The sequence below is a fragment of the Achromobacter sp. GD03932 genome, assembly GCF_029839485.1.
GTDB lineage: Bacteria > Pseudomonadota > Gammaproteobacteria > Burkholderiales > Burkholderiaceae_B > Achromobacter > Achromobacter bronchisepticus_A.
On sequence record NZ_JAOCAT010000013.1, the window covers coordinates 1 to 115343 of the forward strand.

General features: G+C 67.6%; 97 protein-coding genes (1 of these 97 running past the window's edge). 47 read left to right on the top strand and 50 right to left on the bottom strand.

Features of this window, described 5'->3' with window-relative positions:
* Positions 1–196 precede the first annotated feature (196 nt).
* Entirely contained in the window at positions 197–787 is a 591-nt protein-coding gene (locus N5C88_RS13830; protein WP_280015501.1) for a hypothetical protein, read from the top strand.
* Between the two features lie 16 nt (positions 788–803).
* On the top strand, positions 804–1424 hold the full coding sequence (locus N5C88_RS13835) for a DUF4142 domain-containing protein (RefSeq protein WP_059376001.1): 621 nt from the start codon (positions 804–806) through the stop codon (positions 1422–1424).
* A 15-nt stretch (positions 1425–1439) separates the two neighbouring features.
* Here N5C88_RS13835 and N5C88_RS13840 read toward each other — a convergent pair whose 3' ends face one another.
* The 3 genes from N5C88_RS13840 to N5C88_RS13850 form a co-directional block, all read right to left on the bottom strand.
* The gene (locus N5C88_RS13840) at positions 1440–2327 is read right to left on the bottom strand and encodes an SDR family oxidoreductase (RefSeq protein ID WP_280015502.1); all 888 of its coding nucleotides are present in this window, start codon (positions 2325–2327) and stop codon (positions 1440–1442) included.
* A gap of 81 nt (positions 2328–2408) precedes the next feature.
* Entirely contained in the window at positions 2409–2750 is a 342-nt protein-coding gene (locus N5C88_RS13845) for a DUF883 family protein (RefSeq protein WP_054454257.1), read from the bottom strand.
* Between the two features lie 77 nt (positions 2751–2827).
* The gene (locus tag N5C88_RS13850) at positions 2828–3157 is read right to left on the bottom strand and encodes a four-helix bundle copper-binding protein (RefSeq protein ID WP_059376006.1); all 330 of its coding nucleotides are present in this window, start codon (positions 3155–3157) and stop codon (positions 2828–2830) included.
* A gap of 161 nt (positions 3158–3318) precedes the next feature.
* Between N5C88_RS13850 and N5C88_RS13855 the strand changes: the two genes are divergently transcribed.
* Positions 3319–3570 (top strand): hypothetical protein, encoded by a 252-nt coding sequence (locus N5C88_RS13855; RefSeq protein WP_280015503.1) that lies wholly within the window; start codon positions 3319–3321, stop codon positions 3568–3570.
* On the opposite strand, the gene N5C88_RS13860 is transcribed toward N5C88_RS13855, so the two are convergent.
* Positions 3556–4626: a DNA topoisomerase IB gene (locus N5C88_RS13860; protein ID WP_059376010.1), complete on the bottom strand. Its 1071-nt coding sequence runs from the start codon at positions 4624–4626 to the stop codon at positions 3556–3558. The genes N5C88_RS13855 and N5C88_RS13860 overlap by 15 nt on opposite strands.
* A gap of 124 nt (positions 4627–4750) precedes the next feature.
* Between N5C88_RS13860 and N5C88_RS13865 the strand changes: the two genes are divergently transcribed.
* The 3 genes from N5C88_RS13865 (at position 4751) to N5C88_RS13875 (ending at position 6225) form a co-directional block, all read left to right on the top strand.
* A complete protein-coding gene (locus tag N5C88_RS13865; RefSeq protein WP_013393888.1) occupies positions 4751–4918 on the top strand; it encodes a hypothetical protein in 168 nt (55 codons plus the stop codon).
* 48 nt (positions 4919–4966) lie between these two features.
* Positions 4967–5119 carry a DUF3309 family protein gene (locus N5C88_RS13870; RefSeq protein WP_013393887.1) on the top strand — a complete coding sequence of 51 codons (153 nt, stop codon included), beginning with the start codon at positions 4967–4969 and terminating at the stop codon, positions 5117–5119.
* A 164-nt stretch (positions 5120–5283) separates the two neighbouring features.
* Positions 5284–6225: a 2-hydroxyacid dehydrogenase gene (locus N5C88_RS13875; protein ID WP_280015504.1), complete on the top strand. Its 942-nt coding sequence runs from the start codon at positions 5284–5286 to the stop codon at positions 6223–6225.
* A gap of 10 nt (positions 6226–6235) precedes the next feature.
* Here N5C88_RS13875 and N5C88_RS13880 read toward each other — a convergent pair whose 3' ends face one another.
* Both N5C88_RS13880 and N5C88_RS13885 read right to left on the bottom strand, forming a co-directional pair.
* Positions 6236–7069: a universal stress protein gene (locus tag N5C88_RS13880; RefSeq protein ID WP_118932436.1), complete on the bottom strand. Its 834-nt coding sequence runs from the start codon at positions 7067–7069 to the stop codon at positions 6236–6238.
* 113 nt (positions 7070–7182) lie between these two features.
* Entirely contained in the window at positions 7183–9309 is a 2127-nt protein-coding gene (locus N5C88_RS13885; RefSeq protein ID WP_118932435.1) for an FUSC family protein, read from the bottom strand.
* A 310-nt stretch (positions 9310–9619) separates the two neighbouring features.
* Between N5C88_RS13885 and N5C88_RS13890 the strand changes: the two genes are divergently transcribed.
* Positions 9620–10534: an EAL domain-containing protein gene (locus N5C88_RS13890; RefSeq protein ID WP_118932434.1), complete on the top strand. Its 915-nt coding sequence runs from the start codon at positions 9620–9622 to the stop codon at positions 10532–10534.
* Positions 10535–10698: 164 nt separating this feature from the next.
* Complete coding sequence (locus N5C88_RS13895) at positions 10699–10878, top strand: hypothetical protein (RefSeq protein ID WP_059376020.1); 180 nt, start codon at positions 10699–10701, stop codon at positions 10876–10878.
* Positions 10879–10992: 114 nt separating this feature from the next.
* On the opposite strand, the gene treY is transcribed toward N5C88_RS13895, so the two are convergent.
* From treY to glgA, 8 genes are read right to left on the bottom strand one after another with little or no spacing between them, the layout of a single operon-like run.
* Positions 10993–13680: a malto-oligosyltrehalose synthase gene (treY, locus tag N5C88_RS13900; protein ID WP_280015583.1), complete on the bottom strand. Its 2688-nt coding sequence runs from the start codon at positions 13678–13680 to the stop codon at positions 10993–10995.
* A 2-nt stretch (positions 13681–13682) separates the two neighbouring features.
* Positions 13683–15767 (bottom strand): 4-alpha-glucanotransferase, encoded by a 2085-nt coding sequence (gene malQ / locus N5C88_RS13905; RefSeq protein WP_280015505.1) that lies wholly within the window; start codon positions 15765–15767, stop codon positions 13683–13685.
* Entirely contained in the window at positions 15764–17542 is a 1779-nt protein-coding gene (gene treZ, locus N5C88_RS13910) for a malto-oligosyltrehalose trehalohydrolase (RefSeq protein ID WP_280015506.1), read from the bottom strand. Before treZ ends, malQ begins: the two co-directional genes overlap by 4 nt.
* Positions 17539–19647: a glycogen debranching protein GlgX gene (glgX, locus tag N5C88_RS13915; RefSeq protein WP_280015507.1), complete on the bottom strand. Its 2109-nt coding sequence runs from the start codon at positions 19645–19647 to the stop codon at positions 17539–17541. The genes treZ and glgX overlap by 4 nt, the downstream gene beginning before the upstream one ends.
* 6 nt (positions 19648–19653) lie before the next feature.
* Positions 19654–21852, bottom strand: coding sequence for a 1,4-alpha-glucan branching protein GlgB (glgB, locus tag N5C88_RS13920; RefSeq protein ID WP_280015508.1), 2199 nt, complete (start codon positions 21850–21852; stop codon positions 19654–19656).
* Positions 21849–25202 (bottom strand): maltose alpha-D-glucosyltransferase, encoded by a 3354-nt coding sequence (gene treS / locus N5C88_RS13925; protein WP_280015509.1) that lies wholly within the window; start codon positions 25200–25202, stop codon positions 21849–21851. The genes glgB and treS overlap by 4 nt, the downstream gene beginning before the upstream one ends.
* An 18-nt stretch (positions 25203–25220) precedes the next feature.
* Positions 25221–28403 (bottom strand): alpha-1,4-glucan--maltose-1-phosphate maltosyltransferase, encoded by a 3183-nt coding sequence (locus N5C88_RS13930; RefSeq protein WP_280015510.1) that lies wholly within the window; start codon positions 28401–28403, stop codon positions 25221–25223.
* Between the two features lie 24 nt (positions 28404–28427).
* Positions 28428–29984: a glycogen synthase GlgA gene (gene glgA, locus N5C88_RS13935; RefSeq protein WP_280015511.1), complete on the bottom strand. Its 1557-nt coding sequence runs from the start codon at positions 29982–29984 to the stop codon at positions 28428–28430.
* 160 nt (positions 29985–30144) lie between these two features.
* On the opposite strand from glgA, the gene N5C88_RS13940 reads away from it, so the two are divergent.
* The 4 genes from N5C88_RS13940 to N5C88_RS13955 all read left to right on the top strand — a co-directional run bounded on the left by N5C88_RS13940 (position 30145) and on the right by N5C88_RS13955 (position 33745).
* On the top strand, positions 30145–31917 hold the full coding sequence (locus tag N5C88_RS13940) for a thiamine pyrophosphate-requiring protein (protein ID WP_280015512.1): 1773 nt from the start codon (positions 30145–30147) through the stop codon (positions 31915–31917).
* 44 nt (positions 31918–31961) lie between these two features.
* Complete coding sequence (locus N5C88_RS13945; RefSeq protein ID WP_118932424.1) at positions 31962–32168, top strand: hypothetical protein; 207 nt, start codon at positions 31962–31964, stop codon at positions 32166–32168.
* Positions 32169–32214: 46 nt separating this feature from the next.
* A complete protein-coding gene (locus N5C88_RS13950) occupies positions 32215–32553 on the top strand; it encodes a DUF883 domain-containing protein (protein ID WP_280015513.1) in 339 nt (112 codons plus the stop codon).
* Between the two features lie 82 nt (positions 32554–32635).
* Positions 32636–33745, top strand: a complete 1110-nt coding sequence (locus tag N5C88_RS13955; RefSeq protein ID WP_280015514.1) for a DUF748 domain-containing protein — start codon at positions 32636–32638, stop codon at positions 33743–33745.
* Here the strand turns inward: N5C88_RS13955 and N5C88_RS13960 are convergent.
* From N5C88_RS13960 to N5C88_RS13980, 5 genes are all read right to left on the bottom strand, one after another.
* Positions 33735–34766: a lysylphosphatidylglycerol synthase domain-containing protein gene (locus N5C88_RS13960; RefSeq protein WP_280015515.1), complete on the bottom strand. Its 1032-nt coding sequence runs from the start codon at positions 34764–34766 to the stop codon at positions 33735–33737. The two genes, N5C88_RS13955 and N5C88_RS13960, sit on opposite strands and share 11 nt — an antisense overlap.
* On the bottom strand, positions 34763–35956 hold the full coding sequence (clsB, locus tag N5C88_RS13965) for a cardiolipin synthase ClsB (protein ID WP_118932421.1): 1194 nt from the start codon (positions 35954–35956) through the stop codon (positions 34763–34765). The genes N5C88_RS13960 and clsB overlap by 4 nt, the downstream gene beginning before the upstream one ends.
* Positions 35953–36720 (bottom strand): endonuclease/exonuclease/phosphatase family protein, encoded by a 768-nt coding sequence (locus tag N5C88_RS13970; protein ID WP_059376059.1) that lies wholly within the window; start codon positions 36718–36720, stop codon positions 35953–35955. The genes clsB and N5C88_RS13970 overlap by 4 nt, the downstream gene beginning before the upstream one ends.
* A 122-nt stretch (positions 36721–36842) precedes the next feature.
* Positions 36843–37556: an MgtC/SapB family protein gene (locus N5C88_RS13975; RefSeq protein WP_119449206.1), complete on the bottom strand. Its 714-nt coding sequence runs from the start codon at positions 37554–37556 to the stop codon at positions 36843–36845.
* 177 nt (positions 37557–37733) lie between these two features.
* The gene (locus tag N5C88_RS13980; RefSeq protein ID WP_118932419.1) at positions 37734–38096 is read right to left on the bottom strand and encodes a hypothetical protein; all 363 of its coding nucleotides are present in this window, start codon (positions 38094–38096) and stop codon (positions 37734–37736) included.
* 737 nt (positions 38097–38833) lie between these two features.
* Here N5C88_RS13980 and N5C88_RS13985 point away from each other — a divergent pair.
* The 13 genes from N5C88_RS13985 to N5C88_RS14045 all read left to right on the top strand — a co-directional run bounded on the left by N5C88_RS13985 (position 38834) and on the right by N5C88_RS14045 (position 55535).
* A complete protein-coding gene (locus tag N5C88_RS13985; RefSeq protein WP_059376066.1) occupies positions 38834–40411 on the top strand; it encodes a TerC family protein in 1578 nt (525 codons plus the stop codon).
* 309 nt (positions 40412–40720) lie between these two features.
* Positions 40721–41488, top strand: a complete 768-nt coding sequence (locus N5C88_RS13990) for a hypothetical protein (protein WP_223283310.1) — start codon at positions 40721–40723, stop codon at positions 41486–41488.
* A gap of 36 nt (positions 41489–41524) precedes the next feature.
* Positions 41525–42490, top strand: a complete 966-nt coding sequence (locus N5C88_RS13995; protein ID WP_280015516.1) for a transporter — start codon at positions 41525–41527, stop codon at positions 42488–42490.
* A gap of 80 nt (positions 42491–42570) precedes the next feature.
* Entirely contained in the window at positions 42571–43734 is a 1164-nt protein-coding gene (locus N5C88_RS14000; RefSeq protein ID WP_118933045.1) for a formylglycine-generating enzyme family protein, read from the top strand.
* A gap of 37 nt (positions 43735–43771) precedes the next feature.
* Positions 43772–44743: a MoxR family ATPase gene (locus N5C88_RS14005; protein ID WP_280015584.1), complete on the top strand. Its 972-nt coding sequence runs from the start codon at positions 43772–43774 to the stop codon at positions 44741–44743.
* A gap of 7 nt (positions 44744–44750) precedes the next feature.
* Positions 44751–45710 (top strand): DUF58 domain-containing protein, encoded by a 960-nt coding sequence (locus tag N5C88_RS14010; RefSeq protein ID WP_280015517.1) that lies wholly within the window; start codon positions 44751–44753, stop codon positions 45708–45710.
* Positions 45707–46207: a DUF4381 domain-containing protein gene (locus N5C88_RS14015; protein WP_280015518.1), complete on the top strand. Its 501-nt coding sequence runs from the start codon at positions 45707–45709 to the stop codon at positions 46205–46207. The genes N5C88_RS14010 and N5C88_RS14015 overlap by 4 nt, the downstream gene beginning before the upstream one ends.
* On the top strand, positions 46194–47216 hold the full coding sequence (locus tag N5C88_RS14020) for a VWA domain-containing protein (RefSeq protein WP_280015519.1): 1023 nt from the start codon (positions 46194–46196) through the stop codon (positions 47214–47216). The genes N5C88_RS14015 and N5C88_RS14020 overlap by 14 nt, the downstream gene beginning before the upstream one ends.
* Positions 47201–48796, top strand: coding sequence for a VWA domain-containing protein (locus N5C88_RS14025; protein WP_280015520.1), 1596 nt, complete (start codon positions 47201–47203; stop codon positions 48794–48796). The genes N5C88_RS14020 and N5C88_RS14025 overlap by 16 nt, the downstream gene beginning before the upstream one ends.
* Positions 48793–50226: a hypothetical protein gene (locus N5C88_RS14030; RefSeq protein WP_280015521.1), complete on the top strand. Its 1434-nt coding sequence runs from the start codon at positions 48793–48795 to the stop codon at positions 50224–50226. Before N5C88_RS14025 ends, N5C88_RS14030 begins: the two co-directional genes overlap by 4 nt.
* The gene (locus tag N5C88_RS14035) at positions 50223–51221 is read left to right on the top strand and encodes an HAD family hydrolase (protein WP_280015522.1); all 999 of its coding nucleotides are present in this window, start codon (positions 50223–50225) and stop codon (positions 51219–51221) included. Before N5C88_RS14030 ends, N5C88_RS14035 begins: the two co-directional genes overlap by 4 nt.
* A gap of 46 nt (positions 51222–51267) precedes the next feature.
* Positions 51268–52905 (top strand): arylsulfatase, encoded by a 1638-nt coding sequence (locus N5C88_RS14040; protein ID WP_280015523.1) that lies wholly within the window; start codon positions 51268–51270, stop codon positions 52903–52905.
* A 74-nt stretch (positions 52906–52979) separates the two neighbouring features.
* Positions 52980–55535, top strand: coding sequence for a fused MFS/spermidine synthase (locus N5C88_RS14045; RefSeq protein ID WP_280015585.1), 2556 nt, complete (start codon positions 52980–52982; stop codon positions 55533–55535).
* 44 nt (positions 55536–55579) lie between these two features.
* Here N5C88_RS14045 and N5C88_RS14050 read toward each other — a convergent pair whose 3' ends face one another.
* From N5C88_RS14050 to N5C88_RS14060, 3 genes are all read right to left on the bottom strand, one after another.
* A complete protein-coding gene (locus tag N5C88_RS14050; RefSeq protein ID WP_059376072.1) occupies positions 55580–56020 on the bottom strand; it encodes a hypothetical protein in 441 nt (146 codons plus the stop codon).
* A 218-nt stretch (positions 56021–56238) separates the two neighbouring features.
* On the bottom strand, positions 56239–56880 hold the full coding sequence (locus tag N5C88_RS14055; protein WP_280015524.1) for an NAD(P)H-dependent oxidoreductase: 642 nt from the start codon (positions 56878–56880) through the stop codon (positions 56239–56241).
* Positions 56877–57323, bottom strand: a complete 447-nt coding sequence (locus N5C88_RS14060) for a GNAT family N-acetyltransferase (RefSeq protein ID WP_280015586.1) — start codon at positions 57321–57323, stop codon at positions 56877–56879. The genes N5C88_RS14055 and N5C88_RS14060 overlap by 4 nt, the downstream gene beginning before the upstream one ends.
* 93 nt (positions 57324–57416) lie before the next feature.
* Here N5C88_RS14060 and N5C88_RS14065 point away from each other — a divergent pair, with 93 nt between their 5' ends.
* Complete coding sequence (locus N5C88_RS14065) at positions 57417–58847, top strand: PLP-dependent aminotransferase family protein (protein WP_280015525.1); 1431 nt, start codon at positions 57417–57419, stop codon at positions 58845–58847.
* Here N5C88_RS14065 and N5C88_RS14070 read toward each other — a convergent pair.
* Both N5C88_RS14070 and N5C88_RS14075 read right to left on the bottom strand, forming a co-directional pair.
* Positions 58844–59323 (bottom strand): carboxymuconolactone decarboxylase family protein, encoded by a 480-nt coding sequence (locus N5C88_RS14070; RefSeq protein ID WP_118933056.1) that lies wholly within the window; start codon positions 59321–59323, stop codon positions 58844–58846. The genes N5C88_RS14065 and N5C88_RS14070 overlap by 4 nt on opposite strands.
* Before the next feature lie 109 nt (positions 59324–59432).
* Positions 59433–60728, bottom strand: coding sequence for an ATP-binding protein (locus N5C88_RS14075; RefSeq protein ID WP_059376084.1), 1296 nt, complete (start codon positions 60726–60728; stop codon positions 59433–59435).
* Positions 60729–60954: 226 nt separating this feature from the next.
* On the opposite strand from N5C88_RS14075, the gene chrA reads away from it, so the two are divergent.
* Positions 60955–62205, top strand: a complete 1251-nt coding sequence (gene chrA, locus N5C88_RS14080; protein WP_280015587.1) for a chromate efflux transporter — start codon at positions 60955–60957, stop codon at positions 62203–62205.
* A gap of 39 nt (positions 62206–62244) precedes the next feature.
* Here chrA and N5C88_RS14085 read toward each other — a convergent pair whose 3' ends face one another.
* Positions 62245–63039, bottom strand: coding sequence for an enoyl-CoA hydratase (locus N5C88_RS14085; protein WP_280015526.1), 795 nt, complete (start codon positions 63037–63039; stop codon positions 62245–62247).
* Between the two features lie 53 nt (positions 63040–63092).
* Entirely contained in the window at positions 63093–64292 is a 1200-nt protein-coding gene (locus N5C88_RS14090) for a multidrug effflux MFS transporter (protein WP_280015527.1), read from the bottom strand.
* A gap of 73 nt (positions 64293–64365) precedes the next feature.
* On the opposite strand from N5C88_RS14090, the gene N5C88_RS14095 reads away from it, so the two are divergent.
* Positions 64366–64686, top strand: a complete 321-nt coding sequence (locus tag N5C88_RS14095) for a SelT/SelW/SelH family protein (RefSeq protein WP_280015528.1) — start codon at positions 64366–64368, stop codon at positions 64684–64686.
* Between the two features lie 55 nt (positions 64687–64741).
* Here N5C88_RS14095 and N5C88_RS14100 read toward each other — a convergent pair whose 3' ends face one another.
* The 3 genes from N5C88_RS14100 to N5C88_RS14110 form a co-directional block, all read right to left on the bottom strand.
* Positions 64742–66268 (bottom strand): tripartite tricarboxylate transporter permease, encoded by a 1527-nt coding sequence (locus N5C88_RS14100; protein ID WP_118933058.1) that lies wholly within the window; start codon positions 66266–66268, stop codon positions 64742–64744.
* 3 nt (positions 66269–66271) lie between these two features.
* Positions 66272–66742, bottom strand: a complete 471-nt coding sequence (locus tag N5C88_RS14105) for a tripartite tricarboxylate transporter TctB family protein (RefSeq protein WP_059376093.1) — start codon at positions 66740–66742, stop codon at positions 66272–66274.
* Between the two features lie 249 nt (positions 66743–66991).
* Positions 66992–67504 carry a GFA family protein gene (locus tag N5C88_RS14110; protein WP_059376095.1) on the bottom strand — a complete coding sequence of 171 codons (513 nt, stop codon included), beginning with the start codon at positions 67502–67504 and terminating at the stop codon, positions 66992–66994.
* Positions 67505–67885: 381 nt separating this feature from the next.
* Here N5C88_RS14110 and N5C88_RS14115 point away from each other — a divergent pair, with 381 nt between their 5' ends.
* Positions 67886–68023 (top strand): hypothetical protein, encoded by a 138-nt coding sequence (locus tag N5C88_RS14115; RefSeq protein WP_165867865.1) that lies wholly within the window; start codon positions 67886–67888, stop codon positions 68021–68023.
* A 47-nt stretch (positions 68024–68070) separates the two neighbouring features.
* Here N5C88_RS14115 and N5C88_RS14120 read toward each other — a convergent pair whose 3' ends face one another.
* Genes N5C88_RS14120 through N5C88_RS14130 form a run of 3 tightly spaced genes read right to left on the bottom strand, consistent with a single transcriptional unit; the run spans position 68071 to position 71646 of the window.
* Positions 68071–69621: a sensor domain-containing diguanylate cyclase gene (locus tag N5C88_RS14120; RefSeq protein ID WP_280015529.1), complete on the bottom strand. Its 1551-nt coding sequence runs from the start codon at positions 69619–69621 to the stop codon at positions 68071–68073.
* A 47-nt stretch (positions 69622–69668) separates the two neighbouring features.
* Positions 69669–70751, bottom strand: coding sequence for a site-specific integrase (locus N5C88_RS14125; RefSeq protein WP_280015530.1), 1083 nt, complete (start codon positions 70749–70751; stop codon positions 69669–69671).
* Positions 70696–71646: a LysR family transcriptional regulator gene (locus N5C88_RS14130; RefSeq protein WP_280015531.1), complete on the bottom strand. Its 951-nt coding sequence runs from the start codon at positions 71644–71646 to the stop codon at positions 70696–70698. The genes N5C88_RS14125 and N5C88_RS14130 overlap by 56 nt, the downstream gene beginning before the upstream one ends.
* A 376-nt stretch (positions 71647–72022) precedes the next feature.
* On the opposite strand from N5C88_RS14130, the gene N5C88_RS14135 reads away from it, so the two are divergent.
* The 9 genes from N5C88_RS14135 (at position 72023) to N5C88_RS14175 (ending at position 83003) form a co-directional block, all read left to right on the top strand.
* Positions 72023–73201: a M20 family metallopeptidase gene (locus N5C88_RS14135; RefSeq protein WP_280015532.1), complete on the top strand. Its 1179-nt coding sequence runs from the start codon at positions 72023–72025 to the stop codon at positions 73199–73201.
* Between the two features lie 7 nt (positions 73202–73208).
* Positions 73209–74492 carry an MFS transporter gene (locus tag N5C88_RS14140; protein WP_280015533.1) on the top strand — a complete coding sequence of 428 codons (1284 nt, stop codon included), beginning with the start codon at positions 73209–73211 and terminating at the stop codon, positions 74490–74492.
* A gap of 614 nt (positions 74493–75106) precedes the next feature.
* The gene (locus tag N5C88_RS14145) at positions 75107–76141 is read left to right on the top strand and encodes a DNA-binding protein (protein ID WP_280015534.1); all 1035 of its coding nucleotides are present in this window, start codon (positions 75107–75109) and stop codon (positions 76139–76141) included.
* Positions 76142–76313: 172 nt separating this feature from the next.
* Positions 76314–77762 carry a transporter substrate-binding domain-containing protein gene (locus N5C88_RS14150; protein ID WP_280015535.1) on the top strand — a complete coding sequence of 483 codons (1449 nt, stop codon included), beginning with the start codon at positions 76314–76316 and terminating at the stop codon, positions 77760–77762.
* 156 nt (positions 77763–77918) lie between these two features.
* A complete protein-coding gene (gene ydiK / locus N5C88_RS14155) occupies positions 77919–79049 on the top strand; it encodes an AI-2E family transporter YdiK (protein WP_280015536.1) in 1131 nt (376 codons plus the stop codon).
* A gap of 291 nt (positions 79050–79340) precedes the next feature.
* Positions 79341–80066, top strand: a complete 726-nt coding sequence (locus N5C88_RS14160; protein ID WP_280015537.1) for an RNA pseudouridine synthase — start codon at positions 79341–79343, stop codon at positions 80064–80066.
* A 212-nt stretch (positions 80067–80278) separates the two neighbouring features.
* Entirely contained in the window at positions 80279–81220 is a 942-nt protein-coding gene (locus N5C88_RS14165; RefSeq protein WP_280015588.1) for an LD-carboxypeptidase, read from the top strand.
* A 120-nt stretch (positions 81221–81340) separates the two neighbouring features.
* Positions 81341–81685 carry a helix-turn-helix transcriptional regulator gene (locus N5C88_RS14170; RefSeq protein ID WP_059376116.1) on the top strand — a complete coding sequence of 115 codons (345 nt, stop codon included), beginning with the start codon at positions 81341–81343 and terminating at the stop codon, positions 81683–81685.
* A gap of 13 nt (positions 81686–81698) precedes the next feature.
* Positions 81699–83003, top strand: coding sequence for a HipA domain-containing protein (locus tag N5C88_RS14175; protein WP_280015538.1), 1305 nt, complete (start codon positions 81699–81701; stop codon positions 83001–83003).
* 16 nt (positions 83004–83019) lie between these two features.
* Here the strand turns inward: N5C88_RS14175 and N5C88_RS14180 are convergent, their stop codons facing one another.
* Both N5C88_RS14180 and N5C88_RS14185 read right to left on the bottom strand, forming a co-directional pair.
* Positions 83020–83883: a class I SAM-dependent methyltransferase gene (locus N5C88_RS14180; RefSeq protein WP_280015539.1), complete on the bottom strand. Its 864-nt coding sequence runs from the start codon at positions 83881–83883 to the stop codon at positions 83020–83022.
* A gap of 59 nt (positions 83884–83942) precedes the next feature.
* The gene (locus N5C88_RS14185) at positions 83943–85241 is read right to left on the bottom strand and encodes an amino acid permease (protein WP_280015589.1); all 1299 of its coding nucleotides are present in this window, start codon (positions 85239–85241) and stop codon (positions 83943–83945) included.
* Between the two features lie 450 nt (positions 85242–85691).
* On the opposite strand from N5C88_RS14185, the gene N5C88_RS14190 reads away from it, so the two are divergent.
* Both N5C88_RS14190 and N5C88_RS14195 read left to right on the top strand, forming a co-directional pair.
* On the top strand, positions 85692–86078 hold the full coding sequence (locus tag N5C88_RS14190; RefSeq protein ID WP_059376121.1) for a DUF6152 family protein: 387 nt from the start codon (positions 85692–85694) through the stop codon (positions 86076–86078).
* 11 nt (positions 86079–86089) lie between these two features.
* Positions 86090–86578, top strand: a complete 489-nt coding sequence (locus N5C88_RS14195; protein WP_280015540.1) for a DUF6644 family protein — start codon at positions 86090–86092, stop codon at positions 86576–86578.
* Positions 86579–86621: 43 nt separating this feature from the next.
* Here N5C88_RS14195 and N5C88_RS14200 read toward each other — a convergent pair whose 3' ends face one another.
* Both N5C88_RS14200 and N5C88_RS14205 read right to left on the bottom strand, forming a co-directional pair.
* Positions 86622–87212 carry a YceI family protein gene (locus N5C88_RS14200; protein ID WP_118933066.1) on the bottom strand — a complete coding sequence of 197 codons (591 nt, stop codon included), beginning with the start codon at positions 87210–87212 and terminating at the stop codon, positions 86622–86624.
* A 226-nt stretch (positions 87213–87438) separates the two neighbouring features.
* A complete protein-coding gene (locus N5C88_RS14205; protein ID WP_059376222.1) occupies positions 87439–88065 on the bottom strand; it encodes a glutathione S-transferase N-terminal domain-containing protein in 627 nt (208 codons plus the stop codon).
* 228 nt (positions 88066–88293) lie between these two features.
* On the opposite strand from N5C88_RS14205, the gene N5C88_RS14210 reads away from it, so the two are divergent.
* Both N5C88_RS14210 and N5C88_RS14215 read left to right on the top strand, forming a co-directional pair.
* Positions 88294–88701, top strand: coding sequence for a DUF2946 family protein (locus N5C88_RS14210; protein ID WP_059376135.1), 408 nt, complete (start codon positions 88294–88296; stop codon positions 88699–88701).
* 243 nt (positions 88702–88944) lie between these two features.
* Positions 88945–91008: a TonB-dependent copper receptor gene (locus N5C88_RS14215; RefSeq protein WP_280015541.1), complete on the top strand. Its 2064-nt coding sequence runs from the start codon at positions 88945–88947 to the stop codon at positions 91006–91008.
* A gap of 23 nt (positions 91009–91031) precedes the next feature.
* On the opposite strand, the gene N5C88_RS14220 is transcribed toward N5C88_RS14215, so the two are convergent.
* From N5C88_RS14220 to N5C88_RS14245, 6 genes are read right to left on the bottom strand one after another with little or no spacing between them, the layout of a single operon-like run.
* Entirely contained in the window at positions 91032–92405 is a 1374-nt protein-coding gene (locus tag N5C88_RS14220) for an MmgE/PrpD family protein (RefSeq protein WP_280015543.1), read from the bottom strand.
* Positions 92402–93280 carry a polysaccharide deacetylase family protein gene (locus N5C88_RS14225; RefSeq protein ID WP_347881396.1) on the bottom strand — a complete coding sequence of 293 codons (879 nt, stop codon included), beginning with the start codon at positions 93278–93280 and terminating at the stop codon, positions 92402–92404. Before N5C88_RS14225 ends, N5C88_RS14220 begins: the two co-directional genes overlap by 4 nt.
* Before the next feature lie 52 nt (positions 93281–93332).
* Positions 93333–94118: an enoyl-CoA hydratase gene (locus N5C88_RS14230; protein WP_280015545.1), complete on the bottom strand. Its 786-nt coding sequence runs from the start codon at positions 94116–94118 to the stop codon at positions 93333–93335.
* Positions 94115–95311: a CoA transferase gene (locus N5C88_RS14235; protein ID WP_280015546.1), complete on the bottom strand. Its 1197-nt coding sequence runs from the start codon at positions 95309–95311 to the stop codon at positions 94115–94117. Before N5C88_RS14235 ends, N5C88_RS14230 begins: the two co-directional genes overlap by 4 nt.
* Positions 95312–95325: 14 nt before the next feature.
* On the bottom strand, positions 95326–96681 hold the full coding sequence (locus N5C88_RS14240; protein WP_280015547.1) for an amidase: 1356 nt from the start codon (positions 96679–96681) through the stop codon (positions 95326–95328).
* Complete coding sequence (locus N5C88_RS14245; RefSeq protein ID WP_280015548.1) at positions 96674–96844, bottom strand: hypothetical protein; 171 nt, start codon at positions 96842–96844, stop codon at positions 96674–96676. The genes N5C88_RS14240 and N5C88_RS14245 overlap by 8 nt, the downstream gene beginning before the upstream one ends.
* 119 nt (positions 96845–96963) lie before the next feature.
* Between N5C88_RS14245 and N5C88_RS14250 the strand changes: the two genes are divergently transcribed.
* The 4 genes from N5C88_RS14250 (at position 96964) to N5C88_RS14265 (ending at position 106531) form a co-directional block, all read left to right on the top strand.
* Positions 96964–97623, top strand: a complete 660-nt coding sequence (locus tag N5C88_RS14250) for a GntR family transcriptional regulator (RefSeq protein ID WP_059376151.1) — start codon at positions 96964–96966, stop codon at positions 97621–97623.
* A 247-nt stretch (positions 97624–97870) separates the two neighbouring features.
* Positions 97871–99121, top strand: coding sequence for an MFS transporter (locus tag N5C88_RS14255; protein ID WP_280015590.1), 1251 nt, complete (start codon positions 97871–97873; stop codon positions 99119–99121).
* A 161-nt stretch (positions 99122–99282) separates the two neighbouring features.
* The gene (locus N5C88_RS14260; protein ID WP_059376157.1) at positions 99283–99567 is read left to right on the top strand and encodes a hypothetical protein; all 285 of its coding nucleotides are present in this window, start codon (positions 99283–99285) and stop codon (positions 99565–99567) included.
* Between the two features lie 235 nt (positions 99568–99802).
* Positions 99803–106531 (top strand): autotransporter outer membrane beta-barrel domain-containing protein, encoded by a 6729-nt coding sequence (locus N5C88_RS14265; protein ID WP_280015549.1) that lies wholly within the window; start codon positions 99803–99805, stop codon positions 106529–106531.
* 78 nt (positions 106532–106609) lie between these two features.
* Here the strand turns inward: N5C88_RS14265 and arsH are convergent, their stop codons facing one another.
* The 6 genes from arsH to N5C88_RS14295 form a co-directional block, all read right to left on the bottom strand.
* On the bottom strand, positions 106610–107332 hold the full coding sequence (gene arsH, locus N5C88_RS14270; protein WP_251880160.1) for an arsenical resistance protein ArsH: 723 nt from the start codon (positions 107330–107332) through the stop codon (positions 106610–106612).
* 95 nt (positions 107333–107427) lie between these two features.
* Positions 107428–108615 carry an MFS transporter gene (locus N5C88_RS14275; RefSeq protein ID WP_251880162.1) on the bottom strand — a complete coding sequence of 396 codons (1188 nt, stop codon included), beginning with the start codon at positions 108613–108615 and terminating at the stop codon, positions 107428–107430.
* Between the two features lie 3 nt (positions 108616–108618).
* Positions 108619–109698: an ACR3 family arsenite efflux transporter gene (gene arsB, locus N5C88_RS14280; RefSeq protein WP_280015550.1), complete on the bottom strand. Its 1080-nt coding sequence runs from the start codon at positions 109696–109698 to the stop codon at positions 108619–108621.
* A 4-nt stretch (positions 109699–109702) separates the two neighbouring features.
* The gene (locus N5C88_RS14285; protein WP_280015551.1) at positions 109703–110203 is read right to left on the bottom strand and encodes an arsenate reductase ArsC; all 501 of its coding nucleotides are present in this window, start codon (positions 110201–110203) and stop codon (positions 109703–109705) included.
* Positions 110204–110211: 8 nt separating this feature from the next.
* Positions 110212–110706 (bottom strand): ArsI/CadI family heavy metal resistance metalloenzyme, encoded by a 495-nt coding sequence (locus N5C88_RS14290; RefSeq protein ID WP_059379780.1) that lies wholly within the window; start codon positions 110704–110706, stop codon positions 110212–110214.
* Between the two features lie 25 nt (positions 110707–110731).
* On the bottom strand, positions 110732–111046 hold the full coding sequence (locus tag N5C88_RS14295; RefSeq protein WP_280015552.1) for a helix-turn-helix transcriptional regulator: 315 nt from the start codon (positions 111044–111046) through the stop codon (positions 110732–110734).
* 280 nt (positions 111047–111326) lie between these two features.
* Between N5C88_RS14295 and N5C88_RS14300 the strand changes: the two genes are divergently transcribed.
* Positions 111327–113507 (top strand): mechanosensitive ion channel family protein, encoded by a 2181-nt coding sequence (locus N5C88_RS14300; protein ID WP_280015553.1) that lies wholly within the window; start codon positions 111327–111329, stop codon positions 113505–113507.
* Positions 113508–113517: 10 nt separating this feature from the next.
* On the opposite strand, the gene N5C88_RS14305 is transcribed toward N5C88_RS14300, so the two are convergent.
* Entirely contained in the window at positions 113518–114135 is a 618-nt protein-coding gene (locus tag N5C88_RS14305) for a hypothetical protein (protein ID WP_280015554.1), read from the bottom strand.
* 78 nt (positions 114136–114213) lie between these two features.
* A protein-coding gene (locus N5C88_RS14310) for an efflux transporter outer membrane subunit (protein ID WP_280015555.1) crosses the window boundary here: on the bottom strand, positions 114214–115343 show its 3' portion. Its footprint extends 316 nt past the window's final position; 1130 of the gene's 1446 nt are visible here — the last part of the coding sequence; its start codon lies beyond the right edge, outside the window; the stop codon is at positions 114214–114216.

The following is a 115343-nucleotide window of genomic DNA, read 5'->3' on the forward strand; positions in this document are numbered from 1 at the left end:
TTCGGAAAAATCTTCTTGGTCGCCGGGCATGTCCATGTGGAAGTCCTTACGCAGAATGCGGGTAGGCGGGACTGCGGGCGGACGGCCTCTGAACCCGCCGGACCAGGCCGCTCGCCAGCGCCACAGCAACTGCCATGCCTGAGGGCGGGCACGGCGGTTGCTGGCAACGAGGGAATGATTCCCGATGGAGAGCACAATGTCCCTGATCGTTGCCGCCCGTTTCGACACTTTCGACCACGCCGCCGAGGCGGCGCGCAAGCTGTGCGCCGAAGGATTCACCGAAGAAGACATCCATACCTTCTACATCAACACGGCGGGTGAACACGCGCGCTTTCCGATAGGCGGCGACCGCGTGGCCGACCCCGACGCCCGGGGCGGCCATTTCGGCGCGGTGGCGGGCGCTTCCGCGCTGGGTCTGGTGTTTGCGCTGCTGGGCGGCTTGATCGCCGCCCGGGTCGGGGCTTCGGTCTTGATCGTCATTGCCGCTGCGGGGGTAGGCGCTTATCTCGGCGCGCTGGCCGGCGCGCTATGGGTGATCGGGCGCGGACGGCGCAGGCATCCGGCGGCGTCCGTCGCCCGTGACGCGCATCCCGCCGTACGCCAGGCGGGCGTGATGCTGGCGCTGCACATATCGCCGGACCGCGATGCGTTGGCAAGAACCGTGCTGACGCAGGCTGGCGGCACGGACATCGAGCGCGCACAGGGCCGCTGGTTGAATGGCAAATGGGAAGACTTCGACCCCTTGACGCCGCCGCGGCATGTGGAAGCGTCGACGATGGCGAACTAGGCCGAGGGAGACGGAGATGAAAAAAACCTTATGGCTCTGCGGCGTCGTCGCGCTATGCCTGCTGGCCGCGCCCGGCGTGCTGGGCGGGGTGCAGGCGCAGGAGCTGGCGGAGCCGGAAGCGCGCTTCCTGCAGGCGGCGGCGGGCTCAGGCATGTTCGAGGTGGAAGCGGCGGAGCTGGCGAAGAAGCTTGCGGGGGACCGCGACGTGAAAGCATACGCCGCGCGGATGCTGGAGCAGCATGGCGCCATGAACGCCCAGCTGAAGACCCTGGCCGGACGCAAGCAGGTGAAGCTGCCAGCGGAACCGTCCGAACCCGACCGCGACACCCTGCAACAGCTGGGCAACAGGACCGGCCCCGACTTCGACGCGCTTTATATCGAAAAGGCGGCAGTGGACGCGCATACTACCGCCAACCGCCTGTTCGAGACGGCGGCGCGCGAGTCCAAGGATCCGCAGGTGCGCGATTTCGCCGTGCGCGCGCTGCCCATGCTGGCCGAACATCTGGCAATGGGCCGCAAGCTGCAACGCACGCCGCCCGCCGATGCGGACAAGATCCAGCCGGCAACAAAGGGCGAAGCGCCGGCGGTTTCACCCGCGTCGCGCGAAGCGCCCGCATCGATCGCGCCGGCAAAGTAACGGGCAGCGCAGGCCTCAATCGCCCGCGCTGCCGGTAATGGGCAGGACGATGCCGGTGATGTAGCTGGCGCACACGGGCGAGGCCAGGAAGACATAGGCCGGAGAGATTTCCTCGGGCTGCGCCGGCCGCCCCAAGTCCGCGTGCTTGCCGAATTCCGTGATTTTCTCCGGACTTTGATCCGCAGGATTCAGCGGCGTCCATACGGGTCCCGGCGCCACTGCGTTCACACGAACACCCTTGGCGGCGAGGTTGGCGGCCAGCGATCGCGTAAAGGCATGGATCGCGCCCTTGGTGGTGGAGTAGTCCAACAGCCTGGCGCTGCCGCGCAGGCCCGTGACCGATCCGGTATTGATGATGGAGGCGCCCGCGCGCAGATGCGGCAGCGCCGCGCGCGCCATCTGGAAGTAGGCGGTGATATTGGTGCGCAGCGTCTTGTCCCACTTTTCGTCGCTGATCTCGGGCAGCGTGTCCGTGTGCTGCTGATAGGCGGCGTTGTTCACCAGGACGTCGAGCTTGCCGTACGCCCCGATCGTCTGTGCCACCGCCTGTTCGCAAAACGCGGGTTCCTGTACGTCGCCTGCGATCAGCAGGCAATGGCGGCCTTCGCTTTCCACGGCGCGCTGGGTGTCTTCAGCGTCCTCTTGCTCGTTGAGATAGACGACCGCTACGTCGGCGCCTTCGCGCGCATACAGCAGGCAGACCGCGCGCCCTATGCCGGAATCGCCGCCTGTCACCAGCGCAACCATGCCCTCGAGCTTGCCGCTGCCCTTGTACTGCGGCGCCTGGTACTGTGGCTTGAGAACCATGTCGGCTTCCTGCCCCGGCTTTTCCAGGTGCTGGGCCGGCATGGGCGGTGTGGGATGCGGGCGGGCGCCGGTGTCGGCTTGATCGGGCTTGCTCATGTGGGCCTCCTGGTGGGCAGGCGCGACAGGCGCCTCCCCATTGCCGAGCAAATGCCATGCCTGGCCCGCCGCGCGCCGGGGCTACTGCCGTCCCACCACCACGCCAAAAAGGAAAGCTGCGCCGGCCACCAGGCCGATGGCCTGCCAGGGCCGGGCGTGGATGTACTCCTCGGTGCAGTCTATGGTCTCGCGCATCAGGTCGCCGGCGTGGTCGGAAGCGTCTCGCAAGCTGCGCCGCGTGGCGTGCAGCTGTTCGGACAGGCGCGCCTTGAGCGCCTCAAGATCGGTCGCCGAGGCATCGCTGAGCGTGGCTTCCAGATCGTCGATCCAGGCCTCGGGATGCCGTGCTCGCCTGTGCGCGCCGCGGTTGTCCGGGCCGTTTTCCGGAAAGTCTGAGGGCAGGGGGGTGTTGGTAGAGGCCATCGGTAGCTCCTGGCTGTCGGGCGGGAAATGCGCCTGCGCGGACCGGCCCGGGCGGCCGCGCAGCGGATCGGAAGGTTTCAGGCCTCCAGCATGTCGCGGCAGGCCAGGGTGCAGCTCAGGCACGCGCCTGCGCACACCTGGCAATGCTCTGCCTCGTGCGATGAGCATTCGCGCGCGCACGCATCGCATATCAACGCGCACAAGGTGCAAAGCGCATTGGCGAACTCGCCGTCGCGTGCCAGCATGGCCGCGCAAAGCCGGCAAACCGCGCCGCAATCGGTGCACAGCGCAATGCATCGCCGCATGTGCGCCGGGTTCTCGCGCAGGCAGGCGGACGCGCAAACATCGCAGGCGACGGCGCATTCATAGCAGGCTTGCACACATTGCTCGAAATTTTGGTCTCGCATTGCATCTCCTTGTGTGCGCCCGGTACGCGCAGCAACGGGCAAGCCTGGGGGGGGGGGCACATCCGCTTGCAATTTGATGCCGCGTTGCGATGACCGCAGCGGCCTGGAGCCCTAGCATGGGAACCGTATTCCCTACGGGGGAGCCACTGCAGGAGCCACGCATGAAGCCAGCATCCATACCCGGATCCGCGAAGCCGGCGCAAGCCGGCAAGCGGGCGGAAGACAACGCTAAGATACTGCCGCCGCGCGCTCTCGTCGATGTGCCGCGCAGACCGGATAAACCAGACGCCTCGACCCCGGACGAGGCCGCGCGCGACAAGCGCGTCGTGGCCGACACGCGCACCGAGTCGAACTGGACGGACGGTTCCGCGCCGCAACCGCGGGCCAAGAACGCGCGCTCATCGATCCTTTGATGCTTGCTTGGCGTTCGCCGCCGCAGCGGCCTCTCCGCCCAGGAAGGCAAGCAGGCGGCGTTCGTCCGCACTCAGTCCACGGGGACCCCGCGGCGCCGCTGAGCGCGCGGGTAGCGTGCCGTCCAGGTAGGCGGCCAGAATGGCCGGATGCACATAGCAGGCGCGGCATACGGCTGGCGTATTGGCCAGGCGCCGCGCGACCTGCTTGACCACGTCCACCACCGTCTTCTGCGCCTGGGCGGCGCTCTCGTGCGGGTTCGCCTGAAGGGCGGCATAGGCCATGACGGAGCCTGCCCAGGTACGGTAGTGTTTCGCCGTGAAGTCGCCCGCGCCGGCAGCGCGCAGATAGGCGTTGACCGCGCCCGAATCGACGGGATGGCTGCCGCCGTCCGCGTCCAGATACTGGAACAGTTGCTGGCCGGGTATGTCCAGGCAGCGCTTGATGATGCGCGCCACGCGCCGGTCCGCGGCGCTGACGTCGTGGGTCACGCCGCTCTTGCCCTGGAAGCGGAAGCGGAACTTGTCGCCCGTCACGCTGGCGTGCCGCCGCTTGAGCGTGGTCAGGCCATAGGACTTGTTGGTTCGGGCGTACTCGCGCGCGCCGATGCGCACCAGCGTCGTCTCTAGCAAACGTACCAGTACGGCTATCACCTTGTTCTGGGACAACCCGGCGGTACGGAGATCGCGCTCGACCTGCCGCCGTATGCGCGGGAGCGTCTGGCCGAAGGCTGCAAGGCTCTGGTACTTGCTCGCATCGCGCACTGCGGTCCAATCGGAGTGGTAGCGGTACTGCTTGCGTCCTCGGGCATCGCGCCCGGTGGCCTGCAGATGCCCGAGCGGGGTAGGGCAGATCCACACCTCTTCATATGCCGGCGGTATTGCCAGGGCGTCGATGCGCTTGATTTCCCGCGCGCTGCGTATGCGTCTGCCTTGGGCGTCCAGGTAGTGGAAGGCGCTGCCGTTGACACGGACCCGGGCATAGCCTGCCTGGCTGTCGTCGTAGTAGACCAGCGCTGCGCCGCCGCGGGCGGGCGCCGTTCGGGAACTTGGGTTCATGTCGTCTGCGGCAAACAGGGGGACAGGGACGCTGCCATCAGCATGCGGCGTGCCCGCGATCCTCGACGAAGGGGCTGGGCACGCGGCTTGCTGACGGAGGAGTGGATTTTCCCCGGAGACAGCCATGCACATCGCGTACTCGTACTACCTGCACGTTCCGCCCAAGCCAGATCCGATCCCGCCAGGTTCGCCGCCCGGCGACCTGCCTGTTGATCCGGATACCGACGAGCCGGACGTGGACCTGCCGCCCTTGTCGCCGCCCGGCAAGGAGATCACGCCGCCCAGCCCCTGACGCGGGCTGTGGCTTTTCCCTGATCCCAACAAGAACCGAGGAGTCGCCATGTCGACCATCCTGCTGATTATTCTTATCCTGCTCCTGGTCGGCGCCGTGCCGGCCTGGCCCCATAGCCGCGGTTGGGGCTATTACCCCAGCGGCATACTGGGCATATTGCTGATCGTCCTGATTGTGATGCTGTTGACCGGCCGGCTCTAGCAGGTCCAATGCGGTCATGAAGGCGCGAGCCGTGTCGGACGGCTCGCGCATCGGTCCGAGCGCCGGGCGGCCGTCTGGCGGACCGGCGGGTGGCGCGGGCTTGCGCCCAGGCGTAAGATCGCCGGGTTTTTGTGCAGCCCTCCGCCATCCGCGGCATTCCCGACATGACCATCCCCTTGCTTGTCTTGATAGAAAGCGTGCAGGATTACCTGCCCGAAATCGAAGCGCGCGGCTTTCGCGCGATTTTTGCGCCTACCGCCGATTCACGCGCGCAGGCGATCCGTGATCACGGCTCGGAGATCCGCATCGTGCTCACGCGCGGAGCTACCGGCTTGTACGCGCAGGAAATGGCGGCGATGCCCAAGCTGGAAATCGCCTGCTCGCTGGGCGTGGGCTACGAAAACATCGATCTGGCCGCTGCGGCCGAGCGCGGGATCGTCGTGACCCATGGTCCGGGCGCGAATGCGGTATCGGTGGCGGACCATGCCATGGCCCTGATGCTGGGCGCGGCGCGACGCCTGCCGCAAGCGGATGCGTCGGTGCGCCAGGGCCATTGGAGCGGCTTCATGGGACCGCAGGTCACCGGCAAGCGGCTGGGGATCCTGGGCCTGGGCACCATCGGATTGGAAATCGCGCGGCGCGGCGCCAACGGCTTCGGCATGAGCGTGGGCTATTACAGCCGCAGCGTTCGCCCGGAATCGGGCTATGCCTACTTCGACAGCCCGCGCGCGCTGGCCGCGGCATCGGATTTCCTGGTGGTGGCGACGCCGGGCGGAACGGACACGCGCCACCTGGTGGACGCGCAGGTATTGGAAGCGCTGGGGCCGGAAGGCTATCTGGTGAACATCGCGCGCGGCAGCGTGGTGGACACGCAGGCGCTGATCGCGGCCTTGGCCGAGCGCCGCATTGCGGGCGCGGGCCTGGACGTGGTGGACGGCGAGCCCGACGTACCCAAGGCACTGATCGAGCTCGACAATGTGGTGTTGACCCCGCACAGCGCGGGGCGCTCGCCGGAAGCGGTGCATGCCACCGTGGCGCTGTTCCTGGACAACGCCACGGCGCACTTCGGCGGCAGGCCGGTGCTGACCCCGGTGCGCCGGGGCTAGCAGGCCAAGGCTAGTGCGAGAACATGACCGGCACGGTCATGCTCTTCAGGATGGACGCCGTCGCCCCGCCCAGCGCCCACTGGCGCAGCTTGCTGTGGCCATAGGCGCCCATGACGATCAGGTCCGCGCTATGGTCGGCGGCGGCGTTCAGGATGGTGCTGCCCACGCCTACGCCCTTGATGTCGCGGCGCACATGCTCGGGCGCCGGCATGCCCTGCGCCACGCAATAGGTGGCCAGGTCCTCGAACGGCGCTTCATGCTTGGGGCTGGCGGCGCCTTCGTCCATGGTCAGCACGACCATGTGCGAGGCCAGGCGCAATATCGGCGCCGCATCGGCCAGCGCGCGGGCGGCTTCGCGGCTGCCGTCCCAGCAGCACAGCACGCGGTCGCCGATGACCGGGAATTCGCCGCTGGACGGAATCGCCAGCACCGGCCGGCCCGCCGTCAGCAGGGTCTGTTCGACGAACTCGATCTCGTGCGCGGCCTCGACGTCCTCGCGGTTTTCCTGGCTGACCACGATCAGGTCGGTGGTGCGGCCCAGCAGCGCCACGGTCTCGCTGGGCGAGGAGGTACCCGCGCGCATGAATGCGGGCACGTCCGCTTCGGCCGCGGCCTCCAGAAAGGCGGTTTCCACCGCGTCGCGGCTTTGCGCCTGCAACTCCTTGATGATGCCCAGCGAACGCGACATGAGCACGGACTCGCCGTAGTAATACTGCGGCGGCGCGGCGTTGGCGTAGATGCCGACCAGCTCGGCCTTGTGCCGCTTGGCCAGGGCCAGGGCAGCTTCAATGCGGCGTTTGCAGTCGAATCCGTGGTCCAGGTGGACGGAAATGCGGCGGTACATGAAGGCCTCCTTGTTTAAGCGTGCCATGTGCATATGGTTACGCTTTCCGGCCTTCTCGCCCTTGATGCGCGTCAAGCCCGCGGCAGTTCGCCGGGGCGAGCGCAAACGGCAGGCTATGGCGCGGGGGGAGTCCGTTCCACGCGTTCGCGCAATTGGCGCAATTGGCGCGCCTGTTGCGCGATGCGGTCCAGCGGGGCTGCCAGTTCCGGATAGCCCGCGGCCACCGCAGGCGGCACGGCCAGTTGGCGGTCGCTTGCGCGGGGTGCGGGCTGCTGCGGATGCAGCGCATGCGCCAGGGCCGGACCGTACTCGGAGAGCGCTTGGGCGGCGGGCGATCCGGCGGGCGGGGCCGGCTGCAGCTCCAGCACCGTACCCGCCGCCGTGACGCGGCGCATGGCGTTGAGCAGGTTTTCCGCCGTACCGACATTGCGGTCGCGATGCACCGGATTCTGCTGCAGCCGCTGCAAGGACGCCTGCGCATTGTCGGCGGAAAGGCAGGCCATGCGGCGCAGCGCCACCAGGTCCTGCCCATCGCCGGCATCGCCGCTCTTGGCCCGCAACAGGGCGCGCGCATAGGCGGCGTGACGCTCCAGCGCCAGGCTGAGGGCGCCGGCCAGTTGCCGCGGCTCCTTTTCGGGCCAGACCAGAAAGCCCACCAGCAGGGCCAGGACGCCGCCCAGCACGCTGTTGAACGCGCGCAGGGCCGCGAGCATCGGCTCCTGGATCTCGGGCTGCTGGATGTGGGTGACCAGCACGAACTGCGAAGTCAGGAAGAACGTGAACAGCGCGTAATGAATCGTGCGCGCGGCGAAGGTGCCCAGCGCGATTGGCAGGACCGCCAGGGCCACGGACAAGGGCGTGCTCAGGAACAGGCCCAGCAACGAAGCGCCGATGGCGCCGGCCACGCTGCCGGCCACGCGTTCCAGCGTGCGCTGCCAGGTGGTCGCGAAGTAAGGCTGCAGGATGAAGACCAGCGTCAGCGACATCCAGTAGCCATGGTTGACGGCGAAGGTCTTGGACAGCGCCACGGCGATGGTGGCGCCCACGCCTACCCGCAGCGCATGGCGGAAGGCGTCGGATTCGAAGCTCAGGTTCTGGCGCAGTGCGCGCCAGGCGTCTTGCGCAGGGTTGGCTGCGCGGCGGTCGCGCGTGGGCGCCGCCGGGGCTTGCCCCTGGTCGAACAGGGACTGCGTGACGGCCTGCGCCGTGTGCAACAACCGGTCCAGCACCGGCGCCATGGTGGCGAGTTCGGGTGCGTGGGCCAGGGCGCTGCCGCGCAGTTCATGCAGGCCGGCGCTGTAATGGGCCAGGCGTTCGCGCAGGCACTGCGTTTGCTTGGCGTCGTTGACGTCCGAAGTGCTGGCGATGGCATTGCACAGGCTGGCGTAGCGGTGCAGCGCATGCGACAGATGGGCGCCGGCGCCGCGCCCGAGCCAGCGCGGCGCGTTCGATTCCAGCAGATCGGCCGCGGCCACCAGCGCGATGAAGCTGTCCTCCGCATTGTCCAGCAGGTACAGCAGCTGGTGCGCGCGGGCGCGGCGCGAGGGTCGCGCGTCCTGCACTTCGCGGATGCGGGTGCGGGCGGCTTCGAGCGCCGCACGCTGGGCGCTGCGCTGCGGCCGCGTGACCGCGCTCCAGGCCTGGGGGCTGGCGGCGGGCGTCAAGCCCGAGTACATGCGGGCCAGCGCGTCGGCAAAGTCCGCCAGGCCGCGGTAGCAGTGCGCGACCGCATGGGTGGCGTCCTTCCAGGGACGCCGGCGCCATACCAGCGCCGTCATCAGGATGGCCCAGGCCGCCCCGGCCAGGAAAAACAGCGTGTATGAGAGGCTTTCCGCCCAGGTCGGGGCGGGCAGTTCGGCCGCCACCACGAAGCCCGCGGACAGCAAGGTGCCGACGATGGCCGCGGCCGGCCCCAGCACGCGCAACAGGCCGCCGAATGTGCAGCACACGAAGGTCAGGGGCAGCAGCAGCCATAGATGGGCCGCGCTGACGCTGGCCAGAAAGCAGAACAGCGCGCCTATCAGCCCCAGCGCGAGCATTGCGCCAGCGCGCTGGCGCAGGGGACCGCCCGGATCCCCGAAGCAGGCCCAGAACGCCGCGATGGCGCTCCAGCCCAGGCGCGGCTCGTGCGCCAGCACGGCCAGGATGACGGGCGCGGCGCTGATGGCCGCGGCTTGGAGGGCGTCCAGCCAGAGGACGTTGCGCAAGGAGGCGCGCCAACGGAAATACAGGTTCTTCACGCTAGGAATACAGCAGCAGCGGCGGTGGGCCCGGCAGGGCGGTAGTCGCAAACCCTACCATGTCGACAAGGCTTTCCGACGAGGGCGGCGGCCGGGGCCGGAAAGGCCGTTTCATTCATGAATCCGAGCAGCTTAATACGTATGGATACATATATGTGACTTTGCCGCCGCAGCGGCGCAGAATTGCCTGGAAGAAAGTCTGGAAATGGCATACAAAAAGCGCTGTAGCTGGGAATACTCAGTCCAATGTGCCTCTTTCTGCGCCCGGACAGCGCAGGTTTTCGCCCAGGGGCGCGCAAGGAGTATCGACATGATGTCGAATCAAGAGGCTTCCACAGACTCGGTGGCGAGCGACGACGAGATCGCCGCCATGATCACCGGCAAGGATGGCCTGCGCATGCTGTTGCAACCGCAGGTGGACCTGCTGACAGGCCGGATCGTGTCGGCCGAAGCGCTGGCTCGCTGGCGGCATCGCCGCCTGGGCATCATCATGCCTTCCGACTTCATTCCCGCCGTCAACCGCCTGGGCCTGGACAAGGTGCTTTTCGAGCGCGTCTGCCTGCGTGTCATAGACATGCTGCTGACGATGCGGCGCGCCGGCATCGCCATTCCCGTGGCCATCAATGCGCCTGCCTCCACCTTGTCGGACGAGGCCGCGGTGGATTTCCTGCTGGACCGCATCTATGCGGCTGAGCTGCCCGCGTCGCTGGTGCGCGTGGAACTGACGGAAGACCAGCCCATCCGCGAACTCGATGTGCTGCGCGCCACGCTGCTCAAGCTCGAGAATGCCGGCTGCGAGGTCAGCCTGGACGATTTCGGCACCGGCCACGCTTCGCTGAAGCTGCTGTCGGCGCTGCCGCTGTCCGAGGTCAAGATCGACCAGTATTTCGTCACGCGCATGCGCCGCAGCGCCGTCGCCTTCGAAGTGTTGCGCACCGCCGCGGAACTGGCGAACCGGCTCGGCCGCCGGGTGGTGGCCGAAGGCGTCGAAAACGTGGCGGACATTCCCGCCTTGCGCGCGGCCGGCTGCCGCTACGGCCAGGGCTTTGCGCTGGGCCGCCCCATGCCGCTGGACGAATTGACGGTGCGGCTGCGCACGCAACGCGACCAGGGCGAACCGCTGGCCGCGCCCGCCGCCTATGCGTCATCCTGGCTCGACGCCTACGACGCTTCCGCCCAGGAACCGCAGTCAGCGCGCGGCAAACGCCACGCGGCCACGCAATAGAACTGGGCGCGCAGCGTATTTTTTACCAACCTGGCCGGACTTTACCGGCGGTCCTTGCGTCCCCCTCGTACGCGGGGCTGCGGACTGACCGCCGCGCGGGTTTGGGCACGCGGGTTGCTGTATGGAATGCGGCGGAGCTTTTTCCGTCTTCCAGGAGACTTGCAATGCCCAATCAGAACCAGCCCGACCAGCAAAAGCAGCAACAGAAGCAACAGGCCCAGGAAAACCCCAGGGACCGCAATCAGCCCGGGCAGCAGCAGCCCGGCCAATCCGGCCAGCATGCCGACAAGGATCGGCAGCAACCTGGCCAGAACCCGGGCCAGCAAAGCAAGATGCCGCGCTGACTCATAGACCGCGTGTTCCGGGCCCTGTAGTCGGGCGGGTATCGCGGTAAGGACGGCCTTGTCCCGCTGTGGGCGGACAAGGCCGTTTGTGCTTCATGCATCGTCATTGAAGCGTCAAGCCGCCGGTGACAGCCACAGTGCTACCGGCAGTTCGCACAGCAGATCGGACAAGGGCAGCGCACCGTCGGCGCCGCGCCGCGCCTTTTCGTCGCCCATTGCATCGCGCCACGCCAAGTCCCTGACCGCATCGGGCAGGCACAGCGCGGTATCGGCCCAGAATTCCCGCGCCGCCCGCGGCTCGCCGCGAGCGTAGCCGGACAGGCGCAGGGCGCACAGCCGCGGCGCGGCGATCACGGCACACTCGTCTTCATGACACCGCAGCCAGGCGACGACGTGCCGTGCATGCGTCCCGGTTGCAGCCAGGGGGATGCACTCGCCCTGGCCGAACAATGCCGAGTGGCGCAGCCGCGCCGACAGCAGGCGCTGGATCAGGGCCTGCTTCACCGCGCCGCTGCGCCAGTCCGCTGCGCTGGGTCGGACGGCGGCGCTGGCGCGAGCGCGGGCCAGCATGGCTATCCGCGGCGGATAGTCGACCGCGCGCCGGTTATCAGGGTCGACCAGGCTTACGTCCCAGAACTCCGTACCCTGGTACAGATCCGGCACGCCCGGCAACGTGTTGCGCAACAGCGTCTGCGCCATGCTGTTGATCATGCCGGCGGGGGCCAGCTCCAGGGCGTATGCGGCGATTTCGGCCAGCAGGCGCCGGCCGGGGGCCGCGTCCCGCAGAAACTCCAGTGCGCCAAGCCCGGCGGCTTCATAAGCGGAGTCAGGATCCGTCCAACTGGTATGGAGCTTGGCTTCGCGCAGCGCCTTGAGCTGCCACTGCGCCACGCGCTCGATCCATGCGGCCACGCTTGCCGGCCGCTGTTCGATGATGTCGGCATCCCAGCCGGCGGGCCAAGCCCCGATCAGCGTCTGCACCAGCAGGTAGCGGTCTGCCAAGGTGAGTTGCCCGGCGTCGGGCAGGGCATGGATCCAGCGATACGCGGTCTTGCGCCAGGCTTGCGGCATTTCCGATAGCACCGCCAGCCGCGCGCGTGCGTCCTCCCCGCGTTTGTGGTCATGCGTGGCCGTGGCCAGCATGGCGTGGGGGAATTCGCGCGCCCGCGCTTCGACCAGAGCATGGAAAGCCTCGGGCGCCAGCGCGAACCGCTGCGGCGATGCGCCGACTTCATTGCGCGACAGCAGCGGGCCGTAGCGATAGAACAGCGTGTCTTCCAGCGCTTTGGCGGCCAGCGGCGGCGTCAGTTGCTGGAACCGGCGCAGGGATTGCGCAGCTTCCGTTTCACCTTGCGCGAGCGGCGCGGCGGCATGATCCGCCGTTGCGGGGTCGGCGGGTCGTCCGCTCAGCCAACGGTCCAATTGCGCCAGCAAGGCGGCGTCAGCCGAGCCGGGAAGGGCGCACAGGAGGGTTGCGGCGCGTTGCGCGGCTGCATCGCAGTGGTCGCGGTCCGCGTCGCTGCGCCCGCCGTCCTCTGCATAGGTCCGGTACACCGGAAAGGCCGCCAGCCACGCGGACAGCACGCGGTCCATGGCCGGCGCGGACCAGTCGCGGGTGCGGCGGTCGTGCCGCGCCAAACGTTCCAGACAGCGGACCAGCGCCAGGCGTTCCGCGGAAAAGTGCCGCTGCAGCATGCGCGTGCGCGCCGCTTCCAGCTGGCGCTGCGGCGTGCGCAGATCGCCCGTGAGCATCTGCCAGAACGCCCGCAGCGGCGCTTCGGCCTGCGGGTCGTGCAGCAAGGCGCCGACCTGATCCATGAAGTCGTAGCCGGTGGTGCCATGCAGCTGCCAGCGCCCATCGGGCGCTTCGTCCGACGCCAGGATCTTCTCCGCCACCAGATAGGCTTGCGATTGGGCGCAAGCCGGCGGACGGCTGGCTCCGGCTTCGGCCAGGCATCGATTCAGCCTGCGCAGATAGGCGCCCGGCGCGGCCAGTCCGTCGATGTGGTCGATGCGCAGTCCGTCGAGCAGGCCTTGCGCGTACAGGCGCAGCGGCAGCGCATGCACGGCATCGAAGACGGCTTCGTCCTCGACTCGTACGCCCACGAGCTCGCTGATCTCGAAGAAGCGCCGCCAGTTGATCTGATCGGCAGCGCAGCGCCACCAGGCCAGCCGGTAATGCTGGCTCTGCAGCAGCCGGTGCAGGCGCTCGCGGCCGGATGCGCGCGCCGGGTCGCAGCGGCGCAGCAGGGTTTGCGGATCGAGCCCGCGCGCAAGCGATTCCGGCGCCACGGGATAACGCTGGCCCGAGACCTCCAATTCGACGCGCCCGGTAGTGGCGTCGTGGCGCAGCGCCATTACGCCTTGATTCAGCGACTCGCCGTAGGAGTCGGGCAGGATGGGCAGCAGGACTTTGCCGCGCAGCGCGGGATCCGGCGCGTTCCAGTCGATGTCGAAGCAGCGCGCATGCGCGCTTGCGGCGCCGTGTTCGAGCACATCGCGCCACCAGGCATTGGCGGGGTGTGCCGCCATGTGGTTGGGCACGATGTCCGCGATGAGGCCCAGCCCGCGCCGGCGGGCCGCCCGGGCCAGGTCCCTCAGCGCCGACTCTCCGCCCAGCTCCGGATTGACCGCGCCATGGTCGATGACGTCATAGCCATGCGTCGAGCCGGGGCGGGCGCAGGTGATGGGCGACAGGTAGAGGTGGCTGACCCCGAGGTCCGCGTAGTAGTCCACGCAAGCGTGGGCGTCGTGCAGCGTGTAGCCGGCATGCAGTTGCAGGCGGACCGTGGCGCGCGGCATGGTCATGGCCGACTCCGACCCGTGCGCAGGGCTTGCAGCCGGCCTTGCACGGCTGGGTCGGCGAAGCACGCCGCGCTGCTTGCGGCCAGGCGTCGACGCCAGTTGGGATGCTGATCCACGGTGCCGGGCAGGTTGGGCTGTTCCAGTTCGCCCGCCAGGTCTTCCATGGGCACCAGCAGCAGGGGACAAGGGCTGGAAGACACGAAGCGCAGCATGTCCTCCAGCGGCGGCCGCGCGGGTTCGACGGCGCAGCCCAGGGCTTGCGCAAGCAAGCTGCGGTCCATGCGCCGGTTGTGCCGCAGCGTGGCCTCGTCATCGCCGCCGCCCAGCAGGTTCAGTTCGGCGCGCACGTCGATGTCGCGCTCGGCCCACCAGCCGCGCAAGGTCGGCAGGTCGTGGGTCGAGGTCATGGCCACGGCCTGGACGGGCCAGTCTTCGGCGGCAAGAAAAGGCGCCGGCTTGGGCGGCTCGGACGGCGGCGCGGTCATGTCAGGCTCCTGCCGCATGAACCACAGCACATTCATGCCCAGGATGCCGTGATCCGCCAGTTCGCGGTTGAAGCCTTCAGGCACCGTGCCCAGGTTTTCGCCGATGGCAAGCGCGCGGTGGCGCCAGGCTTCCAGCGCCGTCAGCGCCAGCAGTTCGCGCAACGGATAACGCAGATAGGCGCCCGCATCGGCGGCCAGTCCATCGGGTACCAGCCACAGCCGCGCCATGCCCAGGATGTGATCGATGCGCAGGCCGCCAGCGTGAGCCAGCGCGGCGCGCAACATGTCGATGTAGGCCGCGTAGCCTTGGGCATGCATCGCGCGCGGCGAGAACGCGGCCAGATTCCAGTTCTGTCCTTGCGGATTGTGGATGTCGGGCGGCGCGCCTATGGACAGTCCTGGCATCAGGTCGGTCTGGCGGCTCCAGGCGTGGCTGCCGTCCGGACTGTCGCCCACGGCCAGGTCGGCGATCAGCCCCACGCGCATGCCGGCGCGGCGCGCCGCCTTCTGCGCGTGGCCCAGGCTTTCGGCGGCCAGCCATTGGGCGTAGCGATGGAAGTCGACCTCGACCGGATGCTGCCGCGCATATCGCTCGACTTCCGGCGAGTCCGGATCGCGCAGGCCGGCGGCCCATTGCGTCCAGGGCAGGTGGTGTGCGCCATGCGCTGCCTGGGCGGCATGCAAGGCTTCGAATACGGCGTGGTCGCGCAGCGCCTTGCCGCGGCGGACGCAGAACGCCTCGTAGCGCTGGCGGGCATCCTCTGGTCCGATTGCGCGGAACTGGCGGTGCAGCGCGCGCAGCAGGCGCTGCCGCCATATCCCGGCCGATGGCCAATCTATCAAGTCGGTTACGGGCGGCTGGGCGGCCAACTCGGCCAGCGCCCGGCGCAAGGCATCGTCACCAAGGATGGAGGCGGGATCCGCGTACAGGGTGTTCAGGAACAAGCGGCTGGATGGCGCGTAGGGGCTGCAGCGCTGCGGTTGCGCGGCAAACATGGCGTGCACCGGGCTGATGGCGAGCGCGTCGGCGCCCTCGGCCGCGGCAGCGGCGGCCAGCTCGCGCACCGCGCCGAAGCCGCCGAAGCCAGCTTGGCCGGCATCGCGCCTGAGACTGTAGACCTGCGCGCATAGTCCCCAGGCGCGCGGCCGCATGCCATCGGTCAGATCGTCCAGGCTGGGCGCTTGCCGGGGAGCCACCGCGAGCACGGTCTGGCCGCATGCCAGATGCAGCGAGTGATATCCCGGCTCCTGCGGCGCGATCAGGCTGCCGTCGGCTGCGACCTCGCCGTCGCAGGTCAGCCCGGACTCGCACACGATGCGGTAGCGGCCGCGCGCGCAAGCGGGCAGGGAGGCAGGCATGCCGCTGCGCGCGACCAGCAGGGGCGGCAGCCGGGCCCCGAGCTCCACGCCCAGGCGATGGTCGCTATCGCGGATGTCATCGGTGTTGCCCGCCGGCAGGCCCATGCCCTCCAGCAGCAGCCGTAAAGTATCCGGCGACACCTGCCGCGGACGCTGGCGCGCGTCGGTCCAGTGTTCGGCGATGCCGGCTTTGGCGGCCAGCGCGGACAAGGCCGGATCGCCGGCGGGCGTGGTGGTCATGCCGGCTCCTCCAGCAGCCACACGGTGCTGTCGCCGCACACCTCGCCCTGGACCAGCGCGTCGCGCGCGCCGGCCACGGATTCGAAGAGCAGCGTGGCATAGGCCTCGACGCCCGCCTGCAAGGCCTCGGGCAGCGCCAGGCGATCGGAGCCGAAGTTCGCATAGACCGTCAGGCGCGCGCCGCCCGCCAGTTGCCAGCGCGCGTACACGCCGCGTTCGCCGATGGCGGCCGCGCCCAGGCTGACCGCGCCAGCCAGCCGCGGCGCGATCAGGCGGGCGCGCAGATGCAGCAGGACCGCGTAGTCCCGCATCCAGGCATGCGCGTCCGCGGCGCTGGCGCGCGGTTTGCTGGCCAGGTAGGCCGCGGGATCGTTCGGGTCGGACAGCGCGCCCGCGCCCTGGAATTCGGGAAAGCGCGAGAACTCGCGCCGCCGGCCGTCGCGCACCGCTTGCGCCAGGGCCGGGTCGGCATGGCTGGTGAAGTAGTGGAACGGCGTGCGCGCGCCGCGTTCCTCGCCCATGAAGATCAGCGGGATCTGCGGCGACAGCAACTGCAACGCGACCGCGGCGCGCAGCCGGGCGGGACTGTCCACCAGGCTGGCCAGGCGTTCGCCGCCCGCACGGTTGCCGGTCTGGTCATGGTTCTGCAGGAACAGCACGAAGGCGGTCGGCGGCAGTTCCGCGCTGGGTTCGCCCCGCGGCTGTCCGCCGCGGTAGGGTGAACGCTGCCCCTGGTACAGCCAGCCTTCGGCCAGGCAGCGCGCCAGCGCCTGGGCCGGCAGGGCGCTGTAGTCGGCGTAATAGCCGTGGCTTTCGCCGGTCAGGAGGCAATGCAGGGCATGATGCGCGTCGTCATTCCATTGCGCATCGAAATCGCCTTGCAGCAGGCTGGCGCGGTTGTCGTCGTTCTCCAGCACCAGATGCACGTAGCGTTCGGGCGGAATATGCTGTCGCAGGTGCTGGGCCAGCTCATGCAGCCATTCTTGGCCCGCGATCGCATGCACGGCGTCCAGGCGCAGCCCGTCGAAGCGGTACTCGGTCAGCCAGTACAGCGCGTTGTCCTTGAAGAACTGGCTGACCGCCGGCTGACGGAAGTCGATGGCGTCGCCCCAGGGCGTGGCGACGTCTTGCCTGAAGAACGGCGCGGCATAGCGCGGCAGGTAATTGCCGTCGGGTCCGAAATGGTTGTAGACCACGTCCAGCATCACGCCCATTTCCAGCCCATGGGCCTCGTCGATCAGGCGCTTGAGCTCGTCGGGCGTGCCGTAGGCCGCGTCGGGCGCATAGGGCAGCACGCCGTCATAGCCCCAGTTGCGCGGCCCGGGGAAGTCGGCAATGGGCATCAACTCCAGCAAGGTCACGCCCAGCGCCGCCAGCTCCGGCAGCCGCGCCAGCAGGCCCGCATAGCCTCCCTCCAGGCCGGCATGGGTTTCGTACAGCACGGCATCCTCCCAGGGCCGTCCGCGCCAGCTGCCGTAGCGCCAGGGGTAGGCATCCGGCGCGACCACGATGCTGTCGCCATGCACGTCGCCGTACTGCAGGCGCGAGGCCGGATCGGGCGCGACCGTGTCCGCGTCGAGGCGGTAGCGATAGCGGGCGCCGACGGGGCAGTCCACGTCGGCCTGCACGTAGCCGTCCGGGCCGGGACGCAGGGCGATTGCAGGATGCCCTTCGACCTCGAGCGCGAAGCCGGCGGGCGCGGTCGGCGCCCACAGCCGAAAGCGCGTGACGCCGCTCTCCAGCGGGATTGCGCCGGATGCATAGTCGTATGTCATGGCGGATCTCCCGGCACGTAGGTCGCCGCCAGCAACACCACGCTGCGCGCGGCCACCGTGACGGCGGGCTCCGACAAGGGCGCGGCAGGCGCCTGCGTGGCGGAATCCAGCTCGCGGATCCAGGCCAGCTCGGGCGGCGGCATCTGGAAAACCGCGTCCTCCGCGCCTGGATTCAGCAACAGCAACGTTACGTCGACGCTGCCGTCTTCGCGGCAGGCGGCGCGGCGCAGGACCAGGGCATTGGCCTCCGACTCCCAGGCGGCGGCGTCCAGTTCGGCGCCTGCTGGATCGAACCAGGAGATGGCTTTCACGCCAGGCGCGAGCTGCTGGCCCGCGTCGCCGTAGCGCGCGGCGCGCGTGCTGGGGTGGGCGCGGCGCAATGCGATCAGGCGCGCCGCGTAGCGGGATAGCTCACGACCGTCGTCAGCCTGCGCTTGCGTCCAGTCCAGCCACGACAGGGCGTTGTCCTGGCAATAGGCATTGTTATTGCCTTCCTGGCTGTTGCCGAATTCGTCGCCCGCCAGCAGCATCGGCGTGCCATCGGCCAGGAACACGCAGGCCAGCTGAGCCCGCTGCACCCGTTTCCGGGTGTCCAGGATGGCGGCGTCCCCGGTCGGGCCTTCGGCGCCCCAGTTATGGCTGTAGTTCTCGCCGTGGCCGTCGTTGCCGCCTTCTCCGTTGGCCTGGTTGTGGCTGCCGTCGTAGCTGACGATGTCGGCCAGCGTGAAGCCGTCGTGCGAGGCCACGTAGTTGACGCTGCTCCAGGGGCGCCGGTGGCGGCGGTCGAACAGGTCGCGCGATCCGCACAAGCGCGCCGCGATCTCGCCGCGCATGGCGGGATCCCCGCGCCAATAGCGGCGGGTGGCGTCGCGGAACTTGTCGTTCCACTCGGCGAATCCGGGCGGATGGTTACCCAGTTGGTAGCCATCCGGGCCCACGTCCCAGGGTTCGGAAATCAGTTTCAGGCGGGCAAGGGCAGGGTCCTGCAGCACGGCGTCGAAGAAGCCCGAACCCGGGTCATAGCCGGTGCCTTCGCGGCCCAGGGTGACGCCCAGGTCGAAGCGGAAGCCGTCAACGCCATAGGATTGCGCCCAATAGCGCAGCGAATCCGTGACCATTTGCAGGACGCGCGGATGCGACAGGTTGACGGTGTTGCCGCAGCCGGTGTCGTTGATGTAGTAGCGTTCATCGCCCGGCACCAGGCGGTAGTAGCTGGCGTTATCCAGTCCGCGCCAGGACAGCGTGGGCCCCAGCTCGCTGCCCTCGCACGTATGGTTGTAGACCACGTCCAGGATCACTTCGATGCCGGCGGCATGCAGCCGGCGGATGGCCTGGCGCAGTTCGTTCGGGTTGTGCTGCAGGTAGGCGGGCTCCGGCGCAAAATACGATAGCGTGCTGTAGCCCCAGTAGTTGCGCAGGCCGCGTTCGGTCAGGAAGCGGTCCTGCAGGAACGCATGGACGGGCAGCAGCTCCACGGCCGTCACGCCCAGCCGTTGCAGGTGTTCGATGAAGCGCGGGTCGGCCAGCGCGGAGCAGCTGCCGCGCAAGGGCTGGCGCAGGTCTTCGCGCAGCATGGAGGCGCCGCGCACGTGCACCTCGTAGATCACGGTATCGTTCCAGGCCGTGGCCGGCGGCCGGCTGTTGCCCCAGGTGAAGGGCGTTTCCTCGGCCACGATGGCCTTGGGCATGGCGGGCGCGCTATCGCGCCGGTCGATGCTGAGGTCGGCGCGCGCATGCTTCATGCGATAGCCGAACAGCGCATCGCTCCAATGCAGCGGCCCGGTCAACTGGCGCGCGTAGGGATCGAGCAGCAGCTTGTGGGGATTGAAACGGTGCCCGTTGCGCGGATCGTGAGGGCCGTGGGCGCGATAGCCGTACACCAGGCCGGGATGCGCGTCGGGCAGGTAGCCGTGCCAGATCTCGTCGGTGCATTCCGGCAGGTCGAAGCGGCGCAGTTCCTTGCGGCCCTTGGGATCGAACAGGCACAGCTCGATACGCGTGGCGTTGGCCGAGAACACCGCGAAGTTCACGCCCAGGCCGTCGCTGACCGCGCCCAGCGGATGGGGCTGGCCGCCGGCGATGCGCGTGAATTGGGAGGGATCCATATGCGTTCAACCTTCGTAGAGCAGAAACAGGGTGGACAGCGGCGGCAGGGTCAAGGACAAGGCCTGGGGCTGCCCATGGGACGCGCTGAGGCCGGTGCTGGCGCCGCCCTGGTTGCCCTGGCCGGATCCGCCGTAGTGCGTGGCGTCGGTATTCAGTCTTTCCGTCCAGCGGCCGGCCCGAGGCACGCCGATGCGGTAGTCATGCCGCGCCACCGGCGTGAAATTGGCGACCGCGAGCACATGATGGACGCCGTCGCTGCGGATGAATGCGACCACGCTGTTGTCCCGGTCGTCCAGGATCGTCCAGGCGAAGCCCGCCGGATCGGCATCCAGCGCATGCAGCGCCGGCACTCCGCGGTACAGGCCATTCAGGTCGGCAACCAGCCGCTGTATGCCCAGGTGGCCGGGGCGGTCCAGCAGGTCCCAATCCAGCGGGACGTCATGGTTCCATTCCCTGGGCTGTGCCATTTCGCCGCCCATGAAGAGCAGCTTCTTGCCCGGATGGGCCCACATGAAGCCGAGGTAGGCGCGCAGGTTGGCGAGCCTGGCGGCCGCGTCGCCCGGCATCTTGGCCAGCAGCGAGCCCTTGCCGTGCACCACCTCGTCGTGCGATAGAGGCAGGATGAAGCGCTCGCTGTACGCATACACCATGCTGAAGGTGATGTCATGGTGGTGATGCTTGCGGTGCACGGGGTCCTCGGACAGGTAGCGCAAGGTGTCGTGCATCCAGCCCATGTTCCATTTGTAGTGAAAGCCCAACCCGCCGTCGCTGACCGGCGCGGTGACGCCGGGCCAGGCCGTCGATTCCTCGGCGATCATGATGGCGTCCGGCACTTCATGTCGCACGATGCCGTTGAGCGCCTGCAGGAACTGCACCGCCTCCAGGTTTTCGCGGCCGCCGTAGCGGTTGGGGATCCATTGGCCGGGCTGGCGGCTGTAGTCGCGGTAGAGCATGGATGCGACCGCGTCCACCCTCAGGCCGTCGACATGGAAGCGCTGCAACCAATGCAGCGCGCTGGCTATCATGAAAGCCTGCACCTCCGTGCGGCCCAGGTTGTAGACCATGGTGTGCCAGTCCGGGTGATAGCCTTCGCGCGGATCCTCGTACTCGTACAGCGCGGTGCCGTCAAAGCGGGCCAGGCCGTGCGCGTCGTCCGGGAAGTGCGCCGGCACCCAGTCCAGGATCACGCCGATGCCCGCGTGGTGGCAGCGGTCGACGAAACGGGCGAAGGCGGCGGGCGGACCATAGCGCGCCGCGGGCGCGAACATGCCCAGCGGCTGGTAACCCCAGGACCCGCCGAAGGGATGCTCCATGACGGGCAGCAGCTCCACATGGCTGAAGCCCATGGCGCGGGCGTAGGCCGGCAGCTTGTCGGCCAGCCGGTCCCAGATGCAGGCGCGCGAGTCCGGGTCGTCTGGCAGCCAGGAGCCCGCATGCACTTCGTAGATGGACAGCGGCGCGTCCGAGGATTGGCGCGAGCGCCGTTGCGCCATCCAGGCCTGGTCTTCCCACGGATAGCCGGCGCCGTCCTCCACCACCGAGGCCGTGGCCGGCGGCGCTTCGCTGCGCCGCGCCAGCGGATCGGCCTTGAGGCGCTGATTGCCGGCGCGGTCGGTGATGGCGAACTTGTAGCGTTCGCCGGCCTGCACGCCCGGGATGAAGATCTCCCAAACGCCGGCGCGGTGCCGCAGCCGCATGCCGTGCCGGCGGCTGTCCCAGGCGTTGAAATCGCCCACCACCGCCACGCGTTGGGCGTTCGGCGCCCATACCGCGCAGCGCAGTCCTGCCACGCCGTCGATTTCCATCAGCCGCGCGCCCAGGGCTGTGCCGACGCTGCGCCATGCGCCTTGCGCCAGCTCCTCCAGCGTGCCGTCTTCCAGCAGGGTGCCGAAGGCATAGGGGTCGGCGGTGATCTGTTCGGCATCGGGCCACTGGATCGCCAGACGGTACGAGCCGCCGTCGCCGGAGCGGGCTTGAGGAACGCGTCCAAGAAACAGTCCCTGGCCCTGTTCGCGCAAGGGGATGCGCGCACCGGCGCCGTCCAGCGCAGCGACAGCCCGCGCGCCGGGGACATACACGCGCACTTCTCCCTCGTGTGGCCCCAGGAAGGCATACGGATCGCTGTGCAGGCCGCAGGCCAGCGCAGCCAGTTCGACGGGTGAGGTGGCGCTGAGGCTGCCGCCTGCGGGCATGTCCTGGCTCATGATGACGCGTCCTCCTCATCCACCGCGGCCGACAGCAGCAGGCTGCGCGCCAGCTCCACCAGGGCGCACAGCGGTATCGAAATCCAGTCGGGGCGATGCGCGGCCTCGTAGCTCACTTCATAGGCGGCCTTCTCCAGTTGCGCCAGGGCCAGCAGCGCGTCGTCGGCCGCAGGCGGGACAAGCGCCGAGGTGCGCGCATCGCGGTAGCCTTGCAGGAAGGCCTGGCTGGCGGTCTGGCGAAAGCGCGCCAACAGCAGGTCGCGCAGTTCCGCTGGCGCGACAGGCGCGCCCGGCGTTTCGCCCGCGCCGGCATTGGCGTCGGTCGGCGCGCCGCCGATGATGTCGCTGCGGGCGATCGAGGCGGCGGCATAGTCGAACGAACGCAGCATGCCCGCCACATCCTTGCAGGGCGAGGCGAGGGCGCGGCGCGCCTGCACGCTGCTGACGGGTTCGCCCTCGAAGTCGATCAGATAGGCGTCCGCCTGCGCCACCAGCACCTGCCCAAGATGGAAGTCGCCGTGCACGCGCAAGCGCAAGGCGCCGGTCTCGGCCTGCGCCATCGCCGCCACGCGCGCCGCCAGCCGGGAGCGGTGCTCAAAGTACCATTCGGCGCAGGCGCGCGAAGGGGCCTCCAGTTCGCCGAGTAGCGCGCGCAAGTTCTTTTCCGCGCGTTCCAGCAGGCCCTGGACGTGCCGCGCGTGCGCATCGGCATCCGCCTGGCGGGCAGCGCTCGGCTGGAACGCGGGGTCGTCGGTGGCCTGCGACAACAGGTTGTGCATCTGCGCCAGGCGCTCGCCCATGGTGGCGGCCATTGCGGCGTAGCCTTGCAGGTCCTGGGCGAACTCGTCAGGGCTCTGGTTCACCAGCAGCGCATTGTCCAGCGTGCGCTTGAGCAGATCCAGCGTCCAGTTCCAGGCGTCGCCCTCGTTGGCGACATAGCGGTGCGCCACCGCCAGCGTATGGACCACGCCGTCGGCGTCCTCCCGTTGCACCTCGCCCAGCAGCGCCGGCATGTTGGCGTAGCCGGCGCGCGTCAGGTAGCGGGTCATCTCCAACTCGGGCGATCCGCCGGGCTGGACGGCGCGGATCAGCTTCAGTATCAGCTTGCCATCGACAACGACCGAGCTGTTGGACTGTTCTCCTGTCAGCCATTGCAGTTCGCCGTCCCCGGCGACGTCCAGGTCGGCCAGGCCTGCTTCGGGCAGGAAGCGGATGACCCCCGGCTTGTCGCCGGGCTTGCCGCCGCTGCGGCCGTCGAGCTCGCGGCCCTGCTGCATGGCCTGAACGACCGTGCGCACGAAACCGGGCTGCAGGAAGGCGTCCGCCAGCACGCCGACTTCCGCGCCGCGCCGTACCCGGGCGATCGCATACTGCACGGCGGCGGCCTCGTCCCAGACCAGCACGAAAGGCGCCTGCGCGCGCAGGCCGTCGACCCCGTCTTCGGGCTCGACCTCGGCCCAGTAGTACTCGCCATCCGCGCCGGTGAATGGCGTGGCGTAGGCAAGACGTGCGCGCGCCGGCGGCTGCTTGCCCGGATACCAGCGCTGGCGCGCCAGGTACTGGGGCAGCACTTCTCGCTCCAGCGTGGCGCGCGACGCGTCCGTCAAGGCCGCGCCGCCATGCGCGCGCAGCACCAGGGTGGTCAGCTCCGGCATCTGTTCGGGCGTGCTGGCATGCCAGTCGGGCGGGGCAGCCTGGTTGCTCAGGTCCAGCCAATAAAAGGCGTAAGGCGGCAGGGTCAGGAGGTAGGGCAGCTCGCCTACCGCGGGGAACGGCGTGCCGCCCAGCATTTCCACCGGCACGCGGCCGTTGAACTCCTGCAGTTGCAGTTCCACCGGCTGTGCGGCGTTGGACAGGTTGGCCACGCACAGGATGGTGGTGTCCTGCCATTGGCGCAGATAGGCCAGAATCTTCCGGTTGCCCGCGAAGATGAAGCGCAAGGCGCCGCGTCCGAATGCATGGCTTTGTCGGCGCTGCGCCAGCAGGCGCCGGGTCCAGTTCAACAGGGAATGCGGATCGCGCTGTTGCGCCTCCACGTTCACCGCTTCATAGCCGTACAGCGGGCCCATGAGCACCGGCAGCGGCAGCTGTTCGGGGTCGGCGCGCGAGAAGCCGCCGTTGCGGTCGGGCGACCATTGCATCGGCGTGCGCACGCCGTCGCGGTCGCCCAGGTGCACGTTGTCGCCCATGCCCAGCTCGTCGCCGTAATACAGCACGGGCGTGCCCGGCATGGACAGCAGCAGGCTGTTCATCAGCTCGACCCTGCGCCGGTCGCGTTCCAGCAGCGGCGCCAGCCGGCGCCGGATGCCCAGGTTGATGCGGGCGCGCGGGTCCGCCGCGTACACGTTCCACAGATAGTCGCGTTCGCGGCTGGTGACCATTTCCAGCGTCAGCTCATCATGGTTGCGCAGGAAGATCGCCCATTGGCAGGACGCGGGAATGTCCGGCGTCTGGCGCATGATGTCGATGATGGGGAAGCGGTCCTCCTGCGCGATCGCCATGTACATGCGCGGCATCAGCGGGAAATGGAAGGACATATGGCATTCGTCGCCGGCGCCGAAGTATTCCTGCGCGTCCTCCGGCCACTGGTTGGCCTCGGCCAGCAGCAGCCGGTTGGGATACTCGGCGTCGATCACGGCCCGGATGCGCTTGAGCACCTCGTGCGTTTCGGGCAGGTTTTCGTTGTTGGTGCCTTCACGTTCGACCAGGTACGGCACCGCGTCCAGGCGCAAGCCGTCCACGCCCATGTCCAGCCAATAGCGCATCACGGCCAGCACTTCCTTGAGCACCTGCGGATTGTCGTAGTTCAGGTCGGGCTGGTGCGAGTAGAAGCGGTGCCAGAAATAGGCGCCGGCCTCGGGGTCCCAGGTCCAGTTGGATTTCTCGGTGTCGCAGAAGATGACGCGCGTACCCGCATAGGCCTTGTCGTTGTCCGACCAGACGTAGAAGTTGCGCGCGGCCGATCCGGGTTTGGCCGCCCGCGCGCGGCGGAACCAGGGATGCTGATCGGAAGTATGGTTGACCACCAGTTCGGTGATGACGCGCAGGCCACGGGCGTGGGCCGCGCGGATCAGCTTCCTCACGTCGGCCACGGTGCCGTAATCCGCATGCACCCCACGGTAGTCGGCGATGTCGTAGCCGTCGTCGCGGCGCGGCGACGGATAGAAGGGCAGCAGCCAGATCGTGTTGACCCCCAGGCTGGAGATGTAGTCCAGCTTGGAGATCAGGCCGGGCAGATCGCCCACGCCGTCGCCGTTCGAGTCGAAGAATGACTTGACGTGCAGCTGATAGATGACCGCATCCTTGTACCAAAGGCCGTCGTCCTGGAGAGGTTGGGTTTCACTGATCATGGCAATGGGCGCGCGGCGTCATCCATGCAGCGACAAGCGCCACACGCGATAGGGTTGATCGGGATGCAGCGTCAGTTCGCGGATCTGCCCCTGCCATGGCTCGCTGCGTTCAGCCAGCAGGTCTTCTGCGATCAGCCGGCCCGTGTCGGCCTCGCCGAACAGCCAGAATGGCGCCTCGATGCGCGCCGCCTGCGGCTGGAAGGGATCCAGGCTGATGACCGCGAGGATGAAATTGCCGCGGCCTGGCGTGGACTTGCAGAACGCCAGCACGCGGTCGTTGCCGCTATTCGCCAGGGTCAGGCCCCGATGGCTCTGCAGGGCCGGGTTGGCGCGCCGGATCTGGTTCAGGCGGGTGATCTCCGCGCGGATGTTGCCCGGCGCAAACCAGTCGCGCTGGCGCAACTCGTACTTCTCGGAGTCCAGGTACTCCTCCTTGCCCGGCAAGGCGGCCGACTCGCACAGTTCGAAGCCGCTGTACATGCCCCACAGGCCGGACCCCAGCGCCGCCAGCGCAGCGCGTATCAGAAAGCCCGGGCGGCCCGAGGACTGCAGGAAGTAGGGGTTGATGTCCGGCGTGTTGACGAAGAAGTGCGGCCGGAAGAAATCGGCGGCGGGCGGCGTGGAGACTTCCTCCAGATAGGCCTCCAATTCCGCCTTGTCATTGCGCCAGGTGAAGTAGGTGTAGGACTGGGTGAAGCCGATCTTCGCCAGCCGGTACATCATCTTGGGCCGGGTAAAGGCTTCCGACAGGAAGATCACGTCGGGATGCTGCGCGTGGACCTCCGCGATCAGCCACTGCCAGAACGGCAGCGGCTTGGTATGCGGGTTGTCGACCCGGAAGGTGCGCACGCCATGCTGCACCCAGAACAGCACCACGTCGCGCAGGCCGCGCCACAGGGTCAGCTTGCGCGCGCGGCGGGCGACGGCGCCATAGAAGGCGACATTGACAATGTCCTGGTACTTCTTCGGCGGATTCTCGGCATAGCGCAGCGAACCGTCCGGACGCCAGGAGAACCAGTCCGCGTGCCGCGCCAGCCAGGGATGGTCTGGGGAGCACTGGATCGCGAAGTCCAGCGCCACTTCCATGCCGTGGGCGCGGGCCGCGTCCACCAGCCGCAGGAAGCCGTCCAGCCCGCCCAGCAGCGGTTCAACCGCATCGTGCCCGCCGTCGGCAGAACCGATGGCATAGGGACTGCCCACGTCGCCGGGCTCGGCGCGCAGGCTGTTGTTGCGTCCCTTGCGGTTGCGTTGCCCGATGGGATGGATGGGCGGGAGATAGAGCACGTCGAATCCCATCTCGCGCACGTCCGGCAGCCGCGCAATGACGTCGTCGAAGGTGCCATGCTGACCGGGCAGCGCGGATTGCGAACGCGGAAACAGCTCATACCAGCTGGCGTGGCAGGCCTGGCCGCGATCCACCCAGACCGGATAGGGCGCGGGGCTGACGTATTCGAAAGGGCGGTCGTCCAGTTCGCGCATGGTGCCGGCCAGATCCTCATCCAGCAGCGCATCGATCTGTTGCGGTGTGGGCGGAGCCGGTTCGTCTTCGGCGGCCTTGGCGAATCTCTGCAACGTGTTGCGCAACGTCATGGCGCCGGGGTGCGAGGCGTTGCGGGCGCGCGCCAGCGCCGCGCGCAGCATCAGCAGGCCTTCCTCCACTTCCAGGCGCAGGTCCACGCCGGCCTGGTGTTTCACCTCGAAGTCATGGCGGAAGGTCTGCCAGGCGTCCAGCCAGGCATGCACCACGAACTCGTGCGGCCCGATGCGGCGCGGACGGAACGAGGCTTCCCAGCGGTCGTTCAAGCCGCGCGTGAAGGGCGCTGCGCGCCACGAACTTTCGTCGGCCGCGCGCCAGCGCAGTTCGGCGGCCAGCAGTTCATGGCCGTCCATGTAGATGTCGGCGCGCACCGGAATCCGCTCATGCGGGATGCTCTTGATGGGGAAGGCGCCGCCATCCACGGTGGGGCTGACCTGCTCGACCACGATGCGCTGGCTGGCGGCGCCGTCCTGGCGGCGCGCCACATGCCGCGAAGCTTCGCGCACGGGATGCGTGGGTTCGAGCAGATACATGGCGCAGCCCGCGGGCGCAATGGCATTGCCTTGCGGCGCCAGGCCGCCCGGCACGCCTTCGGACAGGAAATCGGCCGGCGGCAGAAGCGGCGCCAGCGCGTCCCAATCCACGCTTGCCTCCTCCGTATCCGACGGATTGAGCGCCAGCACGGCGGTGCCGGCCGCGCATTCGCGCAGCAGCAGGGTGCAGTGGCCGTCGCGCCCGCCGGCCAGACGCAGCGGGCCGCGCAATCCGGCTTGCGCAAACCAGCGATTGGCCGCGGCTACGTCGGGCAGCCGGGCATCGTCCTCGCCATCGAACATCAGGACATCCGCGCATAGCGCCGCGGCCCAGGCGCCGCGCTTGTCCGGGACGTCGCGCGGCGGCGCGGCAATGACGGGTGCAATGGCGCGCAGCCTGCGGTCTTCCTCCGCCAGCCAGCCGGATTTGCAGTCCCACCAGGGCAAGGACGAGCACAGGCCGTCCAGGCCCGCGCCGCGCAAGGCCGCCAGCGACTCGGGCGTCAGTCCCTGCGCCCAGGCAAACAGTTGCGCGACGCGATCCGGACCGCGCAACGCCGCCGCCAATGCCGCCCAGTCCTGGGCCGGCAGGCATTGCGGCGCATGGAAGACATAGCCTGCGGCGCCGCGCTCGATCCAGCGCCGCAGCCGTTTGCTCCAGGTCTCCACAAAGCCGGGCGGCGGCGGCCCCGGACGCAAGTGCAGCGCCTCGCGCACGTCGGCGCTCATGCGCGGATCGCGCGCGGGGTTTTCGGCAGGCGGTTGATACCAGCCGGGGCCAGCCGTGTCGGCTACGGCGCCGACGGCGCAGCGGTCCATGACGATGTCGAGGTACAGGGCCAGGCCGTGTTCGGCGAGCTGCCCTGCGGCCTGCTCGATCCAGTCGGCCATGGGCACGCGCCCGCCTGCCAGCTGCGCGCTGTCGGCATCCAGCGGGGCGGGCGAGGCGCTTTCCGGCCCCTGCAGCCAGGGCGCCGGCAGCAGCAGGGCATTGAATCCGCGTTGCCGCAAGTGTGAATAAAGGCGCGGCCCGATTTCACCGCCACGGGCGCAGGCGTCCCCGCTTGCGCCGCCACGGGCGTGGTAGAGGCGCAAGGGAGCGTGCGGATGGGCTGGCGGGGATGTGGGCACCTGCGGTTCCTCCTGTCGGGGCGCCTAGACGGCGGGCGCGGGAAACGGCCCGCCAGAACGCTGTCCGGCGCGTAGGGCAGCCACCTCGGCCACGGCCGGCACGCGGGGCCTTCTGCCGGTATCGGCCAGCGCGCGATAGAGCTCGGCGTAGGGCGCCGCGGCGGCGCGCCAGCTGAAATCCGCGTTCATGGCATTGCGCTGCATGGTGCGCCAGAGCATGGCGTCCTCGCGCAGGCGCAGGGCGCGGGCGATGGCCGCATTCATGGCCGCGGGGTCGTCGCCGTCGAACAGCAAGCCATTGGCGCCGGCCATTGCCGAGAGCGGCGCGCGCGGCCCGGGATCGTCGATCGTATCGGCCATGCCGCCCACCCGCGAACCTATCGGGATGGATCCGTAGCGCATTGCATACAGCGGCGTCAGGCCGAAGGGCTCGAAGCGGCTGCCGTGCAGCAGCATGTCGGAGCCCGCGTGCAGCCGGTGGGCCACCGCCTCGTCATAGCCGATGCGGGTGGAGCAACGCCCGGGAAAGCGCGCGCACAGTCGTTTGAGAGCTTCTTCCAGGCGGCGGTCGCCCTGGCCGAGGATCGCGACCTGCAGGCGCGGGTGGCGATCCAGCGCCTCGGGCAAGGCCTGCGCGGCGACGTCCGCCATCTTCTGTTCCGTCAGGCGGCTGCCCATCGCCAGGAGCACGGCTTCGGCATCCTCATGCAAGCCGAACTCCCGCTGCAGGGCCGCCTTGCTGCGCGCCTTGCGGCCCAGGTCGCGCGCCGAAAACCGCAAGGAGCCCAGATGCGGATCGCGCACCGGATTCCACACCATGTTGTCGATGCCGTTGGGGATGGCCACCAGATCCGCGGCGCGCCGTCGCAGCAGCCCCTCCAGTCCGCAGCCAAAGGCGGGCGTCAGGATTTCCCGGGCATAGGTATGGCTGACGGTGGTGACGCGGTCGGCGTAGCGGATACCGGCCTTGAGGAAATTCAAGCGGCCCCAGGCGCCGGCGGCTTCGTCGTTGCGGTAGCGTTCAGGTATGCCCAGGGAGGCGGCGCATTCCATCGGGAACTGTCCCTGGAACGCCAGGTTGTGGATGGTCATGATGCTTTTGACGTCGCCCGGGCCGTATTCCCGCAGCAGCAGCGGCACGAGTCCGGCGTGCCAGTCGTGCGCATGCAGCAATTGCGGCCGCGCGATGCCGGGCAAGCCGCCCGCCACGCGCACCGCCGCATGGGCCAGCGCCGCGTAGCGCAGCGCATTGTCGGCGTGCTCGCAACTGTTTTCGTCCAGGTAGATGCCAGGCCGGTCATAAAGCGCGTCGTTCTCGAGCAGCAGGAAGTCCAGCCCCGACTGGGCGCAATGCCCGGCGAAGAGCCGGGCTTCCCCTCCCGGCAGATTGTGCAGTGGCGCCACCACCCGCAAGCGCTCCAGCCGCTGGCGCACGCCGCGGTAGGCCGGAAGCAGCACCGCCACGGACACGCCGGCTTCGCACAGCCCGCGCGCCATGCCCGTGATGGCGTCCCCCAGGCCGCCCGTCTTGGCCAGGGGAAACGCTTCACCCGCCACTACCAGGGTTCGAATCTTTGTCATGCCAACTCCCGTTCAGGCGGATCGTCGAGCGCGTCCGCCGCTGGGGCTTTCATCCGCAAGCGCCGTGCCTGCGCCGGCACCGGCGCAGGCACACACGGCCGGGAACGGTAATTGCTGGTCTGGGCGTTCTGTCGAATTGCGGGAAAACGCGGAGCATCGAATGAAGACTGTGGCGGACTTTGTGCTGGAACGGCTGTCGCAATGGGGGGTCAGAAGGATCTACGGCTATCCCGGAGACGGTATCAACGGCCTGATCGGCGCCTTCGGCCGCACCCGTGAGCCGTTGGAGTTCGTCCAGGCCCGCCACGAAGAAGCCGCGGCGTTCATGGCCTGCGCCCACGCCAAGTTCACCGGGCAGGCCGGGGTCTGCCTGGCGACCTCCGGTCCCGGCGCCATCCATCTGCTGAATGGCCTGTACGACGCCAAGCTGGACCATCAGCCCGTCGTGGCCTTGGTCGGCCAGCAGGCCCGCAGCGCCCTGGGCGGCGACTACCAGCAGGAAGTCGACCTGATCAGCCTGTTCAAGGACGTGGCGCACGATTACGTGCAGATGGCCGCGACCGCCGAACAGGCGCGCCACATGATCGACCGCGCCATGCGCATCGCCCTGGAGCGGCGCAGCGTGACCTGCGTCATTTTTCCAAACGATGTGCAGGATTTGCCGGCGGTGGAGACGCCCGCCCGCGAACATGGGACCGTGCCGACGGGCATAGGCTTGACCTCGCATGCCGGCGTGCCGGGCGAGGCCGCCTTGCGCAATGCCGCAGACATCCTCAATCGCGGCGAACGGGTCGCCATGCTGGTCGGGGCGGGCGCGTTGCAGGCTGGCGCGGAAGTGCGCCAGACCGCTGAACTGCTGGGCGCCGGCGTGGCCAAGGCGCTGCTGGGCAAGGCGGCGGTACCCGACAGCCTGCCGTACGTCACGGGCTGCATCGGCTTGTTGGGCACGCAGCCCAGCTGGGACATGATGAACGAGTGCGACACCCTGCTGATGGTGGGCACGTCGTTTCCGTATTCGGAGTTCCTGCCGCCGCCAGGACAGGCGAGGGCCGTGCAGATCGATCTGGACGGCCGCAAGCTCAGCCTGCGCTATCCCGTGGAACTTGGCTTGGTCGGCGACAGCCGGTTGACCCTGCAGGCCCTGATTCCCTTGTTGCAGCCCAAGACCGCGCGCCGCTGGCGCGAACGCATCGAGGGCAAGGTCGCGCGCTGGCACGAAACCGTGGAGGCGCGCGCAATGGTGCAGGCCCAGCCGCTGAATCCGCAACGTCCCTTCCTGGAACTGTCCAAACGGCTGCCGCCACGCAGCATCCTGACCTGCGACTCGGGCTCGGCGGCGAACTGGTATGCGCGCGACATCGCCATGCGCGAGGGAATGATGGGCTCGGTATCGGGTGGCCTGGCCACCATGGGCTGCGGCGTGCCTTATGCGCTTGCCGCCAAGCTGGCGCATCCGCAGCGGCCCGTCATTGCGCTGGTCGGAGACGGCGCCATGCAGATGCTGGGCATGAACGAGCTGATCACCATCGCCCACCGCTGGAAGGACTGGGCCAACCCGACCTTGATCGTCATGGTCCTGAACAACGGCGACCTCAATCTGGTCACCTGGGAGCAGCGCGTCATGGGAGGCGACCCCAGGTTCGCGGATTCGCAATGGCTGCCCCGGTTTTCGTACGCGGAGTATGGCCGCCTGCTAGGCCTGGAAGGCATACGGGTGGACAGCCCGGACGCCGTGGGAGACGCCTGGGATCAAGCCCTGGCGGCGACCCGTCCGGTCGTGCTGGAAATGGTGACCGACCCCGAGGTGCCACCCTTGCCGCCGCACATTCCGGCCAAGCAGGTGGCCGCGTACTTCCAGGCGCTGCGCAAGGAAGAGGGCGGCGCGGCAGGCGCGGCCTTGCGCGCGACCATCAAGCAATGGTGGGCGGGATGAGGCCGCGGCCGCATCGATCGCATTCTGTCGTTCAGGAGCATGCCATGACCAAGACCAAGACCAGACCTTCCGGACCCTCCCGGCCCGCAGACCCCAAACCGCCGGGTCCGCAGCAGCATCCCGCCGAACAGCCCACCCCCGACCCAGGCCGGCACGAGACCGACCGGCACGGCCGTTGGCCGCCCGACAGCCTGCCCAACCCCATGCCCGGACTGGATCCCCAGCAGACGCCGGGGATCGACAGGCTTTGAGGAACCGCGGCCTTCCGCCGCACACGTTTTTTCACAAGGAGCACGTATGAACAAGCACCACGGATTGCGGGACATGTTTCAACCCGCCGACAACAACACGCGCACGGTGCGCGAACTGATCGCTGGCACCGAGGCGCTCTTGCGCAGCACGGCGAGCTATAGCGGTTCCGAGATCGAAGCTGCGCGCGACAGCCTCAAGCAGCAGCTCGAAGCCGCGCGCGAGCACGCCAAGGGCTGGGAGCGTGCAGCCTGGGAGCGCGCCCGGCATGCTTCCCATGCCGCCGACGAGTACGTCCATGAAAACGCCTGGAAGAGCCTGGCGGGCGCGGCGCTGATCGGCATGCTGGCGGGCGTGTGCCTCATGGCCGACCATAAACGCCGCTGAGCGCCTAATCCTTTTTGCCCATTGATAGGGCGGGGCGTTTCCAGGACCATGCTCGGATTGCGCCGCAACACCGGAATCCACGATGAACATCGACCCAACCGCGCCACGCCGCAAATCGCCATGGGGGAAAGCCTTGGCGGTCGTGACCCTGGTTGCGGCGGTGGGTGTCGTGCTGGCGTTCGCCGCCTTGCGCATCGCCGAGCAGCGCATCGCCAACATGCTGGGTCCGCGCGGCGAGGTGGGGCAGGTCGACATCGGCTATCGGCAGGTGATCCTCAAGGACGTGACGATATCCGGCGGCACGGGCCAGGCAGGAGCCCGCGCGCGGCACGTGATCCTGGAGCCGGACTGGTCTGCCTTCCTGCGCCATGAGACGGTCTTCAAGACCGTCATCATCGAAGGCTTCGACTTCACCGTGGTGCGCCGGGCCAATGGCGATATGGACATTGCGCCCGCGTTGCAGGCCTCGATGCGGGCGGGCGAAGGCGGCGACGGCCAGCCGCGCCGCAACACGCCTATCCGCATCGCGGAATTGATACTGCGCGACGGCCGGCTGGATTTCGAGGACGCCGCAGTCTCTCGGCCCGCGCATAGGATCCCGTTTTCGGGCGTCGAGGCGAGTCTGCGTCCGCTGACCATCCCCGGCGACGGCTCGCGCAGCGAGATGGAATTCTCCGGCAATGTCGAAGGCAACCGCAACGGGGCCGCCACGGTGCGCGCGCAGGGTTGGCTTGTGCTGGGCGGCACGGATGCCGACATCAAGGTGGCGGTGCGCAACATGGACATCCAGCATGCCGCGCCGTACCTGGCCGACAACGGCGCCACGTCCTTGGCCGCGGGCGCCATGGACCTGGACATGCGCACCGCCATCACCAAGCGACGGCTGCAGGCCACGGGCACCGTGGCCCTGCGAGGCTTGCGCTTCGGCGGCAACGGCGACCTGTTTTCACTGCCGCGCAAGGCGGTGCTGGCGGCGCTGAAGGACCAGAGCGGCACGCTGCGTTTCGATTTTTCCCTGGCAGGCGACCTCGACAATCCCAAGTTCTCCGTCGCGCGCGGCTTTACCGCCCAGGTGGCCCAGGGCTTCAGCCATGCGATCGGCGTGGGCGCCGAAGGTGCGGCCGAAGGCGTTACCGGCGCCGTGAAGGAACTGGGCAACGCCTTGTCGGACCTGCTCACGCCTAAGCCTTGAACGAGTGGCCGGCGTCGTTGCGGCGCCTGTCAGCCGCAGCCGGCCTGGGCTCAACTTCCGGTTGCGCGCGCCTGTGCCTCAGTTTCACCTCCAACGCGGCAAAGGCCGCCAGGGCCAGGAACAAGGGCGCGAACGCATAGAGCGCCCGGTAGGCCAGCGCCGCGCCCAGCACCTCGGCAGCAGGGATCCCGGGCGCGAGCGTGGCCACGAAGATGGCTTCCGTGGTGCCCAGTCCGCCCGGCACGCGGATGACCAGGGCCGCGAAGCTGGCGCAAAGCAGGATGCCAAGCACCGCAAAATAGCTGGCCTTGCCTTGCAGCAGCAGATAGATGATGGCCCCCATGATGGCCCACGACAGGGCCGCGACCACGCTTTGCGCCACCGCCATGCCGGCGCCGGGCAGCACCGCATGCTGTCCCATCCAGGTCCAGGTGCGCCGCTTCGCCCGTGCGCACACAGCCACGTAGCCTGCCGCCAGCAACAGCAGCGCGACGCCGAGTGCACGCAGCAGGTGTGACCCGATGGCCCAACCCTGCGGCACGGACACCGCGCCCGCCGCGAACAGCGCGCCCGCGATCCACGCGTAGCCTATCCAGTTCGACACTGCCGAAAACAGCGTGACGCGCGTCGCCACCGACTTGCGGCAGCCCAGCCGCGCGTACAGCCTGAGGCGCGCGCCCAGGCCGCCGAGCAGCACGCCCAGGTTCAGATTCAGGGCATAGCTCATCATGGCCACGCCCAACACCTTGGGCCAGGGCAGGGTATGCCGGGTGTAGCGCTTGCTCAGGAGATCCATGCCGCCGTAGGTCAGGTAGCCCGCCACGACCAGTGCGGCGGCAGCGGCTATGGTCTCCGGCGGTATCCTGCGCATGGCGATCCAGACCTGCGCCCAGTCTACCGAGCGGCCGAAGTAGTACAGCAGCGCCGCCACCAACGCCAACACGATCACCGGCAAGGCACGCTTGACCCGCGGCCAGCGGTGCCTCCACGCGCGCGTCAACGTGGAGCGGAACACTCTCATGCCGACTCCTGTTGCGCCTGGATAGGCAGCGACTTCAGGCGGGGCTTGTGCGCGGGCAGGCTGCCGGCCCAGGCGGGAAAGCGCCGCAGGAAATGGAATACCACCACGCCGATCCACAGCCGCCGCAAGCGCCGCCTGGACCCCTCGGGCAGCTCGATGCGCCGGCAATCCTGTTCGATGAGCCGGTCAAGGCTGCGGCGCAGCGCGGCGTTCAAACCGGCGTCGCGCGCCACCACGTTGGCTTCCAGATTGAGCGCCAGGCTGAGCGGGTCCAGATTGCTGGATCCGATGGTGCTCCAGTCTCGGTCCACGCAGGCAACCTTGCCGTGCAGCGGGCGCTTGCAGTACTCGTAGATCTCCACGCCCGCATCGATCAGGTAGTCATACAGCATGGACGCCGCCAGGCGGGCGACCAGCACATCGGGTTCGCCTTGCAGCAGCAGCCGCACGCGCACGCCGCGACGGGCGGCGTTGGCCAGGTCGTGCAGCAACTGATATCCGGGGAAGAAATAGGCGTTGGCGATCAGCACGTCCTCGCGCGCGGCGCGCACGCCGGCCCGGTAGTAGCGTTCGATGTCCGTCTGATGCTCGATGTTGTCGCGCACCACCAGGCGGCCGCCGCCGTCGCCTTCCGGCATGGGATCCATGCGCGCCGGCCGCCGCCGCTTGCGGGTCCACGCGTCCACCGCTAGCGCCTCGCGCGCGAAGTCCGCGACGTCCGCGGCCAGCGGGCCTTCCAGCCGCACCGCATAGTCCTGCTTGGCTTGCGGCCCGTAGTCGGGCAGATGGTCGGCGGAAAGATTGATACCCCCGACAAAGGCGACCCGGCGGTCGACCGCCACGATCTTGCGGTGCATGCGCCTGAACACATTGGTGCGCACGCCGAGCAAGCGCGGACGCGGATCGAATACATGCACACGGATGCCGCTTTCGGTCATGGCGCCGACGAAGGCGCCGTCCAGCTCGTCCGAGCCATAGCCGTCCACCGTCAGGTCCACGCTGACGCCGCGATGGGCGGCGGCGATCAGGGCGCGCTGGAACTCCTGCCCCACGGCGTCGTCGAACAGGATGAAGGTTTCCACCAGCACTTCGCCGCGCGCCGCGGCAATCGCATCGAGCACGGCCGGAAAATACCCGGTGCCATTCTCCAGCAGCGTGTAGCGGTTGTTCTCGCGCCAGCGCAGGTTCATAGCGCGATCTCCGCGCAGATCGGCACATGGTCGGACAGGCGCGACCAGATCCGCGAGGCCAGCGGCACCGGCTGCCAGTCCCGGACGTTGCGCACGTAGATGCGGTCCAGCCGCAACAAGGGCCAGCGCGCGGGAAACGTGCGGGCGGGGCGGCCCAGGCGCGACGTGTAGACCTCGCGCGTGCCGCAATCCCGCATCAGCGAGTCGGCGCGCAGGCGCCAGTCGTTGAAGTCGCCTGCGATCAGCAGCGGTTCGCTGGCGGGCACGCCTTGCGCCACCAGTTCGCACAGGCGGCGCAACTGCTTGCCCCGGTGGCCTTCCAGCAGGCCCAGGTGCACGCATATCGCATGCACCGGCGTATCCAGCGAGGGCACCCGCAGCACGCAGTGCAGGAGTCCGCGGCCCTCATGCCCATGCACGGTGACGTCATGGTTTTCGTGGCGTTCGATGGGATATCTCGACAGGAGCGCATTGCCATGGTGTCCCGCCGGGTAGACCGCGTTGCGGCCGTAGGCGAAATCGGTCCACAGCGAGTCCGCCAGGAATTCGTACTGGGACAGGGCAGGCCAGGCCTGATGCCGTTCGGCGTGCCCCTGGTGTTCTCCCAGCACTTCCTGCAGGAACACGATGTCGGGACTCGCCATCCGCAAGGCTTCGCGCAGTTCGTGCAGCATGAAGCGGCGGTTGAAGCTGGTGAAACCCTTGTGCGTGTTCACGGTCAGCACGGTCAGCGTGGTGGCATCGATGTAGCGGGAGGAGGGCATGGACGCTCCGGATGGGTCGATCCGGACAGCGGAGCAATCCGCGTTCCCAAAACGTAAAGAGGCGTAACTGCCGGGGCGGCGCTGGGATCCGGCCTCGGCGGCGTTGCGCCAGGCGGGCGGCGCTACACGGTGCGGGCGGCCCAGAAGGCAGTGCGCACGGCGGGCGAGGCCGCGATGCTGGCGGTCACGCGGTCCAGGTCCAGCTCGTCGACCGAGGCCTCGCTCAACGCCGCCTCGATTTCGACTTCGTTCTCGCCGAACTGGTCGATCTTCAGTTCGGACAGGGGCAGCTGTTCGGTTTCGAGCACGTCTTCCAGCACCGTCATGGCCGCCTGCCGCTGCTCCACGTTCGCGATTACATGTATCACGGTCGTGACTTCGGTGGTCTGCGAGTCGACCGGCTGGCGGTTGACGTAGCTGACCACCGGACGCAGCAAGGTGTTCGCCGCCAGCACGAAGGCGGTGGCGGCAACCGCTTCCAGGATCAACGATGCGCCCGCGCAGGCGCCGATGGCGGCGGAGCCCCACAACGTGGCGGCGGTGTTCAGGCCGCGGATGCTGCCGCCTTCGCGCATGATGGCGCCGGCGCCCAGGAAGCCCACGCCCGAGACCACGTAGGAAATGACGCGCGAGCCGCCATCGGCGCCGCCCACGCGGAACGCCAGGTCCACGAAGATGGCGGCGCCCACCGCCACCAGCACATTGGTGCGCAGGCCGGCCGTGCGTTGGCGGAACTGGCGCTCAAAGCCGACCACCGAGCCCAGCACGAACGCGGTCAGCAGGCTGACCAGGGTATTGGCCAGCGTGATGAATTGGATGTTTTCGAAGTTCTTCATCTTCTTCTCTCTTCTTCAGCATGTTATGGATGGGCGCGGGCGGACTCAGGGCAGGCGCCAGACCGACGCCAGGACCAGCAGCAGTCCGGCCAGCCAGATCAGCGCCAGCAGGACGACGCGCGCAATCATCAGGGTTTTGTACGGATCTTTCATGACAGCCTCCTGGCCGCGTTGGCGTCAGGCGGGCAGCACGGCAATGGCCGCGCCGGACTCGCATTCCCAGTGCACCCGGCGCACGTCCGGGCTCTGGCCCAGCCGCAAGGCCACCGCGCCCAACAGATTGCGCAGATGCGGCGGGCAATGCAGCGTGACGACGGTGGATGCGAGCTGGTCCGATTCGGCGCGCGAAATCCGCACCGCCAGCACGCGCAAGTCCAGGTCGCGCAGTTCGTAGTAGAGCTGCTTGCGCAGCGCGTTGAGCGTGTCGCCCAGGCTCACGATGGTGAATTGGTAGGTGGTAGGGGCCGTCTTGGACGCGGCCGCCATGGGCGCGGCCGCGCCGCTCCGGTCCAGGAAGGGCAGGAATTGCTTGATACGCATGATCGTCTCCTTAGCGGGGAGTACGGTGGCAGGTCCACATGCATGCGCCGCCAGGCCGGTGCGCAGGCGCGCGCAACAAGGCGCAACGCATCGCGTCGGCAAGCAGTAGGGGAGAGGGCTGGCGGTCCCGTGTCGGGTACCGAAGAGCCGGGTCCTGGCTGTCAGACAGGACCGGCGCGGACTATTTCCGCGGATCCTGCGTCAAGCGGCGCTTGCAGTCGTGTTCCGACTACATCCGTCGTTGTCCACATTGATCTCTGGTGAGTTGAAGGTGCCCGCAGTATATCGCCGACCTAGGGTAAACACCAGTAAAAATGCCGCGAAAGAAGGGCGTCCGCGGCATGGCCTGCCTGGGCTTCGTCGGATGCGGGAGAGACCGGATTCATGTAGTATTCAGTTTCCCGTAAGAAAGAGAGCAAGGCGGGCGCTCTATCCGTTTGCTGCCCCGGCAGCCTGAGCCGTCCGCCATCTATGACTGAAGACCCACCCCCTAGCAGGGCGCCGCAAGCAAGCCGGCGCCCGATGCCCCATCTTCCCGCCACGGCCCGGGCGCGCAGCCCGCAAGCCGACTCCATGTTCGCCGCCGCGGCCACGCCGCGCCTGGGCGGTCGCGCTCCGCCGGCCGTCCTTGGGGCCGTTCGCGCCCGCACTGAGCCTCATGCCCGCATCCGCGGCGCATTCCCCTTGATCCTGGCCGGCGCCGCATGGCGCCCGGTCCCGATTTGCATGGAACCTCGATGATTTTCGATTGGATGTCCGACCCCACCGCCTGGCTGGGCCTGGCGACCCTGGTCGTGCTTGAAATTGTGCTGGGTATCGACAACCTGGTGTTCATCGCCATCCTGGCCGACAAGCTGCCGCCCGAGCAGCGCAACCGCGCGCGCCTGATCGGCCTGACGCTGGCGATGGTGATGCGCCTGGGCCTGTTGGCGAGCATCGCGTGGGTGGTCACGCTGACCGAACCCATGTTCACGCTGCTGGGAGCGGAGATCTCCGGACGCGACCTGATCCTGATCCTGGGCGGCCTGTTCCTGCTCTTCAAGGGCACCATGGAGCTGCATGAGCGCGTGGAAGGCAGCGCCGGCCACGAGCAGGGCCAGAAGCCGCAGCATGCCGTGTTCTGGCAGGTGATCCTGCAGATCGTGGTGCTGGATGCGGTGTTCTCGCTGGACTCGGTGATTACCGCCGTGGGCATGGTGCAGGACCTCAGCATCATGATGATCGCGGTGATCGTGGCCATGGCCGTGATGATGCTGGCCAGCCGCCCGCTGATGGCTTTCGTGGGCCGCCACCCGACGGTGGTGATCCTGTGCCTGGGCCTGCTGCTGATGATCGGCTTCAGCCTGGTGGCGGAAGGCCTGGGCTTCCACGTGCCCAAGGGTTATCTGTACGCCGCGATCGGCTTCTCGATCCTGATCGAGCTGTTCAATCAGCTGGCGCGCCGCAACCGCGTCAAAGGCACGCACGCCCTGGGCCGCCGCCAGCGCACCGCGCAGGCCGTGCTGCGCCTGCTGCGCGCCGGCCGTGCGGGACAGGCCGCCGGCCAGGCCGACGAGGTGGCCGCGCTGGTCGACGGCGCGGACGGCGAACCGGCCTTTGCGCCCGAGGAAAGCACCATGATCGAACGCGTGCTGTCGATCGGCGGGCGGGACGTGCGTTCCATCATGGTGGCGCGCGGCGACATGGTCTGGCTGGACGTGGCCGATACGCCGGAGATCATCGTGCGCAAGTTCGGCAGCGGCCACTCGCGCCTGCCGCTTTGCGCGGGCGATCCGTCCAATGTGTTGGGCGTGCTGCACTTCAAGGACGTATTGCCGCTGTTGCAGAACCCTGGCCCGATCGATCTGGTGGAGCTGGCGCGCGAACCGCGCTATGTGATGGAAACCATGCCGGTGCTCAAGGTGCTGGATGAGCTGCGCGGTTCGCGCGAGCACATGCTGATCGTGGTCGACGAGCACGGCGTGTGCGAAGGCCTGATCACGCCCATGGACGTGCTGACCGCCGTCGCGGGCGACCTGCCCGAGCATCAGGAAGACCAGCCCGAAGCCTTGCAGCTGGCGGACGGAACCTGGCTGCTGGAAGGCCGCCTGGCAGTTGCGGAAGCCGCGCGCCTGCTGGACGCGCCGGACCTGGCCGAGGAGTACCCGGATGCCACGCTGGCGGGCTGCCTGCTGCGCGCCGGCGGCCGGATCCCCGAAGCCGGGGACGCGATCGAGTGGCGCGATTGGCGCTTCGAGGTCACCCGCCGCGACGGCCTGCGCATCGATCAGGTGCGCGCCAGCCTGATGCGGCAGGAGGCGCCGCAGGCCGGCTGATGTTGCAAGGCCGGCGCCAGCGCCACGACGGGGATGCCTGAGGGCATCCCCGTTTTTTTGTCTGCGCAATAACCTTTCTTCATCCTGAACGCAATGGGTTACGGCCTATGGCGAGTATTGGTGAAAGTAAAACTCTGTGCGAAGATTGCGACAGATTTCACGACTTTGGATCTCGGCACGGCTTGCCGAGATCAGCATTTCCGCACGGCGCGTCTTTGCATTTTGTTATCTCTCTCCGGGGTACATCGCATGGGCAGTACGCAGTCTGCATTCAAGGAAATAGGTGGAAGAGGAATCGCGGCGTGGCTGATGATGGCTGCGCCGCTGTGCTTTGCGCAGCTTGCGCACGCCCAGTCCCAGTCGGCGGATGACGCCAACAAAAGCAACAACCCGCTGAACCTGGCGGCGTCGTTGAATTTCCAGAATTACTACACGCCGAAGTTGTTCGGCAGCAACGCTCACACCAACGACTTCCTGATCAGGCCGACCATTCCTGTCGCGCCCGGCGAGTTGGTCGGCGTGCCGCAGATATTCCGCATCACGGCCCCCGTCAGTACGCGCCCGCAGGCCGACGGCAGCTACAAGACTGGCCTGGGCGACATCAATGTGTTCGACATTTTCCTGTTGCAGCAGGGCGCGGTGGATCTGGGCGTGGGACCGATGCTGACCATGCCCAGCGCGACCGGCAGCGAGCTGGGCGCGGGCAAATGGTCCGCCGGACTGGCCGGCGTGGCGGTGCACTCCAGCAAGGAAGGGCTGCTGGGCGCGCTGGTGCAATGGCAGCATTCATTCGCCGGCCAGGCCGCGCGCGACACCGTGCATACCGCCACCTTCCAGCCGTTCTTGATACGCAACCTGCCGCAAGGCTGGTACCTGAGGTCCACCGCAACCTGGACCTTCGATCTGCAGAAGAACGACTACTACATTCCCTTGGGGCTGGGCGCGGGCAAGGCCTGGCGTGTCGGGAAGAACATCTTCAACGCGTTCGCGGAGCCGCAATGGACGGTTGCGCACAAGGGAGAGGGCCTGCCCCAGTTCACGTTGTTCGCCGGTTTGAACATCACCTTCGGGAATTGATCCCGTCAGCGTTTTCCGATCTTGCGGAGTGTAGGCATGCAGAGCGCGATTGCGGCAGTTGCTGGGTGCTTGGCGGTGCTGGCCGGACTGGTCCTGCCGTCGTCCGCCTGGGCCACCGAAGGGGCGCTGGGACGCCAGATCACCGGCACCAACGTGCAGCCCAATGCCGGCATCGTTTCTCCCGAGCCCATCTGGGCCGTCAACCTGTCGCAGATCTACCTGGACGGCAGCGTGGGCGGCAGCCGCGAAGTGCCGGTAGGGGGCCGCACTTCGCTGGGCCTGGACGCGAAAGTCGCGTTCACCCTGGCCACCGTGCTCAAGACCTGGGACACCGGCCCCGGCCGCTGGAACTTCGCTTCCAGCTTCACCTTGCCCTATGTCTGGAACAAGGTGAATTCCACGGTCACGGGGCCGGGCGGGCGCAACGTGGAGCAGAGCGACACTGCCTCGAACCTGTTCGACCTGTATTTCTCGCCCATCATCGCGGGCTATCACTTTTCCGAAACCTCCCATATGGCGCTCAGCCTGAACATCTGGGCGCCCACCGGCAAGTACAACGCCAACGACATGGCCAACCCCAGCCTGAACAACTGGACCTTCATTCCCCAGGTGGCCTACACCAAGATATTTCCGGAATCCGGCTTTCAACTGGACACCGTGGCCGGCGTCCAGTTCTACACCCGCAACAACGCCACGGACTATCGCAACGCGCCGCTGTTCAGCATGGACGTGATGGGCCGCAAGATCTTCAGCAACGGGGTGAGCGCGGGCCTGATCCTGGGCACCATCCAGCAACTGGGCAGCGATTCGGGGCCGACCGCCGACCGACTCAACGGCTTCAAGGGGCGCGACTGGGCGCTGGGCCCGATCGTGACCTATGACACGAAGCTGGCGGACAAACGCTCCCTGTCCCTGAGCCTGCGCTGGGTACCCACGATCAGCAGCACGAAGCGTCTGGACAGCAACGACACGGTCATGGCGACCGCGACGCTGGTGTTCTGAACGTCAGCACGATTTCAAGGGGCTGCCAGCCCCGGGCGCGGCACGGCCGCACCTGAACCATCAGCTTTCGGGTGATAGCAATGGCAAACCAGACAAAGGGAAAGACACGCTACGCCAGCGCATTGCTGCTGGCCGGCGTGGTGCTGGGCGCGGGCGCCAGCACGGCCTACGTGGTCATGGGCAAGAACGGGCCGCCCGAAGCGGTGAAGGTGGTGCTGGGCGACGGCAAGAGCGGCCCGGCGGGCATGGCCTGGGTGCCGGGACGCGAGTTCCTGATGGGCAGCAGCCACAAACTGGCCCAGCCCAATGAAATGCCGGCGCACAAGGTATCCGTCAGCGGCTTCTGGATGGACGTGAACGACGTGACCAACGCGCAGTTCCGCCGTTTCGTCGAGGCCACCGGCTACGTCACGACGGCCGAGCAAAAGCCTCGATGGGACGACTTGAAGGTGCAGCTGCCGCCCGGCACGCCGCGTCCGGACGACAGCCTGCTGGTGCCCGGCGCCATGGTGTTCGTCGGCACCGAGAGCGAGGTGTCCCTGCGCGACTATTCGCGCTGGTGGCGCTATGTGCCCGGCGCGAACTGGCGTCATCCGCAAGGCCCGGGCAGTTCCATCGCCGGCAAGGACGACCACCCCGTGGTGCAGGTGTCGTACCAGGACGCCACGGCCTATGCCAAATGGGCAGGCAAGCGCCTGCCGACGGAATCCGAATGGGAAATGGCCGCGCGCGGCGGGCTGGAACAGGCGACCTATGCCTGGGGCGAGGAGTTGCTGCCTCAGGGTAAGCCCATGGCCAATATCTGGGACACGCAGCAACAGCAGCCGTTTCCTGTGGTGAAGGACGAAAAGGTGCAGGTCGGCACCATGCCGGTGGGCAGCTTCTCGCCCAATGGCTATGGGCTGTACGACATGGCCGGCAACGTCTGGCAATGGACCGCCGACTGGTACCGCGCCGACGCCTTCAAGATCCAGGCGCAGTACCGCCAGCCGCCCGCGGATCCCGCGGGGCCGGCCGACAGCTACGACCCCGACGACGGCATCGTTCCGCCCGCCGCGCCCAAACGCGTGACGCGAGGCGGCTCGTTCCTGTGCAGCGACACCTATTGCATCAGCTACCGCACCAGCGCCCGGCGCGGCACGGACCCCATGAACGGCATGTCGCACCTGGGTTTCCGCACCGTCATGACGCCCGAACAATGGAAACTGGCCCAGACCGCCAGGAACGGCGTCGCCAGCCGCTAGCCGGCAAACCATCGATCACGCAGGAGAGGGTATGCCGATGAGTAACCGCGACAGCATTCTGGAACTGGAACGCGCCATCGCGCGCGCCGTGCTGGGGCAGGGCGCCGTCATCCGCGAAGTGCTGCTGGGCCTGCTGGCCGATGGCCACCTGCTGCTGGAAAGTCTGCCGGGGCTGGCCAAGACCCGCACCGTCAAGACGCTGGCCCAGCATCTGGCCGCGGCCATGAGCCGCATCCAGTTCACGCCCGACCTGCTGCCTTCGGACATCACCGGCGCAGAGGTGCTGCAACAGGACGCGCAGGGCGCCAGCCGCATCCAGTTCCAGCAGGGGCCGCTGTTCGGCAACCTGATCCTGGCAGACGAGATCAACCGCGCGCCCGCCAAGGTCCAGGCCGCGCTGCTGGAAGCCATGGAGGAACGCCAGATCACCGTGGCCGGCACGACCCACCGCATGCCGCAGCTGTTCATGGTGCTGGCGACCCAGAACCCGATCGAGCAGGAGGGCACCTATCCCTTGCCCGAAGCGCAGATGGACCGCTTCATCATGAAGATCGTGCTGGACTATCCCGACCCCGCCAGCGAAAGGCAGATGCTGGCCATGCTGCGCGGCGAATCGCGCCAGGACGCGGAACCCGCCGCCGCGCCGCTCAGCCAGGAAGACCTGTTCGCGTGCCGCGCCGAGGTCGACCGGGTGCACGTGTCCGAGGCGCTGGACCAGTACCTGGTGGACCTGGTCAACGCCACCCGCAGCCCGGCCGGGCATGACGCCGACCTGGCGCGCTGGATCCAGGTCGGCGCCAGCCCGCGCGGCGCGATCGCGCTGGACAAGGTGGCGCGCGCCCACGCCTGGCTGGCGGGGCAGGACTATGCCTCGCCCGATGATGTGCGCAGCGTGGCCCGACCGGTGCTGCGGCATCGCCTGCACCTGTCCTATGACGCGGTCGCCGACGGCGTGTCGGCGGACCAGGTGATAGGCAGGCTGCTCGACACGGTCGCCGTGCCGGTCTGAGTGCGCCATGCCGTCCGCCGCTCCTTCCCCGGAAGTCCAGGTCCGCATCACGGACCTGATGGCGCTGCAACCCGCCGCGCGCGGCCTGGGGTTCTTCAGCCGCCAGCCGGTGCGCAGCATCCTGGCCGGCCAGCATGGCTCGCGCCTGCGCGGGCGCGGCCTGGACTTCGAGGAGTTGCGCCGTTACCTGCCCGGCGACGATCTGCGCCAGCTGGACTGGCGCGCCTCGCAGCGGCTGGGCAAGCCCTATGTGCGCACCTACAGCGAGGAACGCGACCGGCCGGCGCTGGTGGTGGTGGACCAGCGCATGGGCATGTATTTCGGCTCGGTGCGCAGCTTCAAGTCGGTGGTGGCCGCGCGCGTCGCGGCGCTGTCCGCCTGGATGGCCTATCTGGCGGGAGACCGCGTGGGCGGCTTGGTGTTCAGCGATGCGGGCATCGACAGCGTGCGCCCGCTGCGCAGCCGCGAACGCATCCAGGCGCTGTTCGCGGCCATTGCGCGGCGCAGCCAGTCCATGGGCGCGGACCAGCCCGACGTGGACGCATCCGGACGGCTGAACGAAGCGCTGCAAGGGGCGCTGGCGCACGCGCCGCATGATTGCCTGGTCTGCCTGATCAGCGACTTTGCCGGCGCCGACAGCGCTACCTTGCGCCTGCTGCGCACGCTGGCCGCGCACAATGACGTGGTCGCAACGCTGGTGTACGACCCGCTGGCGTTGCGCATTCCCTTGAGCGGCCGGCTGGTGGTGACGCAGGGCGAGCTGCAGGTCGAGGTCGCGGCGGATCGCAAGCAGGTGCGCGAGCCGTTGTCGGCGTTCTTTTCCGGGCGCCTGCAGGACGTGGCCGACTTGCTGCGCCGCAGCCGCGTGCCGCTGCTGTCCATCGACACGGCGGACGACACCGTGGCGCAGTTGCGCCGCGAACTCGGCCGCGAGGCCAGTGTTGCGCAAACCCGGGGCCGGGCATGAACGCCGACGCCGCCCCGTCCATCGAACAGCTGCGGCAGCTGCCGCTGCCCGAGCCAGTCAGCTACTGGCCGCAGACCTGGGGCTGGCTGGTCCTGCTGGCAGTGGCGCTGGCGCTGGCCGCATGGGCCGCGTGGCGGATGGCGCGCCGCCACCGGCGCAATGGCTACCGCCGCGCGGGCCTGCGCATGCTGGAAGCGCTGCGGCGCGAAACGCAGGCGGATCCGCTGGCCGCGCGGGCCTTGCCGGACCTGCTCAAACGCGTCGGCCTGTCGTCGGTGGCGGCCGCCGACCGCAACCGGGTGGGCGCGCTGCAAGGCGCGGAGTGGGTCGCTTTCATGGATGGCGGCGCAGCCGTGTTTCCGCCCGACGCCGCCGTACTGCTGAGGGCGCTTGCCTATGCGCCACCCGAAGCCTTGCGGGCCATCGACCCCGCGCGCGTGCGGACCTTGTTCGCCGCCAGCCGGCAATGGATGGAGCGTCATCATGTGGCGGCTTGAATATCCCTGGCTGCTGGCGCTGCTGCCGCTGGGCTGGCTGGCATACCGCTATCTGCCGCCTTATGTGCAGCGGCGCAGCGCCGTACGGATTCCGTTCTTTGAATCGGTGGCGCGCAGCACCGGCCAGACGCCGCGGCGCCCCGGGGTGCGCGGCGACCGCTGGCAGCTGGCCTTGAACGCGCTGGTATGGCTGCTGCTGGTCCTGGCGCTGGCGCGGCCCGAACGAGTCGAGCCGCCGCTGGAGCACCGCCAGCCGGTGCGCGACCTGCTGTTGGCCATCGATATCTCGCAATCGATGGAGACCGAGGACTTCGTCGCGCCGGACGGCCGCCGCGAGGACCGCTTGAGCGGCGTCAAGGCAGTGGTGGCCGACTTCATCGACCGCCGCAAGGACGACCGGCTTGGACTGATCGTGTTCGGCACCGCGGCCTATCCGCAGGCGCCGCTGACCCAGGACCACGCCACGCTCAAGCTGCTGCTGGGGCAGGTAAGCACGCGCATGGCTGGTCCCAATACCGCCATCGGCGACGCCATCGGCGTGGCGATCAAGCAGTTCGAGCATGCCGGCGAACACGATCAGGTCCTGATCCTGCTGACCGACGGCAACGACACCGGCAGCGCCGTGCCGCCGGACCGCGCCGCGGCCATGGCGGCCGCGCGCCACATCGTCGTGCATACGGTGGGCATAGGCGATCCGCAGGCGCAGGGCGAGGAGAAGGTCGATTTCGACGCCTTGCGCGCGATCGCCGCCAAGACCGGCGGCCGCTTTTTCCCGGCGCAGGACCAGGCCTCGCTGCGGCAGGTCTACGCCGAACTGGACCGTATCACGCCGCATGAAGTGCGCGAATTGCGCCACCAGCCCAAACAGGATTTCTTCTGGGTGCCGCTGGGCCTGGCGCTGTTGCTGCTGGCTGGCTGGCACCTGGGCGCCGCGCTGCGCGGTTGGCGTCATGGCGCCGGGGCGCAGGGCAAGAGCGGCGTGGAGGAGGGCGGATGGAAATCGACCTGAGCGCCTTCCATTTCCTGCGCCCCTGGTGGCTGCTGGCGGTCGTGGCCGCGGCCTTGCTGCTCTGGCGGCGGCGCGGCGAGGACGGCCGGCTCGGCTGGCGCAGCAACATTGCGCCGGCGCTGCTGCCACACCTGACCGTGCGCACGCAAGGCAGCCGCGGACCGCGGCCGGTGCAATTACTGGCCGCCTTGCTGGCGCTGGGCGGCCTCGCCGCCGCGGGACCGACGTGGCAACAGGACCGCCCGGCCTTCCTGGACAATCTGGCGCCCCTGATCGCGGCGGTCGACCTGTCGCCTTCGATGGATGCAGCGGATCTGCCGCCCAGCCGGCTGGAGGCTGCCAAACGCAAGCTGCGCGATCTGCTGAAGCGGCGCGCAGGCGCCAAGACCGGCCTGATCGCCTACGCCGGCTCGGCGCATCTGGTGCTGCCGCCGACCGACGATCCCGCCTTGCCCGACATGTTCGTGCAGGCCCTGTCCACCGGGCTCATCGCCGCGCCCGGCAAGGACGCGGCGGGCGCGATCGCGCTGGCCGCCAGCCTGCTGCAATCGGGCGAGGCGGGCGGCACTCTGCTGTTGGTGACGGACGGCGCGGACACCCGCCAACTGGCCGAGGTCGAGCGCCTGGCGCGAGCCAATTCCTTCCAGGTCCTGGTGTGGGCGGCGGGCACGCGCGATGGCGGCGTGGTGCGCGACGCCCGCGGCCGGCCGCGCATCGACGCGCAAGGCCGGCCCTTGCTGGGCAGCTTCGACGAGGATGCGTTGAAACAGCTGGCGCAAGCCGCCCGCGCGCCCCTGGGCAGCCTGACCCTGAACGACGACGACCTGGACTGGGTAACACTGCATGCCGAGCGGCATTTCCAGGAGGTGCAGGACGCGGACAAGCCGCTGCACTGGAAGGACGCGGGCTATTGGCTGTGCTGGCCGCTGGCGCTGCTGGCATTGCTGGCGCTGCGGCGCGGCTGGAACATCAACTGGACGGCCTGCCTGCTGCTCGCCGTCACGGCCGCGCTGCATGCGCCGCGCGCGGAAGCAGGCGCGCTGGCCGACGCCTTTTTCACGCCCGACCAGCAGGGCCGCTGGGCCTACGATCACAAGCGCTATGCCGAGGCCGCGGCCTTGTACGCCGATCCTTACTGGAAAGGCCGAGCCGCCTACGACGCGGGCGACTACCAGGCGGCGCTGGCCGCATTCGCCAAACTGGACACGCCCGAAGGCGACTTCTATCTGGGCAATACCCAGGTCCGCCTGCGCAGCTACGAAGCGGCGCTCGCGGCATACGATCAGGCGCTGCGCCTGCGGCCGGATTTCCCCGAAGCGCGCGCAAACCGCGAGCTGGTCGCCAGATTGATCGCCGCCGCCGAAAGCGAGCAACAGGACGACGATTCGGAGAAGCCGGACGAGACCCGCGTGGACAGCGACAAGGGCGCGGGCAAGATGATGCGCACGGAAACGCCGCAAGCCGCGTCCGACGAGGTCTGGCTGCGCAACCTGAGCCTGTCGCCGGCCGGCTTCCTGAAGCAGAAATTCGCCATCGAAGACGCACGCAAGGCCGCGCCGGCGCAGGGGAAACAGCCATGATCCGCCGCCATGCCGCGCTGCTGCGTTGCCTGGGCCTGCTGCTGTTGCTGCACCTGGGGCTGTGCGCAGGCGTGGCGCGCGCCCAGCAGGCGGAAGCCGGGCCGCAGCTGCACGCCGAGGCGCGCATGGCGACTCCCGGCGACCTGACGGCCGGCGCCACCGCCATCCTGCAGGTGGACGTGCTGACTTCGACCTGGTTCACCCAGCCCCCGCAGATGCCGGCCCTGGACATTCCGGGCGCGCTGGTGTCGGGGCCGTCGGGACAGGCCACCATCATCCGAGCCACCATTGGCGGCGTCGCCTACAACGGACTGCGCTACGCCTATCTGGTCAGTCCCGAGGCGGCGGGCGCCTTGCGCGTGCCGGCCATCCAGGTCAGCGCGCAGGTGGGGCAGGCGACGGCGCCCCTCGTTGCGCAGACGCGCCCGCTCGAGGTGCGCGCCGCCGGACCGCCGGGCGGGGTAGCCGGTGGAGTTGCGGGCCGCCTCCTGGCGGCAAACTCGGTCCAGGCGAGCCAGCAGATCCGCTATTCGGCCGAGCCGCCCGCCGTGGGCGACCACGTCAGCCGCGTCATCACCGTGCAGGCCCAGGGCGCGCAGGCCATGCTGATCCCGCCTGCCGCCGCAGCCGCAGTTCCGGGTCTGAAGCTGTACCCGTCCGAGCCCCAGCTGACGCAGATCTCCGACAGCCGCGGCGGCTTCCTCGGCGGACAGCGCGTCGACCGCCTGGACTATGTGATCGAACGCGGCGGCGCCTACGAACTGCCGGCGGTCGAGATCCGCTGGTGGAACATCGCGGCCAACAAGGAAGAGCGCGTGACGCTGCCGGCGCAACGCTTCGAAGCGCAGGCGGGCGCCGCCTACCAGGCGCCATTCTCGGTCGAACAGGACCTGCGCGACATGGGCCGGCAAGTGCAGGTGCGGATCCCGGGAGGATGGCTGGCGTTGGCCGCGGGCGTGGCGCTGGCGGCGCTGGCCTGCTGGCTGGGCGCGCCCTGGCTGCGGCGGACGCTGGCCCGCATGCGGGCCGGACTGCGGGCGCGGCGCGAACAATGGCGCGCGTCCGAACCCTATGCGGCAATGACCCTACGCCGCCTGCTGGCGCAGCCCCAGCCGCGCATGGACGCGCTGTACGCATGGCTGCGCTGCGCATGCGGCGCGGCCACGCTGGCACAGGGGACGGCCAGTCTGGAACCGGCGCTGCGCCGAGCGGGCGACGACGCCCTGCGGGCCTGCTATGGCCGCGAACCGGACGCGGCGCGGGGCTGGCAAGGCTTGCGCGAGATGTTCCCGCGCTGGCGTCGGAGCTTGCGCACCGCGGCGCGGCCTGCCGGCACGGCCGACCTGCCTGCGCTGAACCCCCGTCCGCCCGCGTCGTCGCGCGGACTGGCGGACACGCCGCCCGGCGAACTTCCCGGAGATCTCCCATGACGACGCCTTTGCTTGCCCGCCGCTGGTTCGCGCTGCTGCTCCTGTTGTTGCTGGCCGGCCTGGCGCGCGCGCAGACGCCGCTGCCGTCCTGGAACGAGGGGCCTTCGCGCCAGGCCATTCTTGGGTTCGTGCAAGCCGTCACCGCGGAAGGCAGCCGGGACTACGTGGCGCCGGCCGACCGCATCGCGGTGTTCGACAACGATGGCACGCTGTGGAGCGAACAGCCCCTGTACTTCCAGCTGATTTTCGCGTTGGACCAGGTCAAGGCCATGGCGCCCCAGCATCCCGAATGGGCGGCCGAGCAACCCTACAAGGCCGCGATCGAGGGCGACCGCCAGGCGCTGGCCGCCTCGGGCACGGAAGGGCTGCTGAAGATCGTGGGCGCCACCCACGCCAACATGACGACGCAGGCCTTCGGCGCGGAGGTCCGGCAATGGATCAAGACCGCCCGCCATCCGCGCTTCAAGCAGCCCTACACCAGCATGATCTATGCGCCGATGCTGGAGCTGCTGGACTATCTGCGCGGCAACGGCTTCAAGACCTACATCGTCTCGGGCGGCGAAGTGGAATTCATGCGGGCCTGGGCGCAGGACGTCTACGGCATTCCGCCCGAACAGGTGATAGGCACCACCTTCGTCACCGAGTTCCAGATGCAGGACGGCAAGCCCGTGCTGATGCGCACGCCCAAGCTTGACTTCAACGACGACGGCCCGGGCAAGCCCGTGGCCATCAACAAGTTCATCGGCCGCCAGCCCATTTTCGCCTTCGGCAATTCGGACGGCGACCTGCAGATGCTGCAATGGACGGCGGCCGGCAGCGGCAAGCGTTTCATGGGCCTGGTGCATCACACCGATGCCCGGCGCGAGTGGGCTTATGACCGGGACTCCAGGATCGGCAGGCTGGACCGTGCGCTGGATGAAGCGCAGCAACAGGGTTGGGTAATCGTGGACATGGCAAAGGAGTGGAGAAGGGTATACGCATTTGAAACACAGTGATTCGTTTACGTGACTGGGAACCGCCCGCAAGGGTCAGGAGAAAGCGATGAACGCAAGAAAACTGTTGAGCGCGGCGCTCTTCGCCGCAACAGGCCTCATGGCACTGGCAAGCGCGCAGGCGCAAACCCAGGCGCCCGCGGCCAATCAGGGCCAGGCGGCGGCTTCAGGCAAAAAGCCGAACATCCTGGTGATCTTCGGCGATGACATCGGGCAGGCGAACATCAGCGCATACACGCATGGCGTGGTCGGATACACCACGCCGAATATCGACCGGATCGCCAAGGAAGGCATCCTGTTCACGGACTACTACGCCGAGAACAGCTGCACGGCAGGTCGCTCGTCCTTCATCACGGGACAGTCGCCGCTGCGCACAGGGCTGTCCAAGGTCGGCATGCCCGGTGCGACCGTGGGGCTGCAGAAGGGCGACATCACGCTCGCCGAGGCCTTGAAGTCGCAGGGCTACACCACGGCCCAATTCGGCAAGAACCACCTGGGCGACCGGGACGAGTACCTGCCCACGCGCCACGGTTTTGACGAGTTCTTCGGCAATCTCTACCACCTGAACGCCGAGGAGGAGCCCGAGCGCCCGTATTGGCCCAAGGACCCCAACGATCCCTACGTCAAGAACTTCTCGCCGCGCGGCGTGATCAAGGCCACCGCCGACGGCAAGGTGCAGGACACGGGCGCCTTGACCACCAAGCGGATGGAGACCATCGACGACGAGACCGTGGGCGCGGCGATCGACTACATCGACAAGCACGGCAAGGAAGACAAGCCGTTCTTCGTGTGGATGAACACCACGCGCATGCACATCTATACGCATATCCGGCCCGAACACAAGGGCAAGAGCGGCATGCCCGGCAATGATTACGCCGACGGCATGTGGGAGCATGACCAGGACGTGGGCAAGCTGTTGAAGAAGCTCGACGACATGGGCATCGCCGACAACACCATCGTCGTCTACACCACCGACAACGGCCCCAATGCCTTCACCTGGCCGGACGCCGCCACCACGCCATTCCGCAGCGAGAAGGACTCCAACTGGGAAGGTGCGTTCCGCGTGCCCGCCATGGTGCGTTGGCCGGGCAAGATCCCCGCCGGGGAAATCAAGCGCGGCATCGTATCCGGCATGGACTGGTTCCCGACCCTGATGGCGGCCACGGGCGACACCACCATCAAGGAACGGCTGCTGGATGGCTGGGCGCCGCAGGCCGGCGGCACCAAGTTCAAGGTGCATCTGGACGGCTACGACCAGCTGGGCTATCTGACCGGCAAGCAGGACAAGAGTGCGCGCGACGAGTTCTTCTACTTCAATGACGACGGCGTACTGGTCGGGGCGAGGTTTGGCGACTGGAAGGCGGTGTTCTGCGAGCAGCGGGCTCCCGGCAATCTCAACATCTGGCAGGACCCATTCGTCTGCCTGCGCTTGCCGAAGATCTTCAACCTGCGCATGGACCCGTACGAGCGCGCCGACATTACGTCGGACCAGTACAACGATTGGCTGGCCAAGAACGCCTATCTGACCGCCATCGCCACAATGAAGGCCACCGCGTTCCTGGATACGTTCCTCAAGTATCCGCCGAGCCAGCGTCCCGCTACGTTCAGCGTGGATCAAGTTCAGGAGAAGGTCAACAAGGCCATGGAAGAACACTTCCAGCAGCTTGACAAGCAAAAGGCAAAGTAACTGCGCCCGGCGCAAGCCGGGACAGTACCGGGCGGCGCCTGTCGCGCCGCCCGGCAACGCGAAGGAGCAGCATGATGGGCATGGGGGCAAGCGAGGCGGCGATGCAGGGACATGATGTGGACGACAAGGCGGCGCAAGGGCCCGCCCTGACGGCGGTCCGGCCGGCCGCGCTGCTGTTCCTGTCCGGAACGGCGGCCCTGGTGTTCCAGGTGCTGTGGATCAAGCAGTTGTCGCTGGTGGTAGGCGTGGAGGTCAGCGCCATCGCGGGCGCGGTCAGCGCATTCTTCCTGGGCCTGGCGCTGGGCGGCTGGCTATTGGGCCGCAAGGCGGACCATCTGCGGCGCCCGGTACGCTTCTACGCCAAGCTGGAAGCAGCCGTGGCGCTGTCCTGCGTCGCGGTGACGTGGCTGCTGGCGCGCAGCGCCGCCGCCTTCGTCGCGGTCGAGGCCCATAGCAGCCTGGCGGCCTGGCTGGCGGTGGGGCTGCTGCTGGCCATCCCCGCCTTCTTGATGGGCGGCACCTTGCCGGTGCTGCTGCGCGCCGTAAGCCGGCAGCAGGGCGCGGACGTAAGCCGCTCCGGCGGCGCGATGTACGCCGCGAATACCTGCGGCGCCATCCTGGGCGCCTTGCTGCCCGCATTCTTCCTGATTCCGCGCTTCGGCGTGCAGGGCGCGGCGCTGGCCGCGGCCTCGCTGAACCTGCTGGCGGCGCTGGGCGCCTGGATGCTGGACCGCAGGGCGGGCGACAGCGCGGCTCCCGCCGTCAGTCCGCAGTCCGCTGCGACGCCCTTGTCGGGCGACGCGCGCCTGGCCGTGGCGCTGTATGCAGTGGCTGGCGCGGTCGCGCTGGGCTACGAAGTGATCTGGTCGCAGATGATCGTGCCGTTCATGAGCACGCGCGCCTTCGCCTTCGCCATCGTGCTGGCCACCTATCTGGCCGGGCTGGCCATCGGCGCCGCGCTTTATGCGCGCTGGGCCCATCGCGTGCGCAATCCCTGGCCGGTGTTCGGTTTCCTGATCGCTGGCGCAGGCCTGCTCGCGGTGCTGGAGGTGGCCATGCTGGGCAAATGGCTGATCGTGGCCCAGACACAGGCGGAAGCGGCGGTCTACCAATGGACGGGCAGCGGCTTCGCGGGCATGTGCGCGCGCTTCGCCGTGGCGGCGGCCAGCCTGGTGCTGGCGCCCACGCTGCTGCTGGGCGCGGCGTTTCCCGCGGTGCTGCGCATCGCGGTGGGCGATCGGCAGGTGGGGCGGGAAGCCGGCGCCGTACTCGCCGGCAACACGCTGGGCGGCATCGCGGGCACCTTGTTGACGGGATTCCTGCTGTTGCCCGCCCTGGGGCTGGTGCGCACGCTGAGCGTGCTGGCGGCCATCGCGGCGGCGGTGGGCGCCGTGGCGGCCTGGCGCGGAAGGTCGGATGGCCGCGCCGCCACCGGCTGGGCCACCGGCATCGCGGGCCTCGCCACGCTGGCGGTGGTCGCCATGCTGCCGGCAGACCAGTTTGCGCGGCTACTGCCCGGGGCGAGCGGCGCGGGCCTGGTGTTCTACGAGGAAAGCCATGGCGGCACGGTGGCCGTGGTCGAGCGCGCCGGCAACGGCAATCGCTTCCACCGGCTCTACATCCAGGGCGTATCGAACTCGGGCGACGCCATGCCTTCGCTGCGATACATGCGGCTGCAGGCGCTGCTGCCCTTGATCGTGCATGCGGGCGAACCCAGGTCCGCGCTGGTGGTGGGCTATGGCACCGGCATCACGGCCGGCGCCTTGTCGCAGTACCGCGGGCTGGAAAAGCGCGCGGTCGCCGAGCTGCTGCCGGCCGTGCTGCGCGCCGCGCCGCAGTTCCAGGGCACGTTCCAGGCCGCCACCGATCCGGGCCTGGACAAACGGCTGCGCGACGGACGCCGCGAGCTGCAGGCCAGCGCCGAGCGCTGGGACCTGATCACGCTGGAGCCGCCGCCACCTTCCGCCGCAGGCGTGGTGAATCTGTATTCCCGCGACTTCTACCAACTGGCCGCAAGCCGGCTCGCGCCGCAAGGCATCGTGGCGCAATGGCTGCCGCTGCCCACGCAGAACGAGGACGACACCCGCGCGCTCATCGCCAGCTTCATCCAGGTCTTTCCGCATGCCCAGCTCTGGACCAGCGAACTGCATGAAATGCTGCTGTTGGGCTCGATGCAGCCGCTGACGCTGGACGCGGCCCGCATCCAGGCGCGCTACGCCCAGCCCGATACCGCCGCCGCGTTGCGGGCAGTGGGCGTACCATCGGCCGCGGCCTTGTTGTCCACCTGGGTCACAGACCGGGACGGCCTGGCGCGCTTTGCCGGCGATACCCCGGCCGTGACCGACGACCGCCCCGGCATCGAATACGCGACCTGGGTCCGGCCGCGCGAAGTGGCGCGCGTCCTGCCCGCGCTGCTGGCCTTGCGCAGCGAACCGCCGCTGGTCGGCGCGTCCGACGCGCTGCGCGCCGACATGCAGCTGGAGCGGGCGCGGCTGGACACGTTCTACCGGGCTTCGCTGGCGGCCTATGTGGGGGATCGTGAAACCTGGGGCAGGGAAATGAACAAGCTGGCGCGCGACGACGGCGACAACGCCTACTACCGCTGGTTCATGCCCAGCGCCAGGCAGTAGGGTGTGGCTGTGCGAGTCTTGACGGCGGGCGCTGACTGCGGGTCTCAACTACATATGCGCCGCCATGGCGCGACCCCGTGGGGCGAGCAGTAGCCCGCGCAGGGCGTCGCCATCGACATGCCGCTCTGGCAGCGCAGGTCCGGCGCCCGTTCGCCATAAGGCACCATGCCCTGGCAATCGCATTGCGCCAGTCCGGCGCCGGAAGGCAGCTTCCGAGGCGGCTCCGGCGCGGCGGCGCGTTCGGCCTTGGCCTTGGGCGTTGGTGCGGGCGGCGGCGCGTCGTCGGCGGCATCGGCGCGCTCGATCACGCCCCGGACCTTGGCCGCCGGCATGCTGCAGGCCTTGGCGATGGCATTGACCGTGCGGCCGTCGTTGGCCATGGACAGGATCTTCTTGTCAGCGCAGGCCGCCTCGGCGCGCGGCGCGGCGAGGACCCACAGCGCGAGCGCGGCGGCCAGGAAAATGCCGGGACTGGTCAGTGTCATTGCACGCCTCCTGCACCCATGCCCGAATGAGGATGTACGGCGTAGTCTGGTCAGGCGAGAGGGTTCTGGCCAAGAGCGTAGTGCCGGCTATTTGGGGGTGTCAACGCAGCCCGATTGCCTAATACTTCTTGCGGACGCGGGCCGGGCGCCGGCGCTATTCCTAAGCATGAGGCGGCTTGGTGCGCGCGCCATGATGCGCGGGCACCAGCCCGGCGCGATCAAGCTGCCGCGAACTCCGGATGCAATCCTGCCGCGAACGGATGCGCGACGACCTCCGATTGCGCCTGCGCGCGGGCCGCCTGCAGCGCATCCGCGCCGCGTGCGGTGCCTTGCACCGAGAAGAAGGTCACGTTTTTCAGGCCCATCGTACCCAGCACGTGCTGCAGATACGGCGTAAGGAAGTCCGGCTGGCTCTGTCCGTCGCAGCCGAAGTCGCCGCCCGAGGAGATCGCCACGTATACCGGGCGGTCCTCCAGGCTGCCTTCCTTGCCGCGGGCCGTGATCTGGAAGGTGCTGCGCACCCGCACCACATGGTCGATCCAGGTTTTCAACGATGCCGGCACGGTGAAGTTGTGCATCGGGGTCGCGATGACGACATGGGTCGCGGCCTGCAGGGACTGGATCAGTTCGGATGAGCGGCCCAGCGCGCCGCGATTCTCGCGTCCGTCCGTGGGGTCCTGGCGCGCGCTCAGCGCGGCCGCATAGTCGGAGTCGACCAAGGGCAGGGCAGTCGCGTCCACATCGACCACGGCCGCCGCGCCCGGGGCGGCGGCGGTGAGCTGGTCGACGATGGCTTGCGACAGGCGATAGCTTTCGGAGGCGCGGCCGCGCGGGCTGCAGATGATGCGCAGGATATTCATGACGCGGAAGTTTCCAGGGATTTGCTGAATCGGATGGCGCTGGTCAAGAGACCGGCGCGGAAGTAGAAGCGCTGGGCCAGGGCATTGCCCAGGCCGGTGTCGAGCACCAGGCGGGCGCAGCCGTTGTCGCGCGCGGCGGCGTCCAGGGCTTGCAGCAGCCGGGCGCCCCAGCGTTCGCCGCGGCGGCCGTTGGCCACCACCAGGTCGTCCACATACAGAAAGCGGCCGTAGATCAGGTTTTCCTGCAGGCGGTAGCCGGCCAGCGCGACGGCTTGGCCCCGGTCCATGGCGGCCAGCAGCCGGTAGCCATCGGCGCGCATGCGGCTCACGCGCGCGACGAAATCGGCGTCTTCCTTCAGATGAGGCCTGAGTTCGCGCATGAGCGGCAGGCAGGCCCGCAGATCCTGCGGGCTTTCGATGTGTTGCATGGTGGCTTCGGTCATGGAGGCACGGTCGGTGTCAGGGTTCATGTGCAGTCATGTTAGGAGCCGCATGCCATAATTAGAAGGGCCATAAATTGAATTCTGGACTATGCCATGATCAGCCCGCAGCCACAGGACCCGCCGGCGCCGCCGGACGGCGCCGAGCCCCTGTACCGCCAAGTCTATGAGCGCTTTCGCGGCGCCATCGCGCAGGGCACGCTCAAGCCGGGCGACCGCATTCCGTCGGCGCGGGCGCTGGCCAAGGAGATGGGCGTGGCGCGCGGCACGGTGGAGGTCGCGTATTCGCTGCTGGCATCGGAAGGCTATATCCAGGCGCGCGGCCAGGCCGGCACGGTGGTGGCGCCCGACCTGCAGCCCCAGCACGCGCCGCCGCCCGCCGTGGCCATTCCGCCCGAGACGCCCGGCGACGGCCCGGGCTGGCGCGAGCCTTCGGGCTTGCGGCCGTTTCAGATGGGCCTGCCGGCGCTGGATGAATTTCCCCGCAAGCTCTGGGCCCGCCTGGGCGCGAGGCAGTTGCGCGGCCTGCAGGCCGCGGACCTGGCCTATCCGCCCCATGGCGGCCTGCCGGCCCTGCGCGGCGCGACCGCCGCCTATCTGCAGGTCGCGCGCGGCATCCATTGCCAACCCTCGCAGGTGTTCATCACGGCCGGCTACAACAGCACGATGGCGCTGATCCTGCAGACGCTGTTCGAAGCCGGCGACCAGGTCTGGATGGAAGATCCAGGCTATCCCCCGACCCGCGCGCTGCTGGAGCAGGCGCGCTTGAAACCCGTACCCGTGCCGGTGGACCAGGACGGCATCATGGTCGGCGCCGGCATCGAGCGGGCGGGACGGGCGCGCGGCGCGGTGGTGACGCCTGCCCATCAAAGCCCCTTGAGCATGTCCTTGTCATTGCCGCGCCGGCAGGCGCTGCTGGACTGGGCCGAGCGTTGCGAAGCCTGGATCGTGGAAGACGATTACGACGGCGAATACCGCTACGTCGGCCGCCCGCTGCCTGCCCTGAAGAGCCTGGATACGCAGGGGCGGGTGCTGTACGCGGGCACCTTCAGCAAGGTGCTGTTTCCCGGCCTGCGGCTGGCCTATCTGGTGGTGCCCGAGGCGCAGGCCGCGCGCTTCGCGCTATCGGCGCGCCTGCAGGCGGGCGCCGCGCCGGGCCTGACCCAGGCGATATTGAGCGCCTTCATGGCCGAAGGCCATTTCGCCCGCCACATCCAGCGCATGCGCAAGCTGTACGCGGAACGGCGCGCGGCGGCGGTGGCGGGCCTGCATGATGCGCTGGGGCAGCGCCTGCGGATCGAACCGCAGCCCGGCGGCATGCATCTGGTGGCGCGTCTGGAACCCGGCCAGAGCGACGTGGCGTTGGCCGGGCGGATGGAAGAGCAGGGCATGTATGCGGGCGCGCTGTCGCGCTGGTGCGCCGCGCCGCAGACGCAATCCGCGCTGCTGCTCAGCTTCACCAATATCGCCACGCAGGCGCAGGCCCGCGAACTGGGCCTGCGCATATTGCAGCTGATGCAGCCTTAGTTCAGCCCGGACTTGTCCAGGCCGTAGGCCGCATCGGCCGAACCCGGCACGGTGCGGAACGCCACGTTCAGCCGGTTCCAGCCGTTGATCCCGACCACCAGCAGGGTGAGGTCCGAGATTTCCTTCTCAGAAAGCTGCGCGCGCGCCTCGTCATAGACCGCATCCGATACGCCCTGCGCCGACAGGGTGGTGACCGCCTCGGTCCAGGCCAGCGCCGCGCGCTCGCGCGGCGAGAACAGCGTGGACTCGCGCCAGATGGCGATGTGATGCAGGCGCAGCTCGCGCTCGCCGGCGATGCGGGCCTGCTTGACGTGCATGTCCAGGCAGAAGCCGCAGCCATTGATCTGCGAGGCGCGGATATCCACCAGTTCGCCGACCTCTTGCACGATGGGGGTCTTCTTCAGCGACATGCTGAATTCCAGGTACTTCCTGGACTGTTCCTCGGACACCTGGAAATAATTCAAACGCTGGCTCATGTTCCTACCTTTTCGATGCGTGTTGCCGAGCAGAATCTCGTGCTGACAGGATGCCGCGGCTTGGCCCAGGAAGGTAGTGCCATAAATGCAGTTTTCGCCTGGGCCATGCTCAGGCCGGCCAGCGCAGCACGAAGCGGGCGCCGCCCAGGGGGCTGTCGTGGATTTCGATGCCGCCGCCGTGGCTGGCGGCTACCCGCCAGACGATGGCCAGGCCCAGGCCGGCGCCGCCGGTGCCGCGGTCCCGGCTTTCGTCCAGGCGGATGAAGGGTTCGAACACCCGCGCGCGGTCGGCCGGCGCGATGCCGCCGCCATCGTCGTCCACGATCAGCTCGAAGCCGCCCGCCGGACACTGGGTGAGCTTGACCTCCACGTGACGGCTGGCATAGCGCACCGCGTTTTGCACCAGGTTCAGCAAGGCCCGGCTCATGTAGCGCGGATGCAGCCGCACGCGCGGCGGGTAGTCGCGATGCACATGGCACTGGATCGCACGCGCCTCGGCCTGGTGCGCCACCTGGGCCAGCGCTTCGCCCAGCCAGTCGCAGGTGTCCACGGTTTCCAGCCTGACGGAGTCGTCGCTGGGACGCTCCAGCCGCGCATAGACCAGCAGTTCGGCCACCAGCGTTTCCAGTTCGCAGATGTCGGCCTGCATGTCGCGCAGTATCTGATGCCGCTTGGGCTGGTGCTGGTCCTGGCCCAGCAGGGCGACCTCGAAGGACAGGCGCGCTAGCGGCGTGCGCAATTCGTGCGAGACCGCGTTGGTCAGGCTGCGCTGGTTTTCGACCAGCGCCGAAATGCGCTCGGCCATCTGATTGAAGCTCTCGCCCACGTGCCGCATGCCGGCCAGCCGCGACAGCCGCACCCGCACGCCGAGTTCGCCCTGGCCCATGCGCAGCGTGGCGTTGCGCAGCCGGTCCAGATCGCGCCACAGGGGCAGCGCCCAGAGCAGCAGCAGGATGATGCCGACGATCAGGCTTAGCGCGGCCCAGACGCCGACGGTGACCCACCGCTCCAGCACCGGCGCGCGCGGCAGGCGGACTTCCAGCCACTGTCTGGGCTCGCCGGACAATGGGACGAGGTAAACGTTGTACTCGTCGCGCATGATCATGCCGAGCGCGGCCAGTTGCCGCTGCTCCGCTTCGCTGGGCGTGACCTTCTCGTCGGAGAGCAGGCTCAGGCCCAGTCCATAGAGCGGCTGGATGTCGTCGCGCAGGTGTTCGGCGCGCGCAACCGGGGCAATGCCATCGAGTTCCTTGCGCAGCACATGCATCTGTCCCCGGACGGCCTGGTACGACAGATCCGCGCTGACCGAATCCAGCAGATACATCAGGCTGCGTTCCACCAATTGCGACCCCGCGACATAACCGATGGCGGCGACGACAAAGATGCGGATCGCGAACTTGAACATGTGGGATACGGCCGGATGAGGACTCGCGATGCTAGGGGCATACCGCCGGGCAGTCCGCCGATATTTGTACGGTATTTGTAAAGTTGTTTGTAGCGGCTGCGCGGGCGAGGTAAACCCGCCATATGGCCCGGCCCGTTCAGGCGGTTGAATCTGCCGCGGCGCCCGGCTATAAGCATGGGGCGGGGGCAGGACCCTCATGCCCCGCCTGCCGATGAAGCCGAATCCCATGCCGCCGCTGCCTCCCCACCAAGACGAACATGTCGCCAGCAAGCCCGCCACCGCCACGCGCGAGCAGCCCGGCCAGGGCTCCTGTCTGGAAGTCTTCCTGGTTTTCCTGCGCCTGGGGCTGACGTCGTTCGGCGGGCCGGTGGCGCATCTGGCGTACTTCCGCACGGAATTCGTGGAGCGCCGGCGCTGGCTGGACGACTACGCGTATTCCGACCTGGTGGCGCTGTGCCAGTTCCTGCCGGGGCCGGCCAGCAGCCAGGTCGGCATGGCGATAGGCCTGAAGCGCGCCGGATGGGCCGGCATGCTGGCGGCCTGGGTGGCGTTCACGCTGCCCACGGCGATCGCGCTGATTCTCTTCGCGCTGGGCCTGGCGCAGTTCGGCTGGCTGTCCGCGTCGGGCGCCATCCATGGACTGAAGATCGCGGCGGTGGCCATCATCGCGCAGGCGGTCTGGGGCATGGGCCGCTCGCTCAGTCCCGACCGCGAGCGGGCGGGGCTGGCGGTGGCTGCGGCGCTCATCACCATCCTGATGCCGACGACCCTGGGGCAATTGAGCGCGATCCTGCTGGGCGCCATCGCCGGCATGGCCGCGCTGCAGGTACCGCCGCGTCCGGCCCTGGCGGTGCAGCCGCTGAAGATCTCGCGCCGCGCCGGATACACGGCATTGGCGCTGTTCGTGCTGCTGTTGGCGGCCTTGCCGGCTTGGGCGGCGATCAGCGGCATGCCGCTGGCGCAGCAGCTGTCGGGCTTCTACCGCGCGGGCGCGCTGGTGTTTGGCGGCGGCCACGTGGTGCTGCCCTTGCTGGAATCCGCCTCGGTGGCGGGCGGCATGGTTTCCAACGCCGATTTCCTGGCAGGCTACGGCGCGGCGCAAGCCATGCCGGGGCCGCTATTCGCTTTTGCCGCCTTCCTGGGCGCGATGTCGTCCGGTCCCTTGTCGGGCTGGGCTGGCGGACTGGTGTTGCTGGCGGCCATCTTCCTGCCAGGCGCCTTGCTGGTGGCGGCTGCGCTGCCGTTCTGGGAAAGCCTGCGGCGGCGCGCGGGCGTGCGCAACCTGATCGCGGGCGTGAACGCGAGCGTCGTGGGCATCCTGCTGTCGGCGCTGTACGACCCGGTCTGGATCAGCGCCATCCGCGACCGCGCGGACTTCGGGCTGGCCTTGCTGCTGTTCGGCCTGCTGGTCTATGCGCGCTGGTCGCCCGTCTGGGTGGTGCTGCTGGCCGCGGCCGGCGGCTGGGCGTTGGCCTAGCGCAGCCGCCCCAAGACAACCCCGCGGCGTTGAATTGAATCAGGACTGCCAGCGCGGCGGGCGTTTTTGCAGGAAGGCGTCTATGCCTTCGCAGGCGTCGGCTTCCATCATGTTGCGCGCCATCACGTCGCCCGCGTAGTCATAGGCATCCGCCAACGCCATCTGCCGCTGCTTGTAGAACATGCGCTTGCCGTAACGGATGGCCGTGGGACTCTTGGCCAGGATGTCGTCAACCAGCGCGCGCACGCGCTGGTCCAGCTGCGCCTCGGGCACCGCGTCGTTGATCACGCCCCAATCCCTGGCCTGGCCGGCATCGATGAAGCGCGCCGTCACCAGCATTTCAAAGGCGCGCTTGGCCGATACGTTGCGGCTGAGCGCGACGGCGGGCGTGGAGCAGAACAGGCCGACGTTGATGCCGGATACCGCGAACTTCGCCGTGTCGGCCGCCACGGCCAGGTCGCAGCTGGCCACCAGCTGGCAGCCTGCCGCGGTGGCGATGCCGTGCACCTTGGCGATCACCGGCACCGGCAAGGCCTGCAAACCCTGCATCACGGCGCTGCATTTCCTGAAGAGGTCGCGGTAGTAATCCAGCGAGGGCTGGCTGCGCATTTCGCGCAGGTCGTGGCCGGCGCAGAACGCCCGGCCGCTGGATTCGAGCACCACGCAGCGCACGCCGGCATCGCGCGACAGCGCGTCGATCTCCGCTTGCAGCGCGGCCAGCAGGCCTTCGGACAGCGCGTTGAACTGCCCGGGGCGGTTCAGGCGCAGCGTCACCACGCCGTCTTCGGCGTGGCGCGCCAGGATCGGCTCTTGCGCCGCTGCTTCGTTGTTCATGTCGTCTCCAGGGTGGGCTATCCCTGGATAGTAGAGGCATACGCCGATCGGCGTCAGCCCGCCGCCAGACGCCGCGCCATGCCCGGCGACAGGCACAGCAGCGGCCCGACGATGACCGCGCCGATCAGCGCCATCGCCGCTTGCGGCGCCATGCCGCTGTCCAGCAGGAGAGTGGCGATGACGGCCGATCCGCTCATCTGGAACAGGCCATAGACCGCGGCCGCGGTGCCGGCGCGCTCGGCGAAGGGCTCCAGCGCCAGGCTCAGCCCGGACCCCAGCGCCAGCGAAAAGCCCACGGTCAACACCGCCACCGGCAACATGAAGACCCAGGCCGACAGGGGTAGCCACAGCCACGCGGCCAGGTGCATGGCGGCGGCCGCAAGCAGGGCGGCCATGCCCACGCGCACCATGGTGTGGCGGCCAAAGCGCGCGATGAAGGCGGGGGCCAGGAAGAAGGCGCCGATATTGATCGCCGCGTTGCCGCCGAACCAGGCGGAGAAGCCCAGTTCGGAATAGCCCAGTTGCTGCACCAGCACTACCGGCGCGGCGGACACGAACACCAGGATCATCGCCATGCCGGCCATGCCGAACGCCGCGAAATACAGAAAGCGTCCGCTGGCCGCGATCGGCGCATAGCGGCGCAGGCTGTAGAGCGCGCCGTGGGGCTTGGGCGGCGCGGCGCGGGTTTCCTCGAAGCGGATCGCCAGGAATCCCGCAAGGGTCAAGGCGAACAGCACCATGAAGGCAAAGGTGCTGCGCCAGCCCGCGTGCACGGCCAGCGCGCCGCCCACCATGGGCGCCAGCGCAGGCACGGTGCACAAGGCGCCGTTCAAATAGCTGTAGACGCGCGCGCCGACTGCGGGGCTGAAGCAATCACGGACCGCGGCAAAGGCGACCAGCGAGGCCGAGCACGCGCCCAGCCCCTGGATCACGCGGGCAACATAGAACACGTCCAGCGACGTGGCCGCGGCGCCCAGCGCCGAGCCCAGCAGATAGGCCAGCGCGCCGCCCAGCGCCACGGGCCGCCGGCCATAGCGGTCGGCCAGCGGACCGATCAGCACCTGGCCCACGCCCACGGCGAAGATGAAGAGGGTGATGCTGGCTTGCAGCGCGGAGACTGGCTGGCCGTAATCCTGCGCCATGACGGGCAAGGAGGGCAGATAGATATCGATGCCCATGGGCGTAAGCGTGACCAGTCCCATCAGGAGACCGATCAGCCAGCGTTGGCCGCGAGGGGATAATGCAGACTTCATGGCAGGCTCGGGGTCCATTGCGGACCCGGGAAAACCCGATATTATCCATGAACCGGCGTAGAATCTTCCAGCTATGAACACACCCGCCCTGCGTCCCCGCATCGTCATCCATTACTGCACGCAGTGCCAGTGGCTGCTGCGCGCCGGCTGGATGGCCCAGGAACTCCTGTCCACGTTTTCGACCGATCTGGGCGAGGTCGTGCTGCAGCCTGGCACCGGCGGGATCTTCCAGGTCACCTACAACGGCGACCTGATCTGGGACCGCAAGAGCGATGGCGGCTTCCCCTCGGCCAAGGAACTGAAGCAGCGCGTGCGCGACCGCCTCGATCCCGGCCGCACGCTGGGCCATATCGACGGCCACTCCGCCGGCCCGCTGGCCGCGCCCGACACCTGAAGCGCATGCGGACCGGCCCCGCAAGAGCCGGCCCGTTGCCACGCAGCCGCAGGCTTCAGGCGGAAGACTCCGCTTGCGCCAGGCCCGCGCGCTGCTTGCGTTGGCGCATGGCCGACACCACCAGCAGCGCAATCAAGCCCACGCACGCCACCACGAAGCCCAGGCTGATGGGCCGCGAGACGAAGATCGTCAGGTCGCCGCGCGACAGCAGCAGGGCGCGGCGGAAGTTCTCTTCCACCATGGGGCCGAGCACAAAGCCCAGCAACAGCGGCGCGGGTTCGAAGCGCATGCGGATCAGCGCGTAGCCCGCCGCGCCGAACAAGGTCACCATGGCCACGTCGAACAGATTGTTGTTGGTGCTGTAGACGCCCACGCAGACAAAGAACAGCGCCGCCGGGAACAGGTAGCGGAACGGCACCGTCAGGAGCCGCACCCACATGCCGATCAGCGGCAGGTTCAAGAGCAGCAACAAGACGTTGCCCACCCAGAAGCTGGCGATCAGCCCCCAGAACATGTCGGCGTGCTCCACCATCATCTGGGGTCCCGGCTGGATGCCGTGGATGATCAGCGCGCCCAGCATCAGCGCCATCACCGGATCGCCGGGGATGCCCAGGCTCATGGTGGGAATGAAGCTGGTCTGGGTCGACGCGCTGGTGGCCGCTTCCGGTCCGGCGATGCCTTCGATGGCGCCGCGGCCGAAGCGGCGCGGCTCGCGCGCCACCTTCTTTTCCGTCGCATACGAAATGAACGAGGCGATGGTGGGACCGGTGCCGGGCAGGATGCCAAAAGCCGCGCCGATGGCCGTGCCGCGCACCAGCGCGCCGCGCGACTGCTTGATGTCGCCGGCCTCGGGCCGCATCGACTTCATGCTGATCTTGGCGGTGGTCACCTTGGCGTCGCCGCCGATGCGGTTGATGTTCTTCAGGAAGTCCGCCACACCGAAGAGACCCATGGCCAGCGCCACGATCTGCAGGCCGTCGGACAGCTCCAGGATGCCGAAGTGAAAGCGCATCGTGCCGGTGTTGACGTCCGTGCCCACCACGCCCAGCAGCAGACCCACCACCACCATCGCCACGCCCTTGATCGCCGATCCCTTGGCCAAGGTGGCGCCAGCCAGCAGGCCCAGCATCATCATGGAGAAGTACTCGGCGGGGCCGAACTTGAAGGCCACGTCCACCAGCATAGGGGAGAACAGGATCATCGCCAGAATGCCGACCGACGCGCCGCAGAACGACGAGAACATCAGCATGAACAGCGCCGAGCCGGCCTTGCCGTTGCGCGCCAGCGGATTGCCGTCCAGGCAGGCCACCGCGTGCGACGCGGTGCCGGGCAGGTTCAGCATGATGGAGGTAATCCCGCCGCCGTACTGCGACCCGTAGTAGATGCCCGACAGCATCACCAGCGCCGCCGTGGGCGTCATGGTGTAGGTTAGCGGCAGCAGGATGGAGATCGCGGCCAGCACGCCCATGCCCGGCAGCACGCCGATAAGGTTGCCCATGAACACGCCGAATACGGCCCACATGAGGTTGTCCAGCGCGAAGGCGACGGAGAACCCGTGCATCAGGTTGTTGAAGATTTCCATCGATCAGCCCCAGCGGAACAGCGGAAACTGCAGTTGCAGCGCCCAGGAGAAAACGGCCACGCCCAGCACGGTTACGCCGGCGGCCAGCAGCGCCGCGCTGCGCGGCGTGTGCTGGCGGTCGCCCATCGCGGAAATGAAGACCAGCGCAAAGGTCGCGGGCACCAGGCCGCCATACTTGCCCAGCAGGATGAAGGTCATCAGTCCGCCGATGATGCAGCCCCAGCCGCGCCAGTCGGGCGGGGGCTCGTCTTCGGCGTCCTCATCGGGTGCCGCGGGCGCCGCCGCCATGCGCGCGATCATCAGGCCCAACAGCACCAGCAGCACGCCCAGGATCGCGGGGAACATCCCCGGCCCCATGCGCGCCAGGCTGCCGATGTTGTAGGTGGATGCCTGCGCGATGGCGCCCAGGCCCAGCACGATCATCGTGCCGGCTGCCCAGACCTCGCGCCGCGCGGCGCTGCGTTTGGATTGCATCTGTAGTCCTCCCGTTGTTGTGCTTTTGCCTGACTACGTTCTGAACAAAAGCTGACTTTTGAATGAACGCGGAAGTCTAGGAATTCAAACTTCCGTTCACCTTTCAGGCGCACGGGCAATGCGCCAAACAGGCGTTTTTTCGGCAAAAACGGGGGAAATCCCTAAGCCCGCGAGAATGGCGGGCAGGGCCGATGCGCTGCGCGCAAGCGTTTGTTGCGGCTATGCGCCGCGCGCCGCGGCGGCGGGTTCTCAGCCCTTGGGCGTCCAGGGCTTGCGCGGGCTGCCGGCCAACGCGACGTCCAGGCGCTGCCTGGCGGCCAGGGGCCAGCAGGCGTCCATGTCGTAGAACGCTTCGGCCGCCGGCACGTCGTCCGGTATGCCCACCCATGGGTGCCTGGAACGCACGAAGCAATGCGCGCCAGGCGGGAAGTCGGCGGCGCGGTCCAGCGTGCCCGCGTAGATCAGCGCCACCGTTTCGCCGTAACCCGGGTGATGGCTCCACAGCAGGCCGAGGCAGGCCGCGCAACGCACGACCACGACGGTCTCGCCATCATTGGCGTTCTTGTCCGCGGGATGGCGGCGCACCTCGCCGCGCAGGCGCTGCACGCGGTCGGATTCGATCACCGCGTTCATCGCAAAGGCGGTGCCGGAGTGCCGTTGGCACACGGTGCAATGGCAGCAATGGACAAACATGGGCGGGCTGGCGAGGCGGTAGCGGACCGCGCCGCAATCGCAGCCGCCTTCGATGGGAGCCTGAGTCACGATGCGTCTCCTGGAAAGGTGCGCATCCAGTGTATTGAGGCCGCTGGCCGCCGGGCAGTGGCGATCGCGTCACGCTGCGGGGGGATTTGCGTCAACGTCACCAGGGCAGGGCGGCGGGACCGGTATCGCGGCCGCCGGCGATGCTATTGCTTTTGCAGGCAATATGATGCTAAAATACATCAACTTTCGGCAAAATTACAATAAACCAAGCGCCGAAAAAGTCGCTGGCGGCCGCGGCCGCCATTTTCGTTTGCGTTGCCTGCGCGCATGCCCCCCGCGCCCCGATGGCATCCATTGGAAACAGCATCCATGGCACGCACGAATCTCATGCATTGCGCTTTGCGCGGGGGAAAGCCATGCGTCCTGAACAGGAGAACGTTCATGTCTCATCAACTCGTTGGCAAGAAGTGGCAATTCGAGATTCCTCCCCTGGACTGGAAGGCGCCCGAGACCAATAAGGACGCGGACATCAAGACCGTTGCCGCGGACGCCGATGCCGCCGAAGACCAGGACGCCTGACCGGGCGTTGCCACAACCCTGAAATAGCCGCCGGGCGGGCAGGGGCGTCAGCCCGCGTGCATCACCACGCGATTGCGCCCCTGCTGCTTGGCCGCGTACAGCGCGGCATCGGCCGCCTGAAAAACCGGCTCCACATCCGCGCCGCCCGCCGGCCAGTGCGCCACGCCGGCTGACACCGTGATTTCCGGGGCGCCGCTCAAGCGGCGCATCTCCGTCGCCTTGCGCAGGCGCTCGGCCATGCCCGAGGCCTCCCTGGGACCCGCCGCGGGCAGCAGGATCAGGAACTCCTCGCCGCCGTTGCGGCAGAGTATGTCGGTCGGGCGCGAACAGTCGCGCATCAACTGCGCCATTCCCTGTATCACTTCATCGCCCGCCGTATGGCCGTAGGTGTCATTGACCCGCTTGAAATGGTCGATGTCCAAGGCGATCACGGCAAAGGGCGTGTCGGCCGCCTGCAGCGCGTCCACCGCCTGCCGCATGCCGCGGCGGTTGCGCAGCCCGGTCAGCGGATCGGTGATGCTGGCCTGATTGAGCTGGCCGATCTTGTCCTGCAGGTTGGTGTAGCTGCGGATCACTGCGCGCTTGAGGCGCTGCGCCTCGAAATACCAGGCTTTCACCGAGCGCACCCGCTGCATGGCCACCGCCATGTCATGGTGCTCGACGTTGGTCGCCAGTTGCGACAGCGGCTGCGAAATCTTGCGCGCGCACCACCAGATGGCCAGCAGGAACAGCAGCGCGAAGGGCGCCGCATAGCGGATCAGCGCCCAGATGAGATCGTGCAAGGGCTCCAGCGTGGCCAGCGCGGGGCGCTGCGCGATCACGCCCCAGCCGCTGCGCGAAACATGGGCGTAGCCGGCCAGCATGTCCACCCCGCGCGTGTTGATCAGGCGCTGCGCGCCGTCTTCGCCGCGCATCACCGCGGCCACCACGGGATTGCCGGTGACGTCCTCGCCAACGCGCCCGCTCTCGGCGTGATAGATCAGCCGCCCCTCGTGATCCACCACGTACAGATAGGAGCCGTCCTGATACGGATGCTTGCCCAGCAGGTTGTGCAGGGCGCCTTCGTTGCGCAGGTAGATCGTGCCAGAGACATAGCCCAGGTAGACGCCGCTCTCCGAATGAATGGGATACGAGACGTTGATCAACAGGTTGCCGGCGACCGATACATAGGGCTTGCTGATCAGGGGCTTGCGTGTTTGCAGCGCCATGCGGCTGGCGGCGTTGTCGACCCGCGTTCCCTGGAAGCTGCGGATGGCCTGGCTGGCCGCCACCATGACGCCGTCGGCGCGGATGATGGCGACCGAGTTGAAGCTGTCCGTCTGCTCCCGCAGGCGCGCGACTTCCGCGTTCAGGACCTCCGGCGCATCGAAGCGCCAGGCGACATGGCGGGCGCTGTACTCCAGTTGCTGCAGGGCCGATTCCAGAAAAGTGCCCGCGCTCTCGGCCAGCTTGGCGGCATACACCCGGTTGGATTCCAGCGTATTGGCGATGAGCTGTTCGCGCTGCACCCGATAACTGGCGTAAAGGGCGTTGGCGGTGGCGGCGAGGGCGCTGCATACGGTAAGCGCAAGCACCAGCCCGCGTAGGTTGATTCGCATGAAGATCGTGTCGGGCAGGATTCGGGTTGCGGCGAGTGCGCGGGATTTTACCCGCGCGGGGCGTCCGGCTCGTCCAAGAGCCGGGCCGCGGGCGATTCGGCCGCCGCCCCGGCGCGGAAGTAGCCCATGACGGTGGCCACGCTGGCATGCCCGGTCATGGCCATGGTGTCGCCCAGCGGTACATTCCGCCGCCCGGCCTCGGTCACGAATCCGGATCGCAGGCTGTGCGCCGAAAACTCGCCTTCCAGGCCAGCCAGCTTGCAGCGTTCCAGCACGATGTCCCGCACTGCGGCCGCGGCCAGCGGCTCGCCCAGCACGTCGCCGCGCCGCACGCGCCGGAACAGCGGACCTTGCGTGATGCCGCTGGCGCGCAGCCAGGCATCGAGCGCCTGGGCAGCCACGCCCACGATGGGCTTCTGGTCGTTGGCGCAGTGGGTGCCCGCCTGGTTGGTCTTGGAATACGCCAGCGCGTACAGAAAGCCCTCGGCCGTGCGCCGCGTGTTTTCCATCGTGGCGTGCACGACTTCGGAGCGCCTGCGCCCGCCGCTAGCCCAGGCGAACAGCAGCAGGGCGCGGTCGCGCAGCCCGCGCAGCGAGCCGTCGCAGGTGGCCAGCATGGCCTCCAGCGGTTCGCGCGTCAGCGCCACCTTCTTGGCGGGCGCCACGCCGCGCCGGGCGTAGGCGCGCCGCGTCCTGGCAAGCAGTTCGCGCACCGCGGCCGCGCGGCAGGGGTTGGGGTGGCCTTGAAGTTCGTGCGCCTTGGACAGCACGGAGATGCGCTGCAGCAGCGTGTTGAGGCTGGGCGCACCCAGCCTGCCTTTGGCTTTGAGCCGGACCAGTTCCTGGTCCAACGCCAGCGGCAATTCCCATTTCAGGCCTTGCTCGGTGGACCGCTGCGCATGGTCCACCACGAACTGGACCACGGCGGCTTCCGGCAAGGGCAGGGCAAAGGGACGGGCGTAGCGCAACTCGAACCAGGCGCTCCAGTAGCGGATGGCGGCGCGGTAGCTGGCGACCGTGTTGGCCGAACTGCCTTCGCGCATCAGGGCGCTGGCCGCGGCGTCGGCCTGGGCGTCAAGGGTAAGCGGATCCAGCGCGAGCAATGGCGCCTGCAATTTCAGCTGTGTCATGGTCGGAAGAGCGAGAAAAAATGGCGCGTATCTCCTTCATGAGTGCCCTGGCGGGTCTGCTCAGAAGATGAAAATCCCTGCTCAGCAAGCAGATATTGCGGCCAGGAATATTATCGGACAGCGCGAGCGGCGACAGCACCTGCCGAAAGGCAGCCAGGTTGAACGGGGTGGCGGACCAGATGCTTATTGCATTCGAGTTTTTTGCCAGTTCCAAGTACAGCCCGATGGACGCACAGTGGACAATACGCTCCGGGAGCGCGCGGCCTTGCATGGAAAAACACCTGAACAGGGGCGCCGTTTCGTCATCGATTGGATCCGGGGTAATCCATTCGTACGGCAGAAGCTCGTCAAGACTGGTGGCGTGCAGAGCTGGATGATCGGGCCGGACGCCGATCACCGTTTTTACAACGGATAGTTGAATCGCCGGAAAACCCGTGGATTCCAGGGGAATCTCAGACGAAATTGCGAAATCGAGCGTTCCATCCCGCATCAGCATCAGAAGCTTGCTCGGACGTTCTTCAATAATCGTCAACCGGGTGCCGGAATGCCGCATTTTGAATGCCAAGATCGCTGTTGCCAAGTCGGCGCTGGCGGCTACGGGACTCACGCCTATTCTCAATTCGCCGCACGATCGCCCCTTGATCGCCGCAATGTCCTGCCGAACGCGCGCAACTTCCGCATTGATCAAGCGCGCCCTGTCCGCGATGACTGCACCGGCCTCCGTCAGCGTCATCCCTTTGCCGGTCCGGACCAGCAGCGGCATTTCCAGATCCGCTTCCAACTCCCTCAGCGACTTGCTCACCGCCGATTGGGTGAGGCTCAACCTGTCCGCCGCGCGATTGATAGTTCCCGTCTCGATCACCGCCAGGAAGGCCCGCAATTGATTGATTTTCATACTGCCTGCACTCGATTTGAACGCGTGGATCCTAGTTTAGTGCGGCAAATGGTCAGGAAGGAAATCCCACTTCCACGCGTGCCTTTTTCCTGGAAGCCGTTCTTGTTGAGTTCGGACAACAACCAAAAGTTGTGCGATCAAAAAAAAGTCGTGGGGAGGGCTCGCCAAAACTGCCATGATCCATCGGGAGGCACGAACTCGCGTCAACTCCGCCGCTTTGAATTGCGCCGGGAAGCTTTGTCGGCGCGGGTGATTTTCTCCTGTGGGCATGTTTCAAAAAACACCGAGTAGCGATTAGAAGAAGCCGAGAATTCAAAAAAATATACATATAGGACGCAATTAAGACGCGGCCGCAGTATTTCCCGAGGAGACCAGTATGTTCAAGGATTTTGCAAGCTTCGCCGCCCTGGCGACGGAGTTCACCCAAGTTCGCCGCTGGATTCATCAGCACCCGGAACTCGGATTCGAAGAGCAGGGGACCAGCGCGTTAGTGGCCAACCGGCTGCGCGAATACGGCTACACAGTAACCGAGGGAGTCGGCAGCACCGGCGTCGTGGGTGTACTCAAGCGGGGCCGTTCGGCCCGCACCATCGGCATCCGCGCCGACATGGACGCATTGCCTATACATGAAAACGAAAGCCTCTCGTATCGCAGCATCCATGAAGGAAAAATGCACGCTTGCGGCCATGATGGGCATACCGCGATTTTACTGTGTGCAGCCAAGTATCTGGCCGAGTCGGGACAGTTCGATGGCACGGTTAATCTGATTTTCCAGCCGGCGGAAGAAATGCTCAGCGGCGCACGCCGGATGATCGAGGACGGCCTGTTCGACCGCTTTCCCTGCGATGAAGTCTATGCGCTTCACAACTTGCCTGGCCTGCCGGTCGGCAAGGTCGCCTGCCTGGTGGGTCCAGTGACGGCTTCTTCGGATGTCGCCCTGGTCAACATCCAGGGCAAGGGGGGGCACGGAGCCATGCCGCACCTCACCAAGGACGCCGCCTTGGCTGCGGCCGCCGTCGTCGTTGCATTGCAAAGCATCGTTGCCCGCAATGTCACCCCTGGCGAAAGTGCGGTTGTGACCGTTGGCGCTATTCACGCTGGAGAGGGCTTCAATGTCATCCCCGACCGTGCGCTTATCAAGGTGAATACGCGCGCCTGCACTACGGATATGCGTGACTTGTTGGAAAAGCGCATCAGGGAAGTGGTCACCGGCGTTTGCGCAGCGTACGACGTCACGGTGACAATCGAGTTTGACCGCCAGATCGGCGTGCTGGTGAACCACCCAAGGCCGACTTCCGTCGCGCACGGCGTGCTCACGGATCTGCTTGGGGCCGAAAACGTTATTAGCGTTCACTCCAAGGGCAATCTGGGCAGCGAAGACTTCGCGGCCATGGCTGAAGTTCGACCATCCTGCTACATCGCGATTGGAAATGGCGTCGGTAGCGCTGGCGGCTGTTCGGTTCACAACCCTGGCTACGATTTCAGCGATGAACTCATCCCCATTGGCGCCGCGTACTGGTGCAAGCTGGTGGAAACGGCGTTGAACCGGGCATGAGGCTTCCATGATGACCCAACCCTATCAACGCTTCACCCTCGCTATGCTGATGATGGCTACGATCATCTGCACCGCTGACAAGCTGATTTTCGCGTTTGCTGGGCCGTCCATCATTCGTGACTTGGACCTGAGCCCTCTGGAGTTTGGACTGGCGGGAAGCGCATTCTTCTTTATTTACTCCATCGCCGGCGTGGCAGTCGGCTTCCTTGCCAACCGAGTCCAGACCAAATGGATCTTGACTGGCATGTCGCTGATATGGGCGGTATCGCAGTTTGCCGTTAGCTTCGCGGGCAGCTTGGGCACTCTGATTGCAGCCAGGTTGCTCTTGGGCGCCGGAACCGGACCCGCAACGGCAGTAACTCAGCATGCCGGGTTCAAATGGTACGCCCCGAACGAGCGACTTGGCGTCTCGACCATGATACATGTCAGCGTGATTATTGGCGGATTGGTCGCCAGTGCGGTGTTGCCGCTGGCGGTTCAACATTTGGGCTGGCGGACCTCATTTCTATTGCTCGGCCTTGCCAGCGTCGGTTGGGTCGGGCTCTGGCTGCCATTCGGTCGAGAAGGCACTGTTGATGCGCATGCCTCGGTCGATACGAGTCCAAAGCGTTCCTACCGCCAGACCTTGCTGAACAAGTCATTCGTGATGATTTCGTTGCTTGGCTTCATCGGCGGTGTTCCGGGCGTCGTCGGCTTCAGCTGGCTAGCCGTCTTCCTGCAGGAGGGCGTGGGGTTGAACTCGGGGCAAATGTCCCTCTACCTTGTATGTCTTGCCCTGACGCTCATGTTCGTGAACTTGCTGGTGATGGCAGGCAGCAAGAGGGCGCTGCGTAACGGTACGTCATTCCAAAAAGCGATGGTCTGGCCTCCACTCTTTGCCATCATGATTGGCGGCGCGGCCTACCTAGGGCTGCGCTACGTCGGCGGGAATATGCCAATGACGTTAGCGCTGTACCTCATCGCTTCGGTCGCCTCCAACTTGCTGCCCCCGTTCGCGTTTGCGATCGTTGCGCATTTGTGCGGAGCCTCGCAACGCGGCGCGGTGCTGGCGATATACAACGGCATTGTTACGCTGGCAGGAATCGTGACCCCCGGCCTGATCGGTTACATGATCTCCGATATGGGCGGCGACGCTTCCGCCGGTTTCGATCAGTTCTTCACGCTGTGTGGAGGCATGGCGCTGGCGGTGAGCATCCTGGCATTCATGGTGCTAGATCCGGAGAAGACACGAAAAAGACTGGATCTGGACTGCCGCATGGAAACAACGCTGCGGTCGCCTGCCTCGAGCTAGGACGAGGTCTGGGTGGGCCTTGAAGCGGCCCCCTCTCGAATGGATCCGCCGTGGCGTAATCGCATGGATGCGTCTGCCACGGCTTTGGTCCATGATCCCAGCCTCGACGAAGCGGCGGAGCCGCTTATCCTTACTGTTGCTTTGGGGGCGTGCGGGCCGGCGATGTGTGAGCTCGACGCCGAGCCGAATCAACCTGAGCCCATGCCCGAGGCGGCCCAACGCATGCCGTTGTACCAGTGTTGATGGGCCTGGACAGGCGATAGTGTGCGAGAACTCCGATCGGCACGGGTCGCCCGCCAACGCCACAAACCTCGGCCTTCTGACAGTTCACGATAACTGCCCGCCAAGGCATGGGACTCTCCTGGGCAGCCATCCCGGAAGAGTGTTACCCATGCCCTCATACACCTGTCACCTATGCCTCTGGCCCCCACAAGGGGGGAGGGGCGCACGTTTTCGCCTACTTCTTTCATAGAAGAGTCGACAAGCCTAGATGAATGTTATATTACTTATGTGTCATGTATGATATCTAACATACATATGAAATTATCAACGATAAGATTCCATTATCGTGAGTAATTATCCTACAGTTGCCGAATCCGGCACGGAGCGCGCGCATGGCCACCGGAATTACCGAAACTGACGTCTGGACCGCCGCCGACGCCTTGCTGCTGGAGGGCGCGCGGCCCACCATCGAACGGGTGCGGCAGAAGATCGGCCGGGGTTCGCCCAACACCGTCAGCCCCTATCTCGAAACCTGGTTCCGTTCGCTGGGCGCGCGCATCAAGGACCCGGGCGCGTTCGCGGCGCCCGCGGCCGTACCCGACCCGGTAGCGCAGGCGGCCTCGCACTTCTGGGAAGCGGCCTTGGCCGAGGCCCGCGCGCAGCAGGAACAGACCTATCGCGGTCGCTGGGAAGAACTGGCGCGGGAAGGGGAGCAGCTCGCCTCCGACGCCGAACAACTGCAGCAGCGCGAAGCCCAGCTTGCGCATCGCGAACAGGATCTGCAGGAAGCCCTGAGGGTGGCCACTTCCCAATTGGCCGCCGCCGAAGACCGGCTGCTGGCGGCCGAACAGCAGTTGCGCCAACGCGATGAACTGCTCAGGCGCAACCAGCTGCAGCTGGAAGACGCACGCGGCGCCACGCAGGCGGCGCTGGCGGAAAGCGAGAAGATCCGCACCCAGCATGCCCAGGCGCTCGACGCGCTGGAAACCCGCCACACTGCCCACGAGCGCCGCTGGCTGAACGAACTGGACAGCGAACGCGGCGCCGTCAAACGCTTGCAGACCCGGCTGGACGAGGCGCAGGCCGCCAGCCAGCAGCAGGCGGCGCAGGCGCGCAAGGCGCTGGAGCAGGAACAGGAGCTGCGCCGCCAGGCCGAACATAAGGCGCAGGCTGCGGGCGGCGAGATCCAGGCCCTGCAAGCGCGCCAGCAAGCCGATCAAGCCGCGGCCAGCGCGGCGCGGGCGGCAGCGCGTGAACGCGAAATGGCGCTGGAATCCCGGCTGGCGGCGGCCGAGCAACGCGCGTCCGACTACCTCGCGCAGTTGAAAGGGAAGGATGAGCAACTGGGCGAACTGACCCGGCATCTGCTGGCGCAAGTCCAGCGGCAGGATCCGGGGCAGGCGCGGCCGGAGCATCCCGGGTCCTAGCGCCGCGCGCGCCGCCTGGCGCATCACGGTTCGAGGTTCGCGGCAAAAGGATGCGCGGCATGCCCCCGGCGACCCGATTCGGATTATTGTTATAGGAATGGCGAAGCGCGCAACGCGCCCCGCCACGCGGCACATATATAGCGACGCAGTAACCCGGCCAGCCGGAGGAACTATGTCATTTCGCGTGATTGCCTCGATGCTCTGCGCGCTGTTGCTGTGGCTGCCTCCATCGCCTGGGTATACCCAGGCGACAAAGGGCAAAGGCGACCCGCTGGCGCTGGCCTACAACATGAAGCCCTGGACCGGGGATTTCGACGGCATGCTCAAGCGCCGGCAGGTCCGCGTGCTGGTGCCTTACAACAAAACCCTGTATTTCCTGGACAAGGGCGGCACGCAGCGCGGCATCATCGCCGAGATGATGACCGAGTTCGAGAACGACCTGAACCGGCAGCTCAGGAACAAGAACATTCGCGTGTACGTGGTGCTTCTGCCGACCTCGCGCGAACGCCTGATTCCCGATCTGCTGGCGGGCAAGGGCGACATCGTCGCGGCCAACCTGACGGTCACCGAGGAACGCCGGAAGCTGGTCGATTTTTCCACGCCGCTGGCGTCGGGCGTGCCGGAGCTGGTCGTGGCCTCGCCAGGCGCGCCCGAGCTCAAGTCGCTGGACGATCTTTCCGGGCAGGAAATCTTCATCAACCCCGTCAGCAGCTACTACGGCAGCGTCAAGACATTGAACGCGGATCTGGAGGCCAGGGGCCTGAAGCCGGCCATCATCCGCGATGCGCCCGGCAACTTCGAGACCGATGACATCCTGGAGATGGCCAGCGCGGATCTGGTCAAATACACCGTCGCCGACCGCTACCTGGCCAATTTCTGGAAGCAGATCTTCCCGCAGATCAAGGTCTACGCGAACCTGGAGATCGACAAGGGCAACGACATCGCCTTCGCCTTCCGCAAGAACTCGCCCAAGCTCTCGGCGGTGCTCAACCCCTTCATGGAGAAGAACCGCGTCGGCACCTCTTTCGGCAACCAGCAGCTCACCAAGTACCTGAAATCCGTGAAATGGGTGAAGGGCGCCACCGACCCCGAGGAAATCGAGAAATTCCACCGCCTGGCGGAGTTCTTCCGCAAGTACGGGGATGAATACAACATAGACTGGCTGCTCATGATGGCCCAGGGCTACCAGGAGTCGCGGCTGGACCAGGATGCCAAGAGCTCGGTCGGGGCGATAGGCGTCATGCAGATCATGCCGGCCACCGGCAAGGAACTGAAGGTAGGCGATATCCGGCGCGAGGAGTTCAACATACACGCCGGCGTCAAGTACATCCGGTTCATGATCGACCAGTACTACGCGAAAGAGCCCATGACGGACTTGAACAAGGGACTGTTCGCTTTCGCTTCCTATAACGCCGGCCCCGGCCGGATCAACCAGCTGCGCAAGGAAGCCGCCGCCAGCGGACTGGACCCGAACGTCTGGTTCGACAATGTGGAGCGGGTGGCGGCCGAGCGCATCGGGCGCGAAACCGTGCAATACGTGAGCAATATCTTCAAGTACTACATCGCCTATACGCTGGTGCGCGCGCAGGGCGCGGGCGACGGCGCGGGGACGCCGCGCTAGCCGGAGGCGGCGCCGCTTGCGGGCCGCCACGGTGTATGTCCGCGGGTTTTTCGGATAAATTCGCCACAGGCGCATCCGCATGCACCCATCCGGCAGACGCCCCGCCGGCATCGATGCGCCACAGATCAGGGCTGCCGGCCCTGTCAGGAGCCGCGGTTGAATCCTCTTCCACGCCAGACGGTCGATCTCGCCCGCATCATCCTCGTCATCGTGATCCTGGCCGGCCTGATGGCAGGCAGCGTCTACATCCTGCGCCCGTTCCTGCCCGGCCTGGTCTGGGCCACCACGATCGTCGTGGCGACCTGGCCGGTCATGCTGGCGATCCAGCGCTATTGCGGCGGACGGCGCTGGATGGGTACCCTGACCATGCTGGTCATCCTGCTGTTCGTCATCGTGCTGCCGCTCTACGAGGTGATCTCGACGCTGGCCTTGCACAGCAGCTCGATCATGGCGGCGGTCAAGAGCCTGCCCGACTACGCGCTGCTGGCGCCGCCCGCGTGGGTCCACGGCATTCCGCTGGTCGGCCCCAAGATCGCGCAGGAATGGCAGACCCTGTCGGACGCCGGCGCCGGCGGCCTGCTGGCCAAGCTCGAACCGTATCTGACAAGCGCCGCGGCCTGGCTGCTCGGGCATGCCGCCATCGTCGGCGCCTTCATGATGCACATGCTGATCACCGTGGTCGTGGCCGGCATCCTCTATACCAAGGGCGAGGTGGCGGTCGATTTCGTGCGGCGCTTCTTCAACCGGCTGGCGGGCCAGCGCGGCCTGGCGGCCGTCAAGCTTGCCGGGCAGGCGATACGCGCCGTGGCGCTGGGCATCGTCGTGACCGCCGTGGTGCAGTCCGGGCTGGGCGGGATCGGCCTGTGGATCGCGGGCGTGCCGGCTGCCGGCATCCTTACCGCGCTGATGGTGATGCTGTGCCTGGCGCAGCTGGGGCCATTCCTGCCGATGCTGGCTGGCGTGGTCTGGCTGTTCCAGAACGACATGAAGCTGGCGGCCGCGGTGCTGCTGGTCTGGGCGGTGCTGGTGGCGATGCTGGACAACCTGCTGCGGCCGTTGCTCATCAAGCGCGGCGTCAACCTGTCCTTGCTGCTGATCCTGGTGGGCGTGCTGGGCGGACTGTTTGCCTTCGGCATCGTGGGCCTGTTCATCGGCCCGGTGATCCTGGCGGTGACCCATACGCTGCTCAACGCCTGGATCGAAGAAGTGCCGCCGCCCGCCGCGTTGGACGCGGAAACGGAGCCCGCCACAACGCCCGCGGAACGCGCCGGATTTCCGCCGGTCTGAACGCCGCCGGCATTGGCTGCCAGCCAGGCCGCGCCGGGCAGCCTGCCAGGGAAGGGCGTAACATCTGCCTCACGTCGCGGGCGCATTGCCCGCTTTTCTGGCAACACCCCGGCAATACCTCATGACGATGCACCCTCTGGCGCCGCTGCAAGGCGGCTACTCTTCCTGGTCCGAAGCCCTGCCCGAAGCACGGCTCGATTCACGGCTCGATTCACGGCTCGATTCACGGCTCGATTCACGGCCTGGTTCCACACCCGGCTCCGCGGCTTTCCCGCACAAGGCGGTGGCGCGATGAGCGAAAGCGTACGCCTGGCCAAGCGTCTGGCCTCCGAACTGTCCTGCTCGCGCGGCGACGCGGAACGCTACATAGAGGGCGGTTGGGCCGCCGTGGACGGCAAGCAGGTCGAGGAGCCCGGCTATCGGGTGGCGCCCGGCCAGTCCGTGGGCCTGTTGCCGGGCGCGCGCCTGGAAGACGCGCGTCCCGTGACCGTACTGCTGCACAAGCCCGCCGGCCTTTACGCCAATGACGAACCCGGCTCCGCGCGCGACCTGATCCTGCCTGAGAACCTGATGCCCGGCGACCGTTCCGGGCAGCGCTACCTGAAGCGCATGTTCAATGGCCTGAAGCTGGTCACGCCGCTGGAGCGCGCAGCCAGCGGCCTGGTCGTCTACACGCAGGAATACCCGATCGCCCGCAAGCTGGTGGAAGAGGGGCGCTACGTGGAGCAGGAGTACGTGGCCCAGGTGTCCGGCCAGCTCAGCGCCGCCGACCTGGCGCGCCTGCAGCGCGGCATGGCTTACGACGGCCGCGCCGCCACGCCCATGAAGGTCAGCTGGCAGAACGAAACCCATCTGCGCTTCGCCCTGAAGACGCCCGCGCCCGGCTTCATCGAGTACGTGTGCGATGCGGCGGGATTGCGCCTGCAGGCCCTGCGCCGCATCCGCATCGGCCGCCTGCCGATGGCCGGCCTGGGCCTGGGGCAATGGCGCTACCGCCTGGACTACGAACGCTTCTGACGGCAGCAGGGATGACCATGGAACAAGCGCCGCAAGGCCAGCGACCACAGTGCGATCCCGGACGCCGGGGTTTCTTGATCAATGCCGGCGCCCTGTGCCTGTCCGCCGCCCTGGCCGGCTGCGCGGCGCCCAAGCCTGCGCCGCGCCGCGCGCCGCAGTCGGCCAAGCCCGGCTCCGTCGCGCCCCCGGTTGTCAGCAGCGCCGCAGCCCCCGTGCCCGCGCTCAAACCCGGCGCGCGCATCGCCATCGTGGCGCCCGCGTCCGCCGCGCTGGATGCCGCAGACGAAGCGGCCGAATGGCTGTCCGCGCGGGGCTACGTGCCGCAGGTCATGCCGGCCGCGCGTTCACGGCTGGACGCCCCCTATGACTATCTGGCGGGATCGGACGCCGACCGGTTGGCCGACCTGCATGCGGCGTTCGCCGCGCCCGATATCGGCGCCGTCTGGTGCCTGCAGGGCGGCTTTGGTTCCTGGCGCCTGCTGGATCAGCTGGACTTCGATCTGCTGCGCCGCCACCCCAAACCGTTCATCGGCTATAGCGACATCACGGCCCTGCACCTGGCCATGCAGCGCCGCGCCGGTTTCGTCACGTTCCACGGGCCGATGCTGGCGCAGGACCTGCTGGCCGGCAAGCGCGAACCCACCGAATCGAACCTGCTGTCCATGATCAGCGGCCAGGTGGGGCAGGGGGCGTGGATCACGCCGCCGCCTTACGCCACCGCCACGGAACTGATACCGGGCACGGCGACCGGACGGCTGATCGGCGGCAATCTGGCGCTGATCGGCGCACTGATCGGGTCCGATAGCGAAATCGACACCAGCGGCGCCATTCTTTTCATCGAGGACGTCAACGAAGCCTTGCCTCGCATCGACCGGCTGTTGAGCCAGTTGGCTGCGGCGGGCAAGTTCGATGACCTCAAGGGAGTACTGGTCGGCAACTTCACGCGCATCCTGGGCGTGCCGGGCGACGATGCCCAGGCGCAGGGGCTGCTGTACCCGCTGATACTCGACCGGTTCCGCTCGCGCGGCATTCCGGTGCTGGCGGGATGGCCCAGCGGCCATGGCGATCCGAACCTGACCTTGCCGCTGGGCGCTCAGGTCACGCTGGACACGGGGCGTGGCGGATTGCGGCTGGAGCAAGCAGTGGTGGTGTGACCCGGAATGATCCATTAATGAGGCATAAAACTTGGCTATGCCTTATTAAAATAGCATTCTTAAATACAAAAATGACTCATTAATAGTGCAAATTACCAAGCAACGCACTATTATTGATTCATGAAAAAGAAGATCGAACCCAGCTTCGATGCCGCCATGGCGCTTGCGCGCCTTGGCGCCAACATCCGCACCGCCCGGTTGCGCCGCGCCGAAACCGAGTCCATGCTGGCTGCCCGCATGGGCGTGTCGCGCGCCACGGTCACGCGCCTGGAACGCGGCGACGGCGGCGTGTCCCTGGCGCTGGCCATTGAAGCCTTGCTGCAGTACGGCTATGCGGACCAGGTCTACGCCCTGGGCGACCCCGACCTGGACGGCGTAGGCAAACGCCTGGACGCGGTGCGCCGGCCCAGCCGGGGCAGCGGCAAAACGCCCAACACGCACCGCGCCGATCCTACCCAGCTATAGCGCCACGCAAATCGTGAAAGCAAGAAAACACAAATCGGTGGAAAGCGAGCTGTATGTCTACGTCGACATCCGCGGCGAGGCCGTGCTCGCCGGCCTGCTGACGCTGGACGATTCGGACGAAAGCCGCTTCTACGCCGAATTCACCTACGTGCAGTCCTACGTGAACGACCCGCGCGCCTTTGCGCTGGATCCGCTGAACCTGCCGCTGGTGGATGCGCGCACCACCTTCCGCACCGAAAGCCGCTACGAAACGCTGGGCGCGATCTTTGACGCCGCGCCCGACGCCTGGGGCCGCAACGTCATGCGCGTGGACAACGCCGGCGCTCGCGTGACCGAGGACGAAGTGCTGCTCAAGGGCCGCGGCATGGGCGTGGGGGCCTTGTTCTTCAGCGCCCGCCGGCTCACGCCGAACATGCGCAAGACCTACCGCCTGCCGGAACTCAGCCAGGTGGAATCGCTTGCCGACCTGCTCGCCGACATCGACCAGGGCGTCAAGCCCAAGGGCCTGTACCGCGACATCCTGGGCAGCTCCTGGGACATCGGCGGCGCGCGCCCCAAGACCATCGTGCGCGACGAGCGCGGCGAAATGTGGATCGCCAAGTTTCCGCGCAAGGGGGATTCCTACGACCGCCAGCGCGTCGAGTACGCCAACCTGCAGATGGCGCGCGCCATCGGCATGACGGTGCCCGAGATCCGCCTGGCTGAAACGCATCTGGGCGCGGTCCTGCTGACGCACCGCTTCGACCGCGAACTGCTGCCGGCCGGGCAGGGCGCAACCCCGATCGTCGCGCGCCGCCATTTCCTCAGCGGCGCAGCGCTGATCAGCCCCTCGGCGCAGATCGGCAAGCGCGAGCTCGACGAGGCGCGCGGCAAGGCCACGTATTCCTACGCGCGGCTGGCGGACGTCACGCGCCGGATTTCGTCCAACCCGGTGCAGGACCTGAAAGAGCTGTACGCGCGCATGGTCCTGAACGTGGCCGTCCACAATACCGACGACCACCTGAAGAACGTCGGCTTCGTGAAGGACGAAGGCGCGCAGACCTACCGGCTGTCGCCCCTGTTCGACGTGGTCACGCAGGAAGGCTCCGCCAGGCACTACCTGCACATCGGCGCGGCCGGCCGCGAAAGCTCATTCCAGAACTGCCTGAGCGAGTACCGGCGCTTCGGCCTGCGCTCGGAAGCCGTCGCGCGCGGCATCCTGGAGCACGTGCGCGAGGTGGTGACGCAGCGCCAGCGCTATTACGGCATGGCAGGCATGACGGCTCAGGAAATCGGGTATGTGGAAGCGTCCTTGATGGCCTGGCGCCACGCCGCATGACACGCCCGCGCCGGCCTTACACCCGCTTGGCCGACCAGTTCCCCCCGCCGGTGGCGCTGCCGTTCATCTGCTTGCCGTTCACTGTCCCGGTATAGCGCACGCCGTTGGCGACAAAGGAGATCTCGGCGCCGTTCAGCCGCGCCTCCGAAATCGGCGCGCCGCCCAGCTTGCCGGACAGGCGCTGGTAGCGCTGCTCCAGCTGCAGGGGCTGGCCGTCCACCTCCCAGTTGCCCGCCACCTTGGCGGGCACGATCCACAGGAGCGCCGTGCAGTAGGTGTTGCAGTCCTGCCGGATGGTTTCCTCGGCGTCCGGCTCCCAATCGCCCATGCGGAAGGAGTTCGACACGATGCGGGTGCCCGGCGCCAATTCCAGCAGCTTGGGCCGCAGCTTTTCGTTGATGGTCGACAGCAGGAACATGGTGATCACGTCCGCCTGCGACAAATCGGTGGCGAACAGGTCCGCCGTCACGAAGGTGGCGCGGTCGGCAACGCCGGCGCGCTGCGCGTTGCGGCGCGACAGTTCGACCAGATCCGGGTTGTACTCGATGCCCTGGGCCGTCAGGCCGCGCTGGGCCGCGGTAATGACGGTGCGTCCATCGCCCGAGCCCAGGTCCATCAATCTGTCCTTGGGCGTGACCTTGGCCATGTCCAGCATCGTATCGACCAGGGCTTGGGGCGTAGGCACCCAGATGACGTCCTTGCCGTCCTGACCGACGTCGGGCACGTACTCTTTCTGTTCCGAGGGCTGCGCGGTGGCGGCCAGCGACGGCAGCGGAGCGCATGCCAGCGCCAGCGCGGCTGCCGACGCGATCAAGGCGCCGCGCAACGGCGGCACGGCGGTACGGGCGGTGGATCCGAAGGATTGAATCGCGATGTGCATGATGTGGACTCCTTGCAGGTAAGGCATGCGGACGGAACCGCCGCCCCGGGAAACAGTGATCAGGCCCGCGGCTGCGCGGGACCCAGCAGGCGCAGCAGCGGCAGGCCCGCCGCCAGCACCGCCAGCCCGATCAGCGCGCCGGCGCCGGCATACATGGCGCTGGACACCACCAGGCCCGCGCAGGTCAGCGCCAGCAGCAGCGGGGGCAAGGGATAGAGCGGCACGCGGAACGGGCGCGGCCGGTCCGGATCGATGCGCCGCAGCCGCCACACCGAGGCCGCAACCAGCAGCATGAAGATCCAGAACACCGGCGCGGTGTAGGCGACCAGGGTCTGCACGCTGTTCTGGCTGAAGGCGCCTAGCGCGATCAGCGCAAGCGTGATCGCGCCCTGGACCAGCAGCGCGGAAGCGGGCGTCTCGCCTTGCGCGTTCCACGCCGCCAGCGCGCGCAGCCGCGGTACGTCGCGGCCCAGGGCGCAATACACCCGCGCGCCGGTGATGATGGTGCCGTTGATGGTGCTGAGCGCCGTGGCGCAGATCGTCAGGCTGAGCAGGGCGGCTGCGTAGGGGCCGGCCGCCAGCTGCATCACGTCCGCCCCCAGCGCCGGCGTATCGCGCAGTCCCTGCAGGCCGAAGATCTCCAGCAGCGCCAGGTTGGTCAACACGTACGCGCCCGTCACCAGCAGCGTGCCGATCAGCAGCACCCGGCTCATGTTGCGGCCCGGGTCGCGCAGCTCGCCGCTGAGATAAGCGGCTTCGTTCCAGCCGCCGTAGGTCAGCAGCACGAACACCATGCCCATGCCCAGCAGGCCCGCGGTATTGCCGGTCAAAGGCATCGGTTCGGCATCGCTGCGCAGCGGGCTGTCTCCCGCGGCGGCCAGGCTGGCGATCAGCACCGCCGCCAGGGCCGCCACCGTCAGCGCGGTGAACACCCATTGCAGCCGCTTGGAATAGCGCGTTCCCGCCACGTTCAAGGCGGTCAGCGCCACCACCGATATCGCCGCGTGCAGGGCAGGGCCGTACGGACCGAGAGGCGCGAGCCGTTGCGCGTAATCGCCATAGATATAGGCGACCACGGCAATGGCGCCGGTCTGGACGACAGAGCAACGCGCCCAGGCGAACATCAGTCCCACCTGCCGCCCCCAGGCCCGCGTCAGATACAGGTATTCGCCGCCCGCGCCAGGATAGGCCGAACCCAGCTCGCCGTAGCAAAGCGCGCCAACCAGCATCACCAGGCCGCCCGCGCACCATAAGGCGATGTACATCGCCTCGGAACCCGCGTGCTGCGCCACCAGCGGCGGAAAGCCGAATATGCCGATCCCGATCACCACGCCTACCAGCACCATGGTGGCATCCATCACCGATAAACCGGCCGACGCGCGCGGCTGGAGCAACAGGGCCGGATTCGCGGACGAACGCAGGGTGGGCTGTGTCATCGGATGCTCTCGGTTGGGCGCGGCGGGCGCGCGGAGACGGCGCCATTTGGGGACGGTGCCTGACAATCACCTGAACAATTTGCGACCAGTGTGCAAGCGGGAAAGTTTCTTCGGGTTTTCCCGAAACAATCGCTGATTTCTTGAATTCAGCGTAGATTCAGCATCATCCAAACTATAAAAATAACTCTCTATGCCATTGATTTTTAGATGATTATTTATGTTTTTGAAGTGTTTTATTTAAAGTGATTTCTTAGCATTGAATCACGCTCGATATGGCTGACCTGCCGCGTTATGCTGGTTGCGCCGGACGCGCGCCACACGAGCGGCCGCCGCGCAGGGAAGGGAGCCAAACCGTAATTCAGGAGCAGCGACATGAAGCTATCCATACGCGTGGCCACGGCAGCGCTGGCGCTTTCCGGACTGATGGGCCTGGCGCCCGCCGCGATGGCGCATCACGGCTGGTCTTGGGCCGAATCCGAACAGATGACGCTGCAAGGCACGGTCCAGCAAGTGCAGATTGCGCCCCCGCATCCCTGGCTGGACGTGCGCGCCGACGACGGCGTCTGGCGCGTGGAGCTGGGCAATCCCACCCAGACCAAGGACGCCGGATTCGTCGAAGGCTCCGCCAAGCCGGGCGACGTCATCACCGCCATCGGCAACCGCGACCGCGAGTCGGACGCCAAGCGCATGAAGGCCGTCCAGATCAAGGTGGGCGGCAAGACCTACGACATTTATCCCAGCCGCATCAAGAAGCCCTGACCGGCCGGGCCATGCCTGAGCTGCTGCGCCTTGCGCTCGAACAGCTTGAGACCCTGCCGCCGTCGATCTGGCTGCGGCGGTGGAGCACGCTGTACCTGCTGGTGAACGCCGCCCACATCGGCGCCATCGGCCTGCTCATAGGCTCCATCGTTCCGCTGGACCTGCGCCTGCTGGGGCTGCTCAAGCCCGGACCGCTGGCTGTGCTGGCGCCCGTGCTCGCAAGGACCGCGGCAGCGGGCTTGGCGCTGGCGGTATTGACGGGCGCCATGCTCTTCAGCGTCCAGCCGCTGGAATACCTGGCGAATCCCGCGTTCGGAATCAAGATGGGCCTGCTGGCCGCGGCCGCGGCCAATGCCGTGCTCGCGCGCCGCAGCAAAGCCTGGCAGACGGTGCAGGGCGAAGGCAGGGCGACGGGTGCCATGCGCGTGCGCGCAGGCGCCTCGCTATTTCTATGGCTGGCTTGCCTGGTGGCGGGGCGCTGGATCGGGTTCCTGTCTTAGCAGCCAGGGCCTTGCGCGTGCGGCGATCGCAGCGCCCGGGAATTCAGCGCGCGGCGTCGGCCACGGCCTCGACCGTGATGCGCAGTTGCACCTCGTCGCTCACGCCTGGCGCGAACGCATCCACGCCGAAATCGCTGCGCTTGACGACTGTCATGGCGTCAAAGCCGATGGCCGGACGCTGCGCCATCGGATGGATGCCTTGCTTGTTCTGGCGCGCCTGCAACACCACCGGCTTTTCGATGTCCTTGATGCGCAGGACGCCGCTGATGCTGAGATTGCCATTGCCGTGGTCGGCCACCGAGGTGCTCTTGAACTGGATCTCCGGATACTTGGCCGCCTGGAAGAACTCGGCGCCTTGCAGCATTTCGTCCAGCTTGGGCACGTGCGACGTCAGGCGCGCCACCGGCACGCGCAGGTCGACGGCCGACTTCGCGGGTTGAGCGGCGTCGTAGCGGATGACGCCCGTCACGGCCCCGGCATGCGCGGTGGGCTTGGAGAAACCCAGGTGGTCCCAGGTCACCACGACTTCCGTGTGTTCCGGGTCGATCTGGTAGTCCACGGGCGCGGCGTGCGCCGGCAGGCTGCCCAAGGCCAGCAGCGAGGCGGCCAGAAATGCTGCGTAGGTGTGCTTCATTCGATTCTCGGTATGTTCGGCGTCTGGAGGAGCCAGGACGCGCATTCCGTCAGCCCGCCAGCTTAAAACGCGCTGACAGCAACGGCACGGAAGAAGGATAGGAAAGGATGCAATACCGCGCTAGTCCGCCGAAACTGACTGCAGCGTTCCAGTTTTGATGCCAATCAAACCGATACGATAAGTGGCAGTGCTGGCCGGGCCTCGCGCGCCGGCCAGCCCGCCGCCGTCAGGAAGCCTGGGCTTCGGCCCGTGCGCGCTGCACGGCGGGTCTTGCCGCGACCCGGGCCAGATAGGCCGCGAGCTTGGGGAACTGCGCAAGGTCGACGCCGTCGCCCTCCAACCAGCTGCCTATCGTAAAGAGATAGCCGTCGACCACGCTGTAGCGCTCGCCCGCCGCCCAGGGACCGACAATCTGCGATTCCAGATAGGCGGCGCAGGCGGTCATGGTCTGCGGCACCTTGGCCTGCATGGCGGCGTGCGCGGCCGGATCGTCGGCCCAGCGCGCGCCGCGGCGCTTGTGCGCGTGGGCCACGTGGGCGGTGGACGCCAGATAGCTCGCCAGCTCCTGCATGCGCGCGAAGGCGAAGGGATCGTCGACCGGCGCCAGCTGCGCGGCCGGAAAGCTCTGCGCCACGAAGGCGAGCAGGGCAGGGGTCTCGGTCAGCACGCCGTGCTCGGTCGCCAGCGCCGGCACGCGGCCCTTGGGATTGACGCGCAGGTACTCGGGGCTCTGCTGCTGCCCGGCGCCCATGTCGAGCTTGACCAGGTCGAAATCGGCGCCCGCTTCATGCAGGGCGATATGCGTCGCCAGCGCACAGGTGCCAGGGGCTGAGTAAAAAGTCCAACGGGACATCCGCATCCTCTACTTTCTATGGTTGAAAAGCCAAGTCGCCGCAACGGGCTGCCGGCTACAGGGTAGCCCGATCACTTGCCCGCGCCAAGTTTGGCGGCGACGCGCAAGAAGCGGCGGCATTGTCTGATCTACATCAGGCGGCAATCCGAATTGGCTGCGCGTTGCCATTCGTCCACGGCATCTGCTCCGTCTTGCGTGATAGCATCTGCGCCGATAAGGAACCGCCGAATGCACGCATCTGCCCATGCCCGTAGACGTTGGGTCGCGCTGGTCGCGATGGCCCTGTTCGTCTTCCAGGCGCTAATCGCGTCTTCGGCGCTGGCGGCCTCGGGCATCGGAACGGGCCAGGCAGGCGTCACCACCATCGTCTGCACGGCCAGCGGCCCGCGCGTGGTGACGCTGGATGCCGATGGGCAAAAGCAGGGTGCGCAGCAGCAGCACAGCGGCGCTTTGCCGCACTGCTGCAGCGCGGGCTGCGCCATGCTGAGCGACGCGCTGCCGCCCGCAATCATCCTGCTGGCCTGGCTCCTGCCAGCCGCAGCCCCCGCAGTCCATCCCCCGGCCGCCGAACCCCACATTGCAAGCGCCTTGACCCGGCTGCCGCAACGGTCGCGCGCGCCGCCGCCATCCGCCTGACCCTCTCCCCAGACTTCAACGACATGCCATCCGCGCAGCCCGTGTTTCCGCGGGCCTGAGCGCTTGCGCCAGCGTCATCGGCGCGCAGCGGGCCATGGTCCTTTTGCGCCGCGCGGGGAGGGTCCCCCTTTCGTCACGCCCATGCGCAGACTGCGCGCTCCTGTCACGCCTTCCTTAAGGGGAGACGGCCGCGCCGCCCGTCTGCGCCTGCCATCGCACGTTCCCGATCGACAGACACCAGACATGACCATTAACCAAGAATTCCTGCGCCTGAGTTGCCTGGCCGCCGCAGTGGCCGCCTCATTTCCCGCCTGGCCCCAAGCCGCCGGCACGTCCGACGTCTACACCACCGATCCCGTGGTCATCACGGGCGTAGAACCCAGCGCGCCGTTGACCTTCACCACGGATCCCAAGATCCCGCGCCAGCCGCTGCCGGCCAGCGACGGGACCGACTATCTGAAGACGATTCCCGGCTTCTCGGCCATCCGCAATGGCGGCACCAACGGCGATCCCGTGCTGCGGGGCATGTTCGGCTCGCGCCTGAATCTGCTGACCAACGGCACGTCCATGCCAGGCGCCTGCCCGGCGCGCATGGACGCGCCCAGTTCCTATATCTCGCCCGAGAACTTCGACCAGCTCACGGTCATCAAGGGGCCGCAGACGGTGCTGTGGGGACCCGGCGCGTCCGCCGGCACGGTCAAGTTCGACCGCGACACGCCTCGCTTCACGGCGGCCGGCGTGCGATTCGACGGCAGCCTGACGGGCGGCTCGTTCGGCCGCAACGACCAGGCCGCCGATCTGACCTTGGGCAACGACAAGGTCTACACGCGCATCACCGCCAACCATTCCCACTCCCAGGACTACAAGGACGGCGACGGCAACACCGTGCCTTCGCGCTGGGACAAGTGGAACGCCGACCTGACCCTGGGCTACACGCCTGACGCCGACACGCTGTACGAACTGACCGCGGGTACGGGCGATGGCGAAGCGCGCTATGCCGGCCGCGGCATGGACGGCTCCCAGTTCAAGCGCGAGAGCTTCGGCCTGCGTTTCGAGAAGCGCAACCTGGGACCCGTGCTGGGCAAGGTCGAAGCGCAGCTGTACTACAACTACGCCGACCATGTGATGGACAACTACACGCTGCGCGCGCCGGACCCCATGAGCGCCATGCCCATGGCCATGGCGGCCGACGTGGACCGCGCGACCTGGGGCGGCCGCTACGCCGGCACCTGGGAACTGTCGCCGGATGTCAGCCTGGTCACCGGCCTGGATTTCCAGCAGAGCCGCCATCGCTCGCGCAGCGGCACCGACACGGTGCCGTACAGCAGCCAGAGCTGGGTCAAGGACGCCGACTTTTCCAACACCGGGTTGTTCGGCGAACTGACCTGGCGCGCCGCGCAGGACAGCCGCGTCATCGGCGGGGCGCGGATCGACTGGGCCTCGGCCAAGGACTTCCGCCAGGGCACAGGCTCGATGATGATGCCCATGCCCAATCCCACTGCGGATGAACGCCGCAAGGACACGCTGCCCAGCGGCTTCCTGCGATATGAGCAGGATCTGGCCACGCTGCCGGCCACGGTCTATGTGGGCCTGGGCCACGTCGAGCGCTTCCCCGATTACTGGGAGCTGTTCTCTCCGGACCAGGGGCCTGCCGGGTCCGTCAACGCCTTCCAGGGGGTGAAGCCCGAGAAAACCACCCAGCTGGATTTCGGCGCGCAGTATAAGACCGAAGCACTGGACGCCTGGTTCTCAGGCTACGCGGGTTACGTCAATGACTTCATCCTGTTCAGCTACACCTCGGGCGGCATGATGGGTCCGGCGTCGCAGGCCAGCAATGTCGATGCGCGCATTGCTGGCGGCGAACTCGGCGTCTCATACAAGCCCGCGCCCGCGTGGAAACTGGGAGCCACGCTCGCGTATGCCTGGGGCGAGAACCGCAGCGACGGCAGGGCGCTGCCGCAGATGCCGCCGCTGGAGGCCAGGCTAAGCGCCGCCTACGATGACGGCACCTGGTCGGCCGGAGCGCTGTGGCGCATCGTGGCCGCGCAAAGGCGCTACGCCTTGAACGAGGGCAACGTCGTGGGCAAGGACTTCGGCCCAAGCGCGGGCTTCGGCGTTTTCTCCGTCAACGGCGGCTACGCGGTCAACAAGCAGGTTCGCCTGTCGCTGGGTGTGGACAATCTGTTCAACAAGACCTACAGCGAACACTTGAACCTGGCCGGAAATGCGGGTTTCGGCTATGCCGCCAACACCGCAGTCAATGAACCGGGCCGCACCGTCTGGGCGCGCGTGAGTTTCAAGTACTGACGCGCCCAGTCCGGTATACGCGGTTAGGACGGGCGCCCAGTCGTCAGCAGGCGGACGATGGCGCGCAGGTCCTGTTCGGCCTCCAGCCCACGCAGCCGTCGCGCCAGCTCCCGTGTCTGGGCGGCGGGCAAGGGCGGCTGCGCGGACGCGCAGCAGGCTTCGAACTTGGCGTCCTGTTCCGCCACGCCCAGGGGGCGTTCCGGGCTGCCAGGAAAGGCCGGCATGTCGACCGTGAATTCGCGGCCGTCCTTCAGCCGCAATTCGACGCGCTGGGGGCTCATGGCGTTGGGGTCCGGATTGCCGTCATCCAGCACCTGAACGCGCGCGGCCAGTTCGAAAGTCCTGGCCTCGGCCAGCGCGTCGGGATCGAAGTCGGGTATGCCGACTCGGCCGCGCAGCAGGGCCGTGGCGATGGCATAGCCCATGCAGAGCCGGGCGGTGGCGGAATCCATGCCCGGGTGGGCCGGCCGTCCCACCAGGCGCACGATCAGCGACGACGCGCGAACCGTGATCCGGTCCACGTCCCCCGGCTGCAGCGCATGAACGCGCATGAGGTCCAGCACGGCGCCGATGCCGCTATGGGTGGCCCGGCCGGTCGGGTAGGGCTTGTGGCTCATGCGGCTGATCTGGAACACCCGGCCCACGTCCGCGCGGACCGCGTCCCAGTCGGCCTGGCCGGCGTCGTACAGCGCAAAGTAGCCGTATGGGCCTTCCAGGATGTCGCGCGGACCGGGGAAGCCCGCGCGCGCCAGTTCGAAGGCCGTAACCGCCGCCCTGGCGTTCAGGCCGACTTGCAGGCCGACCGCGGGAGAACCTTCGATATGCGCCTGCATGGTGCCGGAGAGATGGCTGTACGCCAGCCCCAGCGCATCGCGCGTGGCGCTCTCATCCAGCCGGCCAAGCTTGCACAGCGTAGCCGTGGCGCCCAGGCCGCCGCACATGGCCGGCCGGAAAAAACGCATGGGTGCGCGCTGGGCCAGCGCGACATAGATGGCGAAGTCCAATCCGGCGGCGACGGCGGTGATCAACCGGGGACCGTCGACGCCGCCTTCGCGTTCGGCGTAGCCCAGCGCCGCCGGCACGATGCAGGCAAACGCGTGCACCACGGCCTGGTCGTGGATCGCGTCGAACTCCTGATTGAAGACCTGGTATGCGTTCAGCATGACTGCGCTGGCAAGGGGCAGTTGCTCGCCGCTGCCCCAGACGGTTGCTTCCGCGCCCTGGCCCAGGGCCTGGGCCGCCTGGCGCAGCGAGGGCATGCGGGGATGGCGCGAGCCGGACAGACCGACGCCGACCGCATCCAGAATGAAAGTCTTGGCCGCGTCCACCGCCGTTGCCGGCAGGTGCTCGTATTGGGTGCGCAGCAAATGCGCGACCAGGGTATCGATGGCATTCATGCGGCGGCTCCATCGTGCTGGGCGGGAACCTGGCGGGCGTACCAATCATGCATCGCGGCGCCGGTGACGAAGGTGGTCATGGGGTGCTTTTGCAGCAGGTCCAGCATGGTGAGCAGGTCGGCGTAGCGGTGCGGCACGCCCATCAGGTGGGGATGCAATCCCAGCGTGAGGACGCGCGGACGGCCGGCGGTCCTGGCCTCGTCGGCGTACAGGTCCAGTGTCCGCTCGAGGCGCCGGCTGAACTCCCCGGTGGCATGCTTTTCCACGGCGTGGATGACTGAATCGTTCAGCTCCAGCGCATAGGGCAGCGCCAGCAGGGGCCTGCCGGCGGTCCGCATCCAGTTGGGCAGATCGTCCAGGCACCAGTCGAACAGGTAGTCGATGCCGGCCTGGGCCAGTAGATCCGGCGTATCCTGCGTCTCGCGCAGGCCCGGCGAGAGCCAGCCGCGCGGCCGGCGGCCGCTGAAGCGCTCGATCCGGTCCAGCGCCGCCGCGATGGTGCGCGCCTGGCCGTCGCCGTCCTCTTGCGACAGCGCGCGCTGGTGGATGCCGTGGCCGATGAATTCCCAGCCGGCCTCCAGCAGCGCCTGGGCCGCCTCGGGGTAGGCATCGATGACCGAGGCGTTCAGGCTGGCCGAGGCAGGCAGGCCGCGGCCGCGGATGGCGTCGATGAGCCGCGGCAGCCCGCAGCGCAGGCCGTACTCGGCCCAGCTGTAGTTGGGCACGTCCGGCACCGTCTCGCGCCCATGCGGCGCGGTCAGCAGGGTGCGGGGCATGGGCTGGTCGAACGGCCAATGCTCCACATTGACGACCAGGTGCACCAGGATGGCCCGGCCGTCCAGCGCCGCCAGGGGCGGGCGCTGGCTGGAAAGCATGAAAGGAATGCGTGGATTGTTCATGGCATCTTGCTCATGGTTCAAAGACGGCTCAGCGGCCACGGAAGACCGGGTCGCGTTTCTCGGCGAACGCCCGCCGGCCTTCGGCGTAGTCCTCGCTGGCGAAGCACTGGGCCACCAGCGCGTCGATCGCATCGAGCTGCGCGGGCGCGGGCGGATTCATGGTCGCCAGTATGGCCGCCTTTGCCGCGCGCAGGGAGAGGGGCGCATTGGCGGCAATGGCGCGCACCCGGGCCTGCGTCTGGCGGACGAAATCGTCGTCGGCGTACCGTTCGTGGACCAGGCCGCGGCGTTCGGCCTGCTCGGCGTCAAGGATGCGGGCGGTATAGAACAGATCGAACGCGGATGCCGCGCCGACCACGCCTGCCAGCCTGCGCATGTCGGCATAGGAGTAGCCCAGCCCCAGTCTTGCCGCCGGCATGCGGAAGCGGGCGCTGGCGCTGGCATAGCGCAGGTCGCAAGCCAGCGCCAGGCCGATGCCGCCGCCCATGCAGGCGCCTTGTATCAGCGCAACCGTAGGCGCGGGGAAGTCCGCCAGCAGCTGCTGCGCATCCGCCACCGCCTGGTTGTACCGGGCCACCGCGGCCGCGCCGTCGCGGGCCTGGTCGAACTCGCTGATGTCGGCCCCGGACACGAAGGCCCGGGTACCGGCGCCGGTCAGCGCCAACACCCGGACCTCGGCGCCGTCGAGTTCCTGCAACGCGGCGGCCAGCTGCTGCCACATGGCCAGCGTCATCGCGTTGCGCCGTTCCGGATGGCAGACCGTCAGGGTTGCAATGCCGTCCTGGAAATCCAGCAGGATCTCGCCGCCGCTCATACCACGCCCTCTTCATACAGGCGTTCGATGTCGCCCGTGGCATAGCCTATTTCCGCCAGCATTTCGCGGGTGTGCTCACCCCAGCCTGGCGCGGGCCGCTTGATCTGGGCAGGCGTGCGCGTCAAGGCCACGGGCTGCGAGATCAGCCGGTACTGGTGTCCGGCCTCGTCGGCAACCGGCTGCGCCACGCCCAGGTGGCGCACCTGTTCGTCCTCGAATACCTGCGGAATGCTGTAGACCGGGCCTGCCGGCACGCCGGCGCGGTTCAGCAGGCCGACCCAATGCGCGACGCTCTGCTGGCTAAAGCGCTGCGCCAGGGATGCATTGAGCGTGGCCCGGTTCGCCACGCGCAACTTCTCGGTCGCATAGCGTGGATCCTCCAGCCATTGCGGCGCGTCCAGGCACTCGCACAGGCGGCGCCAGTTGCCTTCGCCGGACGCGCCCAGGTTGAACGCGCCGTCGCTGGCCTCGAACAACCCCATCGGACTGCTGGTCGGATGGTCGTTGCCCGCCTGCACCGGGGTGTCGCCGTCGTTCAGATAGCGCGCCGCCTGGAAGTCCATCAGCGCGATCTGCGTATGCAGCAGGGAACTGTGGACCCATTGGCCCGTGCCGGAGTGTTCACGCTCCAGCAGGGCCAGCAGGATGCCGACCGCGGCATAGATGCCCGTGCCGCAATCGGCGACCGCGAGTCCGGCGCGCAGCGGACCGCCGCCGGCAAAGCCCGTGACCGACATGAGCCCGCCCATGCCCTGGATGATCTGGTCAAAGCCCGGCCGGTCCGCATAGGGACCGTCCTGCCCAAAGCCGGAAATGCTGGCCAGGATGATGCGGGGATTGATGGCGCGCAGGGCGTCGTAGTCCACGCCCAGGCGCGTCTTGACGTCGGGGCGCCAGTTCTCGACCACCACGTCGGCCGTGGCCACCAGCTGCTTGAACACGGCCAGGCCTTCGGGCTTCTTCAGGTTCAGCGTCATCGACCGCTTGTTGCGGTTCAGGTTCTGGAAGTCGCCGCCGGTACGGTCGGCGGCGAACATGGCTTCATTGGGATCGATCCCGGCTGGCGGTTCGATGCGGATCACGTCCGCGCCGAAATCAGCCAGGATGCGCACGCAGGTCGGGCCGGCGCGCACGCGCGAGAGGTCCAGCACGCGAAAGCGCGCAAGAGTGGGGGAGGCATTGATTCTGGCCATGATGAGTCCGTGGATTAGCGTTGCAGGATGGCGGAAAAGGGCAGGGCGAACTGATGCGCGAAGGCCAGCAGCAGCGCTTCGCTGCCGGGCGCGCCGACCGCTTGCACGCAGACGGGGCGGCCTTGCACATCGATGCCGACGGGCAAGACCAGCGCCGGCAGGCCCAGATAGTTGAGGTAGGCGTGGTGGCGGTGCAGCGCGGCCAGGGCGCGCGGATCAAAGCCGGGGCTGCTGGTGGTCACCGCGGCGCGGTCCGGCACGCCTTGCGGCAGGCAGGGCATGAGCAGCAGGTCCGAGTCGGCCAGACAGGTGGCGAGGAAGGCGGCGCGCAATGGCGCGATCTGCGACAAGGCATGGCGATACCAGACCGCCGGCATGGCCCAGCCCGGCAGCGCGATGGCCCGGGTGGCGGGCGCCAGCGAGGCCAATTCATGGCGCGCGCTGTCCGCAAGCGTGACCGCGGCTTCGGCATGCAGCACGATCTGGGCCAGGCGGTTCAAGCGGTCCAGGTCGGGCGCGGGGAGCAAGCCGATGCGATGTGGATCGGGCAGGCCGTGTTCGAATCGCGCCATCGCCGCCGCCACGTCGGCGCGCGCCCCGGCGGTCGCCAGCGTCGACGCCAGCCGCCAACGCCGCGGCCTGGATAGTTCCTGTTCGATCTGCGTGGCGTCCGCGGGCAAGGCGGACGCCGTTGTCGGCGCTGGCAGCAACGCGGCGTAGACGCAGGCCGCATCCAGCGCGCTGCGGCCCATCACGCCCACCGTGTCCAAAGTAGGCGCCAAGGCCGCCACGCCGTCCGCCGGGATCGCCCCTGGCGTCGGCTTGAGTCCGACCAGGCCGCAGGTCGCGGCCGGCATGCGCACCGAGCCGGCAGTATCGGTGCCCAGCGTTGCGGGCACCAGGCCCGCCGCCACCGCAACGGCGCAGCCGCTGGACGATCCGCCCACCGCGGCGGCGGCGTCCAGCGGATTGGCCAGCGGTGCGCCGTGCGGGTTTTCGGCTGTCGCGCCGCAGGCGTGCTCGGCCATCGCCAGCGCGCCCAGGTTCAGCGCGCCGTGGTCCTGCAAGCGGCGCAGCGCCGTGGCGATCGGACCCGCGGCTTCGTCGCGCAATGGCCGTCCGCGCCCCGGCGCGTGCATGCCGGTCTGGAACGCATCCTTGTGCGCCAGCGCCACCCCGTCAAGCAGGCAGCCGGAACGCACGGTTGGCGGGGAGGGCTGATAGGTGCGCGTGGCGCAGTGCAAGTCGGCCGCGCGGCACTGGAACGCCGCAGCCTGGGCCGCGACCAAGGCGGCGCGTGCGCCGGGCGCGGCCTGGGCGTAGTTTTGGCGCATGTCGGCCACGGAGAGATGCAGCAGAGGATCAGGCATCGCCATCCCCGCAGCCCGCGATCTCGGCCTCCACGGCAGCAAGACGCAAAAGCGTGCGAGCGACCGCCGCTTGCGTCTCCACGAGTACCTCCAGGCCATGCGTCTTGCAGGCCAGGGCGACCCAGGCCTGCCATTCCTGCTTGGGCGAGTCTTCCATGCTCATTGCCTCCTGCCGCGTTTTGCTCGTTAAAATAAAAGTCTAGTCTCATAAATATATTTATAGAAGTCAAGAAAATACTATGCCTAGCGTGAATTTTCTTCCCCCCTTGACCGGAGTCCGCCATGAAAGCCGCTGAGCGCATCCGCCTGTCCGTCGAAGAGTCCATCCGCGATGGCAGCCTGCTGCCGGGAGATCCGGTCGATGAACAAATGCTGATGCAGACCTACGAGGTCTCCCGCACGCCGGTGCGCGAGGCGCTGCTGCAACTGCAAGCGCAGGGCCTGGTGGCCAGCCTGCCGCGTGGCGGCATGGTGGTGGCGAAGATGGACGTGGCCCAGTTGCTGGCGATGTGGGAACTGCTGGCGGAGCTGGAAGGCATAGGCGCGCGCCTGGCTTGCGAACGCATGACGCCGGCCGAACGCGACGAGCTGGCGGCCATCCATGAACGCGCCGCGGCCGTGGTAAGGCGCGAGGACACCGACGCCTGGCAGGAACACAACCGGCGCTTCCACGATGCCCTGTACCAAGGGGCCCGCAATCCCTATCTGCGCCAGGAGATCCTGCGCATGCGGTCGCGCACCGGCGCCTACCGGCTGCACGCCTTTTCGGCTTTCGGCCGCCTGGCCTCGTCGTGGGAACAGCATGGCCAGCTGCTCGAAGCGATCCAGGCGCAGGACCCGGCGCGCGCGGCCGCGGTCATGACCCAGCACATGAGCCCCGGGCAGGGGGCCACCAGCTTCGCGTCCTTTATCGCCGCGCTACCCAAGAACCTGCTGGCCTGAAGACGCGCCAGCGGGGCGTCGCCGGCGGTGCTCACCGCGGGTTAATCCTGATTATTGTATTTTTTCAAAATGGCAAAATATATTTATAGCAGACAAAAACATCTGCTCGCGTGACCTTGCCCCGGTGTCGGCGGGCTAGGGCGCTCCCCTGATCCGCTCCACCGAGGAACCCGCTATGGATGCTGTTTCACCGCAACCCCTCACCGCGCCGGCGCACGGCCCAGCGCCCACCGCCGATTCAGGCCAGATGCACCGCAAGGTCGCCTGGCGCCTCATTCCTTTCCTGATTTTCCTGTTCCTGCTGGCGTGGATCGACCGCGTCAACGTCGGTTTCGCCAAACTGCAGATGCTGCAAGACCTGCGCTTCAGCGAAGCCGTGTACGGTCTGGGGGCGGGCATCTTCTTCATCGGCTACTTCATCTTCGAAGTGCCCAGCAACCTGCTGCTGCAGCGCATCGGCGCGCGCAAGACCCTGGCCCGCATCACCATCCTGTGGGGTTTGACCTCGATGGCGATGGCATTCGTGACCACGCCGACTTCCTTCTATGTCCTGCGCTTTCTGCTCGGCGCCTTCGAAGCGGGCTTCTTCCCCGGCGTCATGCTCTATCTGACGTACTGGATACCGGCAGGCAGGCGAGGGCGCATCAATGGCTGGTTCATGACGTCATTCGGGATCGCCGGCATCGTCGGCGGGCCGATAGCCGGGCTCATCATGAGCGGCATGGACGGCGTGGCGCCGCTGCGCAACTGGCAATGGCTGTTCGTGCTGGAAGGCATTCCATCGGTGATCGCCGGACTGGTGGTGCTGGCCTACCTGCCGGACCGCCCCCAACAGGCGCGCTGGCTCAGCGCGGCGGAGAAGGCCGCGCTGACAGCTGAGCTGGACAACGAACGCCTGGATCCCGGCAAACATGCCAGCTTCGCCCAGGCCCTGCGCCTGCCGGCCTTGTGGCTGTGCACCGCGGCGTACTTCTGCATCGTCGGCGGCAATGCGACGCTGGCGTTCTGGATGCCTTCCATCGTGCGCGAGCTCGGTGTACAAGGCGCCCTGAACATAGGCCTGTTGTCGGCCATCCCGTTCATCCTGGGCACGGCCGCGATGGTGATCAACGGCGCGCATTCCGACTCCACCCGTGAACGCCGGCTGCATTGCGCGGGCGCCACCCTTGTCGGCGCGCTGGGCCTGTCCCTGACCGGCGCCTACATCGGCAGCCCCGTGCTGGCGATGGGCGCCTTGAGCATCGCCGCCATCGGCGTGCTTGGCGCGTTCCCCGTCTTCTGGGCCATTCCGGCGGCATTCCTGACAGGCACCGCGGCCGCGGGCGGCATTGCCTTCATCAATTCCGTCGGCAACCTGGCCGGCTTCGCCACGCCCTTCATGATGGGCTGGCTCAAGGAATGGACGGGCGGCGTGGCCGCCGGCCTGTACGTCGTGGCCGGCATGCAGCTTGTCGCCACGGCGGTCGTCGCGCTGACGATGCGCAGGCTCGCGGTCTAGCCTACGGGGGCGGCAGCCGTGCGCAAGATCCGCCGCCGTGTCATCATCGACACAGGCTTCCGGTATCGGCTCGCAGCCAAGCCGGGATAGGCCGTGGGGATGGACATCGCCCGCGGCAAGGACCAGAACGCCTTTTACATCCTGGTCGGGAGCGCATGGCGATGAAGAGAAACGACGCAACCCCGGAGCTGGAGGCAGGCGCCTCCCAGCTCGGCAACCTGCTGCAATTCCTGGCCTGGATCGCCGAACGGCCGCGCACCTATGCGCAGACCATGGACGCCTGGCGCAGTTCCTGTCCGCGCCTGTCCGCCTGGGAAGACGCGACCGCCAACGGACTCGTGGACATGTCCCGGGACCGGGACGATGCGCGCGCCGAACCGGTCGTCATCCTGACGCCAAAAGGCCGGACCCTGCTGGCGTCGGCCGGCGCCCGTGCACGCCCCTGATACGAAGGGCCGGCTGCCTCGCGCCAACCTTTGCTTACATACGCTCCCGGGTTCGATGTAACGATGTGGCTTTTTTTGCCGATTTCGTCGAAAAAAAGCGCTGATTCGTCGAAAAAGCGTTGCACCGACCGCACGGCCTGCGGATTCTAGTGGCGAAACTTTGCCAGTTACTACTGAGCGACGCGTCCGGTTGCCGGACGGGTTCCGCGCTCAGGCAACAAGAATCCGCTCATCCATGAAGCCCCTCTCTCGCCCCACGCGCGGCCACGGCCTGCCTTTCCCTCTGCTGCGGCAGAACACCTTGCGGCTGGCCATCGCGTCCGCGCTGGGCGCCTGCGCCTGGGGCGCGGCGGGCAGCGCGCAGGCCGGCTACGCATGCGCAGGCGGCCCCACCTTGAACGTGCCGTCCGGCAACTACCCAAGCGCCCAGGCCATCTGCGAGGGCGACAGCGGCGTAGACCATGACAACGAAAAGAACGGCCAGAACGGACCGGACGTGTCGGTCACGTCCTCGGGCAACTACAACGCCAACGAGAACCAGACCCGGCTGAACCCAGTGGGCGTGGTCACGGCCATATCGCGCGGCGGCGACGGCGTGGACGAAGGCACGGCAGGCGATGGCGGCCACATCACCGTGTCCAGCAGCGGCGACATCGCGCTCAACGGCACGGCGCTCAGCAACTTCAACAGCCTGATCATGGCGGTCTCGTCCGGCGGCATCGGCGACCCCGCCAACGACAACAACGATTCGAACGGCGGACATGGCGGACTGGGCCAGAACGTGACCGTGACCAATTCCGGCAACCTGACGTTGTCGGGTTCATTGCCCACCCCGCGCCAAGGCTTGTACGGCATCAACGCGCGGGCCGTGGGCGGGGCGGGCGGCGACCAGAACGATCCGACGCTGGAATACGGCGACCAAATCGGCGGCAATGGCGGCAACGCCAGCACGGTCACGGTCAGCAACACCGGCGCCATCAACCTGGGCAGCAGCGCCACAAGGCTGCGCACCTACGCAACCGGCGCGGCCATCTACGCGAACTCCGTGGGCGGCATGGGTGGCTACAACAACGGCAATGCCGGCACGGGCGGCACCGTGCAGGTAACGCACCAGGGCCAGGCCAACAGCTACTGGCAGGTTTTCGACAGCGGCACGGTCTTTGGCATCTATGCGCAAAGCATCGGCGGCGACGGCACCGCGTCGACCGACAACAGCGACAACGGCGGCAACGGCGGCGGCACCTCGGACAGCTGGACCCAGAAGGTGACCGTGGACGTGAACGGCTCGGTGCTGCTGGACGTGGCCGGTTCGGCGGCCGGCGCGACCGTGCAGGGCGCCGGCGTTGCCGCCCGCGCCATCGGCGGCAAGGGCGGCAAAGGCCCGGACAAGGACCATTCCGGCGGCAATGGCGGCGCGGGTGGCGCCGTGGCGATCAATCTCTATCAGGGCGGCAGCGTCGCGACCCGCGGCGACAACCTGCCCGGCCTGGCGGCGCAGAGCCTGGGCGGGCAGGGCGGCGACGGCACCGACAGCACCAAGCTGGCCGGGCAGGGCGGGGGCGGCGGATTCGGCGGCAACGCCAGCGCCGTCACCGTCTCCACCGCCAGCGGCAGCGCCATCAGCACCACGGGCAAATTTTCAACCGGCATCGTGGCGCAATCGGTTGGCGGCGGCGGCGGCACGGGCAGCGACTTCGTGTCGGTGCTGGGCGGCCAGGGAGGCAACGGCGGCAATGGCGGCAACGCCGGCGCGGTCAATGTCGCGACCGCCGGCACGGTCACCACCGGCGGCGACCACGCCTACGGCGTGCTGGCCCAGTCCATCGCCGGCAGCGGCGGGGCAGGCGGCGCGGACACGGCCGAACTCGTTTCCCTGGGCGGGGACGGCGCAGGCGGCGGCGCGGCCAGCCAGGTCACCATGAGCAATAGCGGGTCCATCGCCACCTCGGGCTACAGCTCGCACGGCATGATCGGCCAGTCCATCGGCGGCGGCGGCGGCGCTTCCGGCAGCGCGACCGGCCTGCTGAGCGTGGGCGGCAGTTCGGCCGGGGCCACCGGATCCTCCGGCAGCACGGTGGTCATGGGCAATACCGGTTCCATCTCGACGGCCGGCAACGCCGCCATCGGCATGGTGGCCCAGTCCATCGGCGGCGGCGGGGGCAGCGGCGGCGACAGTATCGGCGTGCTGGGCGTGGGCGGTGGCGGCGCCGGGGGCGGCGCGGGCGGCAACGTCATCATCCAGGACCTGGGCTCGATCCAGACCGCCGGCCAGTTCGGCGCGGGCGTGCTGGCCCAATCCGTGGGCGGCGGGGGCGGCAACGGCGGCGATACCTTCACCGCCTCGGTGGGCGTATCGGTGGCGATCGGCGGCAGCGCCAGCGGCGGCGGCAACGGCGGCACGGTCTGCATGAGCAACCAGGGCGGCTGCGACGGCACGCTGACGTACTCCACCTCGAACATCGCCACCCATGGCAACTACGCGCCCGGCATCATCGCGCAAAGCGTCGGCGGGGGCGGCGGCACGGGCGGCAGCGTCAAGAACGCCAGCGTGGCGTCCTTCGCGGCCTTGCAACTGGGCGGCAGCGGCGGCGCCGGCGGCAATGCCGCCGAGGTCAAGGTGGGTTACAGCAACCTCAACATCAGCACCGGCGGCTCGCACTCGGCCGGCATCCTGGCCCAGTCCATCGGCGGAGGCGGCGGCAACGGCGGCGACGCCAGCTATTACGACGTGACGGTCGGTTTCAACGCGGCGGTGGTGCTGGGCGGCAGCGGCGGCTCGGGCGGCGCCGGCCAGTCCTCCATCGTGAACCTGAGCGGTTCGCACGTCGCCACCGGCATGGACTACGCCAGCCCGAACATCGATCCCGCTACCTACGCGCCCAACGATTCGTTCGGCATCCTGGCGCAGACCATAGGCGGAGGCGGCGGCAATGGCGGCAGTTCCAGCGCCAGCGACCTGGTGGTCGCCGTTCCGACCGGCGAGGGCGCATCCCTGGCGTTCAACTTCGAAGCCGCGGTGGGCGGCAGCGGCGGGGCGGGCGGCAGCGCCTGCCCGCCGGGAGACGCGGCGTGCGTCACCCAGATCAACCTCAGCAACGGCTCCACGGTCGCCACCCTGGGCGACGGCTCCCACGCCGTGATGGCGCAATCCATAGGCGGAGGCGGCGGCAATGGCGGCGATTCGTCCGTGCTGTCCACCGTGCTGGGCGATGCGACCACGATCTCGCTGTCCGCGGGCATGACACTGGGCCGTTCCGGCTCGGCAGGCGGCGACGGCGGCGCGGTGGGCGTGAGCCTGGGCGATGCCAACGGCGCCTATGTCGCCATGCCGCCGTCGTTGCTGACCCCGCCCGGCGTGCGCGTGCCGCCGGCGTCCACCATCGTGACCTATGGCGACTACGCCAACGGCGTGCTGGCGCAATCCATAGGCGGAGGCGGCGGCAACGGCGGGGTCGGCAGCAGCAATGCCTACACCCACGGCGGGCCCACCAACGTCAAGCTGACCCTGGCCCTGGGCGGCACCGGCGGCTCGGGCGGCACCGGCGGCAATGTGGACGTGACGCTGAACCCCAACTTCGCCATCCGCACGCTGGGCTCGGGTTCGCGCGGCATCGTGGCGCAGTCCATCGGCGGCGGCGGCGGTGCCTCGCAGGGTGGCACGCTGAACGTGGCCGGCAGCGCCGAGGAACGGCCGTCCGCCCGCCTGCAGGTGGGGCTGGGCGCCACGGGCGGTTCCGGCGCCACCGGCGGCAGCATCGCCGCGGTCTTGCGCGGCGCCATCCGCACTGAAGGCGGCGATGCCGACGGCGTGCTGCTGCAATCGATCGGCGGCGGCGGCGGGCTGGGCGGATCGCTGGGCGCCGACGCCTCGTCCTATCCCATCCTGGACCGCATCGGCAATCACAGCGACAACAAGGAACGGCTCGACGACGAAAACAGCACTTATCAATTCGGCGTGGACGTGGGCGGCACCGGGGGCACGGGCGGCCATGGCGGCAACGTCACCGTGAACTACGCCGGCAAGATCGCCACCGCCGGCGACTGGGCCGACGGCCTGGTCGTCCAATCCATAGGCGGGGGCGGCGGCGTGGGCGGATCGTCCAGCGCCTCGGGCAGCAAGATCAAGGCCAACGCGATCATCGGCGTGGGCGGCAGCGGCGGCGCGGGCGGCAACGGCGGCGCCCTGAGCTTCTACTTCGACGACGACCATGGCAACAGCATCGCCACAACCGGCTACAACGCCTACGGCGTGCTGCTGCAATCGATCGGCGGGGGCGGCGGGCAGGGCGGCGACGGTTCCGATCAGGCCCAGGGCACCATCACCGTCGGCGCCTCCTTCGGCGGAACCGGCGGCGTGGCCGGCGACGGCGGCGGCATCCTGACCTCTGGCGGCGGCAGTTGGCTGAACGTCCAGACCACGGGCGACGACTCTCCGGCGCTGGCGATGCAGTCGATCGGCGGCGGCGGCGGCACGGCCGGCGCGGGCAACAGCAGCTCCAAGCTGCAGCAGGACAGCCATTCCATGAGCGTCGCGGTGGGCGGCAACGGCGGCTTGTCCGGCTCGGGCGGCAACATCGATGTCGCTACCGGCATCGCCGCTACCACGCAAGGGGCGCGCGCCTACGGCGTGCTGGCGCAATCGATCGGCGGCGGCGGCGGCCTGGGCGGCGCGGGCGACGCCAGCAATCTGGCCAGCGTGTCGCTGGGCGGGCGCGGCGGCGCGGCCGGCGATGGCGGAACCGTGACCTTGACCTTGAATGCCGGCGGCCACATCAGCACCAGCGGCGCGGGCTCGCATGGCCTGATCGCCCAGTCCATCGGCGGCGGCGGAGGCATCGCGGGCGACACCAGCAAGGGGCTGCAATTGGGTTCGGGCGGTTGGACCCCAAGCGGCGGGCAGACGGGCGGCAGCGGCAGCGGCGGAACGGTCGCTCTCAATGTCGCCAGCAATATCGAAACCCACGGCGCCTACGCCTTCGGCGTAATCGCCCAATCCATCGGCGGCGGGGGCGGGCTGGGCGGCAATGCCGCTGGCGGCTTCGCCGGCAGCACGGCAGGCGCCGGCAGCACGGGATCAGGCGGGAACGTCACGCTGACGCAAAGCGGCAGCATCGCCGCGACCGGCGCCGGCGCCACCGGCATCTTTGCGCAAAGCGCCGGTCCGCAAGGGTCGGGCCAGGTGGCCGTCACCGTCGACGGTTCGGTCAGCGGCGGCACCGGCGCGGGCGCCTATGGCGTCTGGATCGTGGGCGACCAGCAGAACACGCTGACCGTGGGCGCGGCGGGCATGATCGCGGCCGGCGCCGGCGGCAGCGCGGTGCGCTACGACGGCGCCACCCTGCAGCAGGCCAAGACCGTGAGCTTCCTGGCCAGCGCCCCCAGCGCCAGCCTGTCCATCAACAATGCGGGGACCGTCCTCGGCAACATCGAATGCGGCGGCGGTGCGGGCGGCATCGCCTGCAATGTCTGGAACGCCGCCAGCGGCACCCTGAGCGACGCCACGCTCTATCAGGCCAACATCGACAACGCGGGTGTCGTGGCCATAGGCAGGACCGGCGCCTTCGACACGCTCACGGTCGCGGGGAATTTCAACCTGCGGGCCGGCGGCCTGCTGCAGGCTGACGTGGACTTCGCCAGCCTCAAATCGCCGAGCATGGTGGTGCAGGGCGATACCCGCCTGGACGGCCAGGTCAATGTCCAGCCCATCACCTTGCTGCCCGATCACGAAGTCACCGTGGCGACGCTGCAAGGCGATGTGCAAGGCAGTCCCGTTGCCAAGGACAGCCCGGTGATCGACTACGACGCCAGGCTGGACGGCAAGAACGTGCGCGTGCGCGCCGCGCAGGCCGACTTCGCCGCGCCGTCCATGCAATTGGCCGCCAACCAGCGCTCGGTCGCGAGTCATCTGCAAGGCGCCTGGAACCTGGGCGGCAATGCCGCCATGGCGTCCTTGTTCGCGGCGCTGGACATGGCCTCCCGCGAAAGCGCCGACACCTATTCGAACCGGCTGTCGGACCTGTCGGCCGGCGTCACCGTGGCGCCCGCCGCGCAGATGCAGGCCAGCATGGCGCGCTTTACCGGCGCCATGATGTCGTGCCCGGCATTCCAGGGCGGCGACGCGCTGACCGGCGAGCAGGATTGCCTCTGGGGCCAGGTGTCCGGCATCAATACCAACCAGGACGGCGACGGCGGCGTCTCCGGCTTTTCGTTCGATGGCGTCACCTACCAGTTCGGCGGCCAGCGCCAGGTCAGCCCGGGCTGGTTCCTGGGCGGCTCCGTCGCCTACCAGAACAGCCATCTGAGCGGCGACGATGGACGGGTCAGCGGCAAGGGCGACAGCGGCTATGCCGGCGTGGTGGTCAAGCGCGAAACCGGGCCCTGGACCCTGTCCGCGGCCCTGGGCGGCGGCTATGGCCAATACGATATCAACCGCAGCATCCGCATCCCCGGCATGCAGAGCACGGCCGACTCGGACCTGGACGTCTATGGCGCGGCCTTGCGCCTGCGCATCGCCCGCACCTATGCCGCGGAACACGTCTACCTGAAACCCTATGTGGATCTGGACGCGTCCTACACCCATATGCCCGGCTACAGCGAATCCCGCGACGCCCTGCATCTGGACGTGGAAAGCAGCAACCAGTTCGTCATGGCCCTGTCGCCGACGCTGGAGCTGGGCGGCAAGGTGGCGCTGAAGAACGGCGCGACCATGCGCCCCTACATGTATGGCGGAGTGTCGTTCCTGTCCAAGAACGAGTACACGGTCAAGTCGCGCTTGCAGGGCGCGCCGGCAGGCTCCGGCGCCTTCGACACCTCGGTGCCCATGGACGACGTCATCGGCCGCATCGGCGCGGGCCTGCAGGTGTCGAACGCCGGCGGCCTGGACTTCCGGCTGCAGTACGACGGCGACTTTTCGTCCCACATACAAAGCCATCGCGGCACGTTGAAGGTGATGGTGCCGTTCTGACCACCCGGATTCTTGTTGACCCCAGTGATTTCAGCGGCTGGAACACGCAGCTCAGCCGCAAGTTGCCCTCCGCCACAGCTAGATTGAGCTTTGCTTCATTCGGCTCGACAGCGCAGCGGCGGTTTCCTTGCGTTCGCTGTAGCGATCCACCAAGTAGGGTGTCGCATCCCGAGTGAGCAACGTGAACTTCATCAACTCCTCGACGACGTCCACGATTCGATCGTAGTAAGGGGAGGGCTTCATACGTCCCGTATCGTCGAACTCTTGGTAAGCCTTGGCTACCGACGATTGATTCGGGATAGTCAACATGCGCATCCAGCGCCCCAGCACCCGCATCTGGTTCACGGCGTTGAACGACTGCGAGCCGCCCGACACCTGCATCACCGCCAGCGTCTTGCCCTGAGTCGGTCGCACGGCGCCCACCGACAGCGGGATCCAGTCAATCTGCGTCTTCATCAATCCCGTCATCGCGCCGTGACGCTCGGGCGAACTCCAGACCATGCCGTCGGCCCATTGGACCAATTCGTGAAGCTCACGAACCTTGGGATGGTCCTCCGTGGCGTCATCGACCAGCGGCAGGCCGGAAGGGTTGAACAACCGGGTTTCGCCGCCCAGCGCCTCGAGCACGCGCGCCGCTTCCTCGGCAACCAAACGGCTGTAAGAACGCTCACGCAACGACCCATACAACAGCAGGAAGCGCGGCGCGTGCGTGGCCCGTTCGGGCGAGAACAGCTCGGCCAGGCTTGGTTTTTCAAACAGCGAGGGATCGATATTCGGCGAATCGGCGAGGAACTCAGACACGGTTGCCCTCCGCATCGCGCGACGTGCGGCAGGCCGGATTGTGATAAATCGTGATGGAACTCATGAAACACCTCTATTGATACGGAATTCAAACTTCAATCGACCGCAGGCCGCGCTCGCAGTACCAGCAAGGCTGCGCAGGCCGCCAAGCCTATGGCCCCGGATAGCCACAGAGCGTTGGCGCCCCATGCGTCCAGCGCCAGGCCGAAGAGAAACGGGGCGGCCGCTTGCGCGACACGCGCCGGCATCATCAACCATCCCTGGCGGGCGCCATAGCCCTGCGGGCCAAACAGCGCCAACGGCAACGTGCCCTTGGCGATGGTCAGAATGCCGTTGCCCGCTCCGTGCAGAATGGCGAACACCGGCGCCATTACCGGTCCGCCGGTCAACAGCACCGCAACGCCGGCCGGATGCGCAAGAGCCGCCAGGCGCGCCGACAACAAGGGATGAACCTGGCGTAGAAGCCCAAACTCGAGTAGGCGTCCAGCCACCTGCGCGGGACCGATCAGCGCGCCCACGGCCACAGCAGCGGCGAGGGTCGCGCCAGCAGCTTCCAGCATGCGCGGCAAGTGCGTGGCCATCGCGGTACTGATGAACCAGGTCGCTGCAAACACGAAAGCGAGGAGGGCAGTGGCATACCTCTGCGGTTTCGACTCGGGCACGGCGCGCGGCCCGGCATCCACGCTGCCGGTGACATTCGGGGCTTCCGCCTTCGGAACAGCCGCCGCCTTGGGGAGCCAGGCGTTCAGCGGCAGGCCGACCAATAGATGCAAGCCTGCCCAGCCCAGGCATGCGCCGCGCCAGCCGAACTGCGCTTCCATCCAGGCGGAAAGCGGCCATCCCACGGTACTGGCGAACCCTGCGATCAGCGTGATCCCGGTGATGGCGCCACGGGCACGATGACCATAGAGGCGCACCAGGCTGGAAAACGCCGCCTCGTATAGTCCGGATCCCATCGCCACTCCCATGACGAGCCAGGCGGCCACCATCGTCCAGAGTCCCTGAGCGCTGCCGAGCATCCCCAGCCCCAAGGCGAACAGCAAACTCGTGCCGACCAGCACGATGCGGCCACCGCGACGATCGATTGCTTGTCCTGCCCACGGGCCGACCAGTGCCGATGCGACCATGGCTATCGAAAAGGCCGCGTATACCGTTGGCGCGGAGAGCTCCAGATCGCGAGCCATTGGATCGGCCAGCATTGCCGGCAAGTAGTAGGAAGACGCCCAGGCCAGGGTTTGGGCCGTTCCCAGGGCGCCGACAACGCGGACAGGGGCGCTGGCCATAAATCAATTCCGCATGGCGCCAGCGTCGTACCAGCCTTTGCTCCGATTGACGATCCGCACGACGAGCAACATCACGGGCACCTCGATGAGCACGCCAACGACAGTCGCCAACGCGGCACCGGACTGGAAACCAAACAGGCTGATCGCGGCGGCAACGGCCAGTTCAAAGAAATTGGATGCGCCGATTAGCGCCGACGGGCACGCAATGCTGTGCGTCTCGCCGACCCGGCGATTGAGCCAGTACGCCAGGCCGGAGTTGAAGAACACCTGGATAAGAATGGGTACGGCCAGCATGGCGATAACCAGCGGCTGCCCGATGATGGCCTCGCCCTGGAACGCGAAGAGCAGTACCAGCGTCAGCAGCAGGGCGGCCATCGAGAATGGCCCGATTCGCTCCAGCGCCGCTTCAAACGCCGCCTGGCCGCGGCGAAGCAGCGCCCGGCGCCAGAGCTGGGCAAGAATGACCGGAATCACGATGTACAGCCCGACGGACACCAAGAGCGTGTCCCAAGGCACGGTGATGGCCGACAGACCCAACAGCAGTCCAACCACGGGCGCGAACGCGAACACCATGATGGTGTCGTTCAGCGCCACCTGGGACAGCGTGAAAACCGGATCGCCGCCGGTCAACCGGCTCCAGACGAAGACCATGGCGGTACACGGCGCCGCGGCCAGGAGGATCAGGCCGGCGATGTAGCTATCCAATTGGTCGGCGGGCAACCACGGGGAAAAGATCTGGCGGATGAATAGCCACCCCAGAAAGGCCATCGAAAAGGGCTTGACGGCCCAATTGATGAACAGCGTCACGCCGATGCCGCGCCAATGCTGCTTGACCTGGCCCAGTGCGCCGAAGTCCACCTTGAGCAGCATCGGAATGATCATCACCCAGATCAGGACCCCAACCGGCAGGTTGACCTGGGCGACCTCCAGGCGGCCAATCGCCTGGAACAACGCCGGCATGAGCTGCCCAAGCGTCACCCCCAGGACGATGCAGAGGAAGACCCACAACGTGAGGTAGCGCTCGAAAACACTCATCCCGGGGCGCTCGCGCGGGGCCGGCGCCGCCTGCGTACTGGACGGCATCGGTTTACTCCCGGGACTGGCCAATGCCGCGCAGCTCGGTCTGCAGCGACATGGCGTCCAGGCGGTAAAGCGGCAAGGACAAGAACAGTTCGATACGGCGCTTGAGCATTCGCGCAGCTTCGTGGAAGGCCTTGAGGCGTTCTTCCTCGCTGCCCTCATGCGCCGCGGGATCCGCCACGCCCCAGTGCGCAGTCATCGGATGGCCCGGCCATACCGGGCAGACTTCACCCGCCGCGTTGTCGCACACCGTGATGATGAAGTCCATCCTGGGGGCATCCGGGGTGGCGAACTCGTCCCAACTCTTGCTCCGGTACCCATCCGCGGGCAACGAATAGGATTTGAGGGTGGCGAGAGCTAGAGGGTGGACCTCGCCCTTGGGAGTGCTACCAGCCGAGTACGCCTGAAACCGGCCAGCGCCCAACCCCTTAAGCAGCCCTTCGGCCAGGATTGAACGCGCGGAATTGCCTGTGCATAGAAAGAGCACATTGAAAGGGGAGTGCGACATGAGATTTCCTAGCAGCAACGGGTAGTGGAGTTTGCTTTTGGGGTGCAGCAACCGGTGGGCGCCGCAGCTTTGATCGACGGCGAACCGCAGTCGGGCGCCGCCACCTGATCGACATGAGCGCTGTGCGCCTCGCCATAGACGGGGATGGAGCCCAGCGTGTGGAAGTGCTCCCAAGCCAATCCTTGTGGATCGGTGACCCAGTATTTCTCGCTGCGGGCGTAGCAGCAGGACGTTTCTCCCTGATCATCCAGAACCAGGCTCGCAGCCTGCGCCCGGGATTTCAATGCATCCAGTTCCTCGGCGCTGTCGGCCTGAATCCCGAAATGATCAACGCCCAGGCCGGCGCCACGGGTCGATATGGCGAAGTTCACAGGAGGATCATCCAGCATCCACTTTGCGTAGTCGGATTCGACGCGGGCTGGCTCAAGCGCGAAAAGCCGGGAATAGAAACCAATGTTCCTGGCCAGGTCGTCGACATGTAGATGGACGTGGAAGCGCTTCATGGAGAACTCCTGATTAGCAGCTCGTTCAGGCCGCGGGACCGGAAGCCTCGCAGGGCGCTCCCTGGCAGCAATGCTCGGTGAGATAGCCGAGCAAGCCATTCATCTTCGAGAAATCGGCGCGGTAGATCAGATTGCGCCCCTGTTGCTCGACGCTGACCAGGCCCGCATGTGCCAGCTCCTTCAGGTGAAAGGAAAGCGTGTTGCGCGCGACTCCGAGCTGGTCCGCCAGGACGCTAGGCATGAGTCCTGGCAACCCGGCCACCACGAGCGCGCGGAAAGTCCGCAGTCGTTGAGGATGGGCGAGAGCGCCGAGCGCTGAGATGGCTTGATCTTCGTTCATGATTCGATCATACAACGATTGTTGAATTATTAGTGAATGGAGAACCGCCGCGGATAGAGCGCAAAGCTCATATCACTTACTTTACATAATACACATTATGCGTATTAAAGATCGATCAGGCAGAGTTGCCCATAGCCGCTGGCGGACAGCTTGGCATCCTTCGCCACAATCCCGAGCTGACGGTCCAGGAATCGCTCTGCCGGCGGCTTGCAAGACTAAACCTTGCGTCACATCCGGGACTCCTCTAAAACGTATCCGTATCATCACCAGCGAGGCGATCTTGCAAGTTTCAACCCTGCGCCATTTCCGCCTGTACCTGCCGCTGATACTCCTCGCGTTGATCCTGGGTTTCCCTCCGGCCTCATCTGCAGCGCTACCCAGCCTGACCGGATCGACTGCAAGCAAACCCGTCGACCGCACGGAGCTGAACCAATCGCTGGACCAGGTCATCCAGACGCTGGAAAACGACAAGCAACGCGCAGACCTCCTGGGCCAGTTGAAGCAACTGCGCGACGCCACCAAGCCAGGTGCGACGAACGAAAAAGACGGCATTCTCGCCCTCATCCGCGACACCGCCGAAAGCCTGGAAAGACGCCTGGACGGCCCCGAAGGCGCCTTGACCCGCTGGGGCATGCTGTACCGGCAGGCACGAGCCGAACTCGCAACCGGTTTGCCCGCATGGCGCGAGTGGCCCACGCTGATAGCCGATTTCCTGATGGTCCTGGCGATCTGGGCCGGTCTGGCCCTGGCGCTGCGCTGGATAGGCCGGCGCCTCGAGCGCCGTCGGGCGCCGGCGGACGCGGCGCGCGGCCGTCCGAAGACCCGCCAGCTGCTCTGGCAGGCGGCGCGGCAGTTGGCGCCCTGGGCCATCGCCTTCGTGATCATGCTCTCTCTTTCCGTCCTGACGCCGGACTCCGTGGGCCGGCTCGGGGCCTTGGTGCTCGCCTACGTGTTGCTCGTCGGCGCCTTGTTTTCATCCCTCTGCCTGATCGCCCTGACCCTGCTGGACGGCCCGCACCGCGGCCAGGCGCTCGACATCCTGCAGCGGCGCGCGGCCTTGCCACTCTGGCTGATAGGCAGCTTGGCCGCCCTGGGCGACGCCTTGCACGATCCTGAGATAACCGGCGTGTTCGGACCGGGCATCGCGCAATTCGCCGGCCTGTTGGCCAACGTGGCCGCCGCGACGCTGAGCGCGCTGTTCATCCTGCGGTTCCGCCGGCCCGTCACGCACCTGATCCGCAATCAGCCCAGAGATCGCCGCGTCAAGCGCCAGGGGCTGCACAAACTGTTGCGGCTGGTCGGTCCGCTGTGGTTCATCCCATTCCTCATCCTGGTCGGCATCTCGCTGGTGACCATCCTAGCCACCGCCGACGACAGCGATCAGGTGATACGCCGCGCCCTGCTCTGCGCGCTGGTGGCCATCGCGGGCATGGCCGCAAGCGCCATCATCCGACGCGCCTACCTGAATTCCAGCCGCGCCGCCAACCGGCGCACTGCCTACCTGGGACAGTTCAGATACTTCGGCTACACCGTGCTCTGGGTCGCCAACCTGCTGGTGTTCCTGGAAATCGGCCTGCGCGTGCTGGGCCTGTCGCTGATCGGGCTCATGGAAACCAGCGGATCGGCGATCGGCCCCAGGGTCGCGAGCTTCGTCGGCACCCTTCTGGTGGCCTGGCTGATCTGGATACTCACGGACACCGCGCTGCAGCACGCCCTGGGCGCAAGCGGGAAGAACCGGGCCAATGTCCGCGCGCTGACCATGCTGCCGCTGATTCGCAATATCCTGTTCGCCACGATTTTCGTGATTGCAGTGATCGTCGCGTTGGCCAACATGGGCATGAACGTCACGCCGCTGCTGGCTGGCGCCGGCGTCATCGGCCTGGCCATCGGCTTCGGCGCGCAATCGCTGGTGGCCGACCTGATCACGGGCTTGTTCATCATCATCGAGAACTCCCTTTCCATCGATGACTACGTGGACGTGGGCAATCACCTTGGGTTTGTCGAGGGCCTGACCATCCGCACCGTGCGCCTGCGGGACCTGGATGGCGTGGTGCACACGATTCCGTTCAGCGAGATCAAGACCATCAAGAACTACTCGCGCGAGTTCGGCTACGCCATGTTCCGCTGGCCGGTGCCGGCCACCATGCCGATCGACGACGCCGAGGCGCTGATTCGCGAGGTGGCCATGGAGCTGCGCACCGATCCGGCGATCTATCCCTTCCTGTGGTCTCCGATAGAACAGCAAGGAGTCGAAAGCTTCGACAACGGCCAGGCCATCCTGCGCTTCCGCTTCAAGACGGCGCCGCTGCGGCAATGGGAAGTCCAGCGCGCCTTCAACCTGCGCCTGCGGCGCCGGCTGGATCAGGCCGGACTGGAACCGTCCATGCCGCGCATGAACGTGCAGCTGTCCAGGGCGCGTCCGCCCAAGCGCTCGGCCGAGGCTTCGGACCAGAGCGCGTGATGCCCTTCCCTCACCTCCCTGCGTCGACGCGCTGCTTGAGCCGGACGCTAGCTCCCGCTTCATAGCCCGGCCATGGCGCGAAGACCTCGCGATAATGCCGGCCGAACAACACCGAGGTCGGACACCTGTAATCCGCCGCGTCGCCTTCCAACCGAACCAGCAAGCTATCGCCCACGCACTCCAACCCTGCCTCGGCCGCTTCGGGCCTGACGCGGCGGGTCATCGCGGGATCACGAAAGAAGTACGCATGGTCCAGGACGGCCAGGCAAACGTACAGGCCCGCCACCGCCGTCAACCACAAGACTCCTGTCCTGAGAGCCGCCACGCCACGCACGCGTTCCGCGCGCGCCTGCAACGGCTTCGCAGCGACCAGGAGCGCCATGCTCAGCAATCCGGAGGCGAAATAGGCGGCGGGAGACCAGTTCCGCGTCTCCACATGCGGCCCATTCCAGGTCGCAGGACCCATGACCTCAGCTCCCAATAGCAGCCCCACCAGTGCCGCGCAGCCCGCCGTCGCGTGCCCGGCGCCCCGTAGCGCCGAACGGCCGTCCAACGGTCCGGCTGCGCAACGAAGCGCGGCAGCGATGTTGGCGTAGATCAGCAAGTAGCTGGCGGATAGAAACAGCATCGTCGTCACAGAGAACCCAGGAACCACCTTTCAGGATTGCGGCCCGCCGCCAGGACCGGCCGCCGCAAGATGGCCGCCCTACTTTCCGGCCACCTCATCACCGCGCCAGCCGCCGCCCAGCGCGCGAAACAACGAGGCCAGGGCGATCTGGCGCTCGGTACGCACTTCGATCAGCGCGATCTGGTTGGCGAAGTCGCTGCGCTGCGCATCCAGGTAGCGCAGATAGTTGTCCACGCCGCCGCGATAGCGCGCCTCGGACAGGCGCAGCGCGGCCTGGCTGCTGTCGGTCTGCGCGCGCAGCGCGTCCTCCTGCCTGCGCAAGGTGTCGGTCGCGGCCAGCCCGTCCATGACCTCGCGGAACGCGGTCTGGATGGACTGTTCGTATTCGGCCACCGCCGCTTCCTTGCGGACCCGGGCCAAATCCAGGTTGGCCTGGTTGCGGCCGCCGTCGAAGATGGGCAGCGTGATTTGCGGCGCGAAGGACCAGGCCCGCTGGCCACCCGAAAACAGATCCGACAGGTCAGAACTGGCGCTACCGAACATGCCGGTCAAGGAAATCCGGGGGAAAAATGCCGCGCGCGCGGCGCCTATGTCGGCGTTACGTGCCTGCAAGCGATGCTCGGCGGCGAGGATGTCGGGCCGGTTGGTCAGCAGCTCGGACGGCACACCCGCACGCAGTTGCTGCACCAGCATGGGCGCGGCGCCGTCGTTGGGAGCCAGGTACGAACTCATGTCGCTGATTCCTGCCAACAACGTCAGCGCATTGGTCGACTGCCGGTACTGTCGCTCCATGCGCGCCAGATCGGCGCGCGCCTGGTCCGCCAGGCCCTTCGCCTGCTCATAATCCAGGGCGCTACCAACGCCTTCGGCGCGGCGCCGGGCGATCAGTTGCAAGGACTGCTCACGCGATGCCAGCGTCCGCTCGGTATGCAGGCCGCGCTGGCGCGCGCCTTCGCGTGTCAGGTAGGCCTCTATCACTTCCGCGATCAGGCTGATGCGGGCGCTGCGGGCGCCGTTCTCGGTGGCCAGATACTCTTGCAGCGCCGCCTCCGACAGGCTGCGCACGCGGCCGAACAGGTCCAGCTCGAAAGCCGTGATGCCCACGCCGGCGCGCCATTCGCTCTGCACGCCGGACGTGCCATTGGTATTCAGATCCGCTGGATTATGCTGACGCGAGCCGCTGGCCTGGGCGCCGATTGACGGCAGCT

Coding starts and splice junctions, on each gene's coding strand:
- N5C88_RS13830 (WP_280015501.1), top strand. CDS start 197: ATGTCCCTGATCGTTGCCGCCCGTTTCGACACTTTCGACCACGCCGCC.
- N5C88_RS13835 (WP_059376001.1), top strand. CDS start 804: ATGAAAAAAACCTTATGGCTCTGCGGCGTCGTCGCGCTATGCCTGCTG.
- N5C88_RS13840 (WP_280015502.1), bottom strand. CDS start 2,327: ATGAGCAAGCCCGATCAAGCCGACACCGGCGCCCGCCCGCATCCCACA.
- N5C88_RS13845 (WP_054454257.1), bottom strand. CDS start 2,750: ATGGCCTCTACCAACACCCCCCTGCCCTCAGACTTTCCGGAAAACGGC.
- N5C88_RS13850 (WP_059376006.1), bottom strand. CDS start 3,157: ATGCGAGACCAAAATTTCGAGCAATGTGTGCAAGCCTGCTATGAATGC.
- N5C88_RS13855 (WP_280015503.1), top strand. CDS start 3,319: ATGAAGCCAGCATCCATACCCGGATCCGCGAAGCCGGCGCAAGCCGGC.
- N5C88_RS13860 (WP_059376010.1), bottom strand. CDS start 4,626: ATGAACCCAAGTTCCCGAACGGCGCCCGCCCGCGGCGGCGCAGCGCTG.
- N5C88_RS13865 (WP_013393888.1), top strand. CDS start 4,751: ATGCACATCGCGTACTCGTACTACCTGCACGTTCCGCCCAAGCCAGAT.
- N5C88_RS13870 (WP_013393887.1), top strand. CDS start 4,967: ATGTCGACCATCCTGCTGATTATTCTTATCCTGCTCCTGGTCGGCGCC.
- N5C88_RS13875 (WP_280015504.1), top strand. CDS start 5,284: ATGACCATCCCCTTGCTTGTCTTGATAGAAAGCGTGCAGGATTACCTG.
- N5C88_RS13880 (WP_118932436.1), bottom strand. CDS start 7,069: ATGTACCGCCGCATTTCCGTCCACCTGGACCACGGATTCGACTGCAAA.
- N5C88_RS13890 (WP_118932434.1), top strand. CDS start 9,620: ATGATGTCGAATCAAGAGGCTTCCACAGACTCGGTGGCGAGCGACGAC.
- N5C88_RS13895 (WP_059376020.1), top strand. CDS start 10,699: ATGCCCAATCAGAACCAGCCCGACCAGCAAAAGCAGCAACAGAAGCAA.
- treY (WP_280015583.1), bottom strand. CDS start 13,680: ATGCCGCGCGCCACGGTCCGCCTGCAACTGCATGCCGGCTACACGCTG.
- malQ (WP_280015505.1), bottom strand. CDS start 15,767: ATGACCACCACGCCCGCCGGCGATCCGGCCTTGTCCGCGCTGGCCGCC.
- treZ (WP_280015506.1), bottom strand. CDS start 17,542: ATGACATACGACTATGCATCCGGCGCAATCCCGCTGGAGAGCGGCGTC.
- glgX (WP_280015507.1), bottom strand. CDS start 19,647: ATGGATCCCTCCCAATTCACGCGCATCGCCGGCGGCCAGCCCCATCCG.
- glgB (WP_280015508.1), bottom strand. CDS start 21,852: ATGAGCCAGGACATGCCCGCAGGCGGCAGCCTCAGCGCCACCTCACCC.
- treS (WP_280015509.1), bottom strand. CDS start 25,202: ATGATCAGTGAAACCCAACCTCTCCAGGACGACGGCCTTTGGTACAAG.
- glgA (WP_280015511.1), bottom strand. CDS start 29,984: ATGACAAAGATTCGAACCCTGGTAGTGGCGGGTGAAGCGTTTCCCCTG.
- N5C88_RS13940 (WP_280015512.1), top strand. CDS start 30,145: ATGAAGACTGTGGCGGACTTTGTGCTGGAACGGCTGTCGCAATGGGGG.
- N5C88_RS13945 (WP_118932424.1), top strand. CDS start 31,962: ATGACCAAGACCAAGACCAGACCTTCCGGACCCTCCCGGCCCGCAGAC.
- N5C88_RS13950 (WP_280015513.1), top strand. CDS start 32,215: ATGAACAAGCACCACGGATTGCGGGACATGTTTCAACCCGCCGACAAC.
- N5C88_RS13955 (WP_280015514.1), top strand. CDS start 32,636: ATGAACATCGACCCAACCGCGCCACGCCGCAAATCGCCATGGGGGAAA.
- N5C88_RS13960 (WP_280015515.1), bottom strand. CDS start 34,766: ATGAGAGTGTTCCGCTCCACGTTGACGCGCGCGTGGAGGCACCGCTGG.
- clsB (WP_118932421.1), bottom strand. CDS start 35,956: ATGAACCTGCGCTGGCGCGAGAACAACCGCTACACGCTGCTGGAGAAT.
- N5C88_RS13970 (WP_059376059.1), bottom strand. CDS start 36,720: ATGCCCTCCTCCCGCTACATCGATGCCACCACGCTGACCGTGCTGACC.
- N5C88_RS13975 (WP_119449206.1), bottom strand. CDS start 37,556: ATGAAGAACTTCGAAAACATCCAATTCATCACGCTGGCCAATACCCTG.
- N5C88_RS13980 (WP_118932419.1), bottom strand. CDS start 38,096: ATGCGTATCAAGCAATTCCTGCCCTTCCTGGACCGGAGCGGCGCGGCC.
- N5C88_RS13985 (WP_059376066.1), top strand. CDS start 38,834: ATGATTTTCGATTGGATGTCCGACCCCACCGCCTGGCTGGGCCTGGCG.
- N5C88_RS13990 (WP_223283310.1), top strand. CDS start 40,721: ATGATGGCTGCGCCGCTGTGCTTTGCGCAGCTTGCGCACGCCCAGTCC.
- N5C88_RS13995 (WP_280015516.1), top strand. CDS start 41,525: ATGCAGAGCGCGATTGCGGCAGTTGCTGGGTGCTTGGCGGTGCTGGCC.
- N5C88_RS14000 (WP_118933045.1), top strand. CDS start 42,571: ATGGCAAACCAGACAAAGGGAAAGACACGCTACGCCAGCGCATTGCTG.
- N5C88_RS14005 (WP_280015584.1), top strand. CDS start 43,772: ATGAGTAACCGCGACAGCATTCTGGAACTGGAACGCGCCATCGCGCGC.
- N5C88_RS14010 (WP_280015517.1), top strand. CDS start 44,751: ATGCCGTCCGCCGCTCCTTCCCCGGAAGTCCAGGTCCGCATCACGGAC.
- N5C88_RS14015 (WP_280015518.1), top strand. CDS start 45,707: ATGAACGCCGACGCCGCCCCGTCCATCGAACAGCTGCGGCAGCTGCCG.
- N5C88_RS14020 (WP_280015519.1), top strand. CDS start 46,194: ATGTGGCGGCTTGAATATCCCTGGCTGCTGGCGCTGCTGCCGCTGGGC.
- N5C88_RS14025 (WP_280015520.1), top strand. CDS start 47,201: ATGGAAATCGACCTGAGCGCCTTCCATTTCCTGCGCCCCTGGTGGCTG.
- N5C88_RS14030 (WP_280015521.1), top strand. CDS start 48,793: ATGATCCGCCGCCATGCCGCGCTGCTGCGTTGCCTGGGCCTGCTGCTG.
- N5C88_RS14035 (WP_280015522.1), top strand. CDS start 50,223: ATGACGACGCCTTTGCTTGCCCGCCGCTGGTTCGCGCTGCTGCTCCTG.
- N5C88_RS14040 (WP_280015523.1), top strand. CDS start 51,268: ATGAACGCAAGAAAACTGTTGAGCGCGGCGCTCTTCGCCGCAACAGGC.
- N5C88_RS14045 (WP_280015585.1), top strand. CDS start 52,980: ATGGGCATGGGGGCAAGCGAGGCGGCGATGCAGGGACATGATGTGGAC.
- N5C88_RS14050 (WP_059376072.1), bottom strand. CDS start 56,020: ATGACACTGACCAGTCCCGGCATTTTCCTGGCCGCCGCGCTCGCGCTG.
- N5C88_RS14055 (WP_280015524.1), bottom strand. CDS start 56,880: ATGAATATCCTGCGCATCATCTGCAGCCCGCGCGGCCGCGCCTCCGAA.
- N5C88_RS14060 (WP_280015586.1), bottom strand. CDS start 57,323: ATGACCGAAGCCACCATGCAACACATCGAAAGCCCGCAGGATCTGCGG.
- N5C88_RS14065 (WP_280015525.1), top strand. CDS start 57,417: ATGATCAGCCCGCAGCCACAGGACCCGCCGGCGCCGCCGGACGGCGCC.
- N5C88_RS14070 (WP_118933056.1), bottom strand. CDS start 59,323: ATGAGCCAGCGTTTGAATTATTTCCAGGTGTCCGAGGAACAGTCCAGG.
- N5C88_RS14075 (WP_059376084.1), bottom strand. CDS start 60,728: ATGTTCAAGTTCGCGATCCGCATCTTTGTCGTCGCCGCCATCGGTTAT.
- chrA (WP_280015587.1), top strand. CDS start 60,955: ATGCCGCCGCTGCCTCCCCACCAAGACGAACATGTCGCCAGCAAGCCC.
- N5C88_RS14085 (WP_280015526.1), bottom strand. CDS start 63,039: ATGAACAACGAAGCAGCGGCGCAAGAGCCGATCCTGGCGCGCCACGCC.
- N5C88_RS14090 (WP_280015527.1), bottom strand. CDS start 64,292: ATGAAGTCTGCATTATCCCCTCGCGGCCAACGCTGGCTGATCGGTCTC.
- N5C88_RS14095 (WP_280015528.1), top strand. CDS start 64,366: ATGAACACACCCGCCCTGCGTCCCCGCATCGTCATCCATTACTGCACG.
- N5C88_RS14100 (WP_118933058.1), bottom strand. CDS start 66,268: ATGGAAATCTTCAACAACCTGATGCACGGGTTCTCCGTCGCCTTCGCG.
- N5C88_RS14105 (WP_059376093.1), bottom strand. CDS start 66,742: ATGCAATCCAAACGCAGCGCCGCGCGGCGCGAGGTCTGGGCAGCCGGC.
- N5C88_RS14115 (WP_165867865.1), top strand. CDS start 67,886: ATGTCTCATCAACTCGTTGGCAAGAAGTGGCAATTCGAGATTCCTCCC.
- N5C88_RS14120 (WP_280015529.1), bottom strand. CDS start 69,621: ATGCGAATCAACCTACGCGGGCTGGTGCTTGCGCTTACCGTATGCAGC.
- N5C88_RS14125 (WP_280015530.1), bottom strand. CDS start 70,751: ATGACACAGCTGAAATTGCAGGCGCCATTGCTCGCGCTGGATCCGCTT.
- N5C88_RS14130 (WP_280015531.1), bottom strand. CDS start 71,646: ATGAAAATCAATCAATTGCGGGCCTTCCTGGCGGTGATCGAGACGGGA.
- N5C88_RS14135 (WP_280015532.1), top strand. CDS start 72,023: ATGTTCAAGGATTTTGCAAGCTTCGCCGCCCTGGCGACGGAGTTCACC.
- N5C88_RS14140 (WP_280015533.1), top strand. CDS start 73,209: ATGATGACCCAACCCTATCAACGCTTCACCCTCGCTATGCTGATGATG.
- N5C88_RS14145 (WP_280015534.1), top strand. CDS start 75,107: ATGGCCACCGGAATTACCGAAACTGACGTCTGGACCGCCGCCGACGCC.
- N5C88_RS14150 (WP_280015535.1), top strand. CDS start 76,314: ATGTCATTTCGCGTGATTGCCTCGATGCTCTGCGCGCTGTTGCTGTGG.
- N5C88_RS14160 (WP_280015537.1), top strand. CDS start 79,341: ATGAGCGAAAGCGTACGCCTGGCCAAGCGTCTGGCCTCCGAACTGTCC.
- N5C88_RS14170 (WP_059376116.1), top strand. CDS start 81,341: ATGAAAAAGAAGATCGAACCCAGCTTCGATGCCGCCATGGCGCTTGCG.
- N5C88_RS14180 (WP_280015539.1), bottom strand. CDS start 83,883: ATGCACATCGCGATTCAATCCTTCGGATCCACCGCCCGTACCGCCGTG.
- N5C88_RS14185 (WP_280015589.1), bottom strand. CDS start 85,241: ATGGATGCCACCATGGTGCTGGTAGGCGTGGTGATCGGGATCGGCATA.
- N5C88_RS14190 (WP_059376121.1), top strand. CDS start 85,692: ATGAAGCTATCCATACGCGTGGCCACGGCAGCGCTGGCGCTTTCCGGA.
- N5C88_RS14195 (WP_280015540.1), top strand. CDS start 86,090: ATGCCTGAGCTGCTGCGCCTTGCGCTCGAACAGCTTGAGACCCTGCCG.
- N5C88_RS14200 (WP_118933066.1), bottom strand. CDS start 87,212: ATGAAGCACACCTACGCAGCATTTCTGGCCGCCTCGCTGCTGGCCTTG.
- N5C88_RS14205 (WP_059376222.1), bottom strand. CDS start 88,065: ATGTCCCGTTGGACTTTTTACTCAGCCCCTGGCACCTGTGCGCTGGCG.
- N5C88_RS14210 (WP_059376135.1), top strand. CDS start 88,294: ATGCACGCATCTGCCCATGCCCGTAGACGTTGGGTCGCGCTGGTCGCG.
- N5C88_RS14215 (WP_280015541.1), top strand. CDS start 88,945: ATGACCATTAACCAAGAATTCCTGCGCCTGAGTTGCCTGGCCGCCGCA.
- N5C88_RS14220 (WP_280015543.1), bottom strand. CDS start 92,405: ATGAATGCCATCGATACCCTGGTCGCGCATTTGCTGCGCACCCAATAC.
- N5C88_RS14225 (WP_347881396.1), bottom strand. CDS start 93,280: ATGCTTTCCAGCCAGCGCCCGCCCCTGGCGGCGCTGGACGGCCGGGCC.
- N5C88_RS14230 (WP_280015545.1), bottom strand. CDS start 94,118: ATGAGCGGCGGCGAGATCCTGCTGGATTTCCAGGACGGCATTGCAACC.
- N5C88_RS14235 (WP_280015546.1), bottom strand. CDS start 95,311: ATGGCCAGAATCAATGCCTCCCCCACTCTTGCGCGCTTTCGCGTGCTG.
- N5C88_RS14240 (WP_280015547.1), bottom strand. CDS start 96,681: ATGCCTGATCCTCTGCTGCATCTCTCCGTGGCCGACATGCGCCAAAAC.
- N5C88_RS14245 (WP_280015548.1), bottom strand. CDS start 96,844: ATGAGCATGGAAGACTCGCCCAAGCAGGAATGGCAGGCCTGGGTCGCC.
- N5C88_RS14250 (WP_059376151.1), top strand. CDS start 96,964: ATGAAAGCCGCTGAGCGCATCCGCCTGTCCGTCGAAGAGTCCATCCGC.
- N5C88_RS14255 (WP_280015590.1), top strand. CDS start 97,871: ATGCACCGCAAGGTCGCCTGGCGCCTCATTCCTTTCCTGATTTTCCTG.
- N5C88_RS14260 (WP_059376157.1), top strand. CDS start 99,283: ATGAAGAGAAACGACGCAACCCCGGAGCTGGAGGCAGGCGCCTCCCAG.
- N5C88_RS14265 (WP_280015549.1), top strand. CDS start 99,803: ATGAAGCCCCTCTCTCGCCCCACGCGCGGCCACGGCCTGCCTTTCCCT.
- N5C88_RS14275 (WP_251880162.1), bottom strand. CDS start 108,615: ATGGCCAGCGCCCCTGTCCGCGTTGTCGGCGCCCTGGGAACGGCCCAA.
- arsB (WP_280015550.1), bottom strand. CDS start 109,698: ATGCCGTCCAGTACGCAGGCGGCGCCGGCCCCGCGCGAGCGCCCCGGG.
- N5C88_RS14285 (WP_280015551.1), bottom strand. CDS start 110,203: ATGTCGCACTCCCCTTTCAATGTGCTCTTTCTATGCACAGGCAATTCC.
- N5C88_RS14290 (WP_059379780.1), bottom strand. CDS start 110,706: ATGAAGCGCTTCCACGTCCATCTACATGTCGACGACCTGGCCAGGAAC.
- N5C88_RS14295 (WP_280015552.1), bottom strand. CDS start 111,046: ATGAACGAAGATCAAGCCATCTCAGCGCTCGGCGCTCTCGCCCATCCT.
- N5C88_RS14305 (WP_280015554.1), bottom strand. CDS start 114,135: ATGCTGTTTCTATCCGCCAGCTACTTGCTGATCTACGCCAACATCGCT.